We start from the raw sequence: 112849 nt of genomic DNA, 5'->3' as shown, positions 1-112849 counted from the left end.
GGGACCGGCTGCCCGCCCCGCCGCGTGAGCGCAAGCCGGCGCTCGCCGCCCTGGCCGCCCTGTTGGTGCTGGCCGGGGCGCTGGGCGCCACCATGCTGGTGATGCAGGCGGGGGACCGGATCGAGGCTGTCAGGATCACGGAGCGGGTGCCCATGGGCGGCACCATTCCGGAATCGGCGATGACCTCGGTTCTCGTGGCTGATGATTCATCGGTCAACTATGTGCGCTGGGAACAGCGCGGCCAGCTGAAAGAAGAACTCCGGGCGGCCACCGATCTGGTGGGCGGCACTATTCTGATCGGCGAAATGCTGACCGGGGAAGAGACCCTGCCCGAGGACGAAGTCATTGTCGGAGTTTCCCTCCAGCCGGGGCAGTTCCCGGCCGGACTGAAGGCGGGGGACACCGTCGCCGCCTACTGGGTCGGCCGCGAACGCAACAGCGGGGACGAGGAGAGCTCGACCCAGCAGACGGTCATCACCGAGGAGGCCCACGTGTCCGTCGTGCACGGCAGCGGGGACTCCATCGGCAACACCTCGCTGCCCGTGACCCTGCGGGTGGCCCGCGAGGACGCAGCGGCCCTGACCCGGGCGGCCTCCGCCGGTGAGGTCTCGCTCGTCATCATCGCCGCGAGCAACTGAGCCGAGCCCATGACGAGGAGAAACTGAGCAGATGGCGCTGATCGCACTGGCCGCGGACAAGGGGGCCCCCGGGGTCACCACCACGGCTGTCGCGCTGGCCGCGCTGTGGCCGCGCCGTGTGCTGCTCGCCGAGGCCGACCCGGCCGGCGGGGATCTCGTCTACCGGTCGGTCGGCGCCAACGGCCGCCCGCTCGATCCGGGCACCGGGATACTCTCGCTCGCCGCCACCGCGCGCCGCGGGATCGCCGCCGAGCAGCTGTGGGACCACTCGCAGCGGGTCGCGGGCGGCCTGGACGTCATCATCGGCCTGGCCTCCTCCGACCAGTCCGGCGGTCTCACCGGCCAATGGGGCGCGCTGGGACGGGCCTTCGCCGAGCTGGCGCAGTCCCCGCACCAGGAGGCCGCCGCCGACGTGCTGGCGGACCTGGGACGGCTCGACGCACACTCCCCGGCGCAGGCGCTGCTGCCGCACGCCGCCCTGCTGCTCCTGGTCACGCGCGGGCAGCCGGAGAACCTCGCCCATGTACGGGACCGGGCCGCCGCCCTGCACAACAAGCTGCACGGGCAGCAGCGCGGCACCTCTCACCTGGGCCAGCCCCGGATCGGGGTGCTGCTGGTCGCCGAACCGCAGCACGGCGCCAAGATCGCCGCACAGGTCAACGAGATGCTCATCGCCTCGCAGAGCGGTGCCCGGGTCGTCGGGCTCATCGCCGAGGACACCGCCGGGGCCGAGCAACTGGCCGGCCGCAGGCGCGGACGGCTCGACAAGTCGCTCCTCGTCCGCTCCGCCCGCAAGGTCGTCACCGACGTGCACCAGACCTACGGCGCGGACCTCAACCCCGTCCGCCCGCCCGTGCCGCAGCAGCCGGGCGCGCAGGCCGCCGCGTACGCGCCGCCGCCGTCCTACGGTCAGCCGGGGGCCGGCGCATGAGCGAGGTCAACCACCAGCTGGTGAAGCGGTTCCGGCAGGAGGCGGGCGACCGCCTCGCCGAGCAGCGGCGCATCGACCAGGCCAGCGGCGTACGGCCGATGACCGCCGAGGACGAACGGCACTACGCCCGCGCCGTCATCGCGCAGGTGCTGGAGGAGTACGCGCGGGCTGAGATCTCCGAGGGCCGGGCGCCGCTGGACGCCCAGTCCGAGGAGGACTACGCCTCCGCCGTGCACGCCGCGCTGTTCGGGGTGGGCCGGCTCCAGCCGCTGCTGGACGACGTCGACGTCGAGAACATCGACATCAACGGCTGCGACCAGGTCTTCATCGGCTACTCCGACGGTCGTGAGGTCCGCGGGGACCCGGTCGCCGAGAGCGACGAGGAACTCGTCGAACTCATCCAGATCCTGGGCGCCTACTCCGGTCTCAGCTCCCGGCCCTTCGACTCCGCCAACCCGCAGCTGGACCTGCGGCTGCCCGACGGGTCCCGGCTGTCCGCCGTCATGGACGTCACCCGGCGCCCCGCGCTGTCCATCCGGCGTGCCCGGCTCGGCAAGGTCTTCCTCGCCGACCTGGTCGGGAACGGCACCATCACCCCGGAGTTGGGCAGCTTCCTGTCCGCCGCCGTCCGGGCCCGCAAGAACATCATGATCGCCGGGTCCACCAACGCCGGGAAGACGACCCTGCTGCGGGCCCTGGCGAACGAGATCCCCGCCGAGGAACGCCTGATCACCGTCGAACGCGCCCTGGAGCTGGGGCTCGACCAGTTCCCCGAACTGCACCCCAACGTGGTGGCGTTCGAGGAACGACTGCCCAACTCCGAGGGCCAGGGCCTGATATCCATGGCCGAGCTGGTACGGCGGTCGCTGCGCATGAACCCCTCCCGGGTCATCGTCGGCGAGGTGCTCGGCGACGAGATCGTCACCATGCTCAACGCCATGTCCCAGGGCAACGACGGGTCGCTGTCGACCATCCACGCCAACTCCTCCGCCGAGGTGTTCAACCGCATCTCCACCTACGCGCTCCAGGCCAGTGAGCGGCTGCCCATCGAGGCCAGCCAGATGCTGATCGCCGGCGCCGTCAACTTCGTGGTGTTCATCGAACGCCGCAACACCTACGCCCAGGGCGGCAAACTCCACCGCATCGTCTCCTCCATCCGCGAGGTCAACGGCGTGGACGGCCGGGTGCTCTCCAGCGAGGTGTTCGCCGAGGGCCCGGACGGGGTGCCGCGCGCGCACGCCGCGCTCTCGTGCGGTGACGAACTGGCCCTGCACGGCTACCGAGGGGCCTGGGGGTGAGCGCACCATGACCGGATCCGGGCTGTTCTCGCTGACCGCGCTGTACGCGCTGGTCTGCGGCGTCGCGGTCGGCGGCGGCATCGCGCTGCTGGTGACGGCGATCCGCGGCGTGCCCCCGAAGACCTCGGAGGAACGCGCCCGCGCCGAGCGCCGCAGGACCGAACTCGCCCGCTTCGCCGGCCGCCGCGGCACCATCGCCGGAGCCGCCGCGCTCCTCGTCCTGCTGCTCACCCGCTGGCCGATCGCCGCCATCGGCACCGCCCTGCTGGTGTTCTCCTGGAGCAAGCTGTTCGGCGGCGCCGCCGAGGAGCGCGCCAACATGCGCCGCGTCGAGGCGCTGGCCGGCTGGACCGAGTCCCTGCGCGACACCATCGCCGGGGCCGTCGGCCTGGAACAGGCCATCCCCTCCTCGGCCCGCGCCGCCGCGCCCGCGCTGCGCGTACCGCTCAACAACCTGGTGGACCGGCTCCGTTCGCGGATGCCGCTGCCCGAGGCGCTCCAGGAGTTCGCGGAGGAACTGGACGACTCCTCCGCCGACATCATCATCGCCTCGCTCATCCTCAACGCCCGACTGCGCGGGCCCGGCCTGCGCGAGGTGCTGGGCGCGCTCGCCAAGTCGGCGCGCGAGGAAGTGGACATGCGCCAGCGCGTCATGGCCCAGCGCGCCTCGACCCGGCGCAGCGTGCAGATCGTCGTCGGGGTGTCCGTCGCGTTCCCGCTCGGGCTCGCCATCTTCAACCCGGGCTTCGTCGAGCCCTTCGGCGACACCCTGGGCCAGGCCGTACTGGCCATCGTCTGCGGCCTGTTCGGCCTCGGCTTCTGGTGGATGCGGCGGCTGGCCAGGATCGAGGTGCCCGAGCGGTTCATGGCCCGGGCCGACGAGAGCGAGCAGCTGCGCGAGCGGCAGCCGTCCGAACAAGGGGGAGTGCGGTCGTGAACTCCGACATCACCACGGCCGTTCTGGTCGGGGCGGTCTTCGGCCTCGGGGCGTACGCCCTGATCCGGGCCCTGATGCCCACCCGGCGCAGCTCGGTGGCCACCGTCGCCCGCATCGACGCGCTGCGCCAGCGCGGCGGGTTCGGGCACGTCCCGTACAGCGCCGTGCCGCACCAGGGCGGCGCGGACGCGGGCAAGAAGCCCAGCCGGTTCGACGAGGCGCAGGAGCGGATCGGGGAGCGGCTGGCCGAGCTGTACGTGCAGCGCGGCTGGGAACAGCGCTCGCTGCGGGCCGACCTCGCGCTGCTGGACCGCACCTGGGAGTCGTTCCTGGCGCAGAAGGTGGTACTGGCGGCGGCGGGGCTGTTCTTCGGGCCCTTCCTGTTCTCCATGGCCTGGCTGATCGGCTTCGGTGCCAGCCCCGTCATCCCGGTGTGGATGGCGCTGGTGTTCGCCGCCGTGTTCTTCTTCCTCCCCGACCTGGAGGTACGGCGGGACGCCAAGGCGCGGCGGCGTGACTTCCGCCGGGTGGTGGCGGCCTACCTGGACCTGGTGGCCATGAGCCTGGCCGGCGGGCGCGGCCTGCCGGAGGCGCTGAAGGCGGCGGCCGAGGTGAGCGACGGCTGGGCGCTGCGGCGCATCCAGTCGGCGCTGGCGGACGCCCGGATCACCGGATTGACGCAGTGGCAGGCACTGGGCAAGCTCGGTGACGAGGTGGGCGTCGACGAACTGAAGGATCTGTCCGCGTCCCTGGCGCTGGTCGCGGACGACGGCGCGAAGGTGCGGGCCTCGCTCTCCGCCCGTTCGGAGACGATGCGGCACCGCGAACTCGCCGAGATCGAGGGAAGCGCGGGGGAGAAATCGCAGTCGATGCTGATCGCGCAGCTGCTGCTGTGCTTGGGATTTCTGATCTTTCTGATCTATCCGGCCGGAATGCGGGTGTTCTCGGCATGACCAGCTTGAGAGGTAAGTGACATGAGCAAGTTCCGTTTCGCGGCGGCCGATTATCTGGTCGCCCTGGTGCGCTCCCGGACGGCGGGCGCCGACCGTGACCGCGGTGCCTCCGCCATCGAGTGGGTCATCATCGCGGCGGTGGTGGTCGGCATCGTCGCCGGGGTGGCGGCCGTGATCATGAACGCGATCGACGACCGGGCCGGCAACGTGAGCGAGTGCATCCAGGGCGCGGTGAACTACGCGGACTGCTGAGCGGGCGCCCGTACCGCGGGCCGGCGGGGACGCGGGGAGCACGGGAGTACGGGGAGCACCGGGACAACGGGGAACACGGGAAGTACGGGGAGTACACGGGGATGACCAAGCGAGCGGGCCGCTGGCTGCGCCGCCGGATCGGGGAAGGCTCCGACCGGGGCGGCGCCGTGCTGCGCCGCGGCGAGCGCGGTGACCGCGGCAGCTCGGCGATCGAATTCGTCTTCCTCACCCCGCTCATGTTCTTCCTGATCTTCGGGGCCGTGCAGTTCGCCATGTACTCCTTCGCCCAGGACGTCGCCAAGGCCGCCGCACAGGCCGGCGCCCGCACCGCCCGCGCGGAGGCGGACGCCGATCCGATGGGCTGGCAGTCCAAGGCCCGGGAGAAGTCGTACGACTACATCGACCAGCTGGGCCGGGGCATGTTCGACTCCCCGCCGTCGGTGTACACCACCTTGCCGGCGCCGGACACCGTACGGGTGGAGGTGCATGCCACCGTGCCGTCCATCGTGCCGGGCATGACCATGACCGTACGGGCCTCGTCCGAGGGGCCGGTCGAGCGTTTCGTGCCGGACGGGGGGTGAGTTCCGTGGCCGCCGCGCAGCGCGACGACCGGGGCCTGTCCTCCGTCGAGGTGGTGTTCCTCGCGCCGCTCATGATCGCCTTCATCCTGGTGCTGGTCGCGATGGGCCAGCAGGTCTCCGGGCGCGCCGCCGTCAGCGGCGCGGCCCGGGACGCGGCGCGGGCCGGCTCGCTGGAGCGGGACGGCGCCTCCGCCGCCTCCGCCGCCGCCCGTACCGCCGAGCGGGAACTGGGCGAGGTGTGCGTGGGCGGTACGGTCCGGGTCGAGGTGACCTCGGGCGGCGGGCACGAGGCGGGCTCGCTGTTCAGCGTGCGGGTCAGCTGCAAGGTGCGCGCGCTGGACATGCTCGGAGTGCCCGTCGCCTCCACCCTCAGCGGGGCGTCCAGTTCGCCGATCGACCCGTACCGGAGGTCGGGATGAACGGGGAGAAGGAGACGGCGGTGGACAGCGGGAGCGGGGCGGGCGCGATGCCCCGGTGGCGGCGGCTCACCGGCCCCGCCGACGGCTCCGACCGCGGCTCGGGCGCCGTCCTGGTCATCTTCTTCGCGATCGTCGTGCTGGCGCTGGCCGCGTTCGTGGTGGACGGCGGACTCGCCATCCACCAGCGGGAGCGGGCCGCCGACATCGCCGAACAGGCCGCCAGGTACGCCGCCCAGGACCTCGACGAGGAGGCGCTGCGCGAAGGTCTCGGCAACGCCCCCATCAACTTCGGGAACTGCGCCAACCGGGTCGCCGAGTACGCTGCTTCGGTGGACATGAACGCGGCGGACATCGCCGCGTCCGCCTGTTCGCAGGCGTCCGTGGACCGGGTCACGGTACAGATCCGGCTGACCTACCGCCCGGTGTTCACCGGGTTCTTCTTCGACCGTCCGCTCGAGGTCTGGGGCACGGCCACCGCCGAGGCCCAGATCAACTGATCGACCACTGATCCATCACCATCGGGGAGTTCACGTCATGGCGAACCGAACGCCGGTGCCCGTGAAGGCCGGGCGCAGCTTCAGCGACATCATGAAGGCGGCCCTCGCCTTCGTGGCGCTGGCCGCGCTCGTCGTCGGCGTGCCGTTCTCCCTGGCCACGCTGATCGGCTGGCCGCTGCCGCGCACCATGCCGGGTCTTGACACCCTCCAGGAGGAGATCAGCACCACCGCCTTCATGAAGGTGCTGGCGCTGCTGGTGTGGGTGGCCTGGGCGCAGTTCACCGCGTGTGTGCTGGTGGAGGTCAAGGCCGCGCTGTCCGGGGTGGGCATTCCGGCCCGGGTGCCGGGCGCCGGGCCCAGCCAGCTGCTGGCGCGGCAGCTGGTGGGGATGCTGCTGCTGGTCACCGCCTCCGCGGCGTCGTTCGTGCCGGGGCTGAGCGGCATCGGCGGGGCCTTCGACGGCGGCAACTCCTCGCAGGTGGTGGCGGAGGCCCAGCAGACCCCCGGAGGCGCCGGGCCCGAGTACGCCTATCTGCCGGGCGGCGGCGGTGGCGGCAACGACGTGGAGCCCGCCATGGCGCTGCCCAACGAGGCGGCGGGCGAGGAGGAGTCGGCGGAGGCGGCGACCAAGTACTACCGCATCCAGCCGCCGGAGGGCCGGCACCACGACACCCTGTGGGGCATCTCCGAGCGGCACCTGGACGACGGGCTGCGCTACAAGGAGATCTACCAGCTCAACAAGGACCGGGTGCAGCCGGACGGTTCGAAGCTGACCGAGGCGTCGCTGATCCGTCCCGGCTGGATTCTGGAGATGCCGGCCGACGCGCACGGCGGCGAGCTGGTCGAGATGCCGCATGAGGCCGAGGAGCTGTCGCAGGACGAGGTCGAGGAGTTCCGGGAGTACCAGCGCACCGGGGACACCGCGTGGCCCTCGGCCGAGCCGGGCGCGGGAGGGGGCGGCGGAACCGACGCCGGATCCGGCGGCGGCGCCGACACCGGGGCCGATCAGGCCGGCATCGGCGTTCCCGAGCTGGGCCTGGCACCCGAGGACGCCGGGAACGCCCCCTCGCTGCCCGCCTTCGACACCACGCCGTTCCAGCAACTTCCCGACCAGGCGCCGCAGGACGCTCCCGAGGCCGCCGCGACCGCCGAGGACGACGGCGGGTTCGGGCTGCCCGAGGCGCTGCTCGGCGCTCCGCTGCTCGCCGCCGGGCTGCTGATGGCGCTGGGCCGTACCCGCCGCAACGCGCTGTGGCAGTCGGCCGCCGGGACCCTCGCGGGCCGTGGCGTGGGCGACGACCTGGCGCCGGGCTCCACCGCCGCGCACAACGTCCGCGACGCGCTGCTGGTGGGCGCCGCCCCGGACGCGGTCGCCTTCCTCGACCACGCGCTGCGCCGGCTGTCCGCCGCGCTGGACTCCGAGGGCAAAGTGCTGCCCCCGGTGTACGCGGCCTGGCTGACCGACCACGAACTCCACCTCCAGCTGGCCGCCCCGGCCGGACGCCCGCCCGCCCCGTGGCGGCCGGGCCAGTCCGACACGTACTGGACGGTGCGCCGCGACGCGCTCCCCGCCGACGGCGGCGCGCCGGACGCGGAAGCCCCCTACCCCGGCCTGGTGTCCCTGGGCGTGCGCGACGACATGCGGCTGCTGCTCAACCTGGAGGCGGTGCCCGGCATCGTCTCGGTGACCGGCGCCCGCGCCGACCGCGAGGCGGTGCTGGCCTCCATCGCCGCCGAACTGGCCACCAGCGGCTGGGCGGACCGGATGACGGTCACCCTGGTCGGTTTCGGCGGCGAGCTGACGGCCCTGGCCCCCACCCGCGCGCGGTATCTCGACGATGTCGCCGGGCTGCTGGAGGTCATGGAGACCGAGACCAATCTGCGCCGCGGCGCGCTGCGGCACACCGGGCAGGAGTCGATCCTGACGGGCCGCACGGGGCCGGCCAGGCAGCAGCAGTGGGCGCCGCATCTGGTGCTGATCGGCGCGGTGCCGACGGCCGAGCAGGCGGACCGGCTGGCGGCGCTGGCCGCGGTCTCCGCGCAGCTGGGCATCGGCTATCTGGTGACCTCGGACCGTCCCGATCTGCCGGGCATCGCCTGGGAGTTCGAGATCTCGGGCGAAGGGGTGCTGACCGAGCCGGAGATGGGCCTGGAACTGACCGCCCAGCTGCTGCCCGCCGCCCAGCGCGCCGCGGTGGTGGAGCTGTTCGCCGAGCTGACCCGGGAGCCGGGCGGCGGCGCGGCGGGCGCCGCCGGGCCCGCGTTCGCCGTGGACCTGAGCCAGCGCGGCAAGCCCGACGTGTATGCCCAGGTGATGGGCGGGTACGAGATCACCGGGCTGTCCGTGCCCGATCCGGAGCGCGGTGAGCAACTGCGCGAGGCGCTGGCGCTGTTGCTGCTGCACCGCGAGGGCGTGCACCCCCGGGTGCTGGCGTCCGCGCTGTGGCCGCGCGGTGTGCCGGACGACGTACGGGAGGCCCTGATCGGCCGGCTGCGGGAGTGGCTCGGCACGGACGCGGCGGGCGCCCCCCGGCTGTTGACGGCCGAGGACGGCCGGCTGTCGCTGGCGCCGGGGATCGTCTCGGACTGGGATGTGCTGCGCACCCTGCACCACCAGGCGGTGTCGGTCGGCGGCGGTGTCGCGGCCGAGCGCAAGCGGCAGCTCACGGACGCGCTGAGCCTGGCGCGCGGACCGCTGCTCCAGGGGCAGCGGGAGGGCGGCCGGTTCGGCTGGCTGGAGCATGAGATCGTGGACGCGCAATACCCGTTGCTGGTCTCGGAGATCGCGCTGAAGCTGGCGGCCGAGCAGCTGGCGAGCGGCGGCAGTGAGCAGGCGTATGTGGCGATCAGGTCCGCGCTCGCCGCCTCGCCGACCGATGAGCGGCTGTGGAACGAGCTGCTGCGGTCGGCGAAGGCGACCGGCAAGGCGGACTGGCTGCGCGGGGCGGCCGACTGGCTGCTCGCGCACCACGCGCATCTGTACGGCCCGGCACAGGCGTTGCCGGCGCAGACGGAGGCGTTGCTGGACGAACTGCTGCCGGGGTGGCGGAGCACGGTGGCGGCGGCCGGCTGACGGTACGGCCCTCCCCAGGTTCCTCATCCGCGCTCAGGTGGCAAGATCATCTGATGACATGTCGAGAAGGGCACCGAGGAGGGCTGACACTTGGTCATGGCGCGCGACGATGACGCCGACCACTCGCTCAAGTGCTCGTTCTGCGGCAAGACCCAGGAGCAGGTCCGCCGGCTGATCGCCGGCCCCGCCGGGGTCTACATCTGCGTCGAGTGCGTCGGGGTGTGCAACGACCTGATCGAGGAGGAGCTGGGCAGGCCCGACGAGAGCCTGCCCACCGAACTGCCCAGGCCCCGCGAGATCCACCGCTATCTGGACCAGTACGTCATCGGCCAGGAGGACGCCAAGCGCGCCCTGGCGGTGGCCGTCTACAACCACTACAAGAGGGTGCGCGGCACCGCCGCCGCCGAGGAGAACGGCGAACGGCCCGTCGAGCTTGCCAAGTCCAACATCCTGCTGCTCGGCCCCACCGGCTGCGGCAAGACGTACCTGGCCCAGACGCTGGCCCGTTCCCTGAACGTGCCCTTCGCCATCGCCGACGCCACCGCCCTCACCGAGGCCGGCTACGTCGGCGAGGATGTCGAGAACATCCTGCTCAAGCTGCTCCAGGCCGCCGACTTCGATGTGGCGCGCGCCGAGACCGGCATCATCTACCTCGACGAGATCGACAAGATCTCCCGCAAGAGCGAGAACCCCTCCCTGACCCGCGACGTCTCGGGGGAGGGGGTGCAGCAGGCGCTGCTGAAGATCATGGAGGGCACGGTCGCCGCGATCCCGCCGCAGGGTGGGCGCAAGCACCCGCAGCAGGAGCTGATCGAACTCGACACCTCCCAGGTGCTGTTCATCGCCGCCGGGGCCTTCGCGGGCCTGGAGACCATCGTCGGCGACCGGCTCGGCGGACGCGGCATCGGCTTCGGCGGCGAACTGCGGGCGGCCACCGCGCCGCCGCCCGGCGACCCGTTCGCCGGGGTGCAGCCGGCCGACCTGGTGCGGTACGGGCTCATCCCGGAGTTCATCGGCCGCCTCCCGGTCATCACCCGGGTCACCGCCCTGGACCGGGCGGCCCTGCTGCGCACCCTGACCGAGCCCCGCAACGCGCTGGTCAAGCAGTACCAGCGGCTGTTCGAACTCGACGGCGTGCAGCTGGAGTTCGACCGCCCCGCGCTGGACGCGATCATCGAGCGGGCGATCAGCAGGGGCACCGGGGCGCGGGCGCTGCGCGGCGTCATGGAGCGCGTGCTGCAGCCCCTCATGTACGAGATCCCCGGCCGCTCCGACATCAGCCACGTGGTGGTCGACGAGCGCACCGTCATCGAGAACGCGGACCGGGCCCGCTTCCCGCACCAACGGCGCGGCCAGTGACCCGGGTCGGGGACGCGCTGTCGGCCGGGGTGCGGGCTGTCCGGGACCGTGGGCCCGGCACTCTCCCCACCCCCGGCGGGGCCGGCCGTGCGGCGCGGCCCCGCCAGGGGTGTCCCGGTGGTGGTCAGCCGTCCCAGCCGCCGGCGAACGGCGTGGTCCGCCACTGCTCGACGGCCGGCATGAGGTACTCCGTCAGCTGGGGAAGCCGCGGGATGAGCGTGAGGGTGGCGATCACCCGCAGCGTGCCCACGGCGTTGACGAAGCGCAGGACATCGCCGTCCAGCGGTCTCGTGCCGGTGTCCCGGGCGCCGCGGTCGTAGGCGGCTTCGAGTTCGGGCCCCAGTCCCGCCAGGTCCCACTCGACCGGCCCCAGCGTGATCATCTCGAAGTCGGCGTAGCGGTCCCCGTCCGCCCCGGAGAAGATGTTCGCGGGCGGGCAGTCGCCGTGGACGGGCTGGAGGTCGATGCCGGGGAACCGGGCCTCGAAGGCCGCGCGTGAGCGCACGAGGGGTTCCAGGACCCGCCATTCGCGGCGGGCGCGGTCCAGATCGCCGGCCCCGATGAGGTCGGGGTGCCGCTCCAGCCGGGCGAGTGCTTCGGTGACGAACCAGGGTTCGGCCGAGGACAGGAACTCCAGGCGGCCCGGGTAGGCGCGCAGCGCCGCGTGCAGGGCGGGGACGCTCTCGGCGTTCGCCGCGTAGTCGGGTTCCTTGTCCCGGGCCTCCTCGACGTAGGCCCAGAAGGTCATCGAGAATCCGCCGCGCCGGACGGGTTCGCGCGGCACGAGCGGGCTGGGGGCGAGGACGGGAACGCCCTGGTCGGCGAGCCACTGTGTCACGTCCAGCTCGTCCCGCTGGCGGCGCGCGAGGGCGTTCAGGTCGTCGGGGCGGGGCAGGACGGTGGGGATCCGGGCCACCACCGGTGAGGGCGCCAGGTGGACGACGACGGAGAAGACGTCGTGCAGCACGGTGGGTTCTGTGACGGTCAGGCCGAGCGCGCGCCCGGCGGCGACGGCCGCCTCGACGGCGGCGGTGGTCCGGTCGGCGAGCTGTCGCGCGGTGAGGTGGGTGGTCATGGGCGTCATGGGTCCTTCGTCTCAGCGGATGGCCGCGGGTGCGGCGGGCAGGTCGGGGCGGGGCCGGGCCGTGGGCCGCGCGAACGGCGGCGGCGGCCGGGGCCGGGCTCAGACGAAGAAGAGGTAAGCCATGACGCCACCCTAACAAGACGAACCGTCTCGCCTCAATATCTGCGGCAGGGGCTGCCCGTGATCCCCGGCACAGGCCACGTACCGGACGCGGTCTCGCACCGCCCGCTCCGGGCGGCGGGCCGGACGGAGCCGCGCGTGCTCATCCGTTGCTGATTCGCGGCCCCCAGGGTGGAGGCATCGGCCGGCGCCCGGAGCGCGAGGGCCGCGGAACGAAAGGCACAGTCCCATGACGCAGAGCATTCCCGGTTTCGCCTACCAGCGGGTGGCGGTGGCGGACGGTGTGGAGCTGAACGTGGCGGTGGGCGGCTCAGGATCGCCCGTCGTGCTGCTGCACGGCTTCCCGCAGACGCACCTGATGTGGCGGCACGTCGCGCGGAACCTGGCGGCCGACCACACCGTCATCTGTCCCGACCTGCGGGGCTACGGCGCCAGCGACAAGCCCGCCGAGGACGGTCCCGAGGTCTACTCCAAGCGGACCATGGCCGCCGACATCGTCGCGCTGGCCCGCGCCCTGGGCCATGAGCGGTTCGCGCTCGCCGGGCACGACCGCGGCGCCCTGGTCGCCTTCCGGGCCGGCCTGGACCACCCGGACGTCATCACCCACCTGGCCTGCCTGGACGTCCTGCCCACCGTGGACATGTGGGACGCCCTGCACGGGGTACGGGCGGCCGTCGGCTTCCACCTCTACCTGATGGCCCAGCCGCCCGGCCTGGCCGAGGAGATGATCCGGAACAGCTCGGACGCGTTCTTCTCGTACTTCCTGGACATCTGGGCGAACGACCCCGAGGCCGTGCCGCCGGCCGTGCGCCAGGTCTACCTCGACGCCTGCCGTGCGGCCGTCCCCTCCATCGTGGCGGACTACCGGGCCTCGGCCGGCATCGACATCGAGCACGACGAGGCCGACCGCGCGCAGGGGCGCAGGCTGGCCATGCCGGTCACCGTCCTCCAGCAGGACTGGGGCGCGCAGCTGGGCTACGAGGCCGCCGCCCTGTGGGGCGCCTGGGCCGGGGACCTCGACCACGGCACGGTCTCCTGCGGGCACTTCATGGCCGAGGAGGACCCCGACGCCATCACCCGGCGGCTGCGCGACCTCCTCGCGCGCTGACCTCCCCGAACGTCCCCGGGCTCAGCCGTTCCCTCCGGCGTTCAGCATGCGTGTCACGGCGGTGACGACGGCCTCCCGGTGTTCCGCGACGCGGGCGGGGTCCTCCGGGTCCCGCCCGTCGGACCGCAGCAGGCCCACCGGGCTCAGGTACCAGGCCTGGGCCACCGCGTAGATGAGGACCAGCAGGTCGACGGCGGTCAGCGGCGCGCTCTCGGCGGCCGACACCGCCGTGGTCTTGGCGAGGTAGCTGTCCATGGGCTCGGACGCGGACCGGGGGCGTTCGAGCTGGGCCCACATGGTGATCCGCAGCGTGGTGGGCTCACGCCGGTGGTAGTCGAAGAGGTCGCCCGCCCAGGCGGCGAGGTCATCGGGGCGCGGTGGCACCGCGGCGGCCATGGAGGTGATCGCCTTGGTGAGCGCGGCGTCGAAGAGCTGGTCCTTGCCGCCGTAGTAGGCGTAGATCATCCGGACGTTGGTCCCGGCCGCCTTGGCGATCCGTTCGATGCGTCCGCCGGCGTGCCCGTGTCCGGCGAACTCCGAGAGCGCCGCCCCCAGGATCCGGGCCTTCGTCGTCTCTGCGTCGCGTGGCGGCATGTGCTCTCCAGCCCGCGCGGGCGGGCGGTTGACAGTGATCAGGGCGCCTCCTAGGCTAGCAATAAATAAGCATTTACTTACTTAGCCTCCGCGGACAGCCGGGTCCGCGGGACGCGGAACCCCACAGGAGCCGACATGACCGAACCGAGAAATGCCCTGGTCACGGGCGGGAACCGGGGCCTGGGCCGGAGCACCGCCCGCGCCCTCGCCCACCGCGGCATCAAGGTCGCCCTCACCTACCGGAGCGGCGCGTCCGGAGCCGCGGAGACGGTACGGATGATCGAGGAGGAGGGAGGCGAGGCGTTCGCCCTGCGCCTGGACATCGGCGACGCCGGGAGCTTCCGGGGCTTCGCCGCTGAACTCACCGGCGAACTGCTCGACCGGTGGGGACACGACCGGCTCGACGTCCTCGTCAACAACGCCGGGACCGGCCTCTTCGACGCCCTGGAGGAGGTGACCCCCGAACGCTTCGACGAACAGGTCGGCGTCAACTTCCGGGGCACGTTCTTCCTCATCCAGGCCCTGGTGCCGCACCTCGCCGACGGCGGCCGGATCGTGAACGTGTCGACCTCCCTGACCCGGCACGTCAGTCCCGGCACATCCGTGTACGCGGCCTCGAAGGCCGCCGTCGAGGCCCTGACCCGCAGCCTGGCGGGCGAGTTGGGGCCGCGCGGCATCCGGGTCAACGCGGTGGCCCCCGGGCCGAGCGCCACCGACTTCAACGGCGGCGCGATGCGGGACGATCCGGAGCTGCGCGACTTCCTCGCGGCGCACACGGCGCTGGGCCGGGTGGGCAGCCCCGAGGAGATCGGCGACGCCATCGCCGCGCTGGTCTCGCCCGGGATGCGCTGGGTCACCGCCCAGCGCCTGGAGGTCTCCGGCGGCGCGCTGCTGTGAACGGCCGGGGGCGGGGCCCGCGGCGCCGGCCCCCGGCGCGTTTCAGCCGCGCAGGGCCCGCAGGGCGTCCCGGGTTTGGGTGAGCGCCTCGATCCGGGACTCGATGCGGTGCAGGTGGCCCGCGATCACCCGGGCCGTGTCCGGGGGCGGCGGACGGTCGGTGTCCGAGAGCAGCAGCAGCTCACCGATCTCGGCGAGGGAGAGACCGGCGGACTGGGCGGTCCTGATGAACACCAGCCGGTCGGCGCTCTCCGGCGGATAGTCCCGGTAGCCGGAAGGGGTGCGCGGGGGTTCGGGCAGCAGCCCGGCCTGTTCGTAGAACCGCACCGTCTTGGTGGTCACCCCCGCCGCGTGTGCGAGCGTCCCAATGCGCATGTCCCGTAGCTTAGGTGAGCGTTGCCTGACCACGTCCGTTCTTCATGATGTCGTGGCCAGAAACTGAGTGGCCGCCAGTTCCGCGTACAGCGGGTTGTCCGCGACGAGTTCGGCATGCGTGCCGACCGCCTGGACCCGGCCCGCCTCCATCACCACGATGCGGTCGGCGGAGGTCACGGTGGACAGGCGGTGGGCCACCACCAACACCGTGGTCTCGCGCGCCGCCTCCGCCACCGTGTCGCGCAGCGCCGCCTCGTTGACGGCGTCCAGCTGCGAGGTGGCCTCGTCCAGCAGCAGCAGCCGGGGGCGGCGCAGCAGCGCGCGGGCGATCGCGATCCGCTGCCGTTCGCCGCCGGACAGCTTGGTGCCCCGGTGCCCCACCAGGGTCTCCAGGCCCTGCGGCAGCCGCTCCACCAGGCCCTCCAGGCGGGTGGTGCGCAGCACCTCGGCCACCGCCGCCTCGTCCGCCTCGGGCGCGCCCAGCAGCAGGTTGTCGCGCAGCGAGCCGGACAGCACGGGCGCGTCCTGCTCGACGTAGCCGATGGTGGCGCGCAGTTCGGCCAGGTCCCAGTCCTCCAGCTTCCGGCCGTCCAGCGTGATGTGGCCCTCGGTGGGGTCGTAGAACCGCTCCACGAGGGAGAACACCGTGGTCTTGCCCGCGCCGGAGGGGCCGACGAAGGCGGTCATGCCGCGCGGCGGCACCTCGAAGCTCACCCCGTGGTGGACTTCCGGCAGTTCGTCGGTGTAACGGAAGCGGACCTCGTGGAAGGCGACGGCGGCCGGGGCGGCGCGCGGTGCGGCCGGCCGGGGCGGCGCGGTGGTGGCCGGGGGCTCCGAGGGCAGGTCGCGCACCTCCTGGATCCGGGTGATGGCGGCGGCCCCGACCTGGTAGCCGGTGATGGCGCCCACCACCTCACTGATCGGGGACATCAGGTAGAAGACGTACAGCAGGAACGCGACCAGCGCGCCGACCTCGATCGACCCGGTGGCCACCCGGGCGCCGCCCACGCCCAGCACGGTGATGAAGGCCGCCTGGAGCGCCACGCCGGACAGATTCCCGGCGATCGCCTGCCACTTGGCGGCCCGGATGCTCTGCCGCCACGCGTCCTGCGCGGCCTCGTGGACCACCGTCTCCTCGCGGGTCTCGGCGCCCGACGCCTTGACGGTGCGCAGCGAGCCCAGGACGCGCTCGACGGCCGTGCCCATGGCGCCGACCGCCTCCTGGGCCCGCTTGCTGGCCCGGTTGATGCGCGGCGCGATGATGCCGATCACCACGGCCATCACCCCGATGACGGCGACCGTGACCCCGAGCAGCACCAGGTCGACGATGGCCATCATCACCAGCGTGCCGATCAGGGTGAGCCCACCGGTGGCCAGCCCGATCAGCGAGTTGGTGGTCATGCCGCGCAGCAGCGTGGTGTCGGAGGTGACCCGGGACAGCAGATCGCCCGGCTCCGAGCGGTCCACGGCGGTGATCCGCAGCCGCAGCAGATAGGAGGTGAGCGCGCGGCGGGCGGTGAGCACGACGGACTCGGCGGTGCGGTGCAGCACGTACGCGCCGAACCCGCCCAGGACGGCGTTGGCGAGCATCAGCACGGTCATCACGGCGAGCGCCCCGCCCACCGGGCGGTCGGCCGACAGGTTCTCGATCAGCCGCTGAGCGAGCAGCGGCAGGGCGAGGCCCGTGGCGCCGGTGGCCAGCGCCAGCAACGCACCGCCGGCCAGCGCCCAGCGGTGCGGCCGTACATAGCTCAGCAGGACACGCCAGGCGGGGGGAGCCCCGGGGGATTCGACAGTGGTCACACTCACCAGGACGCGCGTGGGGCGCCCGGGGTTGATCAGCGGGTCAGGAAAGATCCGCCAGCGCCGTCTCCACCGCGCGGTGGAACGTGGGATAGGAGTAGATCATCTGGCGCAGCCGGTCCAGCGGGACCTCGCCCTGGATGGCGACGGCCAGCCCGTACAGCACCTCGCCGCCGGCCGGGCCCGCGGAGGTGGCGCCCACCAGCACCTGGCGCCTGGCGTCGGCGACGAGCTTGATGAAGCCCTCGTTGCCCGCCTGGTGAATCCAGCCGCGGGTGCTGGAGGTCAGGTCGGCCATGCCGGTGCGGACGTCGATGCCCGCCTCGCGGGCCGCCGCCTCGGTCAGGCCCACCGAGCCGATCTCCGGGTCGGTGAAGGTGACATGGGGCAGCGCCCGGTAGTCGGCCGGCGGCGCCTGCTCGCCGAGGATAGTGCGGGTGGCCAACTGCGCCTGGTACATGGAGACATGGGTGAACTGGCCGACGCCGGTCACATCGCCGATCGCCCACAGCGCGGGCGCCGCCAGCAGCTTCTCGTCGACGGGCAGCGCGCGGGCCTTCGGCTCCAGCTCGATACCGGCGTGCTCCAGGCCCAGGGAGGCCAGGTCGGGGGCGCGCCCGGTGGCCACCAGCAGGCGTTCGGCGGTCAGTTCCTCGCCGTCGTCCAGGCTCAGGGTGAAGCCGGTGGTGTCGTCGTAGCGCACGGCCGTGGCGTGCGAGCTGACGTGCACGACCAGGCCCTCGCGGGTGAGGACATCGGTGATCAGCCGCGAGGACTCGGGCTCCTCCCGGGACAACAGCCGTTCGCCGCCCTCGACCACGGTCACGGTGGTGCCGAAGCGGGAGTACACCTGGGCGAGTTCGAGCCCGACGGGACCGCCGCCGAGCACCAGCAGGGAGCGCGGCGGGGCCTCGGCCGAGATCGCCTCCCGGTTGGTCCAGTACGGCGACCCGGCCAGCCCCGGCAGCGGCGGGACGACGGGGCGGCTGCCGGTGGCGATGACGATGCCGACCCGCGCCCCGTACTCGGTCTCCGGCCCGTCGTCGGAGGGCTTGACGGCCACCCGGCCGGGCCCGGACAGCCGCCCCCGGCCGCGCACCAGGCGCCCGCCGGCGTCGGTGAAGCGGTCGGCGGCGACGGTGTCGTCCCAGTTGTCGGTGGCCTCGGACCTGATGCGGTGCGCGACGGTGCCGAAGTCGGGTGTGACCTCGCTGGTGCCCGCGATGCCGGGCACCCGGCGGGTCTCGGCGATCAGGTCGGCGGCGCGCACCATCATCTTGCTGGGTACGCAGGCCCAGTACGGGCACTCGCCGCCGACCAGTTCGGCCTCCACACCCACCACGTCGAGCCCCGCGGCGGCGAGCTTCCCGGCGACGTACTCGCCGCCGGGACCCATGCCCAGCACAATCACATCTGTCTCTTCGGCCACGTCGTCAGGCTAGGGCAATCGCGCGGGCTCCGCCCGCCGTGCGCCGCCCGCCGCGTCCTCGTGCGGGTCCGCGTCGTGCAGCCCGAACCGGTCGTGGACGCGGCGCAGCGGCGCGGGCAGCCACCAGATGGCGCGGCCGCCCAGGCGCATGGCGGCCGGCAGCAGCGCGCCCCGGATGAGGGTGGCGTCCATCAGCACGGCCAGCGGCAGCCCGATGCCCATGGCCTTCATGAAGCTGATGTCGGAGACGAGGAACGCCAGGAACACGACCGACAGGGCGGTGGCGGCGGCGGTGACGATGCGTCCGATGCGTTCCAGGCCCAGCGCCACGGCGGCGGTGGGGTCACCGCTGCGTTCGTACTCCTCGCGGATGCGGGAGAGCAGGAACACCTGGTAGTCCATGCCCAGGCCGAAGGCGACGGCGAACAGCAGCACCGGCACGGTGCCGTTGATGGCGCCGGTGGCGGTGAAGCCGAGCAGCCCGGCCAGATGGCCGTCCTGGAAGCCCCACACCAGGGCGCCGAAGGTGGCGGTCAGGCCCAGGGCGCTGAGCAGCATGGCGACGAACGGCAGCAGCACGGAGCCGGTGAGCAGGAACAGCAGCACCACCATGGCGGCGCCCAGGGTGAGCGCGGCGACCGGCAGCCGGTCGGTGATGGCGGAGATGCCGTCCAGGGCGACGGCGGCCGGGCCACCGACCAGGATGGGCGAGGGCGGTTCGGCCGCCGCGCCGGAGCGGATGTCGCGCACCAGTTGCTCGGCGCGGCCCTGGTCACCGGGGGCGGGCACCACGGTGAGGGTGGCGGCGTCCGATCCTTCCCCGGCGGTGAGCGCGGCGTGCTGCGGGCCGGGCTGGGCCACCTGGGTGCCCCGGGCGTACGAGCCGGTGGCGGCGTCCACCCGGGCGGCGTCGGGGTGGGCGGACAGCCCGGTGGCGTACGCGGCGAGCTCCTGCTGGGAGGCGCCCTCGGGCAGCACCACCCGTACGGCCATGCTCTCGCCGCTGTCGAACTCGGCGCGCATCACCTCGGCGACCTGCCGGCCGGCGGAGGAGGTGGGCAGGGCCCGCTCGTCGAGGGAGCCCATGTTCAGGGACAGGAAGGGCAGCCCGAGGAGGAGCAGGAAGAGGGTGCCCAGGGTGGCGAAGGGGATGGGGCGGCGCATCACCAGGGAGGCGAGCCGGTGCCAGAAGCCGTTCTCGGCGGCGCCGTCCTCCTGGGCGGCGGAGCGGCGGCGGCGCAGCACCCGGCCGGCCTCGAAGCGCGGGCCGAGCACGGCGAGCAGCGCGGGCAGCACGGTGAGGGTGGTGAGCGCGGTCAGGACGGCGATGGCTATGCCCGAGTACGCGATGGAGCGCAGGGCCAGCAGCGGGAACCAGGCGAGCCCGGCGAGGGTGACGGCGACGGTGATCGCGGAGAACAGCACGGTCCGCCCGGCCGAGCCCATCATCACCCGGATGGCGGTGGCGCTGTCCCGGCCCGCCCGCAGCTCCTCGCGGTACCGGTTGACCATCAGCAGGCTGTAGTCGACGGCGAGGCCGAGCCCCAGCAGCGTCACCACGTTGACGGCCAGGACGGAGACGTCGGTGAGCTGGGCCATCGCCCACAGCAGGCCCATCGAGACGAGGATCGTGATCAGTCCGGTGGCCAGCGGCAGGGAGGCGGCGACGAGGCTGCCGAAGACCAGCACCAGGACGACGAGCATGATCGGGAAGGCGATGGCCTCGCCCTTGATCACATCGCGTTCGCTGAGTTCGCTCACCTCGTTGTTGATCATGGCGGGGCCGCCGACGGCGACGTCCACGCCGTCCCGCTCGCCCTCGTAGCCGGGACGCAGCGCGGTGAGCCGGTGCCCGGCCTCGGTCTCGTCGCCGGCCACGGTGGCCAGCACCAGGGCGCGCTCGCCGTCGGCCGAGCGCAACTGGTCGGCGCCGCCCGCGGTCCAGTACGAGATGACGCCGCTGACGCCGTCCTCGTCCGCCAGCCGTTCGGCCAGCGCGGTGCCTGCCGCCTGCGCCGCGGGGTCGTCCACCCCGCCCGGCGCGTGCACCAGCAGGACCAGGTTGGGGTCCGACTGCCCGAAGTGTTCGGCGAGCGCGTCGGCGGCCTGCCCGGACTCCGCGCCGGGATTGGTGAAGCCACCTCCCTTCACGTCGTCGAACAGGGTCGCGCTGCCGGCCCCGCCGATCAGCGCCAGCAGCACGGCCACCCACAGCACTGCGCGGCGGTGCCCGAGCACCAGCGCGGAAAGCCTCGCGAACATGGTTCCTGTCCCCTCTTCCGGGAGCCCTGGAGTCCCGCGCACCGGCGGTGCCGGCGGCGGGTACTCGTGTGTTGCCAGGGGAGAGGGGCGGGGCGGCCCGAATGTGACATGGCCGACGCGGCGTCCGGCGAGACGTGGGTCACACCGGGTGGGAAACTGGTGCGGTGATCCGGGTGATCCGCGGGGTCAGGGGCACCGGCCGGGAGGCACGCGCTGAGTACGTTGGTGGCCGAGACGCTCTCGGTGGTGTTGCTGCTGGGTGTGCTGGTGTTCGCGGTGTGGCGCCCGCGCGGGCTGCCGGAGGCGGTCGCGGCGGTGCCCGCGGCCGGGGTGGCGCTGGCGTTCGGCCTGGTGACGGCCGACGGCGCATGGCATCAGATCCGCGAACTGCTCCCGGTGACGGGCTTCTTGGCGGCGGTGCTGGTGCTGGCCAGGCTGTGCGACGACGAGGGCCTGTTCACGGCGGCCGGGCGGGTGGTGGCGCGCTGGTGCGGCGGCCGGCCGCGGCGGCTGCTGGCCGGGGTGTTCGCGCTGGCGGCGGCGGTGACGGCGGTGCTGAGCCTGGACGCCACGGTGGTGCTGCTGACCCCGGTCGTCTTCGCGACGGCGGCACGGGTGGGGGCGGCGGCCCGTCCGCACGTGTACGCCTGCACCCATCTGGCGAACTCGGCCTCGCTGCTGCTGCCGGTCTCCAATCTGACGAATCTGCTGGCGTTCGCGGCCAGCGGGCTGACGTTCACCCGGTTCGCGGCGCTGATGCTGCTGCCGTGGCTGGCGGCGATCGCGGTGGAGTACGTGGTCTTCCGCCGCTGGTTCGCGGGCGACCTGGCGGGGCGGGGCGTGCCCGTTCCGGAGCCGGAGCCGTCGGCGCCGACCGAGCCGTCGGCGCCGACCGACCGGCGGGAGCCGGCCCCGCGCCCGGTGTTCGCGCTGACCGTCCTGGCGCTGACCCTGGCCGGGTTCGCGCTGACCTCACTGGCCGGCGCGGACCCGGCCTGGGCGGCGCTGGCCGGTGCGCTGGTGCTGGCGGTCCGGGGCCTGGCGGCCCGCCGTACGACGGTGCCGGTGCTGGTACGGGCGGCGAACGTACCGTTCCTGCTGTTCGTCCTGGCGCTGGGCGTGGTGGTGAAGGCCGTGGTGGACCACGGCCTGGGGGACGCGGTGGACCGGCTGCTGCCGCAGGGCTCCTCGTTCGCCGGGCTGCTGGTGATCGCGGCGCTGGCCGCCGTGCTCGCCAACCTCATCAACAATCTGCCGGCCATCCTGGTCGTCCTTCCCGCGCTGGCGGCGCAGGGTGGGGCGGGCCCGGTGCTGGCCGCCCTCATCGGGGTGAACCTGGGGCCCAACCTCACGTACGTCGGCTCGCTGGCCACCTTGCTGTGGCGGCGGGTGCTGCACGCCCACGACACCGATCCGGGCCTGGGCCACTTCACCCGGCTCGGTCTGGTGACGGTGCCCGCCTCCCTGGTGGCGGCGGTGGTGGCGCTGTGGGCCGGACTGCTGCTGATCGGAGGCTGAGGACCGTATGACCGTCATCATCTGGATCGCCGAACCCACCTGGGCCTCGTGCGTGGACGCGGCCCGCGCGCGGTGCGCCCCGCAAGAGCCGGTCACGCTTTTGGGGGTGACGGACGAGGGGGTCGCCGCGGCGGCGCACGGCGCGTTCAGCGGGCTGCTGGGGCGCGGCCACGGCCCCGGCCAGGACCCGGGCCGCCGCCTGGAGGAGGAGGCGGCGGCGGCCGCCGCCGGACTGCTGGAGCGGGCCGCCGCCCGCCTGGGCCGCCCCGCGCGGCGGGTGGCGCGTACCGGCCGGGTGGAGGACGAGGTGATGGCGGAGCTCGCCGGGCGGGGCGCGGAGGACCTGCTGATCTGCGCCCGGGACGGCGACCGCTCCCGGCCCGGCCCGCACACCCTGGCGCCGCCCACCCGGTTTGTGGTGGACCACGCCCCGTGCCCGGTGCTGCTGGTGTGGTGAGGGGTGCCGATGTCATCCGTGTGACGGCACGGTGACAGCCGTACGAAAATCCTTGCGAACGAAATGAACGTAAGCGAGACCTCGGTCACAGCCTGGTGGATATTGCGTCAAGTGCAATCCGGCCCCCAGCCGAATGACTCCACAAGGACGAGGAGACCACCGTGGCCGCAACCAGCCCGCCCGAGGCGCCCGGCGCCCCGCGCAAAAGGCGTGACCGTACGCACTGGCTTTACATCGCCGTCATCATCGCGGTCGCCGCGGGTATCACGATCGGTCTGCTCGCCCCGGGCGTGGGGGTGGAGCTGAAGCCGCTGGGCCAGGGGTTCATCGCCCTGATCAAGATGATGATCTCGCCGATCATCTTCTGCACCATCGTGCTCGGCATCGGCTCGGTCCGTAAGGCCGCCAAGGTCGGCGCGGTGGGCGGGCTCGCCCTCGGGTACTTCATGGTGATGTCGACCTTCGCACTCGGCATCGGCCTGCTGGTGGGCAACTTCCTGGAGCCGGGCCACGGCCTGAACCTCTCCGAGGTCGACACCAACGCCGGCGCCGAGGCCGCCGAGAAGGCCGGCGAGTCCACCGTCGACTTCCTGCTGGGCATGATCCCGGACACCATGGTCTCCGCCTTCACGGCGGGCGAGGTCCTGCAGACCCTGCTGGTCGCGCTGCTGGTCGGCTTCGCGCTCCAGGCGATGGGCAAGACCGGCGAGCCGGTGCTGCGCGGCATCGGCAGCATCCAGAAGGTCGTCTTCCGGGTGCTGGGCATGGTCATGTGGACCGCCCCGATCGGCGCGTTCGGCGCGATCGCCGGCGTCGTCGGCGAGACGGGCGTGGACGCGCTCAAGTCGCTGGCCGTCATCATGATCGGCTTCTACGTCACCTGTGTGCTGTTCATCGTCGTCGTGCTCGGCCTGCTGCTGAAGCTGACCACCGGCGTCAACATCTTCTCGCTGCTGAAGTACCTGGGCCGCGAGTTCCTGCTGATCGTCTCCACCTCCTCCTCCGAGACCGCGCTGCCGCGCCTGATCGCCAAGATGGAGCACGCGGGCGTCAGCAAGCCGGTCGTCGGCATCACGGTGCCCACCGGCTACTCCTTCAACCTGGACGGCACCGCCATCTACCTCACGATGGCCTCGCTGTTCATCGCCGAGGCGATGGGCACTCCGCTGGCCCTGGGCGAGCAGCTCTCCCTGCTGCTCTTCATGATCATCGCCTCCAAGGGCGCCGCCGGTGTCTCCGGCTCCGGCATCGCGATCCTGGCCTCCGGGCTCTCCTCGCACCGCCCCGAACTCCTGGACGGCGTCGGCCTGATCATCGGCATCGACCGCTTCATGAGCGAGGCCCGCGCCCTGACCAACTTCGCGGGCAACGCGATCGCCACGGTCATCATCGGCACCTGGACGAAGGAGGTCGACAAGGACCGGATGCGGGAAGTCCTCGCCGGCAAGCACCCGTTCGACGAGGCCACCCTGGTCGACGACAGCCACGGCACCCCGCCCTCCCCGCCGGAACCGGACACCCCGACCCTGGGCAAGACCCCCGCCAAGGTCTGACCGGCTGGGAGCCCTCCGCCGCACGTACCACTGCCCTGCCCCCACACCCACGGCCGCGCCCCTCCCTCAAAGGCGCGGCCGTGGCGTGTCCGGGGACCGGGGCGACCCCTGCGTCCTCCAGCCACCCGCTCTTGTGCGCGTGACGGGAGTACGCCACCCTCTGCATCCGACCGCGCCACCCCGACGCCCGGAGGAAGCAGTCCCATGGCCCACCGCCAGCCGACCATCACCGCGTACGCCGTACACCCCGTCGCCGGCCGGGACTCCATGGCGCTCAACCTCTCCGGCGCCCACGGCCCGTTCTTCACCCGCAACGTCGTCGTCCTGGAGGACTCCGAGGGCCGCACCGGCGTCGGTGAGGTCCCCGGCGGGGAGCGCATCACCGCGACCCTGCGGGAGGCCGAACCCCTGGTGATCGGCGCCCGGGTGGGCGACTACCAGCGGGTGCTGGCGGAGATCGGCGCCCGGTTCGCCGGGCGCGACGCGGGCGGACGCGGCGCCCAGACCTTCGACCAGCGCACCACCGTGCACGCGGTGACCGCCGTGGAGTCCGCCCTGCTCGACCTGCTCGGCCAGCACCTGGAGGTCCCGGTCGCGGCGCTGCTGGGCGAGGGCCAACAGCGGGACTCCGTACGGGTGCTGGGCTATCTCTTCTACGTCGGCGACCCGGACTCCACCGGCCTGCCCTACACCCGCGAACCCGGCGCGGCGGACGAGTGGCACCGCCTGCGGCACGAGGAGGCACTGACACCGGCGGCGATCGTCCGGCAGGCCGAGGCCGCCCACGAGCGGTACGGCTTCCGTGACTTCAAGCTCAAGGGCGGGGTGCTGCCCGGCGACGAGGAGGTGGCCGCCGTCCGCGAGCTGAAGCACCGCTTCCCCGCGGCCCGTATCACCGTGGACCCCAACGGCGCCTGGCCGCTGCGCGAGGCGGTCGAGCTGTGCGGGCCGCTGCTGGACACCCTCGCGTACGCCGAGGACCCGTGCGGCGCGGAGGACGGCTACTCGGGCCGCGAGATCCTCGCCGAGTTCCGCCGGGCCACCGGCCTGCCCACCGCCACCAACATGATCGCCACCGACTGGCGGCAGCTCACCCACGCCCTCGCGCTGCAGTCGGTGTCCATCCCGCTGGCCGATCCGCACTTCTGGACGATGCGCGGCTCGGTGCGGGTGGCGCAGCTGTGCAACGCGCTGGGTCTGACCTGGGGTTGCCACTCCAACAACCACTTCGACATCTCGCTGGCGATGATGACGCACTGCGGGGCGGCGGCCCCGGGCGCGTACAACGCCCTGGACACGCACTGGATCTGGCAGGAGGGCCTGGAGCGGCTGACCGTCTCCCCGCCGCGGATCGTGAACGGCGAGGTCGCCGTCCCGTACGACGCCCCGGGCCTGGGCATCACCGTGGACCGCGATCGGCTGGCGGCCGCCGCCGAGCTGTACCGCGAGCAGGCGGTGGGCGCCCGCGACGACGCGGCGGCGATGCGGCACCTCATCCCCGGCTGGACCTTCGACCCGAAGCGGCCGGCCCTGGTGCGGTGACGGACGCTCGCCGCCGGGAGACCCGGGCGGGCGGGGTGCGGCCCGCCGCCGGGATCGGGTGCCCCTCCCCGCGGGTCAGGGCAGTTCGACCACCGTGGCCGCGTAGGACAGGCCCGCGCCGAAGCCCAGCAGCAGGGCCAGGTCGCCGGAGCCGACATCCTCGGTGGACATGACCGCCTCCATCGCCAGCGGGATGGAGGCGCCGGAGGTGTTGCCGGTGGTGACGATGTCGCGGGCGATCACCGTGGAGTCGGGCAGCTCCAGGCGTTTGGCCATGCCGTCGATGATGCGCACGTTGGCCTGGTGCGGGATGAACGCGTCCAGGTCCCCCGGGGTCAGCCCGGCCGCCGCCACCGCCTCCCGGCCGGCCTTGGACACCTCGTAGACCGCCCAGCGGAAGACCTGCTGGCCCTTCTGGGTCAGCGCGGGCCAGCGCATCCCCGGGTCGGCGCGCACCGCGTCCCACGGCGCGGTCTGGGTGACCGCGTCCCACTGGCCGCCGTCCGCGCCCCACACCACCGGGCCGATGCCCTGGGTGGTGGACGGGCTGACCACCACGGCGCCCGCCCCGTCGCCGAAGATCATGGCGGTGGAACGGTCCTCCACGTCCAGCAGGTCGGTCATCCGCTCCGCCCCGATGACCAGCACGTGCCCGCCCCGGGCCCGCACCGTGTCGGCCGCCAGCGACAGCGCGTGGACGAAGCCCGCGCAGCCCGCCGACAGGTCGAACGCCGCCGCGTGCCGCGCGCCCAGCCGGTGGGCGATCGCGGTGGCGGCGGCCGGGGTCTGCCACAGGTGGGTGAAGGTGGCCACGATGACGCAGTCCAGCGCGTCCGCCGTGATGCCCGCGGCCGCCAGGGCCTTGCCCGCGGCGGCGGTGCCCATCTCGGTGAGCGTCTCGTGCGGGCCCGCCCAGCGCCGGGTGACGATCCCGGTGCGTTCGCGGATCCACGCGTCGGAGGAGTCGATGCGTTCGCACACTTCCGCGTTGTCGACCACCCGGTGCGGCCGGTAGCCGCCCACTCCGGAGATCCTGGCGTGCGGTGAGCCACCGGTGGCGTGGCGCCCGGCGGGGGTGATCCGAGGCTTCATGGTGCTGGCCTTTCTCATCCTCAGTCGGCGAATGTTACCCGGGCGAGGGGGTCGAACCGCCCTCCGGCGAGCAACGTCCGGCAGCGGAATCGCTGGATCTTTCCGCTGGGGGTCCTGGGCAGCGTGCCACGTGGCAGAAACAGACACTCGGCCAGGGCCACCCCCGACTTCTCCCGTGCCACCGTCGCCGCGTGATCGGCGATCGGCGCGAAGTCGCGGGGCCGGCCCTGGGGTTCGAGCAGCAGGACGAGATGGGGCAGTCCCGAGACGCCGGCGTCGACCACCGCGACACAGCCCTTGCGGACCTGCGCGTGGCCCTCGATCGCCGATTCGATCTCGGCGGCGTAGACGTTCCGGCCGCCCACCGACAGCATGTCGTCCTCGCGGCCCACCACGTACAGCTCGCCCTCGTGGTGGAAGCCGATGTCACCGGTGCGCAGCCGGCCGCCGGGGAAGCGGGCGGCGGTACGGTCCGGGTCGGCGTGGTAGCCGCTGGCCAGGGCGGGGGAGCCGACGGTGATCTCGCCGAGCCGGCCGGGCTCCCCGGCCGCGAGGGTCACCCCGGGCAGGGCCTGGCCGTTGGAGACCAGCCGGGTGGCGCGCGGATGGTCCTCGCCGACCTCGCGCACCGTGCCCGCGCCGAGGGCGGCGCCGTCGAACAGCCGCGAGGTGGGTTCCTGCCGCCAGGGCTTGCCGGCCACCGCCAGGGTGGCCTCGGCCATCCCGTACGCGGGCTGGAAGGCGGTCGGCGACAGCCCGTACGGGCCGAACCGCTCCTGGGCGGCCAACAGATTGCCCCAGTCGACGCGTTCGGCACCGATCACCGCCGTGCGCAGCCCCGCCAGGTCGCCGCGCAGGGTGCCGCGGCCCTGGGCGCGGGCCGCCAGATGCACGGCGGTGCTGGTGCCCGCGGTCAGGGTGGCCCCGTACTCGGTGAGATCCCGGAACCAGCTGCGCGGCGCCATCCCGAACCGTTCGGGGGTGGAGAGCACGAAGTCGAAGTCGTGGGCCCAGCAGTAGAGCAGGCAGCCGAACATGCCCATGTCGTGGGAGAGCGGCAGCCAGGAGACGCCGGTGTCGTGGCCCGGCCGGCCCCCGGTCAGGTGGAGCAGCAGATCCAGTTGCGCCTCGACGGCCCGGGTGGTCAGGGCCGAGCCCTTGGGGGTGGAGGTGGAGCCCGAGGAGTACTGGATGAAGGCGAGATCGTCGGGGCCCGGCGGGCTGGGGTCCACCCGGCGCCCGGTGTCGGGCAGTTCCCAGGTGCTGGTGGGCAGCGCCCGGGTGAGGTGGGGCGGGATGAGGGAGAGGATCCACGCGTCGGCCAGGAACAGCACCGGGTCCAGACGTTCGGTCAGCGCGGTGAGCAACTGGCCGTACTCCTGCGGGCTCTGGCCCCGGGTGGGCAGCGGCAGCGAGGCGGGGGTGCCGCCGGCCAGCCAGATGGCGAGCAGACCGCGCACGGTGGCTGGGCCGTTGGTGGCGATGGTGGCGACCCGGGTGCCGGGGCGGACGCCCGCCGCGCGCAGGGTGGCCGCCAGGGAGTGGGCGCGCGCGGAGACCTCGCGCCAGGTGGTGTGCTCGAAGTCCTCGCCGGCCCAGGCGTGCAGGGTGCCGCGCGCCGAGCCATGGGTGAGCGCCTTCCACAACCGCATCGAAATGTCCCCCTTGCTTCTTTCTGATCGGACCGAGCCGGCCATTGGTGCGGGATTGTCGCGGCGCCCGGCAATGCTTCCGGGAATGCCGCCTTGGCCGTTATGGGATTCCGGCGCGAGCGGTTGGCGTCCGGGGCCGACCGTACCGCCGGAGCAACGCCCGGGGAAGTCCCGCAGGGGCATTGCGTGGAGAGGGAGTCAATGTGTCGAAAGCACTGGCGAACCGGGCACTTGTGGGGCAGTATGAGTCTGCTGGGCCCCAGGTGAGCGGCTGTTGCACGAGGGGCGCGACCGGGGCTTCCGCAGGTCCGGCAAGTTTATTGGTCAACCGGTTTGGTTCTGCCGAAATCCAAGACCCGGGTACGGCGGGATGAAATCGAAAGTGCATCACGGGGAAATATGTGCGCAGAAACGCTGGTGAACGGGGGCGAGCCGTATGTTCATTCGCTATGAAGTGAGTCAGACGGGCCGCAATCGCCGCGAACATACCGCCGCCGATACTGAGGAGGCCCGAAGTACGGAACCCGATCCGGCGCCCGTATGGGCGATACCCGCACCACCGCTCATCGGCCGCGAAGACGAACTCCGCTGTGTCACCGAACTGCTCGCCGCGCCGGGGCTGCGGCTGCTGACCCTCTGCGGCCCGGCCGGCATCGGCAAGAGCGCGCTGGCCCACGCCGCGCTCGCCGCCACGGCCGCTGGGGGCCGGAGCGCCGTGGTGGCGCTCGACCTCGCCGAGGTGCGCGAGCCCGCCATGGTCGACAGCACCCTGCGCGCCCTCACCGCCGAGGGCCCGCGCCGCCCCGAAAGCGGTCGGCAACTCGTCTTCCTCGACAACTGCGACCCGGTCATCGACGCCGTCGCCGAAGGGGTGCTCCGGCTGCTGGCCGTCGCCCCCTGGACGGTGGTGGTGTGCGCCAGCCGCACCCCGCTCGATGTCTACGCCGAACGCATCCTGCCGGTGGGCCCGTTGCGGCTCGGCCCGGAGGGTGACGCGGTACGGCTGTTCACCGACCGGGTGAGCCCGTACTACCGGCACGGCATCACCGGCGCGCCCGAACGCGCCGCCGTCGCCCGAATCTGCGAGGTCCTGGACGGTGTCCCGCTGGCCATCGAGATCGCCGCCGAGGCGGTCGGCCCGCTCAGCCCCGCCGAGCTGGAGGGCCGGCTGCGGCGCGGCGAGTACCCCGCCCGGGGCCGGCTGCGCGACCTCGCCGAACGCCACCGCTCGGTCGGTCACGCGCTCAGCTGGGGCGAGAGCGCCCAGCGCGAGGAGGACATCGCCCTGCTCAAACGGCTGTCGGTGTGCGAATCGCACATCGACCTCGACACGGCGGGGCAGTTGAGCGGCATCGGCCGCGAGGAGATCGCCGGCGGACTGCGCCGGCTCGTCCACCAGGGGCTGCTCACCAGCGTCGACAACGGGCTCGGCGGCTACTCCTTCGCCATGACCCACATGGCGCGCAGCCACTACCGGCAGGAACTGGAACGCGACCCCGCCGCCCTGGCCATGGCCCGCGCCCGGCACGCCGGGGTGTGCCTGGCCTTCGCCGAACGCGTCGGACGCACGGGCACCGGAGCCGGATTCGGCGGCGACCCGAACGCGGGGGCCGAGGACGGCCGCGACGCCCGCCGGGCCGCCGCCATCGCCCGCCGCCTCCCCGATCTGCGCGCCGCCGTACGGCACTTGCGCCAAGCCGGGCGGTACGCCGACGTCCTGCGGCTGCTGCTCGTCATGGCCGGTCCCGACGGGCCGGGCGGCGTCGAGTACACCGCCCAGCTGGAGGAGAGCGCCGAACGGGCCGTCGAGGACGGCGGCGCGGAGGGCCGGGGCCCGGCCGCCGCCGCCCTGCTCACCCTCGCCCACCTGGCGGCCCGCACCGGCGACCCGCAGCGGGCCGGCGCCGCGCTGCGCCGTGCCATCGCCCTGAGCGGGCACGGCGAGCGCACCATCCCGCACGGCGCCCGGGAGTTGCTGGCCGCGCTCGGGGACGGCGCCCGGCCGGCCCCCGTACCCCCGCCCGAGCCCCCGGCGCGGGCCACCGAGACCGTGACCGCGACGACCACGGCCACAGCGCCGCCGCACGACGCCGGGCTCACGCCACGGCAGCACGAGGTGGCGCAGCTCGTCGCCGAGGGCCTCACCAACCGCCAGATCAGCCGGGAGCTGGAGATCTCCGAATGGACCGTCGTCAATCATCTGCGCGAGGTGATGCGCAAGCTCGGCTGCCCGTCCCGCGTTCATGTGGCCCGCATCCTGGGGCAGCGCGCCGGCTGACGGTGCCCGGCGGGCGCTGCGCGGTGTGGCTGGGCCACGCCCCCGCGGCGCCCCGCCCGGCGGCGGACGGCGCCCTGCTGGACGGCGCGGAGCGGGAGCGGGCCGGCCGCATGACGGACCCAGTCGCCCGCGCCCACTACATCGCCGCCAGGGCCGGCATCCGCCGGACGCTCGGGGCGGTCCTGGGCACACCCGCGGCGCAGGTGTCCTTCGGCCGGGCCCCGTGCCCCGGCTGCGGCAGCGCGCGGCACGGCCCGCCCGTGCTGCTGGGCCAAGGCCCCCAGTCGGAGCGGGAGATGTGGCTGAGCGTCTCGCGCGCCGGGCCGTGGTGGCTGCTGGCGCTGTCGTACGCGGGGCCGGTCGGTGTTGATCTGGAGGTGGACCGTACGGATGTCGGTCCGGCCGTGCTGCGCCGCTGCTTCAGCGACGCGGAGCGGGCGCGGATCGCCGCCCTGCCGGCCGCGTGGCGGCAGCGCGAGGCGCTGCGCGGCTGGGTGCGCAAGGAGGCCGTCACCAAGGGCTGGGGCACCGGGACGGGGACCGCGGCCGGGCTCGGCTCGGTCGAGGTGCTGGCCGGTGCCTGGCCCGCCGGGCACCGGGCGGCGGTGGTCCGCCGGGCCGGCTGGCCCGACTGGCCGGTGGCCGAACTCCCGCTGGGGCGCCGCCTGGTGGGCGCCCTGGCCGGCCCGGTCGGCCGGCCGGGCGACCCCGGCTAGCGCGCGGCGGGCGCGGCGAGGGCGGGACGGGGACCGGCACGGGCGTACCCGCACCGGTCCCCGTCCCGCCGTCCCGCCGGACCTCACGCGCCGGCCCGCCACCGTACGGCCGCCGCCCCGGCGAAGTCCCCGGCGTGCGCGAACCCGGCCAGCATCAGCAGCGAGCCGTCCGCGATCCGGCCCTCCCGCACCCCGTGGTCGAGAGTGACGGGCACCGCGGCGCCGAACAGGTTCCCGAACCGGTCGTAGGTGTCCAGGTGCCGCTCCGGCTTGATGTCCAGCCGCTCCTGCCACTTCCGCAGGAACACCCGGTTCGGCTGGTTGGTGATCAGGGTGTCGAGATCGGACGGTTCGATGTCGAGCCGGTCGCACACCGCGCGGACCGCCTCCGGCACCAGCCGGTTGCCGCGCTCGACGATGTCGGCCACCTTGCCCGGTGTGAAGCCGACATGGACCTGGGACTCGCCCGCCTCCCAGTACTTGCGGCCGTCGCTGAGCGTCACGCCGCAGTCCTTGGCGTACTCGCCGAGGTTGCGGGTCTCGATCGCCAGCACCGGCGACTCCTCGGACGCCGCCACATACGCGACGCCGCAGCCGTCGCCCGGCACCACGGCCTCCGGCAGCTTGCGCACCTCCGACTGCGTCATGACGTTCCCGGCGCAGTTCTGCACGTTGCACAGCAGTGCCGAGCGGGCCTGCCCGGTGCCGATCAGCGCGCGGGCCAGCTTCAGCATGTGGATGAACGAGGCGCAGCCGCCGTTGTGCGCGTCGAGCACCCAGCTGGGGCGCAACCCCAGCCGGTGGGTGATCTCGGCCCCCGATCCGGTGATCGGCAGGTCGGGCAGCAGCACATTGGTGATGACCAGGTCGATCTGCGAGGCCTCGCGCGGGCCGATGCGGTCCAGCAGCACCCGCCCCGCCTTCTCGATCATGTCGGCGGCGCTCTCGTCGCGGCTGACGTGGTGCCGGAAGGCGGGGGCGCCGAACATGGTGCTGTCGGCCATCGGGCTGTCCGGGTCCCGGTGATCGAGGAAGTACTGGGTGGGTACCTTCTCGGGCGGCAGGTACGAGGCGACCTCCAGCAGGCTGACGGTCCTCACGCGGCGCCGCCGTTGCCGTGCCGGTGCTCCAGGATCTTCTTCAGGTTCTGGAGTTCGAGGGCGTGGGCGGCGGCGAAGATGTCCCAGAAGTCGCCGACCCAGGGCCGCTCGGGGGTGGGGGCCAGCTCGGGGAACGGGTTCTTGTCGTAGTACGGGTGCCGGCTGTTGGTCCACAGCACGACGGAGCCCGGCCGGCCCAGGACGGTCTGCGCGTCGACGATCCGGTGCAGGTACACCATCCACAGCTCCTCGCCCTGGTCCCAGGCGCAGTGCATGTCGACGGTGAGCGCGGCGGGGTCGGACGTGACGCGCATGAAGATCTTGGTGTCCGGGTGTGCCAGCGGGTCGCGGCCCTCGTACAGGCCCGGCTTGCCCTCGACCGGCTGGAAGGCCCGGGTGCTGTAGGTGAACTCGTCCAGGTTGCGGATGTCGCTGAGGTAGGCGTGGACGGCCTGCGGCGGGGCGTCGATGTACTCCTCGACGGTCACGAAGGGGGAGGGGCCGGGGGTGTAGGAGGCGGCGAGGCCGATGGCCTGCTCCTGCGGGGTGTTCTCGATCCGGATCAGGCCGGGGATGTCGTCGATGCTGCTGGACATGGGGGTCCTAACGGTTGGTGTGGAACGGGCGGAACGGCGGTACCTGGTGCGGGTCGACGTCGATGGAGATCAGGACGGGGCGGCCGTCGTGCGGCGCGGCCAGCGCCCGGTCCAGCTCGGCGGTGTCCGTGGCGTGGTGGGCGCGGACCCCGGGGAACAGGGCGGCGACGCCGGCCCCGATGTGGGCGGGGCGGAAGAGGTTGAAGGTGTAGTCGCCCGTGAAGAAGACCTGTTCGCGGGTGTGGCACATGGCGTGCGCGTTGTTGTTGACGATGAGGAAGGTGACGGGCAGGGCGAGTTCGGCGGCGGTGTGGATCTCCATGCCGTGCATGTAGAAGGCGCCGTCACCGGCGACGACATAGGTGGGGGCGCCGGTGGCGAGCGCGGCGCCGATCCCGGCCCCGAAGCTGTGCCCCATGCCGCCCATGCCGAGCGCGGTGATGAACCGGCCCCGGCGGGGCGCGGGGACCCGGTGCACGGTGGTGGCCCCGGTGTTCCCGGCGTCGACGACGAGGTTGGCGTCCTCGGGCAGCCGCCGGGCGAGGATGTCGAGGGCGGTGGGCAGATCGAGCGCGCCGGTCCGCTGACCGGCCGAGGCAACGGGGGCCTGCCGCTGGGCAGGCACGTACGGACGCCTGCCTGCCCCGGCGGTGGTGTCGGCGGCCACGGGCGGCCGGCCGGGCACAGCTCCGGACGGTTCCCGCCGCCGCGCGGGCGGCTCCAGCGCCCGTGCCAGTGCGTCCAGTTCCGCCGCGATCGGTCCGGTCAGCCGGATCAGGGCCGGGTGGCCGGCGGGCAGCAGCGGCGGGTCGCCGCCGTCCACGCTGATGACCGGTACGCTCCCCAGCTGTTCGCGCAGGGAACCGCCGGCCATCTGCGGCAGCCGGTGGCCGGCCACGACGACGGCGGACGCCTGCGCGACACGGCGGTCCGTCTCCGGGGTCCCGGACGGGCCCAGCACACCCAGGCAGCGGGGGTGGGTGTTGTCGAAGACGTCCTTGGCGTCCGGCGCCACGGCGACGTCCGCGTTCAACGCCTGGCACAGTGCGGCCAGTTCCGCGCGGGCGTCCGCCCGGATGACCCCGGGCCCGGCCAGGACGACCACCCCGCCGGCCGCGTGCCCGGCGCCGTCGCCGGTGTTCTTCCACGCGTCGGTCGCCGCGTCGGGCCCACCGTTGCGCCGCTCGTCGCCCGGCTCGCCCGCGACCGGACCCCCGGCCGCCCGCGCGGCAGTCAGGACGGTGACCGCTTCCGCCCGCAGCGGCTCGGCCGACAGCGGCCGCAGCGGCGCGCCGACGCGCGCGATCCGCTCCGGCCACGCGCCGAGCACCGACTGCTGGACGTCCTTGGGCAGCAGCAGGACCGCCGGGCCCGGGGCGGCCAGCGCCGCCTCCAGCGCGCGGGGCAGCACCTCCACGATCCGGTCCGGCTCCGTCACCCGCGCGCAGAACACCCCGATCTCGGCGAACAGCCGCTCCGCGTCCATCGTGCCGGCCAGGCCCGAGGTCTCCTGGAAGGTGCCGGTGCCGTCAAGTGCCGCAGGTGGCTGGCCGATCAGGGCCAGGGCCGGGACCTGGGAGGCGCGCAGTTCTGCGAGCCCGGGCACCAGGTTCATCGCCCCGGCCCCCGAGGTGGCCGCGACCACCGCCGGGCGGCCGGCCGCGCGGTGGTAGCCGTCCGCCATCGTCGCCGCCGAGAACTCGTGCTTGGCCACCAGAGCCCGCAGCGGCGCACCGGCCAGTGCGACGGCGTCGTAGAGATCCTCGATATTCGCTCCGTCCACTCCGAAGACGTCGTGCAGTCCCTGCTCCTGCAGAAAGCCGACGACGTAATCAACCGTGCGCGATGAGTGACCCATGGTGGTGGCCCGTTCCCGAGAGGTCATGGTGCGGGGGTCAGGACTTTCTATGCCGTCCGCCAATCGCCCGCCACCCGCAGCAACTTGTCATTCCACCTGCCACACCCCTGCTGGCAGATTGCTGCTAGCCGCTTGTCATCCCGCCGGCCGGTGCCACCGACCTAGGGTGTGATCCCTCACCCACCGGAAAGGCAGGGCATTCCCCGATGGTCACTGTTTCCATGGTCTGCGAACTGATGGCGAAGAAGCTCGGCGGCAAGGCGGATCAGCACACGCTCAACGCCGATACCGAATTCGAGACCGTCGGTCTTTCCAGCCTGCAGATCGCCGACATCGTCTATGCCATCGAGGACGAGGTCGGCATCGAATTCGACCCCGGCCAGGCGGCCAATGTGAAGACCGTCGGCGACCTGGTCGAGCTGGCCCGCGCCACCAAGCTCGGCAGCGTCGAGGCATGAGCACCGCCACCACCGCACACCCCGCCCCCCGGCCCGCCCCCGGCCCCGCAGCCGTGGCCAACCAGGGCGCCACCGCCGAGGCGATCCAGCACCACTACGACGTCTCGGACGACTTCTACGCCCTGTGGCTGGACTCCTCCCTCACCTACACCTGCGCCCTCTACCAGGACCTCGCCGACCCGGACGAGACCCTGGAGCAGGCCCAGCGCCGCAAACTGCACCACCTCATCGAGGAGTCCCGCGCCGACAGCGCCCGCCGGGTGCTGGACATCGGCTGCGGCTGGGGAAGCCTGCTGCGCCGGCTGGCCGAGGTGCACGAGGTGCCGCGGGCGGTCGGGCTCACGCTCAGCGCCACCCAGGCCGCCCTGGTGCGCGAGCAGGCCCCGCCCGGCGTCGAGGTGCGGCTCGAACCCTGGCAGGAGCACCGGCCCGAGGACGGGGGCTACGACGCGATCATCTCCATCGGCGCGTTCGAGCACTTCGCCGCGCCCGGCCTGTCCCGCACCGAACGGGTCGCCGCCTACCGGGAGTTCTTCGAACGCTGCGCGGGCTGGCTGCCGCGCGGCGGGCGGCTCGCACTCCAGACCAATGTCAAGGGCAACAATGTCGTCATGGACCGGACCGCGGTCCGCGACCAGTTGTTCATCATGGAGATGATTTTCCCGGAATCCGAGATCCCGGCGCTCTCCGAGGTCATCCACGGCTCGGAGCGGCAATTCGACGTGGTATCGCTCCGCAACGACGCCCCGCACTACAGCCGCACCCTGCGCGAATGGCACCGCCGGCTGGTAACCCGCCGCACCGAGGCCGTCGCCCTCGTCGGCGAGGAGACCACCGCGCATTACGAGCGCTATCTCAGCTCCGCCGCCGACCATTTCGACCGGCGCCATCTCGGCCTGGCCCGTATCACCTTCGAAAAGGTCAGGTGAAGCGTATGCGACCGCTCGACGACCTGAAAAAGGTGGTGTACTGGCACGAGACCGAACAGGCCGAGCCGGGACCGCCGCTGCGCGAGAGCGTCGACTGCGATGTCGTCATCGTCGGCGGCGGCTACGCCGGGCTGTGGACCGCGCACTTCCTCAAGCAGGCCGAACCCGCCCTCGACATCCACGTCGTGGAGGCCGAGCACTCCGGCTACGGTGCCTCGGGACGCGCCGACGGCTTCGTCACCCCCACCATCGGCAAGGACATCCAGGCCCTGGTGGAGCAGTTCGGCGAGCGCCGCACCGCCGAGGCGTCCGCGGCCGTCGGCCGCTCCATCCTGGAGATCGGCCGCTTCCTGCGCCGCAACAAGATCGACGCCGACTGGGAGGCCAACGACTACCTGCTGGCCGCCACCAGCCCCGCCCAGCTGGCCCGCCTGGCTGAGGACCGCGCCCTGGCCGCCCGCCTTTCCGGCGGCGCCGCGCCCGAACTGCTCGGCGCCCGCGCCGCCCAGGAGATCATCGGCTCCCCGGCGATCACCGGCGCGCTGCGCACCGGCGGCGCGCTGATCAACCCCTACAAGCTCGCCCGCGGCCTGGCCCGGGTGGTGCGCGGGCAGGGCGTGGTCATCCACGACCGCACCCCGGCACTGCGTATCGACCCCGGCGTGCGGCCCACCGTGCACACCCCGGGCGGCCGGATCACCGCCGACAAGGTGGTGCTGACCGCCAACGCCCACCAGTTCACCTTCCCCGGCTTCCGCAACAAGGTGCTGCCGGTGTGGAGTTACGCCCTGGTGAGCGATCCGCTCACCGACGCGCAGCTGGGCCGCATCGCCTGGGCCGGACGCGAGGGCCTGGTGGAGGCCAAGACGTTCCTCACCTGCGCCCGCTTCACCGCCGACAACCGGGTGCTGTGGGCCGGCGGACCGGTGCTGTACTTCACCGGCCGCGACCTGCGCCGCCGCCGCATGAACGAACCGCGCGCCTACCGCGAACTGCTGACGGACTTCCGCCGCTTCTTCCCGATGTGGGACGACGTCCGGTTCCGGTACGCGTACGGCGGCACCATCGACATCACCCGCGACTTCGCCCCGCACTTCGGCTCACTGCCGGGCAACGTGCTGTACGGGTACGGGTTCTGCGGCAACGGCATCTCCGCCACCCACACCGGCGGCAAGGTGCTGCGCGACCTCATCCTGGGCAAGGACTCCGACTTCACCCGGCTGCTGTACGTCGACCGCCTGGGCCGCAAGCAGCCCTCCTTCCCGCCCGAGCCGCTGCTGTCGGCCGGGGTGCGGGGCATGACCCGGCTGCTGGAGTGGCGGGAGGGCCGGGCATGAGCGCCGCCGCCCGCCCCACCGTGCTGCTGACCGGCGCCGGCGGCGTCGTCGGCCAGTCCCTGCTGCGCGAGCCCTCGACCGTACGGCTGATCGCCGCCGCCCGTGGCCCGCTGGACGCGGGCCGCGCCGAGCGGGTGGTGCACTGCGACCTCGGCCAGGACCGGTTCGGCCTGGACGCCGACGCCTACCGGGCGCTGGCCGCCGAGGTCGACGTCGTCATCCACTCCGCCGGGCTCACCGAATGGGGCCTGCCCGCCGAACGGTACGAGCCGGTCAACATCGAAGGCACCCGCCGCGTCGCCGAGTTCGCCGAGACGGCCGGGGCACCCGTGCACTTCATGTCCACCGCGTTCGTCGCCGCGCTGCTGCCCTGCGCCGCCGCGCCGCTGTCCGACACCAACATCACCAAGCCGTACGTCCGTTCCAAGCTCACCGCCGAGCAACTGCTGGCCAAGAGCGGCGTACCGCACACCGTCTTCCGCCCCACCAACCTCATCGGCGACTCCGTCACCGGCTGGACCTCACGCCCGCAGGTCGTCCAGCTGCTCTCCGACTGGATGTGCCGGGGCCGCGCCCCGTTCGTCCTCGCCCACCCCGGCAACCGCACCGACATCGTGCCCCAGGACCTGCTGTCCAAGGCCGTCCTGCGCGCCATCGAACAGGGGGTGGACGAGGGCGAGTTCTGGGTCACCTACGGCGCCGAGGCGATGGACATGGAGACCACCCTCGCGCTGTGCGCCGAGCACGCCGCCTCCCTGGGCCGCACCCTGCCGGAGGTTCCCGTGCTCCACCCCGACAGCGAGCGCGGCCGGGACCTGTCGGACCTGGCGCCGATGACCCGCTCGTACCTGTCCGTCCTGCGCGACGTCAGCGAGGTCACCATGGCCTCCGGCGGCGTCCTGCCCACCTCCATGCCCGAACTGCGCGAACGCTTCGCGCTGCCCGTCGTGCGCGACACCGACGCCTATCTGCGCACCCTGCGCCACGCGTCGGCGCCGCCTGCGGAGAGGAGCTGACCCCCATGTCAGAGACCGCGCCCGAGACCGCAGCCCACAGCACGGCAGCCCAGAGTGCGGCAGGCCCCGAAGGCTGGCAGCCGCCCCGGCTGGCGGACACCGTGGCCGTGGTGACCGGCGCCAGCCGTGGCGTGGGACGCGGCATCGCGCTCGCGCTCGGCGCGGCCGGCGCCACCGTCTACGTCACCGGCCGCAGTTCGCGCACCGGCGACCGCACCGAGGGCCTGCCCGGCACCGTCGAGGACGTCGCCGAGGAGATCACCGCGCGCGGCGGCACCGGCGTCGCGGTGCGCTGCGACCACACCTCCGGCGCCGACAACCAGGCGCTCGCCGACCGGGTGCGCGAGGGCCACGGCCGCCTGGACCTGCTCGTCAACAACGCCTGGGCCGGGTACGAACGCTCCGCCGAGGTACGGTTCGACGCCCCGTTCTGGCAGCAGCCCATGTGGCGCTACGACCTGTGCGCCGCCTCCCTGCGCGCCCAGTACGACGTCACCCGCCTGCTCGTCCCGCTCATGCTGCCCGCCGACCGGGGCCTGGTCATCGGCATCGGCTTCACGGACGGCGACACCTACCTGGGCCAGGCCGCCTACGACGTCTTCAAGCACGGCTCCGACCGGCTCAACCGCGCCTTCGCCGCCGATCTGCGCAAGCACGGCGTCACCGCCCTCGCCCTGCACCCCGGGTTCGTGCGCACCGAACGCGTCGAGGCCGCCTGGGAGGCGCTCAGCAGCGGTCCGGCCGCCGTCCTGCACTCGGTGGAGTACGTGGGCCGCGCGGTCGCCGAACTCGCCGCCGACCCACGCGTGTCCGAGCGCGCCGGGACCGTCCTCACCACCGGCGACCTGGCCGCCGAGTACGGCTTCGACGACATCGACGGCCGCCGCCCGCCCGCCTTCCGCCTGGAGGGCCGGATGACCCTGGCCACCCGCATGGACCGGCTCAACCGGGTGGTGGCGGCGGCGAACGCCACCGGCGCCACCGCCGGGAAGAACACCTGACCGCTCCCGACCCGACCGACCGGAAAGGCACCTGCCCATGGACGGCAAGGAACACCGCTGGTTCATCCTGGCGGCGTCCATCATCCCCGTGATCGGGGTCATCGCCGCGATGATCCTGCTGTGGAACCGCATCTTCGGCTGGAGCGACCTCGCCGCCCTCGTGATCATGTACGTGATCTGCGGGTTCGGCGTCTCCACCGGCTACCACCGGATGCTCACCCACCGCTCTTTCGAGACGTACAAGCCGATCCGCTACACCCTGGCCACCTGGGGCGCCATGGCCGGGCAGGGCCCGCCGATCATCTGGGCCGCCCACCACCGCCGCCACCACCGCGTGGCCGACAAGGAAGGCGACCCGCACAGCCCTCACCTGGGCTTCGAACCCGGCGTCAAGGGCACCCTGGCCGGCGTCTGGCACGCCCACCTGGGCTGGCTGTTCGACACCGGGCTCACCTCCGACCCGCTGCGCTACTGCCCCGACCTCACCCGTGAGAAGCCGCTGCGCTGGATCAGCGAGAACTTCGTCCTCGTCGTCCTGGCCGGCATCGCCCTCCCCGGCCTGCTGGGCTTCGCCTTCACCGGCGGCACCCTGTCCGGGTTCCTCACCGGCATGCTGTGGGGCGGCCTGGTGCGGCTGTTCCTCGTCAACCACCTCACCTACGCGGTGAACTCCATCGGCCACGTCTTCGGCCGCCGCCGCTTCACCACCACCGACGAGTCCCGCAACGTCGCCTGGCTGGCCATCCCCTCCTTCGGCGAGGCATGGCACAACAACCACCACGCGTTCCCGCGCTCCGCCCGGCACGGCATGCGCTGGTACGAGGTCGACATCAGCGCCGTCTTCATCTGGTCGCTGGAGAAGACCCGGCTCGCCTGGAAGGTCGTGCGCATCGACACCGAACGGCTCACGATGCGCGAGGCCGGCATCTCCCGGGTGAGCGCGGCCGGCGCCGACCGGCAGCAACTGCTGGACTCCCAGCAGCAGATCGCCCCGCTCGCGGAGCGCTCGGCCGACGCCAAGCCCTCCCTGGTGGACGTCGAGTAGCCACCCGCCCCCCGCTGCCGTCCGGCCGCGCCGGTGCCACCGACCCGGGCGGCCGGACGGTACATCCGCACACCCCGAGGAGCACAGCACGATGAGCGAGAACGCCTCCTTCTTCCGCTCCGACGACGAGGGGCCCGGCCGGCTGCGGCTGCACCTGAACGAGACCCCGTACGGCCCGCCGCCCGGCGCCGTGGAGGCGGTACGGGAGGAGGCCGGCGGCCACCTGGCGCACTACCCGGACCCCTCCGCCCGTACCCTGCGCGCCGCACTGGCCTGGCACTTCGCCGTGGCCCCGGAGATGCTCACGGTCGGCAACGGCGTGGACGAGCTGATCCTGCTGACCGCGCTCACCTTCGCCGCCGGGCCGGACGCCGACGTCACCTGCACCGCGGGGACGTTCCCCGGCTACGGCGAGGCGGCGCGCGCGGTGGGCGCGAGCGTACGGGCCCTGCCGCTCACCGAACGGCACGCCGTTCCCGGCGCGGCGATGGCAGCGGCCCTGGCCGACGGCACCGACCTGGCGTTCGTCTGCAACCCGCTGAACCCCACCGGCTCGGTCCTGGACGCCACGGAGGTCGCACACCTGCTGGCCGCCGCCCAGGACGCGCCGGGCCGGCTGCTCTTCGACGAGGCGTACCTGGACTTCGCAGGACCCGACCACGACCACGCGCTGGAAGAGGTCAGGAACGGCGCCCCCGCGCTGGTCACCCGCACCTTCTCCAAGGCGTGGGGCCTGGCCTCGATCCGCCTCGGCGTGCTCATCGGACCGCCCGCGGACATCGCCCGCGTCGAACGCACCGCCCGCGCCCTGCCGTTCCGGGTCAGCCGCCCCGCACAGCGCGCCGTACTCGCCGCCCTCAGCCAACCCGCCCACCTGGAGCGGGTGCGCACCGAGACCGCCCGCGCCCGCGAGCACCTGATCAAGTCCCTGGACACGATCGGGGTCACCGCCCTCCCCTCCGCCGCCAACTTCGTCATGGCCGAGCTGCCGGACGGCGCCGACAGCAGCCGCGTCACCGCCCGCCTCGCCGCCGAACACCGCGTTCTCGTCCGCGATCTGACCCTGCTCGGCCTCCCCGGCCGGCTGCGGATCACCGTGGGCACCGTTCCCCAGGTCGAGCAGGCCGTCAGCGCGCTCGCCGCCGTTCTGCACACCATGGAGCCCTCGTCATGAGCCACTACCGCCCGCACGTCCGCGACATCGAGTTCACCCTCTTCGAGGTACTGGGCCGGGGCGAGGTCTACGGGCAGGGGGCGTTCGCCGACGCGGACGAGGCCACCGCGCGCACGATGCTCGCCGAAGTGGCCCGCCTGGCCACCGACGAACTCGCCGACGCCACCGTGGCCGCCGACCGCACCCCGCCCGAGTACCGTCCGCTGGACCACACCGTCACCCTGCCCGACGCCTTCACCAAGGCGTACCGCGTGTGGATGGAGAGCGGCTGGCACCGGCTGTGGCTGCCGCCCGAACTGGGCGGCTCGCGGATCGCGCCGTCCCTCCAGTGGGCCGCCACCGAACTCGTCATGGGCGCCAACCCGGCGCTGCACATGTACCAGTCCTTCGGCGGCTTCGCGTCCGTGCTGCACACCCTGGGCACCGAGGAACAGCGCCTCCTGGCCCGCACCATGGTCGAACGCGAGTGGGGCGGCACCATGGTGCTGACCGAGGCCGACGCGGGCAGCGACGTCGGATCGCTGCGCACCCGCGCCGTGCCACAGCCCGACGGCAGCTGGCACATCGAGGGCGTCAAGCGCTTCATCACCTCGGGCGAGCACGATCTGTCCGACAACATCGTGCACTTCGTCCTCGCCCGCCCCGAGGGCCACGGTCCGGGCACCAAGGGACTGTCGATGTTCGTGGTGCCCAAGTACCGCGTGACGGACTGGGCCACCGGTGAACTCGGCGCGCGCAACGGCGTCCGCGCCACCGCGCTGGAGGAGAAAATGGGCCTCAAAGCCTCCAGCACCGTCGAACTGACCTTCGGTGCCGAGGGCGAGGCGGCCATCGGCCACCTGGTGGGCGAACGCCACGACGGCATCCGGCAGATGTTCACCATCCTCGAACACGCCCGGATGATGGTCGGCACCAAGGCCATCGCCACCCTCTCCAGCGGCCACCGCAACGCCGTCGCGTACGCGCGCGAACGCCTCCAGGGCGCCGACCTCACCCGCGCCACAGACAAGAGCGCCCCGCGCGTCCCGATCATCCGCCACCCCGAGGTGCGCCGCTCCCTGCTGACCCAGAAGGCGTACGCCGAGGGCCTGCGCGCCCTCGTCCTCTACACGGCGAGCGCCCAGGACGACGGGAACCGCGCGCTGAGCGATCTGCTGCTGCCACTGGTCAAGGGGTACGGCGCCGAACGCTCCTGGGAGCAGCTCAGCGCCGCCCTCCAGATCTTCGGCGGCGCCGGCTACCTTGCCGACCACCCGCTGGAGCAGTACCTGCGCGACGCCCGGATCGACAGCCTCTACGAGGGCACCACCGCGATCCAGGGCATGGACCTGTTCTTCCGCAAGATCGCCCGCGACCAGGGCGCGGCGCTGACCGCACTGCTCACGGAGATCAAGGAGTTCGCGTCCTCGCGGGCGGGCGGCGACCAGCTGCGCCCGGAGTGCGAGCAACTGGGCTCGGCGGCGGCCGCGTTGCAGAAGATCGCGGAGACCCTGGGCGGCCACCTCCTGACGAGCTTCGCCGAACCCACCGCCCTGTACGAGGTCGGCCGCAACACCACCCGCCTGCTGATGGCGGCCGGTGACGTGGTCATCGGCTGGCTGCTGCTGCGGGGCGCGGCGGTGGCGGCGGAGCGGCTGACGCGGGAGGTGCGCAGCGCGGACCGGGCCTTCTACGAGGGCAAGATCGCCGCCGCCTCGGTCTTCGCCCACGACGTGCTGCCGCTGGTGGCGGCCCAACTGCACACCGTCACCCGCGCGGACGAGCGGCTGATGGCCCTCCCCGAGGAGGCGTTCTGAGATGCTGCTGCCGCTGAGCCCCGAACAGGAGGCGGTGCTGTCCGGCTGGCTCACCGGCTACGTCACCGCCCCGCATCCCGAACTGGGCCGCGAGGGGCCGGTCTGCCCGTTCGTGGCGCCGTCGATCCGCTCCGGGGTGCTGCACAGCGCGCGCTTCCCGTGGCGGCCGGGCGACGGACTGCCCGCGATGTCCCGCCTCATCCACGCCGCCATGGACGCCTTCGAACGCCGCTTCGCCGCCGAACCCACCTCCCTGGACAGCCTGATCGTCGTCTTCGACGGCCTGGAACGGCGCCAGTGGCACCTGATCGACGACGTCTACGAGGAGGTGAAGGACGAGGCGGTGGGCCGGGGCCTGATGCTCGGCCAGATGCACCCCGACTGCGACGCCCGCGCCGCCCGCAACCCGCTCTTCCCCGCCAACCGCTCCCCGCTGCCGCAGATGGTGGTGCGCCGGATGGCCTTCCACGACATCCTGTTCCTCCACCACCGGCCGGACTGGTTCACCAAGTACCAGGAGCACTACGGCCACTTGTACCGCTCACCGGACCGGGTGGACCCGCACTACGTCCGCCTCTTCGACGCCGGCGCGCTGGCCGCGGCCGGCGGCAGCCTGGTCTGACACCCGACGAAAGGCAACCGCATGCTGACCATGGTCCTCGCCCACCGCGCGATGTTGCGCGACCTGGACCGGATCGCCCGCACCGCCACCGCGCTGGCCAAGACCCCGGACCCGGACCGCACCCGGGCCCTGGTGGCGTACGCCCGGCGGCTGACCGAGCTGATCCACCACCATCACGAGGGCGAGGACGAGGTGCTGTGGCCGGTGCTGCGCGAGCGCGGCGCCGATGAGGAGGCGCTGTCCCTCCTTCAGGAGGAACACGCCGCCCTGGAAGGGAAACTGGCCGCCTTCGGCGAGGCTATCGAGGCCCTGTCCCCGGACGGCACCGGCGCCGAGGCTCTCGCGGACGCGGCCACCGCCGTACGCGAGCTGCTGGCCGTCCACACGGCGGACGAGGAACGCGAACTGGCGGGCCGGCTGGCCCCGGCCCTGAACGCGAAGGTGTGGGCCCGGTTCGAGAAGTCGATGGTGACGTCGGCGGCCCGCTGGACCCTGACCTTCATGCCCCCCTGGCTCGCCTCGGTCGCCGAACCCTCCGAACGCGCCGGCATCCCCGCCCGGCCGGTCGCCGCCCTGATGCGCGGCAGCCTGGAACGCCGCCAGCGGTCGGCCTTCGGCGACCAGTACTGAGCGCACGGGGGTATCAGGGGGGACATCAGGGGGACGGCGTTGCCGAGGGCCGTACCCCGAGCCACTGTGCGGCGCCGTACGCCTCGAAGCGCTCCACCTCGTGAAATCCCAGCCTGGTCGCGAGGCGCAGCGCGCGGGTGTTGGCGATCTGGGTGCACAGCGCGACGGGTTCGCCGGGGTGGGTGGCGGCGTACCAGTCGAGTACGGCCGCGCACGCTTCGGCGGCGTACCCGTGGCCCCAGGCGTGGGGCAGGAACAGGTAGCCCAGCTCGACCTGTCCGATATCCGGACGTGCGGGCCCGGGGCGTTCCGCGTCCCGCTGGTCCAGCGACACCATGCCGATCATGGCGCCGTCCCGTTCCGCCACGAAGAGGCGTGGACGGCGCCCGGGTATCTCCGCCACCGTGCGTTCGAGATCGGCACGCGGCTGAGGGCCGCCGGTGTAGGCGGTCACCTCCGGCGACGCGAACAACTCGATGAAAGCGTCCCGGTCGCGGGCCTCGGAGGTGCGCAGCACGAGCCGCTCGGTCCTGATACGGGGCGTGGGAGCGGGTCCGGTCATGACGGGAACCTACCGAGCCCTCAGCGGGCGGTCCACCAGGCGCTCGCCACGCTGGCGACGAGCGAGGTCACCCCCAGTGCGGTGATCGTGGCGAACGCCCGGTCGGTGGCGCTGCGGAGGGCGCGGGGACGCACGGGAGATGCGGGAGGCGCGGTGGGCCGGAGGGCTCCGGTCCCGCGCCGGGTGGGTGCCTGGGGGCTGTCCGCCTCGTCCTGGACGAACTCGCGCAGTGTCCTCAGACAGGAACCACAGGCCCACACGCCCCGGGCACGGCCGTGGGCGATCACCGAACCGGCCCAGATGACCGGTACGTTCTCGGTCCTGCACATCGAGCAACTGGCGTGCTGCGCCCAGTCGGCGAACCCGTCGGCGTGCAGCCAGGTGAGCGGGGTGGGGGCGGTCATGCGGGGCCGCTTTCGTGGGTGGTGGCTTCGGGGTGCTCGGCGTGTTCGGCGGCAAGGACGGTGCGGGTGATGGTGAGAACCCGGCCGGTACTGAGCGTCAGCCGGCCGCCGCGCAGGAAGTGGAGGCGCCGCCCGTTGTGCAGGGCGGTCACCGATTCGACCTTCTCGGTCCGTCCGCCGATGTCGATCCGGTCCCAGTCCCTGACCTGCTCCACCGGCAGGTCGAGCGTCACCGTCATCCGTGTCCGGCCGTGGCCGCCCGCCGCTGTCATCGCGGGTCTCCGTGCAGGTCGCAGCTGAACCAGACGATCTTCCCGTCGCAGTGGAAGGTGTGTTCGCAGCCGAACCGGGTGGCCATCTCCCGCAGCATCCACAGCCCTCTCCCGGACTCCGCGTCCCAGTCCGGGGCCTCCCCGATGACCGGGAGCTGCCGTGAACGGTCGAAGACCTGCACCGTCACCTCACCACCGATCCGCACGATCCGCAGATAGCAACGCCGCTCCGCCACATGCCGGATCACATTCGACAGCAGTTCACTCACCCCCAGCCGTACCACCTCCACCGCCGAAGCCGACGCCCCCCATCTCCCCACCACATCGGCCGCCTCCCGCCGCCACCACTCGATGTGCTGGCTCTCGGCGATTAACGACTGCCCGTACACGTTCTGGTTGTTCGTGATTCGTACGGAACTCGCCATGACACCTCCAGCGCTTCGCATCACACGGGGAAGTGGCGCGGTCGGCCGCCAGGTACCGGGCCATCCCGCGCTGTTGCGCGCTCAGGATGCCGGAGAAATGGACAAGGTGGCAAGCATGGCACCTGCGTGAACAAATGACCGACCCTTTTAGCTATCGACTTGCGCACCGGAGGCCGGGCAGACTGCACCGCACACTTCGCTCATGCACCTTGGAGGTGTCGGACAGCACCATGCCGAACCAGCGCGCAGTACCCACCCTTCGTCGGCGTCGCCTCGGCGAAGCCCTCCGCAAGTACCGGAACACCGCCGGGATGAGTCTTGGCGCCGCCGCGACGGCGCTGGGCTGGGACGAGAGCAAGATGTCCCGGATCGAAACCGCGAAGGCCAGGCTGTCCCCCGCGTCGGTCGCGCCCTTGCTGGCGCTGTACGGGGTGACGGATAGCAGCGTCGTTGAGCCTTTGGAAGCACTGGCTCGCGATGCCGGCAAACAAGGCTGGTGGCAGGGATACGGAGATGTCGTCTCCTCCGGATACAGGGACCACCTGACGCTGGAATCGGACGCTGAGAGCACCCGCATTTACTCCCCGGACCTGGTCCCGGGTCTGCTACAGACCACGGGCTACGCCCGTGAAATCATCGCGGCAACCGCCATCACTCGGCCGCCTCAGGAGGTCGCCGCACTTGCCGAAGTCCGTAAGGCTCGCCAGGCCATTCTGACGGCCCGACCGGGCGGAAGCCCACTCACGTTCTGGGCCGTGATTCATGAGGCGGTCCTGCATCAGCGCTTCGTTGGACAGCCCAACGTCATGCGCGAACAGCTCAGGAATCTGCTGGACATGGGCGAGCTGCCCAACATCACCATCCAGATCATGCCACTGACGGCCACCCCACATCCCGGCCTGATGGGGCTCTTCGAGATTGTGCGGTTCCCGAAGCCTTGGCCGACCGTCGTCAGTCTCGAAAACATCCGAGGCGGTTACTTTGTGGAGGGGACCGACGATGTGGCGGTGTTCGAAACTGCCTTTGACCGCGTTGTCGCGACCGCTCTGTCCGTGGACGATTCACGGGAGCTCATCGAAACCACCATGAAGGACAGGACATGAACATAGGCGATCTGTATGCCTTCGACCTCAGCGACGCCGCTTGGTACACGTCGTCGTTCAGCAACGGCGGGGAGCACTGCGTCGAGGTCGCCGGTCTGCCGGGCGGCATAGCTGTCCGGGACTCGAAGGACCCGGCCAAAGGAACCCTGCGCTGCCCCGTCGGCCAGTGGGGTGCCTTCTGCCAGGCTGTGAACGACGGGGCGCTCTAGCTTCGGGCCCCGACGCAGGAACACGCCCTCCCCACACGCTGTGGGGAGGGCCTTCGCGCTGAGTACCTGGCTTGGGGCCCGGGGTTGATGAGGAGGAGCCTGTGAGTGGTGGCGGTTGGGTGCATACGTCCACGCCGTACGTAGCGGCGTCGGGGCGGGGTGACGTATGGGCCGAGGAGGCGGCTGCCCAAGGGCGTCGGGGAACCCAGCGCATCGTTCGGGCCGGGGAGGCCACCGCGTCCACCGAGGTGGCCGGCCTGCTGGGGATCCCGGAGGGCAGCGCCGTGGTCGAGCGGCGGCGACTGATCCATCTCGACGGGCGCACGGTCGAGTCGACGCGGACGTACTGGCCCGTCGCTATCGCCGGCGGGACCGCGCTGACGCAGGCGCGCAAAATCAAGGGCGGTGCGGTCGCACTGCTCGCCGAACTCGGTCACGCCGCCCATGTGGTGCGGGAAGAAGTCCGGGCCCGGATGCCGGACGACGACGAACGGGCCGTTCTCGGCCTGGGGCCGAGCGACCCGGTGCTGCAACTGGTGCGGCAGACGCTGGATGGCGAGGGCGCGCCCTTCCAGGTGGATGTGTCTGTCTTCGCCGCCCCCACGCAGCGACTGCGTTACGAGATGAGAGTCGGCCAGGACGCCCCCGACGGTCGGTGAACGCCAGGGCACCGGCCCTCCGCCCGGAGGGGTGCCGGTGCCCCTGACCGCCGGCGATCAGGGCGCGACGGCGCGATACCCGTTCCGGGGTATCCGGAGGGTCAGTACTGCCGACGGACGGATGCCTTCGGGCCGGTGACCAGGGTGGCGGGGGGTACGTCGTCGGCGACGACCGCGCCTGCGGCTATGACCGCGTCGCGGCCGATGGTGACGCCCGGCAGGATGGTGGCGCCCGCGCCGATCCATACGTTCTCCGCCACGTCGATGGGCGCGCCGGTGAGGTACAGCTGCCGCTCCGCCGGGTCCACCGGGTGGCCGCCGGTGATGAAGGTGGCCTTCGGGCCGATCCATACGCCCTCGGCCAGCCGGATGCCCGCGTAGTCGAGGAACGTGCAGTTCTGGTTGATGAACACCCGCTCGGCCAGGTCGAGGTGGAGACCGTGGTCCGTGTAGAACGGCGGGTAGATCGTCGTTCCGGTCGGCAACGGCTTGCCGAGGATCTGTTCGAACAGGTTGGCCTTGCCGGCCTCGTCGCCGAAGGGCAGCACGTTGAGGCGGGAGGTGAGGTCCGTGACCCGCTGAACCCGCTCAATATGGGCCCGGAACTCGGGACTGTGGACGAGCATGAGCCGGTCGCTGGACATGGGGCGGGCCTTTCCGGTGGGGAGCGTGTCAGGTGGTGGGGTCGTTGTCGCCGTCGTGCGGCCGGGTCGCCCAGGACGGGACCCAGGTCCCCTCGGGCAGCCTCGGCAGCCCGGCGAAGTGGGCGAGGACTCCGCGCAGTCCGGGGTGCGGGTTGGCGCGGGGCAGGATGAGCGAGAGCGGGTATCCGATCGTCGGCGACACGAGGGGGATGCGGCGCAGGTCGTGGTGCGCCGGCCACTGGTAGCGGTCGCGGGCGCCGACGAGGGTGGCCACGTCACCGGACTCCGCCAGGACGTCCAGCAGCACCTCGTCCCCGAAGTGCGGACCGGCGGCGTCGATGCGCAGATCGAACTCGGTGACCAGCTCGTCGTAGAACTCCGCCCATTCGCTGCCGGGCGCGATGCCGGGTACCCAGATGCGGTGCTTGCGCAGTTGGTACGGGGTCAGTTCCGCCGCCTTGGCCAGCGGATGTTTCGGGCCGACGAGCAGTTCCACCGGGGAGTCGAAGGCGTGCCGCATCCGGACGCCGGGTGGCAGCGCGGAGGGATCGGTGACCGAGCGGAACGTCGCGTCGACCTCGCCGGCCGCGACGGCGGCGACCGCCTCCCACGGGTCGGTGACCTTGAGGGTGACCACGTCGATCTTGGTACCGGGGCGCGACCGCCAGTACGCGTGCAGCAGGACGGCCTGTGCGGTGCGCAGTCCGAGTACGTCGATGCGCAGGGTGCGGGCGCCCGGCCGGACGGCGGTCAGGGCGCGTTCGACGCTCGCGACGACGTCCCGGGCGTGGGGGAGGAACGTGCGGCCGTCCCGGGTGAGCTCCACACCCCGCGCCGTGCGGGTGAACAGCCGGACCTCCAGCTCGCGTTCCAGACAGGCGATCCGTTTGGAGATCGCCTGCTGGGTCACGCCCAGTTCGTCGGCCGCGTGCCGGAACTGCCCGAGCTCGGCGGCCCGGACGAACGATCGCAGTGCTTCGGTGTCCACGACCTCATGCTAGGAACGCACAACCAGCGGTTGTGGCTCTCCCGGAGCCGGTTGTGCGGCCCCCGGGGCCGCACAACCCGGGGCGTGGATCAGGCGGCGGCGACAGGTGCCGGCGGAGGGGTCTCCCCGTCCGGCGCGCGACGCCGCATCGCGCCCGGCAGGCGGGTCCAGACGGGCTGGAGGCGGAAGGCGCTGGCGACGACGGTGCCCGAGGGGCGGTCCGCCAGGGAGCGGCGGGTACCGGCCAGGGCGAGCAGGGAGTGGAGGAGGAACACGGCCACCGCGAGGATCCAGCACAGCACCGACAGGCCGATGGCGCCGCCCACCAGCAGGCAGCAGGCGAGCGCGTACCAGCCCACGTCGACCAGGGTGCCGGCCGCCGCCCGGCCGGCCGCTGCGGAGCGGGCGGGGCGCTGCCCGTCGCGGCGGTTCAGCACCCGCAGGCCCAGCAGCGCCTGGCCGGGTGTACGGCCCATCAGGGCCAGGGACGCGAAGCGGTAGGCGAAGGCGAACAGCACCAGCCCCGCGAAGCCCTGCCACACGGCACGCACCGAGGAGCGCCACAGCGAGGTGCCCACGCCCTGGCCCGCGCCCAACAGGTCACCACCGGAAGTGGCGAGCTGCCAGGCGGAGATGCCCACCAGTCCCGGTACGCCGGTCAGTTTGGCGCTGATCCGGTTGAAGGTGAGCCAGCCGAGAAGCGCGGCCACGGCGAGGATCACCGTGAAGTCCAGCAGCCAGCCGAGCAGGCGGCGGGTGCGTGGAGCGCGGTCGGCGGGCGGTACCGGTGCCGTTGCCTGAACGGGTGCCGCGACCGGAAGTGGATCCGTGACCGGCTGACTCATCGTTCCCCCGAAGATGTGGTGTTGTGATGATCAACTCCACATCCTAGGGGCCGAGTTCGGGGGTCGCCGCCGCCCGCCGCCAGGCGGACTCGCGCAGCAGCCGCAGGCCGTTGAGGCCGACCAGCACCGTGGAGCCCTCGTGGCCCGCCACGCCCAGCGGGAGCGGCAGATGGCCGACCAGGTCCCAGGTGACCAGGACGGCGATGAACGTTCCGGCGATCACCAGGTTCTGGATCACCAGCCGCCGCGCCCGGCGGGACAGGTCCAGGACGGCGGGGATGGTGGCGAGTTCGTCGCGGACCACGACCGCGTCGGCGGTCTCCAGGGCGAGGTCGGAGCCGGCCCGGCCCATCGCCACCCCGGTGTGGGCGGCGGCCAGTGCCGGGGCGTCGTTCACGCCGTCGCCGACCAGCAGCACTTTGCGTCCGGCCTGCTCCCACTCCCGTACGGCGGCGGCCTTGTCCTGCGGCAGCAGCCCGGCGCGTACCTCGGTGATGCCGACCTCGGCGGCCAGTCGCCGGGCCGCCGCCTCGTTGTCGCCGGTGAGCAGGACGGGGGAGCGGCCGGTGTACGCGGTGAGCGCGGCGACGGTGGCGGCGGCGCCGGGGCGGGGGCGGTCGGCCAGACCGATGAGCCCGACCGGGGCGCCGTCCCGCAGGACGGCCACGGCGGTACGTCCCGACGCCTCCAGGTCGGTGGCACCGCCGGGGAAGAGCCGGGCCGGGGCGCCGACGCGGATCTCGCGGCCCTTGACGGTGGCGGTGACCCCGGTGCCGGGTGCGGAGGCGAAGTCGGTGGCCTCGGCGAGCACCAGGCCGCGCTCGCGGGCGGTGCCGGTGATGGCGCGGGCGAGGGGGTGTTCGCTGGGGTGTTCCGCCGACGCGGCCAGCGCCAGCAGGGCGTCCTCGTCGAGTCCGGAGCCCGGCAGCGGCCGGAGGTCGGTGACGCGCGGGGTGCCCTCGGTGAGGGTGCCGGTCTTGTCGAGGGCGACGGCGTCGATCTGGGCGAGGCGTTCCATCACGACGGCCGACTTGGCGAGCACGCCGTGCCGCCCGGCGTTGGCGATGGCGGACAGCAGCGGCGGCATGGTGGCCAGCACGACGGCGCACGGCGAGGCCACGATCATGAAGGTCATGGCGCGCAGCAGGGTGTCGTCGAGGGTGGCGCCCAGGGAGAGCGGGATGAGGAAGAGCGCCAGGGTGGCGGTCACCATCGCCCAGGAGTAGCGCTGTTCGATCTTCTCGATGAACAGCTGGGTGGGGGCCTTGGTCCCGGACGCCTCCTCCACCAGGGTGACGATCCGGGCGATGACGGAGTCGGCGGGGTCGCGGGTGACCCGCACCCGCAGCGCGCCGGTGCCGTTGACCGTCCCGGCGAACACCTCCTCGCCCGGCCGCTTGGCGACGGGCAGCGGCTCGCCGGTGATGGTGGCCTGGTCGATCTCGCTCTCGCCCTCGGTCACCACGCCGTCGGCGCCGACGCGTTCGCCGGGGCGGACCAGGACGGTGTCGCCGATGGCGAGGGTGTCGGCGGGCACGGTCTCCTCGCCCGCGCCGCCGGGCAGCAGCCGGGTGGCGGTGGCCGGGGCGAGGTCCAGCAGGCTGCGGACGGACTCGGCGGTGCGGTGGGTGGCGATGGCCTCCAGGGCGCCGGAGGTGGCGAAGATGACGATGAGCAGCGCGCCGTCCAGGACCTGCCCGATGGCGGCGGCGCCGAGCGCGGCCACGACCATCAGCAGGTCCACGTCGAGGGTCTTCTCGCGCAGCGCCTTGAGCCCTTCCCAGCCGGGCTCCCAGCCGCCGCAGATGTAGGTGGCGGCGTACAGCGGGGCCCAGGTCCAGGCGGGGGCGCCGAGGAGGTGCAGGGGCAGCGCGAGCAGGAAGAGGGCCAGGGCGGCGAGCGCCCAGCGCGCCTCCGGCAGCCGTACATACGTAGACGTGAACACCTATTCATGTATAGCAGAGAAGCCGGCGCGGTCGCGGTGTGAAGATTCACCCTGGCCGGGTGCGGCGGGCCGTGGCGCGTGACGCTCGCGGGGAACCGGCCTGCGAAGGGGTACGGTGCTCACCCGGCGGCGGCCTGCCCCGTTCACGGCGGACGGCGGGTCGCCCTCCCCGGGTCGCCCGCCGTCGATGTGCGCGCGCCCCCGGCAGGACTCGAACCTGCGGCCAAGTGCTTAGAAGGCACCTGCTCTATCCACTGAGCTACGGGGGCATGAGCTCCATCACGGCCCGGGACGGATGCCCTCGCTGACCTCGACGCACAGGATAGAGCGTCGCGAGGTTCGCCCCGGATGCTTCACGGCGACGCCGTCGTGTGGAGATCCAGTGAAGCAGCCCCGATAATCGCAGGCGAGTGCGATGCGCGCAGCGATTTCGCGGGCTCGCGCGAGGGGTGTTGCGCACTCGTTATGCCACAGCGCCGGGTTTGCCGCCCGGAATCGGGCGCGTTCGGGCGAATATGCTTTGGAAACCGCGTGAAATTGGGCATTCTTCGCATGTGGCGATCTTGGACGCACGGCCCGAACTGCTCGAAGCGCTGACCGTACTGCGGGAGCGCCTCGCTGCCGCGTGCTTCCCGCTGGAGCTGCCCGGCGCACCCCGGGCGCGGCGCTCGCGGGCGGAACTGCTGGCCCAGCTCGACGGATACCTGCTGCCCAGGCTGCGCCGCCCCGACGCCCCGCTGCTGGCCGTCATCGGCGGGTCCACCGGGGCCGGCAAATCCACCCTGGTCAACTCCCTCATCGGCCGCCCGGTCACCGAGGCAGGCGTGCTGCGCCCCACCACCCGCACCCCCGTCCTGGTCTGCCACCCCGATGACCGGCACTGGTTCGCCGGCGACCGCGTGCTGCCCCAGCTGGACCGCGCCCGCGGCGAACTCGCCATGGAGACCACCCGCACCCTGCCCCCCGGCATCGCCCTGCTGGACGCCCCCGACATCGACTCCCTCGTCGAGGGGCAGCGCGACCTCGCCGCCGACCTGCTGTGCGCCGCCGACATCTGGATCCTGGTCACCACCGCCTCCCGCTACGCCGACGCCCTGCCCTGGCACCTGCTGCGCAGCGCCCAGGAGTACGACGTCACGCTGGCCACCGTCCTGGACCGGGTGCCGCACCAGATCGCCGCCGAGGTCTCCCGCCACTACGCCGCCCTGCTCGAACACGCCGGACTCGACGACATCCCCCGCTTCACCGTCCCCGAACTGCCCGAATCCGCCGGCGGCGGCAACGGACTGTTGCCCCGCACCGCCGTCGCCGCGCTGCGTGAATGGCTCGCCCACCAGGCCCAGAGCCCCTCCGCCCGCTCCCACGCCGCCGCCCGCACCGCCACCGGCGCACTCGCCGCGCTCAAGGGCTCCGTCGCCGCCCTCGCCTCCGCCGCGGCGGCCCAGTACGCCACCGCCGTACGGCTGGACCAGCAGCTCCAGAACGCCTACCGGGAGTCGGTCAAGCGCGTACGCCAGTGCCTGACCACCGGCGGTGTCCTCACCGGCGCCGCCCGCGCCCACTGGGCCGCCTTCCCCGAGGACACCAGCAGCTCCGAACTCCTGGACGCCCTCACCGACGCGCTCACCGCCCTGCTCACCGAGGCCGTCGCCGCCGCCGACGAACACACCACCGCCGCCTGGCGCCGCGAGGCCGGCGCCCCGCCCGGCGGCTGCGACACCCCCGAAGAGGTCCGCGAACGGGTCGGCATCCGGGTCCGGCGGCTGCGCCGCTGCCTGGAGGAACTGGCCGACGAGGCACGCGCCGCCTCCGGCGGGCACAACGGCCCCGTCATCGGCGAACGCGGCGGCCCCGCCCGGGTCAAGACCGGCGACGACGGCGAACTCGCCGCCCTGCTCGCCGCCGGACTGCTCGGCGGCAAGGAGGCCCAGATCGCCCAGCACACCCTCGCCGGCGTCCTGGGCACCCTCGCCGCCAACCGGATGCGCGACAACGGCCGCCGCATGCTCAACGACTGCGTCGACCAGGTCCTCGGCGAGGAGCGCGACCGGCGCGGCGACCCCCTGCACCACCTCGGCATCAGCGCGGACCACCAGGTCGAGCTGATCGCCGCCCTGTCCACCCTCCAGGCGGAACGGCTGCGCACCGCGGCCTGACCGCCGCCCGCCCCCATCCCATCCACGACAAGGAGACCGCCGGTGCCGCAGAGGACCATGACGGCGGAACACCAGGGCAACGGCTGGGACGACGGCCTCATCGCCCGCCGCGCGCTCATCGACGACGTACCCACGGGGCGCGCCACCGAACTCGCCACCGCCGTGCCCGCCCCCGCGCACGGCGCCGAGGCCCCCGAGGACCGCGCCCTGCAGATCCGGCTGGGCGCCCTGCGCGAGCTGATCGGCCTCTCCCGCGCCCGCTTGGACGCCGGCGCGCTCACCGACGCCGGCAAGGTGATCGACGAGGCGGCGGCCCGCCACCGGCTGCCCAGGACGTACACCACCGTCGCCATCGCGGGCGCCACCGGCAGCGGCAAGTCCACCCTCTTCAACGCCATGGCCGGCGCCAACCTCTCCGAGACCGGGGTGCGCCGCCCCACCACCGCCAACGCCGTCGCGTGCAGCTGGCCCGCCGGCAAGGGACGCGGCGGCGACGGGCTGCTGGAACGTCTGGCCATCCCCGTCCGCGCCCGGCGCCGCGCCCACGTGCCCGACCCGGCGCTGCGCGGCCTGATCCTGCTCGACCTGCCCGACCACGACTCCATCGCCCCCGACCACCGCGAACAGGTGGACCGGCTGCTGGGCCTGGTCGACGCCGTGATCTGGGTGGTGGACCCCGAGAAGTACGCCGACGCCCTTTTCCACGAGCGCTACCTGCGGGCCTTCGCCGGACACGCCGAGGTCAGCATCGTCGTCCTCAACCAGGCCGACCGGCTGCCCGGCGAGGCGGTGGATGCCGTGCTGGACGACCTGCGCCGGCTGCTGGACGAGAGCGGCGTCGCGCTCGGGGAACACGGCGAACCGGGCGCCGCGGTGCTGGCCGTCTCCGCCCTCACCGGGCAGGGCGTGCCCGAACTGCGGCAGCTCGTCGGCGAACTGGTCGGCGGCCGGTCGGCCGCCGCCAAGCGGCTCACGGCGGACGTCGACGGGGTCACCAGGCGGCTGCGCCCGCTGTACGTGGGGGAGGAGGCCGAGAGCCCGGCCGGGCTGACCCAGCGCACCCGGGAGGACTTCGAGGAGCGGCTCGCGCAGGCGGTCGGCGCCCAGGCCGCCGGGCAGGCCGCCGAACGCGGCTGGCTGCGGCGCGCCGACCGGGCGTGCGGCACGCCGTGGGCGCAGCTGGCGCGCCGGATGGCGTTCCGGCAGGCGCAGCGGCGCGGTGAGCCGCCGGCGCTGCTGGCCCGCCGGCTGGCCGGTGACCCGGCCCCCGCCGTCTCCCGCCCTGGCCTTGAGCAGGCGGTACGGGAGCTGGCCGAGGACGCCTCGCGCGGGCTGCCACTGCCGTGGTCCACCGCCGTGCACGACGCGGCGTGGCGCGGCGCGCAGGGCCTGCCGCGCGCCCTGGAGTCCTCGCTGGCCCGCCCGCCGGAGCAGGCCGACAGCGACAAGTCGACACGGCGGCAGAAGCAGGAGAAAGAAGAGGGGAAAGAAAAAACGGGGAAGAGCGGCAAGCCGGACCGCCCCAGGCGCTGGTTCGCCCGCCACCGGCAGCCCGAACTGACCGTGCTCAAGCCGCCGCCCGGCACCCTACCGGCCGCCCCCCTGCCGACCGGACCGGCGAACCCGGCCCTGCAACTGCCGCGCCCCGGCTGGTGGTCGGTGGCCGCCTTCGGGCAGGCGCTGCTGCTCGCCGCACAACTGCTCGGCGTCAGCTGGCTGCTGGCCGCCCTCGTCGGCCTCCCGGTGGCCGGCCGCTGGCTGCCGCTGGTGCTGCTGCTCGGCGGCTCGGTCGGAGGCCCGCTGCTGGCCTGGATCTGCCGCTTCGCCGCCCGGGGCCCGGCGCACAGCTGGGGCCGCAAGGAGGAGTGGCGGCTGCGCAGGCTCGCCGCCGACGCCGGCCAGAGTCACGTCCTGGAACCGGTGGCGGCGGAACTCATGCGCTACCGGGAGGTCCGCGAGCAGTACGCCATCGCCGCCTCGCCGACCGGCTCCGCCGAGGACCCGATCCCCCCGGCCGTGCTGTCCGAGGGCTGATGCGGAGCGGGCCGGTCCCGGCGCCCGCCGGGGCGCGCCAACGCCCGGCCTCGGCCGCCGCCGCCCGCGCCCACCGTCACGCACGCGGTCAGGCGGTGCCGCCGCGTCCGCGGGGCAGCCGCTCGCCCGCCTCGACAGCCGGCGCCAGCCGGTTCTCGCGGGGCGGCAGCGGGCAGGTCGCCAGATCGGTGTACGCGCAGGGCAGGTTGACCGCCCGGTTGAAGTCCACGGTCACCCGGCCCCCGGCGTCCGGCGGCGCGATCGACAGGGAACGGTTCGCCGCGTACGTGGTCACCCCCGAGGTGGCGTCGGTGAACAGCACGAACAGCGCGCCGGGCCGGCCCCCGTTGAACGCGGTCAGCCGGTGGGTGACGCCGTCGATCGCGAACTCGATCTCGCCCGGTGCGGTCAGGACGTGCTCCAGCCCCTCCACGACCGCGCCGACCGTCACCGGCCGGGGCGCGTCGAAGGGCAGGAAGCGACCGGGGCGCGCCCAGCGCGGGTCGGGTGCGTAGGCGGGGGTGCCGGTGAAGCCGGTGCGCAGCGGGTTGGCCGGGTTCCGGGGGCGCAGCACGGGCCGCCCGCCGCGCCGGGCCACCTCGACCACCAGATCGCCGGAGCCGGCCGACACGCTGCCGCCGTCCGGCAGCCCGGTGAACCGGTGCCGCCGGGGGAGGGGTTCGCCGTCCACGGTGAGCGTCTCGCCGTCGGACAGTTCGACCAGGACCGTCCCGTCCTCGTCGGTGGACCAGGTGCCGGGCGCGTCCTCGAACCGGGTGGGCTCCGGGGTCAGCCAGCGCATGCTGGTGATCGCCAGGAAGCCGTGCGGGGCGGCCAGGGAGCGGTCACGTTCGTCGTGCCAGGCCCGCCAGTCGCGGGCGAACGAGGCGGGGGCGGGGTCGGTGGGGTGTGCGGCGGACACGGTCGTCACAGGGGTCTCCGGTCGCGGGAGCGGGCGTACGGGGGCGGGGGAGGGCGCCGGTGTTCCGGCGTCAGGCCGTACAGGAGGCCGTGGTGACCCGCCCCGGATCGATGTACCGACGGGACGTCAGGGCAGCCGCTCGCATGGGGACGAGAATGCGCGGGATCGCCCCGGTACGTCAATGAGGTGGGGCACACCGGCACCCTCAGGCGCTCCGGAAGGGGTCTCCGACCGGCCGGTCGGGCGGGTGCCGTGAATGTTCCCATTCCGAGCGATTCTGAGGTAACGATTCCACGTCGGAAGGCTTAAGACTGTCTACGGGCGGGGACACACAGCAACTCCCTCTCTACGATCCGGCAGTACGCACGGGGAAGTTGATGAGCGTGCCGCCTCAAGTGCGGCTGCGCGCCCCCGTGATCGCCGTGGAGGGGACTTACATGATGTTTGCACGCAAGCGGGTCGCCGCCCGCCTTGCGGCTACCGCCGTCGCCACCGGGCTTGCCGCCGCCGGCGTGCTGGCCACCGCCGGCCCGGCCCTCGCCGACCAGACCCCGGGCAACGGCGGTGCGACCGCCACCCTGGACGGGCTCCGCGTCAGCGACAAGATCGACGTGACGCGTGATGGACGGACCAGCACCTACAGCGGTGGTCTGTTCTACCTCAGCGCCGACGACGGCGGCACCCTGAAGACGTACTGCATCGACTTCGGCACGCCCACCTCGCCGAACGCCAAGTACAAGGAGACCGACTGGAACTCCTCGCGTCTGCACGACCTCCAGGAGGAGGCCGCCAAGATCCACTGGATCCTGCAGAACTCCTACCCGGTCGTCGATGACCTCAACTCCCTGGCCGAGGCCGCCGGTGCCAACGGGCTGACCGCCGAGCAGGCCGCCGCCGGTACCCAGGCCGCCATCTGGGAGCTGTCGGACGGCGTCGAGGCCACCCCGAAGAACGAGAACGCCGCGAAGCTCGCGGACTGGCTCGGCGACAACGCCGAGGCCATCGAGGAGCCGCGCGCCTCCCTGGGGCTCTCCCCGCAGGAGGTCACCGGCAAGCCCGGTGAGCTGGCCGGCCCCGTCACCGTGCACACCAGCGCCGACGCCGTCGTGGTCTCCACCGACCCCGCCGCTGCCGCCGCCGGTGTCACCGTCGTGGACGCCAACGGCGAGACCATCACCGAGTCCACCCCGGTGACCGACGGTACCGAGCTGTTCTTCTCGGTGCCCGAGGGCGCCGAGGACGGTTCCGCCTCCCTGAGCGCCACCGCCACCTCCCCGGTGCCGGTCGGCCGCGTCTTCACCGGCGTCGACGTCCGCACCCAGACCATGATCCTGGCCGGCTCCTCCGAGTCGTCCGTGACCGCGGGCGCCAGCGTCAACTGGGCCAGCGAGGGTCCGAACCCGGCCATCACCGCCGAAGAGGTCTGCGTCGACGGCGGCGTGCAGCTGACCGTCACCAACGACGGCGACCAGCCGTTCACCTTCGAGCTGGAGGGCGAGTCCTACGAGATCGCCCCGGGCGTCGAGGAGAAGGTCCTGGTCCCGGTCGAGAACGGCCAGGCCTACGAGATCACGGTCGAGAACCTGGAGGGCAAGGAGCCCTGGGTCTTCTCCGGTGTCCTGAACTGCGACACCGCCGGTGAGGAGCCGATCGCCGAGCCCGAGCCCGAGACCCCCGCCGAGAACGAGCCCGCCCCGGCCACCACCGGCGGCAGCGGCCCGGACCTGGCCGAGACCGGCTCCAGCTCCAACCTCGGCATGATGGCCGGCATCGCCGTGGGCCTGCTGGCCGTCGGTGGCGGCGCGGTGTTCTTCCTCCGCAAGCGGGCCGCCGGCTCCGCCGCCGAGTAAGCACCAGCACCACTCAGCACTGCCCGTACCGGCGGTGAGCGGCCGTTTCGCACGGTGATCGCCGCCCGTACCCGAAGGGGCGGGTCCCACCCGGGACCCGCCCCTTTCGCGTCCCCTCGGCCTCTAGCACACCCCCGGCCGGTTTCCGCCCGGGGCATGCCATGCGGCAGGATGGACGCATCCACTCTTCCGCCCCTTCACTGATTAGCCGGACGGTTTCTGTTGGCTGAGTACATCTACACCATGCGCAAGGCGCGCAAGGCACACGGCGACAAGGTGATCCTTGACGACGTGACCCAGAGCTTTCTGCCCGGGGCCAAGATCGGTGTCGTGGGCCCCAACGGCGCGGGTAAGTCCACCGTGCTGAAGATCATGGCCGGTCTGGAGCAGCCCTCCAACGGTGATGCCTTCCTCACTCCGGGTTACAGCGTCGGCATCCTGCTCCAGGAGCCGCCGCTGGACGAGACCAAGACCGTGCTGGAGAACGTCCAGGACGGCGTGGCCGAGGTCAAGGGCCAGCTCGACCGGTTCAACGAGATCGCCGAACTGATGGCGACCGACTACTCCGACGCGCTCATGGAAGAGATGGGCGCGCTCCAGGAGAAGCTGGACCACGCCAACGCCTGGGACCTGGACGCCCAGCTGGAGCAGGCCATGGACGCCCTGGGCTGCCCGCCCGGCGACTGGGAGGTCACCAAGCTCTCCGGTGGCGAGAAGCGCCGCGTGGCGCTGTGCAAGCTGCTGCTGGAGCAGCCCGACCTGCTGCTGCTGGACGAGCCCACCAACCACCTGGACGCCGAGTCGGTGAACTGGCTGGAGCAGCACCTGGCGAAGTACCCGGGCACCGTGGTGGCCATCACCCACGACCGGTACTTCCTCGACAACGTCGCCCAGTGGATCTGTGAGGTCGACCGCGGCCGGCTGCACGGCTACGAGGGCAACTACTCCAAGTACCTGGAGACCAAGCAGGCGCGCCTGAAGGTCGAGGGCCAGAAGGACGCCAAGCGCGCCAAGCGGCTCAAGGACGAACTGGAGTGGGTCCGCTCCAACGCCAAGGGCCGGCAGGCCAAGTCCCGCGCCCGTCTCGCCCGTTACGAGGAGATGGCGGCGGAGGCCGAGAAGACCCGCAAGCTGGACTTCGAGGAGATCCAGATCCCGCCGGGCCCGCGCCTGGGCAGCGTGGTCGTCGAGGTCGACCACCTGACCAAGGGGTTCGGCGACAAGGTGCTCATCGACGACCTGTCGTTCACCCTGCCGCGCAACGGCATCGTCGGGGTGATCGGCCCCAACGGCGCCGGCAAGACCACCCTGTTCAAGATGATCATGGATCTTGAGAAGCCGGACTCCGGGAGCATCAAGACCGGCGAGACGGTCAAGGTCTCCTACGTCGACCAGTCCCGCGCCAACATCGACCCCAAGAAGACGCTGTGGGCCGTCGTCTCCGACGAGCTGGACTACATCAACGTCGGCCAGGTCGAGATGCCCTCGCGGGCGTACGTCTCCGCGTTCGGCTTCAAGGGCCCGGACCAGCAGAAGCCGGCCGGGGTCCTGTCCGGCGGTGAGCGCAACCGCCTGAACCTGGCGCTCACCCTCAAGCAGGGCGGCAACCTGCTGCTCCTCGACGAGCCGACGAACGACCTGGACGTGGAGACGCTCTCCTCCCTGGAGAACGCCCTGCTGGACTTCCCCGGCTGCGCCGTGGTCGTCTCCCACGACCGGTGGTTCCTGGACCGGATCGCCACCCACATCCTCGCCTACGAGGGCGACTCCAAGTGGTTCTGGTTCGAGGGCAACTTCGAGGCCTACGAGAAGAACAAGGCCGAGCGCCTGGGCCCGGAGGCCAGTCGCCCGCACCGGGCGACGTACAAGAAGCTCACCCGGGGCTGAGGGGCGGAGGAAGAGCCGTGCGGCATGTGTACGAGTGCCCCTTGCGCTGGTCGGACATGGATTCCTTCGGGCATGTCAACAACGTGATCTTCCTGCGGTATCTGGAAGAGGCCCGGATCGACTTCATGTTCCGGCTGGCGCGGCAGGCCGACTCCGGTGCGTTCACCGGCGGTTCGGTCGTCGCACGGCATGAGATCGACTATCTGCGCCCGCTGGTGCACCGGCACACGCCGGTCACCGTCGAGCTGTGGGTGGCGAAGGTGGGCGGCGCCTCGGTGACCGTGGCCTACGAGGTCAAGGACCCCGAGCAGGTGTACGTGCGGGCCGCCACCGTGGTGGTGCCCTACGACCTCCAGGCGGGCCGGCCGCGCCGGATCACCGAGGAGGAGCGCCGCTTCCTCGCGCACTACCAGGACGACACGGCCGGGAGCGGTACCGCGTGAGCCTGTCGTTCGCCGAGCGGGGGGAGGCCGCCGAGCTGGCGGCCCTCCTCGCCCGGCTGCTCCGCTGGGAGAAGGCGGCGGCCGCCCGGCTCCAGGCGGACGGGCAGGTGCTCGGCGTGTTCGCCAAGCCGGCCCGCTTCGACGTGCTGGCGATCCGCCCGCTGCGGCTCGCCGAGCCCGCCCGCCTCGACATCACCGTCTCGGCGGGCGAGCTGCTGGAAGGCATCGACGAGGCCGCCGGCACGGCGCGCGTCCCGGCGGCGGTGACCGGCCCGTCCTGGGCGGGCGTGCTGCCGCCGCGCGGCGGCTGGGAGCCGGTGGCCGAGCTGGAGCACGCCGGGGTACGGGGCGCGGCCGAGGCCGTGATCGCGGAGTTCCGGGAGCGTACGGAGGCGCTGGCCGCCACCGAGCGCACCAGGGACGCGCTGGACGCCCTGGCCGAGGAGATCTGGAGCCGGACGCTGTCCGGCACCCCGCTGCCGCTGCGTGCCGTGCACGCGGCCCGCTCGCTGGGTTTCCTGCGGGCCGCGGCGCCGGTGGCGGTGCTGGCCCGGGGCGTGTGGCTGCGGCTGCGCACCCCGCTGGGATCGATCGCGGTGCGCCGGCCCGGCACCACCACCCCGGGTCTGACGGTGACCCCGCGCTGACACGTTCGGGTGGCCGATCACCGCGGGGTTGACATCGGTCCCGGCGGGCGGTGCGCCACGGGCGGGGTGCGTGCCCCGTCCGGATCACATCTCGCGGGCGATGAACTGGATCAGCTGCCGCGACTCGCCCTCGTCGAGAGCGATCTTCTCGGAAACTTCCAGCAGTCTGCGGTACTTCTCCAACTCGTCCGCCCCATGCAGGAAATCACCGCCGAAAGGCGTGTCCACCTCGACCGTGTCCAGTTGCCGCACCGGCCCGTACGCATACAGAAATGACTGACCGTGCCCGGGAATGTCCTCCTGGGAAAACGGAATCACCCGCAGCTCGACCGAGGGCCACTCGGTCACCTTCAGCAGCCACTCCAACTGCCCGCGCGCCGTCGCACGGCCCCCGTACCGCATCCGCAGCGCGCCCTCGTGGATGATCGCCTGGCACCTGGGCGGGTTCTCCCCCCGCAGCAACTCCCCGCGCCGCAGCCGCACCGCCACCCGCGCCGTCAGCAACTCCTCGTCCGGCGGCGGCACCGAGCCCGCCATCACCGCGCGCGCGTACTCCGGCGTCTGGAACACCCCGGGCACCAGCAGCAGATGCACCATCCGCAACGCCGTGCTGTGGTGCTCCAGCTCCGCCATGTCCACATTCCCCTGCGGCACCTTCCCGCGGAACGCGTCCCACCAGTTGCCGCCCCGGTGCTCCCTGGCCATCGCGCACAATTCGCCGACCAGCCGCTGATCCCGGCACCCGTAGAACTCGGTCAGCCGCCGGATCCGTGTCTCACTGATTCCGCGCCGCCCGGATTCGATATTCGACATCTTCGCGCGATCCGTACCGATCCACGCCGCCGCCTCGTGCGCGGCTTTACCGGCCTGTTCCCGCAACTTCCGCAATTCGGCCCCGAGCCGCGCCTCGCGCGCGCTCGGAAGATCCCTCGGCGGCATCCTCGCCCTCCTCATCCACGACCGCATCAGTCTGCCGCGCCCTGTCGCCCCCGGTCTACTCTCCGTGAGTTCCCCGCGGTGAGCGCTCCCCGCACGCATTCCGGAGGCAGGAACGGGTCTGCGACCATGGAGGGGTGACTGAGATCCGACGCGGCACCCTGCACACCGAGACCTTCTACGAGCGGGTCGGTGGCGAGCCCACCTTCCGCAAGCTCGTGAAGCGCTTCTACCAGGGCGTGGCCGACGACCCGCTGCTGCGGCCCATGTACCCCGAGGAGGACCTGGGCCCGGCCGAGGAGCGCTTCACGCTCTTCCTCATGCAGTACTGGGGCGGCCCGCGCACCTACAGCGACAACCGGGGCCACCCCCGGCTGCGGATGCGGCACGCCCCCTTCACCGTCGACCGCGCGGCGCACGATGCCTGGCTGCGGCACATGCGGGACGCCATCGACACGCTCGGCCTCGCCCAGGAGGACGAGGCCGAGCTGTGGCGCTACATGCAGTACGCGGCCGGTTCGATGATCAACACCCCCGGCTGACCGGCGGCCGGACACCGCCGGGCCGCCGGTCGGCCGCAGACGCTCAGGTGTCCCAGCGGAACAGCTTCGCCGCGATCGCGGTGAGCACCGCGGTGAACAGCAGCAGCCCGCCGATCACCGGAAGCGCCGTCTCCCAGCCGCCACCGCGGCTCAGGACATCCGACAGCGCGTCGTTGAGATGGCGCAGCGGCAGCAGCTGGGCGATCCCGCTCAGCCAGCCGGGCATGACATCGGTGGGGAAGAAGGACCCGGCCAGGAACGCCATCGGCATGATCACCACCTGGAGAATGCCATTGGCCGCCTCCTCGGTCTTGGCCACCGCCCCGATCACCAGGCCGATCGACATGAACGCCAGCGAGCCGCTCAGCACCAGCGGGATCGACAGCCACCAGCTCCCGCTCAATTGCAGCCCGTAGAACGGGATGCAGGCGATGCCCAGGAACAGTGCCGTCTGCACCAGCGCCAGCGCCAGCGTCACCCCGACCCGGGCGCCGATGATCGTCGCCGGGTGGATGGGTGCCAGCCACAGTCGCCGCAGCAGCCGGGACTTGCGCCACCCCACCAGGGTGAGGGCCGACAGGAAGGCACCGCCCATCGCGATGGCCCAGCCCAGCAGGCCGGGTGCCAGGTACTGGATGGGCTTGACCGAGTCGTCCTCGACGGTGTCGGTGGCGAGCCGGTAGGCCGGCGGCTGGCCCGTCGCGGCCTGGTTCGCGGCCTCCACCAGCGACTGGAGCACGCTGCGGACGGTGCCGGCCCGGACGCCGTCGGCCTCCGAGTAGCGCAGCTCGACGGTGTCGCCCGACTGCCAGATGGCGCCGGCCACCTCGCCCGTGCGCACGTCCTCCAGCGCGCTGTCGAGATCGGCGGCGCGCCGGAACTCCACCACCTTGTCCAGCTCGGCGCGGGCGTCCTCGGGCAGCCCGTCCAGCACTTCGACCTCGCCGACCTGCGCGATCGGCGAGCGCGAGATGCTGTTGTCCTGGAAGAGCGCGCCGAACAGCACCAGGAACATCAGCGGGAAGATCATCATGAAGAACACGGCGGTGCGGTCGCGCAGCAGACCCAGCGCCATGTTCTTGGACAGCGGCAGCAGGCCGGAGGAGCGGCTCATTCGCGGAACTCCCGTCCGGTCAGCTGGAGGAAGACATCCTCCAGGGTGTCGACGCCCAGCTCACTGATCAGCTCGGCGGGCGGCCCGGTGCGCAGGATGCGGCCCGCGTCCATGATCGAGACCCGGTCGCACAGCACCTCCGCCTCGTCCAGATAGTGCGTGGTGAGGACGACGGTGCGGCCCTCGGAGTTGATCTGCCGCAGCAGGTCCCAAAGATTGCGGCGGGCCTGCGGGTCCAGGCCGGTGGTGGGCTCGTCCAGGAACACCAGTTCCGGATCGTGCACCAGCGCGCAGGCGATCGACAGCCGCTGCGCCTGTCCGCCGGACAGCTCGCTGTCGCGGACATCGGCCTTCTCGGCCAGGCCCACCGACTCCAGCATGGCGTCGGCGCGGTCGGTGGACACCCCGTACAGCGCGGCGAAACTGTGGATCTGCTCGCGTGCCGAAAGCTTCTCGAAGAACGCGGACGCCTGGAGCTGCACACCGATGCGGCGCAACAGGCCCCGGTTGCGCGGCCAGGACGGGGTGCCGAGCAGTTCGGCGGTCCCCTCGTCGGGGCGGCGCAGCCCCTCGATCATTTCCAGCGTGGTGGTCTTGCCGGCGCCGTTCGGCCCGAGGATTCCGTAGAACTCCCCCCGCGGAACCTCAAAGGTGACGCCGTCGACGGCCTGTGTGTCCCCGTATTTCTTGCGCAGACCCGCCACGGATATGGCGGGTCCGCCCCCCTGGTCCATGCTCACGACGTGCTGGGCCCCTATCCCCGGTAGAGAGTGATGGTCGTCCACGCCCCGACATGCACCCGGTCGCCCTCACGCAGCGGTACCGGGACGAAGGGCTGGACCGGGTCTTCCGAACCGTTGACGGTCGTGCCGTTGGTGGAGTCCTGATCCACCACGGCCCAACTGCCGTCCGGCTGCTGGACGAGGACGGCGTGCTGATGCGAGACGCCGGGGTCCTCGGAAGGCTGTGACAGGTCGATGTCCGGGCTCTCCCCGGTGGACTGGCGGCGGCGGCCGATGGTCACCTGCGGGCCGTTCAGCGGCACCTGCCGGGGCGGGGCGTACGGGGGGAGGCTCAGCTGGGCGGCCTCGGGGCCCGAACGGCGCATCATCGCCTGGAAGTAGTCGGGGTCGGGGCCCACCGTCACCATCCAGGAGGCGGCGGTGTTCGGATAGCCGTAACCGCCTTGCCCCTGCCCCTGCTGCTGGTGCGGCATCGGCGGCGGGAGCACCCAGTCACCGGTCTGGCCCGGGGCTCCGCCGCCCGGCATCGGGGCCGGCGGGGCGGGGGGCGGCGGCTGGTGACCGTACGGCTGCTGGTGGGGCGGCGCCCCGGGTATCGGCGGGCCGTCCGCGCGCGCCGGAGGTATGTAGGTGGTGGGAGAGTTGGTCAGGAAGTTGTACCGGCAGCCCTCGCAGAACGGCGCCTGCGCCTCGCGGGGCGTACGGCACTGCGGGCACACCTCGGGCGGCCGGCCGGGGTGGTGCTGCATCGGCGGGCCGGCCGGGTAACCGGGCGGGCCGGGAGGAACGGGGGGACCCGGCGGAGCCGGGTGCTGACCGAAGGCGCCGGGGGGCGGGGGCATCGCGGCGGCGGGCGCCAGCATGCGGTAGCCGCACACCTCGCACCAGTCCTCGGCCGACGACTGGTGACCGTTCGGGCAAGTCGGCACGTTACGCCCTCCCCCTGCTTCCGCTGATTCGTCTCATGTCGACTACTTCTTTACCCGGACCGTCTTCGTCGACCTCGTCTCCAGGGTCATCTCGTCGGCCTCGGCGACTTTCGCCTTCAGTCGAACAGTACCTCTCGCCGCATCCTCCACGTCCACCACCTTTGCCAGCAGTTGTGAGGTCTGTTCATTCCCCGAGCTGTGCGCCAACTGGACGGCGCGGCCCAGTTTGGCCGTCGCGCCGCGCGCGTCACCGCGCTTGCGCAGGTCAATGCCCTGCTGGATGACCGAGGCCAACTCCTCCTGCCCGGTGTAGTGGGCGACCTGCGGATTGAGGGCGGTGGCGGCCGCCATGTCGGAAGTCCACACCGCGCGGATCAGCCCCGGCCGGGCCGCGACGGGCTCGCCACCGGCCCGCACCAGCGACACCCGGGCCGCCAGCATCTCCTGCCCCACGTCGCACGGCGGGACATGGAGAGCGAGGTGATAGTCGCGGGACTCCGCGCCCCACGCACCGGTCGGGTAGTCGCCGGCGCGCGGCGGCGCCTCCGTACGGCGGCCGGTGAGATCGGCGACGGCCGGCGCCACCTGCTTCACGAAGCGGACGCCCGCCCCCAGCGGCGTCCACAGCCGCAGGCTGACATCGCCGATCTCCTTGCCCATGACGGACTCCATCATCGCGGTGAAGTCGGCCGTCAGACCGGTCGGTTCGGCGACGATGTCGGCGGAGCCCAGCAGCGCCCCGGCGATCTGGGTGACCTCCTTGACCTCCCAGTCCGTCCCCACACCACGGGCGTCACAGGTGAAGTGGCCCGCGCACCGGGCGAGGGCCTCGCGCAGCCGCTCCGGCTCCTCGTGCTCGTTGCGCCCGTCGGTCAGCAGCAGGCCGTGCCGGATCGGGGCGGTGGAGGTGGCCAGCAGGCGTTCGGCGAGCAGCAGCCACGTACTGATGGCGGTGCCGCCGGTGGCGGTCAAACCCCCCAGGGACGCCTTGGCCGCGCGGCGGGTGGCGGCGTCCGCCACGGCCAGCCGGCCCGTGCCCGGGAAGACCTCCCGGGCCCGGTGGGTGCCGGCGACGACGGCGAAGGCCGTGCCGTCGCGCAGCGTGTCGATGGCCGCCTCGGTGGCCCGGCGGGCGCCGTCCATCTTGGACGGCGGGTAGTTCATCGAGCCGGAACAGTCCACCATGATGACGACCGCGGCCTCGCCCGCCCGGTCGCCGCCGGTGGCGGAGACCGTGACGATGGCGTGCACCTCGTCGGCGCCCTGGTGCAGGAACTCGTTCTGGTAGACGTCGACGCCGAAGACCGGCTCTGTACTCATCCGGCCGCTTCCGCCACCGGGAAGGGGATGACCGCGACCGTGACATTGTCGTGGCCGCCCGACTCCAGGGCGTGCCGCACCAGGTGCTGCGCGGTCGGCAGCGGTGTCTCGCGGGCCGTGGCGGGCACCAGGTGCGCGAGCCGCTCGGCGGACTCGGCGTAGTTCCACAGGCCGTCCGTGCACACGATCACCACGCCGGGACGGTCCGGCTTGAACGACGCGGTGTGCGGCTCGACCTCGACGGCGTCGGCGCCCAGCCAGGCGGTGATGGCGTGCGCGCGGTGATCCGCCATCGCCTCGGCCTCGCTGAGCAGGCCGGCCGCGACCATCTGCGCCGCCCACGAGTCGTCCTCGGTGAGCCGGGCGGGAGCGGCGCCGGGCTCGGCCGGAATCCAGTAGGCGCGGCTGTCGCCGACCCACCCCACGGTGAGGATGCCGCCGGCGGTGACGGCGCCCACCAGGGTGCAGGCCGGGGCGTTCTGACCCGGCTCGGCGGCGGGGTCGGCGAGATCGGCGACGGCGCGGGCGGCGGACAGGACGGCGTCGTGCATGGCCTGCTGGCCCGAGACGCCGCGCGGGAGCGAGGCGAGCAGCGACTCCGCCGCCGCCTCGGAGGCGGCGGCGGACGCCTCGTGGGGGCGGGAAGAGGAGGACACGCCGTCGCAGACGATGGCGATGACGGCGGGCGAACCGTCGGCGAGGGCGGTCGCCGAGACGGTGAACGAGTCCTCGTTGCGGTGGTGCCGCAGCCCTAGGTCACTGACGGCCGCGACGCCACCGAGCGCGCGCTCGACATGATCGCGCTGCCCGGGCTGCGCGCGGCCGCAGTCGGCGCAGTAGCCGTCGCCGTCGACGCGGCCGGTGCCGCAGACGGCGCACAGGACGGGGTTCGTCTCGCGGGTGGGCGGCCGGGAGTCGCGCGTGCGCGGGTCCGCGGCGGCGCGCGGGTCGGCGGGTGCGGGCGCAGGGGTTTGGGCCGGCGGGGGCGTGGCGGCGGCCGCGGTGGCCCGGGGGTCGAGCGAGGGAATGCGAGGCCCGCCGGACGCGGGCTGCGGCGGCGGCAGGGTGAAGTCGGGCTCGGTGGGCGTATACCCGTCGGCCGCACCGGCCGGCTGGCCCGCCGGCCGTCCGGAACCCGTGTCCTGCGGCGCGGGGGCGGCGGGCGCGTGGGGCTGCTGCGGTGCGGCGGCGGGTACGGCCGGCGCGGAGGCCGGTTTGGCGGCCGACGACGGGGAGTTGGCCGGGGCGGAGCCCTTGGCCTGCGCTGCGGGGGCCGGGGCCGGGGCCGGGGCCTGGGCCGGGCTGGCGGCAGCGGGCCGGGACGGGTTGGGCGCGGCAGGATTCGCGCCCTGCGGTGCCGGTGCCGGTGCCGGGGTCGCGGCTGTTGTGCCCTGCGATGCCCGGGTGCCGGGTTGCCGCGCTGCCGGAGCCGGAGGCGCGGTGGGTGTGCCGGGGTGAGGGCCGGTGGCGCCCGGCTGCTGCCCGGCGGCCGAGGTGGCGCTGCCGGTGCCCGCGCCGAGTGCGTTCGGGCCCGGCTGGGCCGCGCCGTGTGCCGCCGGTGCGCCGGGCCCGCTGCCGGTAGCGGCAGGTTGGCCGGGCGCGGCCGGGCCGGTGCGGGGTGCGGCCGTTCCCTGCTGCGCCGGTGCGGGGCGCCCGGTGTGGGGGGTGCCCGTCGTGGCGGGGCGTGGGTCCGCCGGGGCGCCGGGCGCGGATCCGGGGGGAGTCGCGGGGCCTGCCTGGGGTGCGGTGCCTGCCGGTGCGGGCGGTGTCCCGCCCGGTGCCGTGGGGGACGCGGGGCGCCGCGCGGTCATGGGCGGGGGCGGGGGAGCGGGGGCCGCCGGGCCCTTCGCGCCCGTCGGGGCCGTGGTGCGCAGGTGTTTGCCGCAGCTGCCGCAGAACTCGTCGTCGGCTTCCAGCGGCTCCCCGCAGCCGGGGCAGGCGGAGAGTTGGTCGAGCTGCGGCATCGTCACACCCATGTCCTAGGGCGGAAGCGGTTGGCCGCCTCCACCAGTTCAATCCGTTCACTACTGTCCGGCGCCCACTGCGCGAGCCGCCGGTAGGAGCGTTCCAGACCCAGTCTGATGCCCGTCTCCTCCAGCGGCGCACCCAGGAGCCGCCCATTCTGTCCGGAATGGCCGGATAGCAGCCAGTCCAGCGCAGACCCCAGCACCTCACAGGACAGTTGTTCGCCCAGTGCTGGTTCCAGTCCCCCTGCGAGCAGCGTCTCGACCTGCCGGCCCGCCGCCAGCAGGTCCGGCAGCAGCGGCTCGGCCGGTGAGCGGTGCCGCAGCCTCGCGCGGACCGCCGCCACCCGGGCCGCGATGTGGTGGGCGGAGGTGTCCGGCACCGACTCCAGCGCGGCCACCGCCCCCTCCCGGTCGCCGGTGGCCAGCCGTACCCGGGCCAGACCGAAACTGGCGCTCACATGGCTGGGATCGGTCCGCCACACCAGTTCGTAGTAGTCGGCCGCGTTGTCCTGCTGGCCCAGCGCCTCCGCGCAGACCGCGAGCGCCAGCTTCGGGGCCACCTCGCCCGGGAACGCGTCGTACACCGCGTCGAAGGACAGCGCCGCCGTGCCCAGGTCGCCGGTCGCCAGGGCGGCCACGCCCTGGTACCACACCACCCGCCAGTCGTCGCCGCACTCGTCCTCCAGCGCGGACAGCAGCCAGCGCGCGCTCTCCCGCCCCCGCCCGTCCGGCAGTTCCAGCAGGGCCCGCAGTTCGCGCAGCCGCCGTTCGACCGAGTCCACCGGGGCGGCGCTCAGCGCGGTCAGCAGGTCGGCGGGCGCGCCGGCCATCAGCCCGGACAGAAAGCCCGCGTTGGGGTCCTCCGGGTCCACCTTGGGAACGGGCAGCGCCAGGGCCGCCGCCTCGATGTCCACCGGCGTGGTCAACGGGCCGGCGGCCGGCGGGAGCGCCGACGCCGCCGCGGTCCGCGCCGCCCGGCCGCGTACCCGCCGCCGCGCGCCCAGCGCCGACACGTCACGGCCGAGGCCCGGCAGCAGCTCGGTGTCCGGCACCCGCAGTTCGGGGCCGAACAGCTGCGACAGCGCGGGCTGCGGCTGCCCCGACTGGAGCGCCACCACCTCCCGCAGCACCCCCGTCAGCTGCTCGGACATCTGCTGCGCGGACGCGAACCGCCGCTCCGGGTCCGGGTCGGTGGCCCGTACCAGCAGCCGGTAGAACGACTCGTACCGCCGGAAGACCTCCACATGCTCCGGCTCCGGCAGGCTGTCCGCGAAGATCGTGGTGTAGCCCTGGAAGTCGAAGGTCAGCACGGCCAGCGTGCGCGCCACCGTGTACAGGTCGGAGGCCACGGACGGGCCCACCTCAGCGACTTCGGGCGCCTGGTAGCCGACGGTGCCGTAGATCGCGCTCTCGTGGTCGTCCATCCGCCGCACCGCGCCCATGTCGATCAGCTTCAGCTGGTCGTTCTGCTGGATCGCGTTGTCGACCTTGAAGTCGCAGTACAGCAGTTGGCGGCTGTGCAGATGCCCCAGCGCGTCGAGCGCCTCGATGCCGTACGCGCACGCCTGCTCCACCGGCAGCGGATCGCGCCGCCCGTCCGCGCTGCGCCTGGTGTTGGCGATCTCCTTCAGCGACCGGCCGCCCACGTACTCCATGACGATGTAGCCGTCGAGGCTGCCGGTGCGGCGGTCCAGATGCTCGACGAAGTTGTAGATCCGCACGATCGTGGAGTGCTCGATCTCGGCGAGGAAGCGCCGTTCGGAGATCGCCACCTCCATGGCGTCCTCGTCGCCGGTGTCCAGCAGGCCCTTGAGGACCACCCAGCGGTGGCTGACGCGGGTGTCCTTGGCCAGATAGATCCAGCCGAGCCCGCCGTGCGCCAGGCAGCCGGCGATCTCGTACTGGTCGTGCACCAGGTCGCCGGGGCGCAGCTTGGGCACGAAGGAGTACGGGTGGCCGCAGCGGGTGCAGTACCCCTCGCTGCGCCCGGCGCGCTCGCCGCGGGTACGGCCCACCCGCTCGCCGCAGTCGCTGTTGCCGCAGAACCGTTTTCGCTCGGGCACCTCGGGGTCCGCCAGCACCTGGTCCAGCGGTTCGGGGCGGGGCACGGCGGGGATGGTCACCAGGCCGGCGCCCAGCCGGGAGCGGTGGCGGGAGGCGCTGGCGCGGGAACTGCGCACGGAGACCGGGCGCTCCGACATCGGCCCCGACAGGGAGCGGGAGAGCGCGCCGGAGACCGAGCGGTGCGACAGCCGCGAGCTGGGCAGCGACCGTTCGGAGGCGGCCGATGGCACCGAGGCGGGCGCCGAGCGCTGGGAGGGTACCTCGCCGCGCCGCGGCGCGTGGGTCAGGCCGGTGCCCACGCCGCCGATGTCGCCGCGCGCCGAGACGACGGGGGCGAGCCCGCACAGGTCGCAGTAGAGCTGTCCGTCGCCGACGTCCTCGTAGTGGCCGGCGCAGCCGGGCCGCTGGCACGGTACGGACAGGGGTCCGCTCTCGCTCATGGCTCGCTCCGCCCTGTCAGCACTTCGGCCGCCGCGTCCTGGTAGCGCTGCACCGCGCTCTCGGCGGCGCGCAGATCGCACGGCGCGGTCCACAGCAGGCGGCGGGCGGCGTCGTAGCGTTCGGACAGCAGGGGGTCGTCGTTCTTGCCGAGCCGGACGGCCTTGGCGCGGTAGGCGTCGAGACGGCCGCGCAGTTCGGCGCGTATCGCGAGCGGGGCGGTGACGGCCGACAGGGAGGAACGGGCGCGTTCCAGCTCCTCCTCGGCGCGTACCTCCAGCGCGTCCAGCAGCGGGGAGAGCCGGTGCCACTGGGCGCGGCGCCGGTACTCCCCGGCGGTGGCCAGCTGTTGCTGGAGGACGACGGGCGGCCCGCTGACGGCGGGGACCTCACTGGCGGCGATCTTGGACAGCACCTCGACGCGGGCGGCGCGGGCCTCGGCCAGGGTGCGGTCGGCGCGCGAGAGCACGTCGCGCAGCCCCACCAGCCGGGCCTCGGCGTCCTTGCGCACGCCGAAGACGGCGTCGACCTCGCGGCGGATGTCGTCCAGGGTGCGGGCGGCCCTGTCGTAGCGGGTGGTGTCGGGGCGTCCGCCCGCGACCGCGCCGGAGCCGCCCTCGGGCAGCCAGAAGGCGAGCGGGTCGGTGATGACCTCGGCGCGCAGCGCGGTCAGTTCGGCGGTGACCCGCTCCAGGTCGTCGCCGGAGGGGTGGGTGCCGGGGCGTACGCCGGCGGAGTGGGCCAGTTCGCTGACCCGGCGCAGTTCGGCGGAGAGCAGGTCTATCCGGGCCGGCAGCGCGGACCACACGGCGTCGGCGGCGGCGACCACGCCCAGTACCTCGCCGTAGCCGCGGTTCATCCGGGTCACCAGCTGCTGCCAGCTGGTGTGTTCGGCCAGCAGCTCGCCGCCGGTGATCACCAGGTTGCGGCCCTCCAGCAGGTGGCTGAGGCGGGTGAGTTCCTCGCGGCCGGGGAAGCGGCGGCGGCCCCGCAGTTCGCGGGCCCGCGCGAGGGTCTCGGTGCAGGTCTCGAACCAGGACCACAGGTCGGAGACGATGGCCTCGGCGTGCCGCCAGCGTTCCAGGGTGAGCCCGGTGAGCTGGGCGCCTTCGAGCAGCCGGCGCCCGGCGTGGTCCTGGAGGGACAGCAGGGACGTCTCGATCGCCTCGTGCTCGGCGGCGAGCCGCGTCAGGGCGCGGTCCACCTCCTCCCGGCTCAGCACCCGTTGACCGGAATCCGGGGCCATCGCTCTCCCCTCTGGCTGTGACTGTGGCTCTGGTACTGGTACTGGCTGTGACGTCGCCGCATGTGCGCGCTCGTTGATCCTTCCCCCGTCCGCGTACGGTTCACCGGTCAGTCCCGGTATCGCGGCGCGGCCGGCTCCGGGGACTGGTCCGGTGGGAAGTAGTCGGCGAGCCAGGCCCGGTAGGAGACGCGCCAGTCGCTGCCGTCGCCGCCGGCCCGGTAGTCCTCCAGTATGGCGTTGACCCGGCGCACGAGGTCCTCGTCGCCGGGATTCATCGCGATGCCGTAGGACTCCTCCTTGATGGGCTCGCCGATCAGCCGCATGGTGGGGTCCTGCGCGGCGTGGGCGGCGGCCAGCGCGCCGTCCGTCATCAGGGCGTCGGCCTCGCCCAGCTGGATCCGTACCAGGCAGTCCAGATGACCGCCGGCCTCCACCAGCGCGGCGCCGTGCGGCTCGCTCTCCAGCAGGACCCGGGCGGTGGTGTCGTCGCCGCTGCACACCCGCATCCCGGCCAGCGAGGAGTCGAAGCCGGTGATGGTGGACCAGCGGGGCGCCAGCAGCTGCTGGCCGGTGTCGAAGTAGGGGGCGGAGAACGCCACGGACTCCCAGCGGGTGCACGTGATGGACATGCTGCGGATCACCATGTCCACCTCCCTGTTCTCCAGGAGCGGGATGCGCTGGTCGGTGGGGATGGGGCGCAGGGTGACCAGTTCGGGGTCGCCCAGCAGGTCGGCGGCGACCGCGCGGGCCAGGTCGATGTCGAAGCCGATGACGGTCTGCGGATCGTCGGGGGCCCGGTAGCCCCACAGATAGCTGTTCTGGTCGACGCCGACGATCAGCCGGCCGCGCTCGGTGATCCGGCGCACGGCGGCGCCCTCCTCGCGGGAGGGGGACCAGCTGTTGCCGGCCGGGTCGATCCCGTTGTCGCAGGTCTCGCGGGCGGCCAGCGAGCCGATGCCGTCGCCGTCCGGGGCGCTCCCGCCGCCGTCGCCGTCGTCCACCTGGATCAGGTGTCCGCCGGTCACCGGGTCCTTCGCGTCCTGGCGCCCGCCGTCGCCGGGGGCGGGCAGCGAGCCGGCCAGCATCCAGCCGGCCAGCGCCATGCCGCCCACCACCATCGGCAGCGAGCGACCGCCCGGCCGCCTCAGCGCTCCCATCGCCGCACCTCCGCCCTCACCCCGGATCACCCGTACTCCGCCAGCCTGCGGTTGATGCCGAGCACGGTGCCCGTGGCGGCCAGCGCCGCCAGCGCCAGCGACCCGACCAGCAGTCCGGTCTGCGCTGCGGCGGCCCGTTCGGCGGCCCGGGTGAACTGGCCCTGCTCGTGGGCGACGGCCCGCTCCAGTGCCTCGTGGACCCGGTCGAAGGAACTGCCCGTCGATTCCTCGCCGATGACGAGTTCCACCGCCTCCTGGTACTCCCCGGCGTTCTCCCGCTGCCGGGCCTCTTCGTGCAGGGCCCGCCACTCGCCGACCGCCGCGTGGGCCGCCCCGATCGGGTCCCGCCCGTCCTCGTCGTCGGCGAGCCGCCAGGCCGCACCCAGCCGCCCGCGCGGCGCGCCGTCCTGCGCGTCGTCGGCCTGCGGCCCGGCCAGTTCGGCCATGCGCTCCTGGTAGCTCTCCTCGAAGCCGGTGCCCGAACCCCGTGCCACCAGCGTCATGCTCTCGGCGCCCCGGGCCTGGAGGGCCGCGATCCAGGCGTCGTTGAGCGCGCTGAGCGACTGCGCCCCGCCGCGATCCGCCTCGTCCAGCGCCGCCCTCGCGAAGGTGTGCGCGCCCACCAGCCACAGCAGCAGCACCAGCGCCGCCCCGGTGGCGGCCAGCAGGCCCTGGTTGAACACCCGGTGGGTGCGCAGCCAGTGCCGCCGCTGGGCCCAGGCCAGCACGCCGAGCGCGAGCGCGGCGGCGGCCAGGGAGAACCAGGGCCAGGCGCCCGCCCGCCGGGCGTCGTCCTGGAAACGGCCGGTCTCCAGCGCGTACAGCGACTCGGCGGCCGGCAGCAGGACTTCCTGCATCCGGCTGTCGGCGTACCGCAGATAGGCACCGCCCAGCGGCAGCCCCTGCCGGTCGTTGGCACGAGCCGTCTCCACCAGCCCGGTGTACACCGGGAGTTCGGCGTTGAGCAGGGCGATCAGCTGCTGGGCCTGCTCGGAGTTGCCGGTGTGCGCGGCGGCGCGGGTGAGCAGGGCGGCGGCGGTGGCGACGCGCTCCTCGTAGCGCTCGCGCACCTGGGGTTCGGAGCCGCTGCCGGTCAGGAAGGCCACGGCCGCCGTGGTGTTGGCGTCGGCCAGCGAGCGGTAGATGTCGGCGGCCTCCGCGCTGAGCGGCTGGCTGCTGTTGATGAGGGTGTCGGCGGCGTCCGAGCGGTCGCCGATCTGCCAGGCGGTGGCCGCGCCGAACAGCAGCAGCGCGGCGGCGACGGCGGCCCCGATGATCCGCAGCCGGCCCGGCTCGGTACGGGCCGAAGTGCGCAGCGAGCGTGCCCCCTTCGCCCAGTCCGAGAGCCGGGGCCGGCCCGGCTCGGTACGGGCCGAAGTGCGCAGCGAGCGTGCCCCCTTCGCCCAGTCCGAGAGCCGGGGCCGGCCCGGCGGCCGGGGCGGGGCGGGCGGTACGGGCGGCGGTGCGGCCGGTACGTCCGGCGCCACGGGCAGTGGCGGCGGGGTGTCCGGGGGCAGGCCGGGCGGCGCCGGAGTGTGCGGTGGCTGCCTCACGTCGGGCCCTCCCCCCTGGTGTGTGGCCACGGCCAGAAGTATGGCCGGTGTGCCGTGATCCAGACAGTCTTTACCGGGATCTTGTCGCGATCGCGATGTTGCGCCCCGCGCCGGGCGCCGTGAAGGTGCCCCGGGTGCGCCGGAGTCGGCTCTTAAGCCTCCTTAAGGCTGTCTTCACCGTCCCCCAACTGACACGCATTGACCACCCGTCAGGTTGCACTTACGTTCACATCGGTCTCGATCCCTCCCCCACGGCAGACGAGAGGTCCCATGAGCCACACCCCCACCACCGACAGCGGCGCTCCCGCCGCACACCGGCGCCGGAAGCGGCCCGGAACCCGCGCCCTCGCCTCGCTGGCCGCGCTGCTCACCGCGACCGGCGCCGCCGCGGCGCTGTGGCTGGGCGGCGGCACCGCCACCGCCACGGCCTCCGGCGGCGACACCCCCGACGAGCCGCGGCGCGCCGAGGCCGTCACCCCGTACCAGCAGCACGGCGCCCTGGAGATCTGCGGCCTGAGGCTGTGCGGCGAGGACGGCAGTCCCGTCCAGCTGCGCGGCATGAGCAGCCACGGCACCCAGTGGTTCGAGCACTGCCTGACCGAGGGCTCGCTGGACGCCCTCGCCTACGACTGGGGCGCGTCGCTGCTGAGGGTGTCCACCTATGTGCAGGAGGGCGGATACGCGACCGACCCGCAGCGCTTCACCGACATCGTCAGCCGGGTCATCGACCAGGCCACCGCGCGCGGGCTGTACGTGATCGTCGACTGGCACCAGCTGAGCCCCGGCGACCCGAACGCCAACACCGCCCTCGCGAAGCGGTTCTTCACCGACATCACCGCCCGCCACGGCCACCAGGACAACCTGCTCTACGAGATCGCCAACGAGCCCAACGGCGTCAGCTGGCAGTCCATCAAGAGCTACGCCGAGGAGGTCATCCCGGTGGTCAGGGCCGGGGCGCCCGACGCCGTCGTCCTGGTCGGCACCCGTGGCTGGTCCTCGCTCGGCGTCTCCGACGGGGCCGACGAGAACGAGATCGTCGCCAACCCGGTCAACGCCGACAACATCGCGTACACCTTCCACTTCTACGCGGCCTCGCACCGCGACCACTACCTCTCCGTCCTGGACCGGGCCTCGGACCGGCTGCCGATCTTCGTCACCGAATGGGGCACCCAGGACTACGCGGGAGAAGGCGCCAACGACTTCGCCATGTCGCAGCGCTACCTGGATCTGATGGCCGCCAAGGGCATCAGCTGGGCCAACTGGAACTTCTCCGACGACTGGCGCTCGGGCGCCGTCTTCCGCGAGGGCTCCTGCGCCGCCGGTCAGTTCTCCGGCACCGCGCCGCTCAAGGAAGCGGGCGTGTGGGTCCGCGACCGGGTGGGCTGACACACGCCACGCCGTGGCGGCCGGCCGGGGCCCGGGCACACGTACGGGGTGTGAGACGCCGCGTACGTCCGTACCCGCCCGGTCGGCCGCCACGCCGGCTTCCGTGATGTGAACGACCACTTCCAAGATCGATGATCACCGGGCAAGATCACCAGCATGACCGGCGAGGAACCCGTATACGTGCTGCCCCTGGCCCCGCTGCGGCTGACGGGCCACGGCGTGCAGCTGCGCGAGTGGACGGCGGCCGACCGGGCCGCCATGGTGGCGCTGTTCGACGACCCGGAGATCGCCCGGTGGACCCCGCTGCGTTCACCGTTCGACGAGGCCGCCGCCGATGACTACCTGGCGAAGGCCCGCGACTCCCGGCCCGCCGGCCGCCGCGTTCAGCTGGCCATCACCGTGGACGGGACCACCCCGCTGGGCGAGGCCGTGCTGTTCCCCAACGCGGACGCCGAACGCGAGGCCGAACTGGGCTACACCGTGGGCCCCGCCCACCGCGGCCGGGGACTGGCCGCCCGCGCGGTGCGGCTGCTGGCCGAGTACGCCCTGACCGAGCTGCCCGTCCCGCGGGTGATCCTGCGGATCGAGCCGGAGAACGCGGCCTCCAACGCCGTCGCCCGCGCCGCCGGGTTCACCCTGGCGCCGGACGAGCCGCTGCACCGGGAGATCCGGGGCCGCGCGGTCACCCTGCTCACCTGGGCCCGGCACCCCTGAGCGGCCGGACGGCCGCCTTGGGACGCCGCACCGCCGGCCGTCCTACAGCCGCAGGCCCAGATACAGCACCTGGGCCTCCTCGGTCGGCTCGCGGAGGGTGACGAAGCCCAGCCGGGTGTAGAAGGCGTGCGCGGCGGTGTTCGCCGGGTTCATGCCCAGATGGACGCCGGGGACGCCGCGTTCGCGCAGCGCGTCGAGGTACGCCGTCATCAGCCGGGTGCCCAGACCACGCCGCTGCCCCCGCGGCAGCAGGTCGATGTGCAGATGGGCGGGGTGCTCTCGCACCACCTCGGCGTCGATCATCCGCTCCGGCGCGTGCAGCAGGCCGCGCAGTTCGCCGTCCATGTCCGTCGCCCCGGCCAGCTCCGGGAAGCGGTCCCGCACCCGGGGCAGCCACGTGGCGCGGAACGCGCGGTAGAACGCCCGGGTGTCGGCCGCGCCCACGATGTAGCCGATCGGCCCGTCCCCCTCGTCCGCCACGAACACCAGCTCCGGGGCGAGTTCGGCGTACGGGGTGGCGAACAGCGCCGGCAGCACCCCCGGATCGCGGTAATGGCCCCGGGCGTCCCCGCCGTTGTACCCGGTGCGGACGCAGATCCGCCGCAGGGCCGCGGCGTCGGCGGCATCGCCCGGACGGTAGCGGCGGATCTCGACCTCGGCCTCGACATCGGAATGCGTCATGCGCGCCATTGTGTGGCCCGGGATCTCCGGCCGCCAGACTCGGGCCTCCTCAGGTCACGACACGGCCCCGGCAAGCGCATGGCGCTTCTTTCCAGGTCTCTTCCTCGCGCGGCGGAGGACGCAGCTCCGTCTCTGCCCGTGGCTCAGTAAGCGCCTTGCCCGTTCACGGCTCCAGGTCCACGGCGCAGGGCGGCCACGGACTCGGTCAGTCCGGACCTCTCCAACTGGCCCAGCACATCGTCGAACGTCTGCGGCGGGCGCCGGTGGGAAGTGGCGATCTCTTGCACACAGGCGTACACGACGCGATCGTCCAGGCCCATGAGATCCAACATGAAATCGTCCGCGGACCTGCGTTCAATGTCCCACTTGGCGAGGTAGTCGCACGGGAAGTCTTTGCGATTGTCCGTAACGATCACTTGGGCGCTCGCCCGGATGGCCGCGGCCAGCACATGCCTGTCGTCCTTGTCGGGCAACTCGAGCCCTTCGACGAGTGGCTCGAAGCCCGTGACCAGACAATCGCGTACCGCCTGGTTCATGAGCGATCTGCGGCGTGCCAAGTTCTCAGGAGCGATGTCGTAGTTCAAGGCGATATTCCGGTCCACCTCGTCCAGGATCGCCTCGGTCCATCTCGCGCGGACGAAGCCTCTCTGGCTGACGCGGATCAGCAGATCCCGCAGTGTGTTCGGATATAAGGCGCATGCGTCGTAGATCACGACAAACGCCATGTCAGAGCAGCCCCAGATCTTGATCCAGTTCCATCAGTTCGTCGGCTGTCTCCTTGCGCCTCGCGTCGTCCTCACGCAGGTACTGATGTAGATCAGCAAAGCGGATACGGCGGTGGCGGCCCACAAGTCTGAAGCGGATCTCCCCGGATTCAAGGAGCCCGATCAGGTACGGGCGGGACACATTGAGCATGTCGGCAGCCTGCTGGGTCGTCAGCTCGGCGTCGACCGGCATGATCTGGATGCCTTGGCCATTGGCCAGGGCTGCCAGCATCGAGGCGAACATCTCCGCCACGGGACGCGGCAGGACAAGCGCCTCGTCGCCGGCTCCGGTCTCCAGGTGCACCTGGACGTCTTCGTCGCTCCGGGAAGTCCGTGAGAGGTAATCGTTGATTCGCCGCAGCGCTCGCTGTGCGTCGGCCGCGTCGACTACGCCTGGTTCGAGCTTCTTGCCCGCTGCAGTCCCCATGGCGTCCTCCATCCTCGTATTCGAATTATCCGCAACAGGCGAAGCAAACGCAACCGTGCTGCCGGTAACGACCCCCGAACGGATGATGGGTCTGTGCCGGTGGACGGGTCAGCACAGCCGGCAGAGCCGGCTCGGGCGGATCCGTCGGCATGCCGTGTCTCGCGATCCGGGAACAGGACCACAGGGTCATCGATGGACGCGTGAGTGCCGCCAAGAGGGCGTCCGGGCCAGGAGTCACACCCAGCCGACGCCCTCCGCCTGAGCCGCGGCCAAAACACACATCGGACTCACTCGTCTAGACGGTGAGCACGATCTTTCCGCGCACGTGGCCGCCCTCGCTGCGCTCGTGCGCCTTCGCGCCCGCGTCCAGCGGATACTCCGAGTCGATCGCCACCGTGAACCGCCCCTCCCGGGCCAGATCGGCGGCCTGCGGCAGCGCGTCGTACGCCGGCTCGTCCGACATCGCCGAGGTGACCCGCGCCCCGTGCTGCGGCGCGGAGAAGTCCGCGATGCTCACCACCCGGCCCGGATCGCCCGCGATCTCGATCAGCTCGGGCAGCGACCCCGAACCCGCCGTGTCGAACACCGCGTCCACCCCCTGCGGCGCCAGCTGTGCCACCCGTTCCCGCAGGCCCGCCCCGTACGTCGTCGGCAGCACCCCCAGCGAGCGCAGGTAGTCCTGGTTGCGGTCGCTCGCCGTGCCGATCACGGTGATGCCGTTGGCCACCGCGAACTGCGCCGCCGCGCTGCCCACTCCGCCGGCCGCGCCCTCGATCAGCAGCGTCTGCCCCGTCGTCACCCCCAGCAGGCGCAGCGCGCGCATCGCGGTCTCCGAGGTCACCGGCAGCCCGGACGCCTGCTCCCAGGTGAGCTCCGCCGGCTTGACCGTGTAGTGGTCGAGCACCGCGTACTGCGCGGACGCGCTCTGTCCGGAGCCGAAGACCTCGTCACCGACCGACACCCCGGCCACTCCGGAGCCGACCTCGTCGACGACACCGGCCGCGTCCGTGCCCGGGATGGCGGGGAAGGCGAGCGGCGAGGTCTCGTCGAAGAGGCCGCGCCTGATCTTCCAGTCGATGGGGTTCACCGCCGCCGCGCGCACCGCGATCCGGACTTGGCCGGGCCCCGCGTGCGGCTCCGGTTGCTCGGTCACCCGCAGCACCGAAGGGTCGCCGTAATCCGTGTAGGTCAGTGCGCGCATAGTGAGATCGCCTCCCAGGTCGCTTCGCTCCTCACCCCTCAGTGTTACGGAGCGTCGCGCCCGGCGCAGCTCGAAGCTTCTCCAGCGTCACGCCGGCCGCGTCCACCTGCGCGATTCCGGCCTCGTCCAGCGTCTGCTTGACGCGGCGCCGCAGTTCCCGTTCCACGGTCACGGCCTTGCCGGGCATGGTGCGGGCCCGCACCTTCACCACCATGGAGTCCAGCGTCACCGACTCAAGGCCCAGGACCTCCAGGGGTTCCCACACCAGTTCGTCCCAGGGGCTGCCGGCCGTCCGCAGTTCCTCGCCCGCGCCGGTGATCAGCTTGCGCACCTGCTCGTAGTCGGCGTCCGCGCGGACCTCGATGTCGAGCTGGGCGGTGGCCCAGCCCTGGCTGAGGTTGGCGACGCGCTTGATCTCGCCGTTGCGCACGTACCACAGCTCGCCGTTCTCGCCGCGCAGGGTGGTGACCCGCAGCCCTATCTCCACCACGGTCCCGGTCGCCTCGCCCGCGTCGATCCGGTCCCCGACCCCGTACTGGTCCTCCAGCAGCATGAACATTCCGCTCAGCACGTCGGTGACCAGGTTGCGCGCGCCGAAGCCGATCGCCACGCCGAGGAAGCCGGCGCTGGCGATCAGCGGGCCCAGTTCGATCTCCAGCTGGGACAGGACCATCAGCGCGGCGGTGCCCAGGACCATGACCGAGGCGGCGCTGCGCAGCACGGAGCCGATGGCGGCGGCGCGCTGGATCCGCCGTTCGGGGCTGGCCAGCAGCGAGCCGCCGCTCCGGCCGCCGGTGCGGCGCTTGTCGTCGCGGTGCATGCGCTTGATGAGCCGGCTGATGGACCGGCGCACAACGGCGCGCAGCACGAAGGCGATCACCACGATCAGCGCGACGCGCAGGCCCGTGCCCAGCCAGGCTTCCCAGTTCTCCCTGCTCACCCGTCCACCGTAATCGGGGAAGGGGCCCCCACCGGTCCGGTTCCGGCCCGGGGCAGGGAGAAGTATGAGCAATACGGGGCAGGTGTGGCGAATGACACCATCGGTGCATTCCCTGTTCGTGGTGGCGCTTTCCCCCGCGGCCGGGACACACTGTGGGAGATCGTCCCGGCGCGAGCCACGCGCCGCCGACGGAACTGGAGGGCATCCGTGCCGCAGGTCCTGGTTCTCAATGCCTCGTACGAGCCGCTCGGCGTCGTCCCCATCCGCCGCGCGCTCATTCTGCTGCTGAACGACAAGGCGGTGAGTCTGGAGGACTCGGACGTCCTGATGCGCAGCGCCACCCATGCCATACCGGCACCCAGCGTGGTACGGCTCAAACGCTTCGTCCGGGTTCCCTACCGGGGCTCCGTGCCGCTCACCCGGCGGGCGCTGTTCGCCCGCGACGGCGGCCGGTGCGCGTACTGCGGGGCCGTGGCCACCAGCGTCGACCATGTGATCCCGCGCAGCCGGGGCGGCGCGCACGCCTGGGAGAACGTCGTCGCCGCCTGCCGCAGCTGCAACCACATCAAGGCCGACCGGCAGGTCGCCGAGCTGGGCTGGCGGCTGCGGCACAAGCCGGGGCCGCCCTCCGGGCTCGCCTGGCGCATCATCGGCACCGGCCACCGCGATCCGCGGTGGCTGCCGTACCTCCAGCCGTACGGCGCGGACGACGCGCTGGCCAGAATCGAGGGACGGACCTCCGCCTGAGGGGAGCGGCGCCGCAAATCTTTTCGCCAACCGTGGGTGATATCGATCGCTTTCCCGTAATTGCGGTCGCGAGGACGGATGGGGTGGCGTTGACTGGGTAGGGCAACGAGGGCACCGAAGTCCGCGTTACCGCCCGTGAACGGAGTGAGGCCCGTGGCCGCACCCAGTAAACCCGCCGTCGCCCCCCATCCGCCCGCCCTCATCGGCGAGCCCACAGTGCCGTACGACGAGCTGCCGGCCATGCCCTGGGACGAGACCGGCGAACTCGACCTGTCGGAGCTCACCGACCCCGACGCGGCGGCCCGTGCCCTGGACCCGCCGCTCACCAGCGAGCCGGCCCCCTGGGACATCGCGCCCCTCACCTCGGAGCAGCCGCTGGCCGCCGCCGAGCTGCCGCTGACCTCCGAGCCGACCGGGGCCACCCCGCACTGATCCGTACGAAACGGCGGGGGCGTGGGAAAGGCCGCGGAAGGGGTTCGTTACTGTGGGGGGCGTGGTCAACGCGAACAAGAACGCCCGTGGGCAGAAGCGACTGAGCCAGCGCGGCCTGCGCGCAGGAGCCCTCACGGCCGGCACGCTGCTGATGCTGCTCATGACGTCCCCGGCCGCCCAGGCCCTGACGCGCGAGGACGGCGACGACCCGGGCTCCGGCCTGAGCGTCATCGAGACCCTCGGCCTGTTCGTGGCGGCCCCGATCGCCCTGTTCGTGGTGATCGCCGGGCTGGTCGTGCTGGGCGAGAAGAAGAAGCCGGCCAAGCAGCAGAGCTGATCGCCGCCGCCCGGCTGAGCGCCCCGGAACGGGGCGCGAGCGGGGCATGAGGCGAACGGCGCCGCGGCACCGCGAGGACCGGCCCGGTCGCGGCCGGGCCACCGCGATCCGTCGTGTTGTTCCGCGGGCCCCGCACCCGGGGCCCGCGTTTTCGCATGCCCGGACCCGGCGCCGATCGAACCGGGCGAGCGGGCGGCCCGCCCGGTGCGACTCCCGCGCGGTAGCGGGCCCGTACGGCGAACCCGCACCCCGCTCCCACGGACGGGGGCGCCGGACCGAGCGGTCCGGCGCCCCTGCGCCGTGGCCCCGTTCCCCTACCGTCCGTTACGCCTGCGCCTCGGCCGCCGCCTTGTCGGCGAGCTGGGCGTTCAGGGCGCGCTCCACACCCGCCCGGGACTCCGTGACCAGACGCCGCAGCGCCGGCGACGGCTTCGCCGCCTCCAGCCACGCGTCCGTCTCCGTCAGCGTCGCCCCGCTCACCTGGATTCCCGGGTACAGACCGACCGCGATCTGCTGCGCCATCTCATGGCTGCGGGAGTCCCACACGCTCTTGAGCACCGCGAAGTACTCCGGCGTGTACGAGGCCAGCAGCTCGCGCTGGTCCGCCTGGACGAAGCCGCCGATGACGGCCTCCTGCATGGCGTTGGGCAGCTTGTCGCTCTCCACCACCAGCGCCCACGCCTCGGCCTTCGCCTCCCGCGTCGGCCGGGCCGCCCGCGCGTACGCCGCGTGCCGCTCGCCCGCCGAGGTGCGGTCCCGCTCCAGCTCGGCCGCGATCTCCTTCTCGTCCGCGCGCCCGGTGGCCGCCAGCCGCTGGAGCAGCGACCAGCGCAGCTCCGTGTCCACGGCGAGCCCCTCCACGCTCCGCGAGCCGTCCAGCAGTCCGGCGATCAGGGCCAGTTGCCCGTCCGTGCGGGCCACCGAGGTCAGCGCCCGCGCCCACGCCAGCTGGTGGTCGCTGCCGGGCGCCGCCTCCGCCAGGTGCCGCTCGGCGGCCTCGCTCCAGCGCAGCAGCCCGCTCTCGCGCCACTGCGGGTCGGCGTAGAAGTCGAGCGCCATGGACACCTGGCGGTGCAGGGACTGCACCACGCCGATGTCCGTCTCCTTGCCGATGCCCGAGAGCACCAGCGCCAGGTAGTCGCGGGTGGCCAGTTCGCCGTCGCGGGTCATGTCCCACGCCGAGGCCCAGCTCAGCGCGCGCGGCAGCGACTCGGTGAAGTCGCCCAGGTGCCGCTGCACCACGGCCAGCGACTCCGGGTCAAGGCGCACCTTGGCGTACGACAGGTCGTCGTCGTTGAGCAGCACGACCGCCGGGCGCATCTGCCCCACCAGCTGCGGGACGTCCGTCAGTTCGCCGTCGACGTCCAGCTCGATCCGGTCGCGCCGCACCAGCGCGCCGTCGGTCAGCTCGTACAGGCCGATGGCGATCCGGTGCGGGCGCAGCGTCGGCTCGCCGGTGGCGCCGGGCGGCAGCGCCGGGGCCTCCTGCCGTACCGCGAACGAGGTGATCGCGCCGTCCCCGTCCACCGTGAACTCCGGGCGCAGCACGTTGATGCCGGCCGTCTGGAGCCAGGCCTTGGACCAGGCGCCCAGGTCCCGGCCGCTGGTCTCCTCCAGCGCGCTGAGCAGGTCGGTGAGGCGGGTGTTGCCCCACGCGTGGCGCTTGAAGTACGCCTGCACGCCCGCGAAGAACGCGTCCATGCCGACGTACGCCACCAGCTGCTTGAGGACGGAGGCGCCCTTGGCGTAGGTGATGCCGTCGAAGTTGACCAGGACATCGTCCAGGTCACGGATCTCGGCCATGATCGGGTGGGTGGAGGGCAGCTGGTCCTGCCGGTACGCCCAGGTCTTCATGGAGTTCGCGAAGCTGGTCCAGGCGTGCGGCCAGCGGCTGCCCGGCGCGTGTGCCTGGCAGGCGATCGAGGTGTAGGTGGCGAACGACTCGTTCAGCCACAGGTCGTTCCACCACTCCATGGTCACGAGGTCGCCGAACCACATGTGGGCCAGCTCGTGCAGGATGGTCTCGGCCCGCATCTCGTAGGCCGCGTCGGTCACCTTGGAGCGGAAGACGTACTGGTCGCGGATGGTGACCGCGCCCGCGTTCTCCATGGCGCCGGCGTTGAACTCCGGCACGAACAGCTGGTCGTACTTGGCGAACGGGTACGGGTGGTCGAACTTCTCCTCGAACCAGTCGAAGCCCTGCCGGGTCACGGCGAAGATCGCCTCGGCGTCGAGGTGTTCGGCCAGCGAGGGCCGGCAGTACAGGCCCAGCGGCACCGAACGCCCCCCGGGCCCGTCCCAGCTGCTGTGCACCGAGTGGTACGGGCCCACGATCAGCGCGGTGATGTAGCTGGAGATGCGCGGGGTCGGCTCGAACCGCCACACGTTGTCGGCGGGCTGCGGGGTGGGCGAGTTGGAGATGACCGTCCAGCCCTCGGGCGCCCGCACGGTGAACTGGAAGGACGCCTTCAGGTCGGGCTGCTCGAAGCAGGCGAACACCCGCCGCGCGTCCGGCACCTCGAACTGCGTGTACAGGTACGCCTGCTCGTCCACCGGGTCCACGAACCGGTGCAGGCCCTCGCCCGAGTTGGTGTACGCGCAGTCGGCGACCACCACCAGCTCGTTGTGGCCCTCCGCCACGTGCGGCAGCACGATCCGGGAGTCGGCGAAGACGTCCGAGGCCGGCAGCACCTCCCCGTTGAGCGCCACATGGCGGACCGAGGGGGCCACCAGATCGATGAAGCTCGCCCCGGCCTCGCGCGCCGTGAAGTGCACGGTCGTCTCGGAGCGGAAGGTGCCGCCCTCCTGGGCACCGGAGAGATCGAGCGTGATGGTGTAGCTCTCCACGCTCAGCAGCCGGGCCCGCTCCTGGGCCTCTTCGCGGGTCAGATTCGTGCCAGGCACCAGTTCTCCTTCACGTACACGTGTGTACTCCTGTACTCCGTCCGGTCATCCTTCCACGGGCCACGCACACCGGGGCGGTGCGCGACCTGCGCCGCGCCCGCCCCGGTGCCGTTCACCGTCCCCGCGTGGGGGTCAGGGTGAGGTCAGGAGCCGCTCACCTTCTCGATGATGATCCCGCCGCTGCCCGTCACCGTTCCGGCGGCGTTCAGCAGCTTCACCTCGCCGAAGAACTCGCGTCCGGCGGAGGCGTCACCGGCGGCCGAGATGACGGTCACCTCGGCGTCGATCTCCGCGCTCGCGCCGCTGGCCAGCGAGATGACCTGCTCCTCGTCCACGGCCACCGTGCCCAGCTCGGGGGAGAGGTAGGCGTCGCGGTAGTCGTAGGCGGTGGACCCGGACGGGATGGCGTACGCGTGCACCTCGACGGTGTACGTGCCGGCCGCCGGGTTGGTCAGGACCACGCTCTCCTCGGAGCCGCCGGAGGCCGACTGGCCGACCAGCGTGCCGTCCCGGTACACGTACAGGTCCAGGTCGGCGGCCGGGTCCGAGGTGCCGCCGATGACGGCCTCGAAGCGGGTGACGCCGGCGGCCAGTTCGACCGTGCTGGTCTGGTACGCGCCGGTCTCGATGGTGGGCCGGTCGGTGGCCACCGAGCCCAGGTCACCGGCGGACAGGGTGCCCTCGATCGGCGCCAGCGTGTTGCTGACCTCCCAGCTCACGGGGAGCGGGGTGCCGACGGTGGCCTCCTCGACGGTGACCGTGCCGGGCTCGAAGACGGTGCCCAGGGCGGTCGCGGTCATCGTGTACGGGTTGTCGAGGTGCGGCGAGGTGCGCCGGGCCTCGACCTCGATCTCCCACACGCCCGGGGTCGGGTTCTCGTACGACCGCAGGTCGGGGCGGCAGGTGTTCGAGGGGTTGGTGTAGTTGGGGTAGCAGTTGACGGTGGAGGAGTTGTCCGCCAGCGTGCCCCACGGGGTGATGGCGATCCACCGGGTCTGGCTGCCCTCGGTCAGACCGTCCAGCTTGACCTCAAGGCTCTTGGTGCCCTCGGGGACCTTGATGAAGTACGAGGTGCTGGCGTTGCGCTGCACCGTCGAGGTCTTGGTCACCGCGTAGGAGGGTCCGGCGAGCTGCTCGGTCACCAGGATGGTGCTCAGGACCTGGAGGTCCACGCCCTTGGTGGAGCGGTCGTCCACACCCAGCAGCACGCTGTGCGCCCCGGCCGAGCGCGGCTTGGCCTGCACCTTGACGGTGACCGGCTTGTTGAGCGGCAGCGAGACGGAGCTGCTGCCGACCAGCGAGAAGGTCTTGTCGTGGTTGTTGTCCAGGGTCAGCTTGTGCTGGACGTTGCGGTTGGGGCCGCTGGTACGGGTGAGGGTGATGTCGTACGTCTTGCGCTCACCTACCTTGGGGGCGCTCTCACGGTCGTACACGCCGGTGCCGAAGCCCGGGGTGGCCAGGAACTCGGCCAGATCGCTGCTCACCGGCGCCTTGACGGTGTACTCGTGCGCGGTGGCGCCCTTGGTGATGAGCTTCCACGCGGCGACGGTGTCCATCAGGCCCGCGCCCTGCTCGTGCGCCTGCACCCCGGAGATGGGGTCGGCCGAGGAGGTCAGCGCGGTGCGCAGGTCGGCGGCCGACAGCTCGATGCCGCGCTGCTTGGCACCGGACAGCAGCAGCGCCGCCGCGCCCGCCACCTGCGGCGAGGACATCGAGGTGCCCTGGAGCATCCCGTAGCCGGGCGGCAGCGCGTAGCCCGCCTCGGCGACCGGCGCGCCGGGCTGCCAGGTCGGGATGGTGTTGATGGAGGCGCCGGGCCCGGTGATGGTGGGCTTGAAGCCGCCGTCGGCGCGCGGTCCCGCCGAGGAGAACGGCAGCATGGCGTACTTCTTGGTCACGCCGGAGCCGTAGTTGGCGGCCCAGGTCTCCTTGGAGATGGCGGCGCCGACGCTGACGACCTTCTCGGCGACCGAGGGGTCGGAGACGGTGTTGACACCCGGGCCGTCGTTGCCGGCCGAGATGAACAGCTGGACGTCGTAGGTGTCGATCAGCTCGCTGTACACCCGGGCGCGGGCGTTGTTGCCGTCGTTGAGCGCGGGCAGGCCGCCGATGGAGACATTGACGAGGTCCACGTCGCGGTTGACGACGAGGTCGATCATGCCCTCGAACATGGCGGTGGCGGTGCAGCCGCCGTTGAAGCGGCAGGCGCGCGAGGAGACGATCTGCGCGCCGGGGGCGGCGCCGTTCATCTGGCCGCCGAACAGGCTGTTGGCGGCGGTGATGCCGGCGACGTGGGTGCCGTGCCGCCCGGAGACGATGCCGATGTTGACGAAGTCGCGGGTCTGCCCGATCCAGTCACCGCCGTAGGGGTCCATGGGGACGTCCTCGCGGATCTCCACCACGAACGGGACGGACTCGGCGATCTCGGTGTCCGGGTTGTCGGTGCCGAAGTAGCCGATGTCGTGGTTCTCGCGGTACGGCTTCATGACGGCTTCGTCGGTGAAGTCGCCGTCGTCGTTGAGGTCCACCCGCACGGTGCCGGCCGCCGGGTCGTACAGCACGGCCCAGGCGCCGTCGGTGCGGCCGTCGCGGTTGACGTCGCCGCCCAGCTCACCGGCGGCGATGTTCTCCCGGAAGATCGAGACGTAGTAGTCGCCCGCCGGGGCCTTGTAGTCGCGGCCGTTGTAGCTGAAGGTCTCGCCGGAGACCGCGGTGGTCATCGGGCGCCAGGAGCCGTCGCTGTCGATGATCGGGTCGGTGGCGGTGACCCAGTCGGTGACCTTGCGCTCGCCGGTGGTGGTCTCCTGGAGGGAGGGGTGGGCGAGGTCGACACCGGTGTCCAGGACGCCGATGGTGATGCCGCGGCCGTCGTACTTCTTGTTCTGCTTGACGAAGTCGACGGCGCCCGTCTCGTGCGAGGGCTGGTACGGGTTGGCGGCCTTGGTGGTGGCGTCGGGCGCCTGGTAGGACGTTCCGTTGCCGCCGCCGGAGCCGTGGCCGCGGCCGAGCTCGGTGTCGGGCAGCGGGTCCGGTACCTGGATCTCCTCGTTGAGGTCGATCGCGTACACGGAGGACAGCGCCCGCGCCTCGTCGATGGCCTCGTCGGCGGCGCCGGTGCGCACGGTGGCGCGGACGTAGCCGATCTCGTCGAGGGTGTAGCCGACGGAGGCACCCCGGATGGCATCCAGCGCGTCGCTGACCTCGTCGGTCTGGCCGGGCTCGGTGGCGATCATCAGGGTGACGTGCGGCTCGCCTGCGGCCTTGGCCTCGGCGAGCAGCGTGGCGTCATGGGTGCCGAACTTGTCGTCGATCGGCTTGTCAGCGGCCGAACGGGTGAGCGCGTCGCTCTCGGCGGCGAAGGCGGGCAGCGCACCCGTGACGGCCAGCGCGCTCACCAGCCCGGCGGCGAGCGCCACCCGGGCGGCCCGTGCCGAGCGTCTCCTGCCGGTGGCAGGGGGGAACAGGGGAGAAGTATGAGACATGGGCATCCTTGTTCGGATTCCGGAACCGGATGACCGGTCATCATACGTAAATGATCACTTGATGTAATGGCTTTACAAGATAGTTGTCGCATTCCTGTCATGGACGATTGAAGAAATCGTGCCCGGGGTATCTACGCGCGAGGATCACCGCAAAAGGGTCGTAAAACCCCTAAAAAATGGGAACGCCCGCCCCGGCTCAGGCCGTTGCGGGCGTCCATCCGCCAGCGGAGCGCCGATTACGCTCCGTGCGCCTCCCGGGATTCCTGCGCCTCCTGCGCCCGCAGCGCCCGGTGCAGATCGTCCCGCTGCTCCAGCACCAGCCGGCGCAGCGCCGGGGCCGCCTCCTGATGGGCACTCAGCCACGCGTCGGTGGCCTCCAGCGTCGCCCGGTCCTGCTGCGCGCCCGGGAACAGACCGCGCACCACCGACATGGCGATCTCGATCGACCGCTGCTCCCACACCCGCTCGATCACCTCGAAGTAGCGGGCGGTGAACGGCGCCAGCAGCTCCCGGTGACCCGGCCGCGCGAAGCCGTCGATGGTGGCCTCCACCAGCGCGTTGGACAGCGCGTCGGATTCCACCACCGCCGCCCAGGCGGCCTCCTTCACCTCGGCCGAGGGCCGCGCGGCCAGGCAGCGCACCTGGTGGCGGCGGCCCGAGGCGGTGTCGTCACGCGTCAGCTCCCGCGCCAGCTCCGCCTCGCCGATCCGCCCGTGCGCGGCCAGCGGCAGCAGCATCGTCCAGCGCAGCTCCTGATCGACGACCAGGCCCTCGATCCGCTCCTTGCCGGACAGCAGCCCCTCCAGCAGCGCGAAGTCCGCGTCGGAGTCCGCCCGGCCGGCGAAGAACCGTGCCCAGGCCAGCTGGTGGTCGCCGCCCGGCTCGGAACGCCGCAGCTCCTCCCCGGCCGCCCGCGCCAGCTCGGCCGCCGCCTGCGCGCGCCGCGCCCGCGGCAGGTACCACTCCAGCGCCGAGTCGGCCCAGCTGAGCACCATCTGGAGCACGCCGATCTGCGTCTCGGCGCCGCCGAACCGGCGCACCAGCGTCAGGAAGTCGGCGGCCGGCAGCAGCCCGTCGCGGGTCAGGTTCCACAGCGCCGACCAGCACAGCGCGCGGGCCAGCGGGTCCTCGATGTCGCCCAGGTGCTCGCGCAGGGTCTCCAGCGAGGCCGGGTCGAAGCGGGTTTTGCAGTACGTCAGGTCCTCGTCGTTGACCAGCACCAGATCGGGCCGCTCCGCGCCCACCAGCGCGTCCACCACCGTCAGCGCGTCGGCCACATCGACGCCGGCCGCCGCGTACCGTACGAGCCGCCCGCCCTCCGCCAGCCGGTAGAGCCCGACCTGCACCCGGTGCGGGCGCAGCGTGGGGTGGTCCTGCGGCGCGTCCTGCTCGATGGCCAGCTCGGCGATCCGGCCGTCCGCGTCGTGCCGCAGGCGCGGGGTGAGGGAGTTGAGCCCGGCGGTCTGCAGCCAGGCCCGCGCCCACTCGGCCATGTCCCGGCCGGAGGTCTCGGTGAGCACCGACAGCAGGTCCGACAGCCGGGTGTTGCCGTAGGCGTGCCGCTTGAAGTAGCGCCGCGCGCCCTCCAGGAACGCGTCCTCGCCGGCGTAGGCCACCAGCTGCTTGAGGACGGAGGCGCCCTTGGCGTAGGTGATGCCGTCGAAGTTGAGCTTGGCGTCCTGCAGGTCGCGGATGTCCGCGGTGATCGGGTGCGTGGAGGGCAGCTGGTCGGCGCGGTACGCCCAGGCCTTGCGGCGGTTGGCGAAGGTGATCCACGCCTCGTCGAAGCGGGTGGCTCCGTGCGAGGCGTAGGCGCCCATGAAGTCGGCGAAGGACTCCTTGAGCCACAGGTCGTCCCACCACTCCATGGTGACGAGATCGCCGAACCACATGTGGGCCATCTCGTGCAGCAGGGTGTTGGCGCGGGCCTGGTAGGCGGCGCGGGTGGTGCGGCCGCGGAAGACGTACTCCTCGCGGAAGGTCACCAGGCCCGGGTTCTCCATGGCGCCGAGGTTGTACTCGGGCACGAACGCCTGGTCGTACTTCCCGAAGGGGTACGGGAAGTCGAAGTGGTCGTGGAAGAAGTCCAGACCGGCCTTCGTGGTCGCGAAGATCTCGTCCGGGTCGAAGTGCTTGGCGAGCCCCTTGCGGCACAGCGCGCCGAGCGGGATCTCCAGCGTGGTGCCGTCGGCGAGGGTGCGGGAGTAGTGGTCGCGCACCTGGTGGTACGGGCCGGCCAGCACGGCGGTGATGTAGGTGGAGATGGGCTTGGTGGTCGCGAACGTGTGCCGCGTGCCGCCGCCCTCCGGGGGCACCGACTCGCCGGTGGCGGCGCCGTTGCTGAGCACCACCCACTCCCGCGGGGCGAGCACCGTGAAGGCGTAGGGCGCCTTGAGGTCCGGCTGCTCGAAGTTGACGAACACCCGGCGGGCGTCGGCCGGCTCGTACTGGGTGTAGAGGTAGGTCTCGCCGTCCTCGGGGTCGGTGAAGTGGTGCAGGCCCTCACCGGTGCGGCTGTAGGCGCAGCGGGCGTCGACGATCAGCTCGTTCTCCGCGCGCAGACCGTCCAGCCGCACGCGGGTGCCGTCGAAGACGCGGTCGACGTTGAGCGACTCCCCGTTCAGCGTCACCGAGTGGACGTGCGGGGCGATGAGATCGGCGAAGGTGTCCGCACCCTCCTCGGCGCAGGAGAAGCGGATGGTGGTGGTGGAGCGGAACGTACGGGGCCCGGAGGCGGGTGCCGGCCCGGCCGCGTCGCGCACGTCCAGGACCACCTCGTACCCGTGCACGGTCAGCAGCCGGGACCGTACGCCCGCCTCGTTGCGGGTCAGGTTCTCTCCGGGCACGACGTTTCTCCTCATGTCTGGCATACGGAAGGGGCCCGGCCAGCATGTCATGGGGCCGTGCGATCACCGGCGGGTACCGGGAATGCGTCCGGGGATGGTGAGGTTGTAGCTGCGACAACCGTCACTTGTGGAGGAGCCGAGGCCATGTCGGAGAAGACCCCCGCCGATTTCTGGTTCGACCCGATGTGTCCGTGGGCGTGGCTGACGTCGCGCTGGATGCTGGAGGTGGAGAAGGTACGGCCGGTGGAGGTGCGCTGGCACGTGATGAGCCTGGCGGTGCTGAACGAGCCCCGCAAGGACGAACTCCCCGAGCGGTACGCGAAGGCGATGGAGACCGCCTGGGCCCCGGTGCGGGTGCTGATCGCGGCCGAGGAGCGCTTCGGCAGCGAGGTGCTCGGCCCGCTGTACACGGCGCTCGGTACCCGCTTCCACCTTCAGGAGAAGCCGCGTACCAAGGAGACGATCGTCGAGGCCCTGGAGGAGGCCGGCCTGCCGGTGGAGCTGGCGGACGCGGGGGACACCGACGCGTACGACACGGCGCTGCGCGCCTCGCACAAGGCCGGCATCGACCTGGTGGGCCAGGACGTGGGCACCCCGGTGATCGCGGTGCCGGGCGCGGACGGCGAGCAGATCGCCTTCTTCGGCCCCGTGGTGACCCCGGCCCCCAAGGGCGAGGCGGCGGCGCGGCTGTGGGACGGCACGCTGCTGGTGGCGAGCACCCCGGGCTTCTACGAGATCAAGCGCACCCGGGACGCGAGTCCGCAGTTCGACTGAGGCCCCCGCCCGAGAAGCTGAACGGCCCCCGCGTATGTGGCACGCGGGGGCCGCTCTTTTTTCACCTGCCCGGTGAAACGGTGAGAAGACGATCACGCGAGCAGGAGCTTGCCGCCGCCGGCCTTGGCGGCGGTGTACCGGGCGGCGACGTCCTGCCAGTTGACGACGCGCCACATGGCCTCGACGAAGTCGACCTTCTGGTTGCGGTACTGGAGGTAGAAGGCGTGCTCCCAGGCGTCGAAGACGAGGATCGGGACGGACCCCTGGCCGATGTTCCCCTGGTGGTCGTAGACCTGCTCGACGACCAGCCGGCCGCTGAGCGGCTCGTAGGCCAGCACGCCCCAGCCCGAGCCCTGTGTGGTGGCGGAGGCCTTGGACAGCTGCGCCTTGAAGCGCGTGAAGGACCCGAACGACTCGGCGATGGCGTCGGCCAGCTCCCCGGTCCCGTCCTTCTCCAGCGGCTCCCCGCCGCCGTCACCGGTCATGTTGCGCCAGTAGATGGAGTGCAGGATGTGGCCGGACAGGTGGAACGCGAGGTTCTTCTCCAGCCCGGTGACGTTCCCCCACTGATCCTTCTCCCGCGCCTCGGCGAGCTGGTCGAGGGTGTCGTTGGCGCCTTTGACGTAGGCGGCGTGGTGCTTGTCGTGGTGCAGCTCGATGATCTCCCCGCTGATGACCGGCTCCAGGGAGGAGTAGTCGTACGGCAGCTCAGGAAGCGTGTAGGTGGCCATGCCGGTGCCTTGCCCGTCTCGCTCGAGTAATTGCATAAGACTTGCAACAACAAGCTAGCAGCATTTATCCCCTCAGCGGGTGCCGATGACACTCGCCAGGGTGGCGAGCACGCTGAGCGTCACCAGGCCGGCCGCCGCGCAGACCCCACCCCTTGGACGGGATCCGGACCGCCGCAGCCGGGCGAAGCCCGCTCCGTAACGGGTCGGCCCGCACGGCGAGGCGGCCTCGTCGTGCACGAATCGGATCAGCGTCGTCATGCACGGGACGCAAGCGTGCACCGCTCGGGACCGCCCGAACCCGGCCACCGACCCGGCCCAGACCGTCGGAACGTCCCTGGCCCGGCACATGGAACACGCCCCGTTCCGCGCCCAGCCGGCGAACAGGCCGGTACGCAGCCACACCTGCGCGGGAGACGGCGTACGCGACGTCACCGGCGCCCACCCCGGCTCCGGGCGTTCGCCTCACGCACCGGCTGCGACAACCCCTCCGACAGCGCCACCGCCTCCAGATCCCCCGGCAGCGCGAACCACTCCACGCCGCCACCCTGCGGCCGCAGCGCGACCCGCCCACCGACCCGGTCCATGACGACCCCGATCCGTCCGTTCCACGTGTCACGCACCAGCGACCCGACATCGGGCAGCGGTGGCGGGCCGTCGTGCTGATCTGTCGTCACTGAAGCCCGCTCCCACCGATCGTCCGCCGCATGGTGGCCGCCCGCTCGTCCGGGTACGGGGACAACAGATGGACCGCACGTTCCCGATGCTCCTGGGCTTCCTCGCCTGGGGTGGCATCGGCCAGGCAGATCAGAGCGAGGGCCTCGTGCCAGGGGTCGTCCAGTCCCCGGTGGACGGACGCGGCGCGCCCGGCCAAGTCGGCAGCCTCGGAGCGCCTTCCCCCGTCGAGCAGAACCTGTGCGACCGCTTGCCACGCCATGGCCTCCCGGGAGCGGTTGCCACTGCGGGCGTGCAGGTCGGCCGCACGGTGGAAGGAAGCCAGGGCCTCCTCGACCCGGCCCGCCGCCCGTTGTGCCTTCCCGAGGGCGAGCAGCCAATATCCCTCCAGCGTCTCGGATCGCAGGTCCACGGCCAGAGCGACCGCCTCCTCGGCGCAGGCCAGGGCGGCTTCGGTTTCCCCTCGCTCACGGTGGATCACGCTGAGCTGTCGCAGGGCGTTACCCACGCTGCGCCGGGCACCGAGCGCGCGGTGGATCTCCAGAGCGCGCCGCGCGTCCGCTTCGGCTTCGTCCACCCGGCCCGCCGCGCAGCGGGTACTCGACAGATTGGCCAGGGTCATCGCTGCCCGATGCCGCTCGCCGAACTCCTCGAAGAGGGCGAGGGCGCGCGTGAAGTGCTCCTCGGCCGCGCTCAACTCCCGACGGTGAAGATGGACGATCCCCAGCAGATTCGTCGACGACGCCTCGCCCCGCCGGTCACCCAGTTGGCTGCGGATCTCCAGCGCCTGCTGATGACAGCGCAGGCTCTCCGTCAACCGGTTGACCCGGGCGTGACCCATGCCGACGCATTCCAGCAGCCGCGCTTCACCGGCCCCGTCACCGAGCCGGCGGACGGCCCGCAGGCCCCGGTCCGCGATGACCGACCAGTCCTCCACGGACAGGGAAGGCAGCTTGGCGTCCCAGAGCAGGACGGCCAGCAGCCAGGCGAACCGGTCGGGACCATCCGCCTCGGCGGCCTGGATGACGGGGACGAAGTGTTCCTGCTCCCACACGGCCCAGTCCACGGGGGAGTGCGGGGAAACGTCGTCCCCTGAAGTCGGCGGGGTGGCCTGCTCGTTCATCATCGAACGTCCTTCGGTTGTGCGGTGAACACCTTCACTTGCCAGAGGTAACCGTCCGATTGCGGAGAGCGGTACCGTTGGCAGCGCGTGAGCGTTTAAGAGCTTTCAGTGCATGAGGGGTTGTGGATCATGCCGATTCCCGCACCGAACCACTCACTCGACCGCTTGTACCGGGAAACTGGCTGGACCCTCCGCCAGTTCGCACAGGCGGTCAACCGTCTCGGCACGGAGCGCGGAACGCCGCTGAGGTACCGGGAGTCGTCGGTGCACCAGTGGCTCAACGGTGCTCTGCCGATGCCCCAGGTGCGTCCGCTGATCCTCGAAGCGCTCGCCCGAAGGCTGGGCCGCCCGGTGACGGGAGGCGAAGTGGGTTTTCCCGTCCGAGCCGATCGATCCGAGGTTCAACCACCTACCGTGGAAGGTCTGATCGACCTCGGGAGGCTGGATATGGACCCCTCACGTCGCGGTGTACTCGGCGCCGGGCTGTTCTCCGTCGCCGTGACGATCCCGGACTGGCCTGACGTTGTCGGGCGGATGCAATCGGTCCATGCGGGCAACGTTCAGCGGATAGGAATGCCGGAAGTTGACACGGTCGTTGCCATGACCGAACGCATCTCGGAACTTGATGACCAGTTCGGCGGGAGGCACGCCCGTCCCATGGCGGCGGCTTTTCTGGTGAACACGGTTGCCCCGTATTTGAGATCGGATGCATCGGAATCGGTGCGCAAAGCCATGCTGTCGGCCGCCTCGGACCTCTGTTACCTCACGGGCTACATGGCCGTGGATGAAGGGCTGCACGGGCTCGCGCAAGGCTACTACCTCAAGGCGCTCGAACTGGCGGGTTCGGCCGATGACCACCTCACGTACTGCACGACGCTCCGGGGGATGAGCGTGCAGGCGGTGGATTTGGGTCACGGGGCGCAGGCCATGAGGCTGGCGAACGCCGCAGCAGCGGCCTCCCCTCAGGCAGGCCCGAGGATGCGGGCGTTTCTCGCGGGTCAGCAGGCGCACGCGAGTGCCCAGACCGGAGATCGCCAGGGTGCGCTTCGGTATATTCGCGAAGCAGAAGTAGCAATGGAAAAGGCTGAATCGCGGTCAAAGCCGTTCGGTTCGTATGACCCGTCATCGCTGCACTACCACATCAGCCAAGTGCGCTATGAACTCGGTGATGTCCCCGGAGCTATCTCGGCATTCGTTCAGTCGGATCAGCTGCGCTACGACATTTTCCGCCGGGGACGTGTTCGGCACCGGGCCATGCTCGCGGAACGCCAACACGAAGTCGGTCACCTTGAAGCAGCTTGCGCCACCTGGAACCTCGCCCTCGATGACTACCCTTTGGTTCAGTCGGGCAGGGCCGATGCTCGTGTCCGAGAGATGTTCCGCCTGATCCGGCCCCACCTCAAGAACGCCACCGCCCGCACCCTGGACGAACGCGCCCGCGCCGTCACTCCGGCCGCGCTCCACACATAGGCGCGGTCACGCCTCCGGGATGTCCGGCTTCGCCGCGCTGAGCATGTTGCCCGGGATGATCACCAGGCGTTCACCGGGGCCGAGCTTCACCCCCGGCGGCAGCCGGGAGTCATAGGCGGCCGTCAGGTCGCGGCCGATGACCGCCACGTCTCCGTTGTCCAGCTGCCAGATGTCCGGGCACAACTCCTCGTCCTCCGAGTTGCCCAGTTCCTGAGCCGTCCTGCCCAGGCGTCGCGCGAACGTCGCGGACGGGTCCGCCTCCCACGGGGGAGCCATGGTGCCTCCGATCGGAGCGTGGCCGTTGCCGGATTCTCACTCACCGTATCGGGGCGGGCCATCCGCGAACAGGGGGCGCCTCCACGTGCGAGGTGTTCGGTGCGTGTTGTGGGGTGTGGATAAGAGGGGAGGGGTTCGGGCAGTGGATTGGGCTCTTGTTCCGGGTGGGTGGGGTGGGGTCGGATAGGGGGTGGGGGAATTCGTTCTTTGGAGGATGTATATGAGCACCGCTGTACTCGCGGATCTGCTGCCCGCCCCGACCCTCTCCCGGGCCCGGGCGCAGGATGTGGCACTGGTCGTGGGTGGCGCCGTGTTGACCGGGGTCGCCGCGCAGATAGCGCTGCCCGTTCCGGGGTCGCCCGTGCCGGTGACCGGCCAGACGTTCGCCGCCCTGCTCGTCGGCGTCTCGCTCGGCCCCGCCCGCGCCCTGCTGTCGATGCTGCTGTACGCGCTGGCCGGCATGGCCGGTATGCCGTGGTTCGCGGAGGCGTCCTCCGGGTTCGGGATGCCGTCCTTCGGCTACATCATCGGGATGACCGTCGCCGCCGCCGTCGTCGGTGAGCTGGCGCGGCGCGGCGGGGACCGTACGGTGCTGCGGACCGCCGGGACGATGGTGGCGGGCATGGCCGTCACGTACGCGATCGGCGTGCCCTACCTGGCGCTGGCCACCGGCATGTCGGCGGGCGAGGCCATGGCCGCCGGGCTGGTGCCGTTCCTCATCGGTGACGCCCTCAAGGCGGCCCTCGCGATGGGCGCGCTGCCCGCCGCCTGGCGCATCGCCGGTCGCCGGGGGCGCGCGTAACCGGGCCACCGCGCGCATGTCAGACTCATCCCCATGCGCGTCTATCTCGGCTCCGACCACGCCGGCTATGAACTGAAGAACCACCTCGTCGACTGGCTCACGGCGCACGGCCATGAGCCGGTCGACTGCGGTCCGCACGCGTACGACGCGCAGGACGACTACCCGCCGTTCTGCCTGCGTACCGCCGAGGCGGTCGCCGCCGACCCCGACGCGCTCGGCGTCGTCATCGGCGGCAGCGGCAACGGAGAGGCGATCGCCGCCAACAAGGTCGCGGGCGTCCGCTGCGCCCTCGCCTGGAGCGTGGAGACCGCGAAGCTGGGGCGGCAGCACAACAACGCCAATGTGGTGGGCATCGGCGCCCGCATGCACACCACCGACGAGGCCACCACCTTCGTCGAGGTCTTCCTCGCCACCCCGTACTCCGGCGAGGACCGGCACACCCGCCGCATCGACATGCTCAGCGCCTACGAGACGGACGGCACGCTGCCGCCGCTGCCCGCCGGCGCCTGATGCCTGAGGGCCACACCATTCACCGGCTGGCCGCCGACTACCGCGAGCGGTTCGGCGGCCGGGCGGTGCGGGTGGACTCCCCGCAGGGGAAGTTCGCCGGCGGCGCCGCGCTGATCGACGGTGAGGTGCTGCGCGAGACCGAGGCCCACGGAAAGAACCTCTTCCTGGGCCTGGGCTGGCGCAAGTGGGTGCACATCCATCTGGGGCTGTACGGCAAGGTCGCCTTCGGCGACGGCCCGCCCCCGCCGCCCACCGGGCAGATCCGGCTGCGGCTGGCCACCGCCGAGGCGTACGCGGACCTGCGCGGCCCCACCACGTGCGCGCTGCTCAGCCAGGACGAGAAGGGGGCCGTGCAACGGCGTCTGGGCGCCGACCCGCTGCGTGCGGACGCCCAGCCCGACCTCGCCTGGCGGCGGATCTCCGCCAGCCGCACGACGATCGCCGAACTGCTGATGGACCAGCGGATCATCGCCGGTGTCGGCAACGTCTACCGGGCCGAGATCCTCTTCCGGCACGGGATCGACCCCTATCTGCCGGGCCTGGCGCTGGAGCGCGCGGAGTGGGACGCGATGTGGCAGGACCTCATCCCGCTCATGCGCGAGGGGGTGCGCAACAACCGCATCGACACGGTGCGGCCGGAGCACACCCCCCGGGCCATGGGCCGGGCGCCGCGCGTGGACGGCCACGGGGGAGAGGTGTACGTCTACCGCCGCGCGACCCTGCCCTGCCTGGTGTGCGGGACCCCGGTCCGGCGTGCCGAGATCGCGGCCCGCAACCTGTTCTGGTGCCCGGTGTGCCAGCCGGCCCGGGCCGCCGGGCGCGGTCAGCGCGCCGCCACCGGCTGACCCTCGGCGACCAGTTCGCGCACCGCGCGCACCACGCGCTCCACGTGTTCGGCGGGGGTGCCCACTCCGAAGCTGACCCGGATGGCCTTCAGCGGCCCGTCGCAGCCGGCCGCCCGGCCGCCGTCGCCCTCCGGGCCCAGCAGCGTACGGACCAGCGGGTGCGCGCAGAACAGCCCGTCGCGTACGCCGATCCCATAGCGCTCGGAGAGCGCCTTGGCGAACTCCTCGCTGGACCAGCCGTCCACGACGAAGGACAGCACGGCCACCCGGGGCGCGTCCGGGCCGAACAGCGCCAGCTGCCGCACCCCGGGAACGGTGGCCAGTCCGGAGCGCAGCACGGCCAGCAACTCCTCCTCGCGCGCCACCAGTTGCTCGAACCCGGCGTCGGTCAGCGCCCGGCAGGCCGCCGCGATGGCGAACGCGCCGATCACATTGGGCGAACCGGCCTCGTGCCGGGAGATGTTGTCGTTCCACACGACGCCGACCGCGCCGTCCTGCGCGGTGACGGTATTGCTGGCGCCGCCGCCGGCGAGGTACGGGGCGGCGTTGCTCAGCCAGTCGGCGCGTCCGGCCAGGACGCCGGAGCCGAACGGCGCGTACAGCTTGTGCCCGGAGAAGGCGACCCAGTCGACGCCGAGCGCGGTGATGTCGACGGGGCGGTGCGGGGCGAGCTGGGCGGCGTCCAGGACGGTGCGGGCGCCGGAGCGGCGGGCGACGGTGGCGAGTTCGGCGATGGGCCACAGTTCGCCGGTGACGTTGGAGGCGCCGGTGACGCACAGCAGCTTGGGCCCGGGGGCGGCGTCGGCGAGCGCGTTGACCAGGGTGGCGACGGCCTGCCCCGGGGTGCGCGGCGCCGGGAGGTACGTCACGGGGTGGCCGTGGTGCGCCCAGGGCAGCAGTGCTGCGTGGTGTTCGGTCTCGAAGACGAACACCTGGGTGCCGGTGGGCAGGGCACCGGCCAGCAGGTTCAGGGAGTCGGTGGTGGAGCGGGTGAAGATCAGCTGGTCGTCGGGGCGGCAGCCGAGGAACGCGGCCACCGTCGCCCGGCTCTCCTCGTACAGGTCGGTCGACAGCTGGGAGAGGTAGCCGGCGCCGCGGTGGACGCTGCCGTAGTACGGGGCGTACGCGGCGACCTCGTCCCACACCGCGCGCAGGGCGGGGGCGCTGGCGGCGTAGTCGAGTGCGGCGTAGCCGATCTCCCCGCCGTCCGCGATCGGGGCGCGGACCTCGTCGCCGAGGACGGGGAGGGGGCGCGGGAGGGAACAGCCGGCGGTGTTCGGGGCAGGGGCGATCGGCGCAGTGGGCATGACAAAGCTCCGGGAAAGGCTGAAGGCAGACAGAGGCAGGCTGGGTCGGGGGCGTGCGCCCTAACGCATTCGCGTGCTCATGGAAGAACTCCCTCAAGAACCGTGCTTGCCACAGACCTCGCTGCCTGCGGCCCGGTCATCACCCGGGGCACCCCGCCGACGGTTGGAGGGTTGCCGGACAGCGGGCCGGGGCCTTGATCGCTGTCACTCGTGACCTGATCGCAGACTATGTCATGGCGATCGGTGATGAACACCTTGTGTCCATATCGCGAGACCGACGGCACATGGCCGCCGCCTTGACAGCTCACTGAGGGTTGGCTGATATTTACCGCATGCCAGCCCTGCCGCTTTTGACATCGCGCCGACACGTGGACCTGCTCCGCGTCACGTCGGCGTCCTGTGCGGGCTGCTGATTCCCCCCACCGCGCGGCGGTGAGCGCCGGCCTTTGGCCGCGCCCGTAACCGCCCCTCGCGCGCCGGGACTTCCTCGCGGGATGTGCACCGCGTCGCCGTGCCCTGCCCCGCCCTCCGCCCTGTCGTGCCGTGCGGCACCGCTCGTCGCCCACGGCCCGTTCCATCTCACCTTCCTGACGTTCCTCACCTTCCTCACCCCGGTCCGTCCTGCCGCGCGCCTTCGCGCGCCGCCGGCCGGGTGATTCGTCCTGAAAGGACCCTCCGCCGTGGCCACCTCGCCCACGCCCAGACGGCTCAGCCGCCGCATGTCCCGCCCCGCCCACGCCACCGCGCTGATCGCCGCGATCGCCGTCGCCCTCACCGCCTGCGGCACCGACGGCACCACCAACGGCGGTGGCTCGGGCGACGATTCGGGCAGCGCCGGCGCCTCCGGCGAACCCGTGGCCGGCGGCACCCTGAAGTACGCCTTCGCCAACCCCATCGACTGCGTCGACCCGCGCCAGCGCCCACAGCTCACCTCCCGCAACGTCGGCCGCCAGCTCGGCGACCAGCTCACCGAACAGGACCCGCAGACCAAGGAGATCAAGCCCTGGCTCGCCACCTCCTGGGAGATCAGCGATGACGTGAGCGCCTTCACCTTCCACCTGCGCGAGGACGTCACCTTCTCCGACGGCGAGCCCTTCGACGCCGAGGCCGTCAAGGCCAACTTCGACGCCGTCGTCGACCTCGGCGCCCGCGCCCCCCAGGGCAGCAGCTTCATCGCCGGCTACCAGGGTTCGACCGTCCTCGACGAGTACACCGTGCGCGTCGACTTCGACGGCCCCAACGCCCAGTTCCTCCAGGCCACCGCCACCGCATCGTTCGTCCAGCTCTCCCCGGCCTCCCTCGGCAACGACCCCGCCGACCTGTGCCTGGGCGACTTCGCCGCCTCCGGGCCGTTCACTCTCGGCTCCTTCACCCCGGAGAAGTCCGTCGAGCTGCTCAAGCGCGAGGACTACGCCTGGGCCTCCCCGATCGCCGCCAACCAGGGCGCCGCCTACGTCGACAAGATCGTCCTGGAGGTGGTCCCCGAGGGCGGCGTCCGCTACGGCTCCCTCACCAGCGACCAGATCGACCTCGCCGACGGCATCCCCTCCACCAACCAGGCCGAACTGACCAACCTCCCCGGCTACGGCCTGGTCACCGGCGCCTCCCCGGGCATCGCCATCCCCTACATCCCGCTCGCGTCCAGCCCCAAGCTCCAGGACCCGGACGTGCGGCGCGCCCTGAGCCTGGCCATCGACCGCCAGGCCATCGTCGACGCCATCTTCCAGGGCACCCAGCAGCCGGCCTCCGGCGTCGTCACCGCCGCCACCCCCGGCTACACCGACCAGTCCGGGGACATCCGGCACGACCCCGAGGCCGCCATCGCCCTGCTGGAGGGCGCCGGTTACGACACCGTCGGCGACGACGGCATCCGCCGCGACACCGACGGCGACCAGCTCTCCCTCACCATCACCTACCAGGCCGGCTCCCCCGACGCCGAGGCACAGCACCAGCTCGTGCAGCAGGAGTGGAAGGAGATCGGCGTCGAACTCGTCCTCGACCCGGTCGCCACCCTCCCCGACGTGCCCATCGACGAGTTCCCCGGCGACCTCACCACCTGGAGCCAGGGCCGCGCCGACATCGACGTCATCCGCCTCGTCTACGGCTCGTCCCACCCCGAGATGAGCATGCTCTACAACCACCCGGACGAGGAACTGGACACCCTCCTCGACTCCCTCCAGTCCACCGTCGATCCCGCCGAGCGCCAGGCCATCGGTGAACAGGCCCAGCAGCGCATCGTCGAGCAGGGCTACACCATCCCCGTCTACGACCGCTACTGGTCCTACGGCTTCGGCCCCAAGGTCGGCGGCTTCGCGGCCGACATCGAGGGCAAGCCGCTGCTGAACGAGGTGTGGATCGCCCAGTGAGCCGCTACGTCCTGGTCCGGCTCGCCAACGGACTCATCGTCCTGTGGGCGGCGCTGAGCCTCTCCTTCCTGGTGCTGCATCTCGTCCCGGGCGACCCGGTGTCGATCATGCTGCGCTCCGGTGGCGGCGGCGACCCGGTCGGCGTCGACGCCGCACAGGCCGCCGCGCTCCGCACCGAGCTGGGCCTGGACCGGCCGCTGTACGAGCAGTACACGGACTTCGTGGTCCGCGCGCTGTCCCTGGACTTCGGCACCTCCTTCGGGACCGGGGACGAGGTCAGCGCCATGCTGGCACGCGCCCTGCCCTCCACGCTGGAACTGGCCACCGCGTCCCTGCTGCTCACCGCCGTGCTCGGGGTGGCCGCCGCGCTGGCGGCCACCCTGGCGCCCTGGGCGCCGCTGCGCAACGCCGTGCTGTCCACCACCGTCGCCGGGATCTCGCTGCCCAGCTTCTGGACCGCGATCCTGCTGATCCAGGTGTTCTCCTTCGGGCTCGGCTGGTTCCCGGCGTACGGCGACAGCGACGCCGCACGGCTGGTGCTGCCCGCCATCGCCCTGGCGCTGCCCAGCGCCGGGGTGCTGGCCCAACTGCTGGCCAAGGGCCTGCGTACGGCGCTGGCCGAACCGTACGTGCGCACCGCCCGCGCCAAGGGGGCTGGGCGGCTGCGCACCGCCTGGCACCACGCCTTCCGCAACGCGTCGATCCCGGCGCTGACCATGCTGGGCATGATGATCGGCAACATCTTGGCCGGGGCCATCATCACCGAGACCGTCTTCGCCCGCGCGGGCATCGGCCGGCTGACCGCCGACGCCATCGCGGACCAGGACTTCCCGGTGATCCGCGCGATCATCTTCCTCGCCGGCGCCCTGTACGTGCTGGTCAATCTCGCCGTCGACCTCATCTACCCCAAGGTCGATCCCCGGATCGTCCTCCAGGCCGGAGCGACCTCATGACGACCACCGGGGCCACGACCACCGGCACGCCCACGATCCCCGCCGCCGACCCGGCTGCCGACCCCGCTCCCGGCACCGAACAGAGCCACGACCAGGAGCAGGAACAGGAGCAGGAACAGGCACACGGCCGGGCCGCCCGGCTCCGCTCCGCGCTCGGCTCCCTGGCCGCCCGTCCCGGGCTGCTGCTGGCCGTCCTCTACCTGGCGCTGATCCTCGCCTGGACGCTGCTGCCCTCGCTGTTCGCCGGCGAGGACCCGCTGCGCACCAACCCGGCCGCCTCGCTCACCCCACCCGGCGCCGAGCACTGGTTCGGCACCGACAACCTGGGCCGCGACCTGTTCACCCGCGTCGTGCACGGCACCCGCACCTCCATCACCGCCGCTCTCATCGCCGTCTCGCTGTCGCTGGTGGCCGGCACCGTGCTGGGCGTGCTCTCCGGCTACCTCGGCGGCTGGGTCGACCAGACCCTGATGCGTTTCGTCGAGGTGCTGATCGTCATCCCCGGGCTGCTGCTGTCCCTGGCCGTGGTCTCCATCCTCGGCTTCGGCGTCACCAACGTCGCCATCGCGGTGGGCATCTCGGGCATCCCCGGCTTCGCCCGCGTCATCCGCGCCGAAGTGCTGCGCATCAAGTCCAGCGTGTACTTCCAGGCCGCCGTCACCAGTGGCACCCGCACCCCGGTCATCCTCGCGCGGCACGTGCTGCCCAACGCCTCTCAGCCCGTCCTCGTCCTCGCCGCCCTGGAGATCGGCGGCGCGGTGCTGTCCGTGTCCGCGCTCAGCTTCCTGGGGTACGGGGCCGCCCCGCCCGCGCCCGAACTGGGCGCCATGGTCGCCCAGGGCCGCGACTACATCTCCACCGCCTGGTGGCTGACCACCTTCCCCGGCCTGGCCATCGCCCTGATCGTGCTCTCCGCCAACCGCGTCGGACGCGCCCTCGAACGAACCGGAGCACAGTGATGAGCTCGCCAGAACCCCTGCTCACCATCCGGGACCTGACGGTGGCCTTCCACTCCCGCCGCTCCACCGTGCGGGCGGTGCGCGGCCTCGACCTCGACCTCGCGCCCGGCAGCACCCTGGCACTGGTCGGGGAATCGGGATCGGGCAAGTCCACCACCGGCCTCGCTGTCCTGGGACTGCTGCCCACCGGCGCCACGGTGCTGGGCGGCCGGGTCACCCTGGCCGGCCGCGAACTGACCGGCCTGCGCGAACGGGAGTGGCGCACCGTACGGGGCCGGGAGATCGGCTTCGTACCCCAGGACCCCATGGTCTCCCTCAACCCCGTGCAGCGGGTCGGCGACCAGGTCGCCGAAGTCCTGCGCATCCACGGCCTGGCGGAGAACGCCAAGGCCGCCCGGGAACGGGCCGTCGACCTGCTCGCCGACGCCGGCCTGCCCCACCCCGCGCGCGTCGCCCGCCAGTTGCCGCACGAGCTGTCCGGCGGGATGTGCCAGCGGGCGCTCATCGCCATCGCGCTCGCCGGCGAACCCAGGCTGCTCATCGCCGACGAGCCCACCAGCGCCCTCGACGTCACCGTGCAGCGTCGCATCCTGGACCACCTGGAGACCGTCACCGAACGCCTGGGCACCTCGCTGCTGCTGATCACCCACGACCTGGCGGTGGCCGCCGACCGCGCGGACGAGATCGCCGTCATGTCCCGGGGCCGGATCGTCGAACGCGGCCCGGGACGCCGCGTCCTCACCGAACCGTCCCACCCCTACACCCGCGAACTGGTCGCCGCCGTACCGGACATGACCGCAGACCCGGCGCGCCCGACACCCCAGGAGGACCGGCCGCCGCTCCTCGACGTGCGCGGCCTGCGCCGCACCTTCGACGGCGGCCGCACCGTCGCCGTCGACGACGTGAGCTTCACCCTCCCGGCCGGCGGCTCGCTCGGCATCGTCGGCGAGTCGGGATCCGGCAAATCCACCACCGCCAAACTGGTGCTGCGCCTGGACCGCCCGGACGCGGGCACCATCACCCTCGACGGCCAGGACCTGTCCACCCTGGCCCCGGCCGCGCTGCGCCGGCTGCGCCGCGACATCCAGCCGGTCTTCCAGGACCCGTACGGCTCGCTCGACCCGCACTTCACCGTCGCCCAGTCCATCGCCGAGCCGCTGCGCGCCTTTCGGGTCACCGGCCGCCGCGGCCGGCGTGAGCGGGTCGCCGAACTCCTTGACCTGGTACGCCTGCCCGCCTCCGCCGCCCACCGCCGCCCCGGCGAACTCTCCGGCGGCCAGCGCCAGCGCGTGTCCATCGCCCGCGCCCTGGCGCTCACCCCCAAGCTGCTGGTCCTGGACGAACCGGTCTCGGCCCTCGACGTCTCCGTCCAGGCCAGCGTGCTGGAGCTGCTGACGGACCTGCGCGCCGAGTTCGGGCTGAGCTACCTGTTCATCTCCCACGACCTGGCGGTGGTCCGCCAGATCTGCGACCGCGTCGCGGTGATGCGAGAGGGCGGAATCGTGGAATCCGGCCTGGTCACCCAGGTCTTCGACCACCCCGAGCACCCGTACACCCAGGACCTCCTCTCCGCCATCCCGGGCCGCCGCGTCCGCGAACAGCTCACGGGGTGAAGCCTGAGCCTTTTAGAACCTCACGTTGAGGGTGCGAGATGAAGAAGACCGCGGTGCCTACTCGCACATGGTTGCCGGCCTGCGTCGTGACGTCGGCGCGGTACCGGTGATCAGCTGGGGACTTCGGCGCTGGTGGTGGTTGCTCGGAACAGCTCGCGTGCCCGCTCGCAGAACTGCCCGACCTCCGTGATGTCCGGCTCGGCACCGCTCGCCAGCATCCGGGCCTGGAGCTGCTCGGAGCGCAGCCCGCCGTAGCGGGCTCGCACCTCAGCGGTCACCGGCTGGACCGCGATGTGCAGGTGCTTGCGTGCGTCACGGCCGTGCGACCACATGCAGACATAGGTCTGCTCCGGCCGGCACAGAGTCTCCACGACACGAGCGGTATCGCGCAGCAAGGGGCCGAGCACCGCCGCCGCGGTGTCGTCGAGGTCCGCGATGGCCACGACATGATCCCGCGGGCTGACGATCAAGGTTCCGAGATTCATCGGACCGACGACGTGGTTCACGACCCAAGCAGCTGTCTCGTGCAGGACTCCCCCGGGCAACTCCCGGCGCCCGGCCAGAAGGTCACACCCAAGACACCCCGTGACATCCACGCGCGGTAGTTTACGCAGAATCCGCAGCGATGACGCCGACAGCCACCATGACACCTGACAGCATTCCTCCGGTCCTGCCGGCCCGGCGACCATCGGTGAACCCCCGTCAGAAGTTGTGCGGCAGCCACGGCGCCGCCGGTGAGGTGAAGGCCGTGGACGCCGCCGTCAGGGCGTTCGGGCGCAGTTCCCGGACCCGGCCCGCGCCCGCGAGTGCGGTCAGGGAGATGCCGCCCAGGTAGGCCGAACCCAACTCGTTGGCCGACAGCGCCAGATCGGGGGCGTCGGCCGTCCGCGCGCACACCGCGCCGTCCGGGCCGCCCGACAGCCGCCAGCGGCCCTCGTTCCACGGGCAGAAGGAGTCCGTGATCTCCAGCACCACGTCCACTTCTGTCGCGTACCGGCGCGCGGCGAGCGCCGCGCCCGCCTCCACCGGCCGCAGATGCATCCCGTCCCGCGTCCGCAGCGCGCACCGCCGTACGTCCGACAGCAGGTGCAGCAGCGGGTCGTCCACCGGCCGGTTCGCCAGGCGTACCGACGACATCAGGTCGATCTCCATCAGGTAGCGCAGCAGCGCCGCGTACCCCGCCGGGTCCACCGCCTCCAGGTCCTGGACGATGACCGTGCCGTCGGGGCCGCTCTCCGTCCACGCCGGTGCGGTGACATAGCGGGCGTAGCCCAGCAGTTCACCGGCGCGCTCCGCCAGCACGCACAACTGCGGCGAGGCCCCGGCCCTGAGGTGGGCGGGTACGTGCAGCGGGAACCGTTCCCACCGGGGCAGGCGGGCCGGTCGTCCCGGCCGCAGCGGCAGTTGACGCGCGTACAGCGCCTCGCACTCCGCGAGCACATCCGCCGGTTCCGCCACCCGGATCTCCACATCATCGATGCCGGGCGGCGGCGAAAGCCGCACATCACGCGTCTCGATCTCGGCCGAGAGCTGCCAGGTCGCGGTACCGTAACCGAAGCGGCCGTAGATTGAGGGTTCCGAGGCCGTCAATACCGCCAGGGGCTCCCCGGCGGCCCGCACATCGTCCAGTTGCTGCCGCATCATCCGCCGCAGAATCCCGCGCCGCCGATAGGTCGGTGCCACTCCCACCATCGTCAGCCCACCGGCCGGCACCACATCGCCGCCCGGTACCGAAAGGCCAAACGAGAAGGTGCTCGCCGTTGCCACGACACGGTCGCCGTCCCATGCCGCGATCGACCGTTCCACCTCGGTCAGTGACCGCCACAGCTCCACTTCTTCGGCGGAGCCGATCGCCCCGCCGAACGCCCAGTTCAGGGTGCGATACCAGACGTCCCACTCATCCTCGGCCAGAACGCGCAGCTCAATTGTCATACCTCCATCCCTATCAGCCCCCTTCCGTACGGGGCGACGGTATTTCCGCCGCTCCGGCGTCCCGCACGCAGGTACGGGAGCGTGGGAGGTTCGACGCACCCCGAATGGGTGGATAAGGTCCTAGGACATGGCACGCGGTAGCGACACTCCACCCCCGACGACCTGGAAACACCGGGTCCACAAGGCGTATCACCGCCTGCGCACCACCCTCCGCCGCGCCGCCGTCGACTCCTTCCGGGGCGGCGGTTCGGACTCCGGGGCGCTCGCCGTGCTGCTGTGCTCGGTGCCGCTGCTGGCCGCCGGGACGCTCATCAGCTCCGAGTGGTGCCCGCCCGAGGCGCTCGCCCTCCCGCTGGTCGCCGGCGGTCTGCTGCTGCGCCCCGCCAGCCTGCTCGGCCTGTACGGAGTGGCCGCCACCGCGCTGGTCGCGGAGACCGCCCTCATAGACAACAGCCGCGCCAACATCGACCCGGTCACGCCCGGCACCATCCTGGTGGTCGCCGCCGTGGCCCTGGCCGGCCTGCTCATCGCGCAGTTCCGCAGCCGCGTCGGCGTGCCCTGGCGGCGCGGCGGCACCATGCTCTTCGACCTGCGCGAACGCATCAAGACCCAGAGCACGCTGCCCAAGCTGCCGCCCGGCTGGTACGCGAACATGTCGCTGCGCCCGGCAGGCGGCCAGTCCTTCTCCGGCGATTTCGTGGTCGCCGCCCGCACCGGGCCCACCGGGCGCACCCTGGAGGTGGTCCTCACGGACGTCTCCGGCAAGGGCATGGACGCGGCCTCCCGCTCCCTGCTGCTGTCCGGCGCGTTCGGCGGGCTGCTGGGCTCGCTCCCGCCGCACTCCTTCCTGCCCGCCGCCAACGGCTATCTGCTGCGGCAGGACTGGGACGAGGGCTTCGCCACCTCCATCCATCTCGTGCTCGACCTGGACACCGGCGACTACGAACTGCTCTCCGCGGGCCATGTCCCGGGCCTGCAACTGAACGCGGGCACGGGCCGCTGGTCGGAGGTCGCCGCGGAGGGGCCGCTGCTCGGGGTGTACGACGGCGCCGAGTTCCACCCGGCCAAGGGCACCCTGCGCCGCGGCGACGTCCTCATGCTGTTCACCGACGGCCTCGTGGAGCGTCCGGCCCGGGATCTGTCCGAGGGCGTCGACCGGCTCACCGGCGAGGCCGACCGTTACGTGCCGATGGGCTTCCGCGGCGCGGCGTGGCATCTGATCGAAGCGGTCGCCAAGGACGTCAACGACGACCGGGCCCTGCTGCTCATCACCAGAGAGTAATCGCACGATCACTCGCACAGGTGATCATGGCGGCCTGGGGTACGACGGGCGACAGGCCGCCCCCACCAGCGCGACGCGGGTCACGGCACCCCGTCCGGCGTGCGCCGAACGGCGGTGCGCCGGGGGCGCCGGGCGGATGCGGAGCGCCGGACGCTGATCTTGGCTCGATGTCATGAGCACCGAACGACCCATGTCCGCGGGGCCCGCCGCGCCCGCCGTCCTCGCCACGCTCACCGGTCCCCGTACGCTGCGCCGCGCTCTGGCCGGCAGCCTGCTGGGCGCGCTGGTGATAGCGGGACCGTGGTCCGTCCCGGCGGCGGCCACCGGCGCGGCACCGGCCCCGGCACCGGAACAGGCCGTCGTACAGGCCGGGGCATACGGTCCGGCGGCCTTCGGCACGGCGTCCGGGCCGCCCTCCCGGGCCACCCAGCGTGCCGCCGCGCTCCCCGCGCCGCCCCAGGACCAGCCGCCGGTACTCGCGGACCTCGCCGTCCTGGGCGAGAGCTGGCTGACCGCCGTCTCCGCCTCACTGGCGGGGGCCGTGAACACGGAGCTGTGGACCATGCCGGTCACCGGCTTCCCGATCAGCGCCGGCTACGGCATCCCCGGCGGCTGGGCGGCCGGCCGCCACACGGGCACCGACTTCGCCGTCCCGACCGGCACCCCGGTGAACGCGGTGGGCCCCGGCACCGTCGTCTTCGCCGGTGACTGGGGCGACTACGGCAAGGCCGTGCTGATCGAGATGGCCGACCAGCACTACACCCTGTACGCGCATCTGTCGGAGATCCACGTCCAGGAGGGGCAGCGGGTCAACGGCGGGGTACGCGCCGGGCTGTCCGGCAACACCGGCCGGAGCACCGGTCCGCACCTGCACTTCGAGGTGCGCACCAGCCGCGCGTACGGCAGCGACGTGGATCCGCTCGCCTATCTCGCCGGGCACGGCGTGGCCACGGGCTGACCGCTCGAAACTCACTTCTTCCCCACGCAACCGGAACGTACGCTCGAACGTCGTACCGAGCGTCGTTCCGGTTGCGCCCGTGTCGCAAGAGGCGTTCGGGGCAACGGGGTTACGAAGGAGAGTCTCGGAATGAAGTTCGACATGGGGGCCGACACACTCACCACCCTCGGGGGGCAGACGATCACCAGCGGGGACGACCTCTCCGGTCTCGTCACCCGGCTGGTGGACTCGATCCAGCCCCTGGAGGGCAAGTTCAACGGACGCGGCCGCGAGGCGTTCCAGTACTTCAAGGAGCACGCCGACGAGATCGCCGTCGCGCTGCGCATCTCACTGGGCCAGATCCAGGAGGGGCAGTCCGGCATGGAGACCGCCTTCGCCTCCGGGGATCAGGAGCAGGAGGACAACGCGCGCCAGTCGCAGAGCGCCATGAA

At 72.4% G+C, this 112849-nt stretch carries 103 protein-coding genes, 1 tRNA gene and 1 riboswitch (2 of these 105 running past the window's edge); of the genes, 57 read left to right on the top strand and 47 right to left on the bottom strand.

The features are described 5' to 3' along the window. The 11 genes from SXIM_RS08270 to clpX all read left to right on the top strand — a co-directional run. Positions 1 to 638 carry the 3' portion of a hypothetical protein gene (locus SXIM_RS08270; RefSeq protein ID WP_030725289.1) on the top strand. 64 nt of this gene lie to the left of the window's left edge, so the window shows 638 of its 702 coding nt (coding positions 65-702); its start codon lies off the left edge, out of view; it ends in the stop codon at positions 636 to 638. A gap of 31 nt (positions 639 to 669) precedes the next feature. Continuing rightward, positions 670 to 1569 carry a hypothetical protein gene (locus SXIM_RS08265; RefSeq protein WP_030725290.1) on the top strand — a complete coding sequence of 300 codons (900 nt, stop codon included), beginning with the start codon at positions 670 to 672 and terminating at the stop codon, positions 1567 to 1569. Beyond that, a complete protein-coding gene (locus SXIM_RS08260) occupies positions 1566 to 2867 on the top strand; it encodes a TadA family conjugal transfer-associated ATPase (protein WP_030725291.1) in 1302 nt (433 codons plus the stop codon). Before SXIM_RS08265 ends, SXIM_RS08260 begins: the two co-directional genes overlap by 4 nt. A gap of 7 nt (positions 2868 to 2874) precedes the next feature. Then, entirely contained in the window at positions 2875 to 3804 is a 930-nt protein-coding gene (locus tag SXIM_RS08255) for a type II secretion system F family protein (protein WP_030725293.1), read from the top strand. Further along, positions 3801 to 4757 (top strand): type II secretion system F family protein, encoded by a 957-nt coding sequence (locus SXIM_RS08250; protein ID WP_030725296.1) that lies wholly within the window; start codon positions 3801 to 3803, stop codon positions 4755 to 4757. Before SXIM_RS08255 ends, SXIM_RS08250 begins: the two co-directional genes overlap by 4 nt. 21 nt (positions 4758 to 4778) lie before the next feature. Then, positions 4779 to 5009: a hypothetical protein gene (locus SXIM_RS08245; protein WP_030725299.1), complete on the top strand. Its 231-nt coding sequence runs from the start codon at positions 4779 to 4781 to the stop codon at positions 5007 to 5009. A 101-nt stretch (positions 5010 to 5110) separates the two neighbouring features. Then, positions 5111 to 5590, top strand: coding sequence for a TadE family protein (locus tag SXIM_RS08240; RefSeq protein ID WP_078635030.1), 480 nt, complete (start codon positions 5111 to 5113; stop codon positions 5588 to 5590). A gap of 5 nt (positions 5591 to 5595) precedes the next feature. Then, positions 5596 to 6009, top strand: a complete 414-nt coding sequence (locus tag SXIM_RS08235) for a TadE/TadG family type IV pilus assembly protein (protein ID WP_376049951.1) — start codon at positions 5596 to 5598, stop codon at positions 6007 to 6009. Between the two features lie 47 nt (positions 6010 to 6056). Beyond that, positions 6057 to 6506, top strand: coding sequence for a TadE/TadG family type IV pilus assembly protein (locus tag SXIM_RS08230; protein WP_030725307.1), 450 nt, complete (start codon positions 6057 to 6059; stop codon positions 6504 to 6506). 37 nt (positions 6507 to 6543) lie between these two features. Then, positions 6544 to 9579 carry a BTAD domain-containing putative transcriptional regulator gene (locus tag SXIM_RS08225; protein WP_046723470.1) on the top strand — a complete coding sequence of 1012 codons (3036 nt, stop codon included), beginning with the start codon at positions 6544 to 6546 and terminating at the stop codon, positions 9577 to 9579. Positions 9580 to 9675: 96 nt separating this feature from the next. Then, positions 9676 to 10938, top strand: a complete 1263-nt coding sequence (gene clpX / locus SXIM_RS08220; protein ID WP_046723468.1) for an ATP-dependent Clp protease ATP-binding subunit ClpX — start codon at positions 9676 to 9678, stop codon at positions 10936 to 10938. 124 nt (positions 10939 to 11062) lie between these two features. Here the strand turns inward: clpX and SXIM_RS08215 are convergent, their stop codons facing one another. Next, complete coding sequence (locus SXIM_RS08215; RefSeq protein ID WP_030725316.1) at positions 11063 to 12013, bottom strand: aminoglycoside phosphotransferase family protein; 951 nt, start codon at positions 12011 to 12013, stop codon at positions 11063 to 11065. Positions 12014 to 12371: 358 nt separating this feature from the next. On the opposite strand from SXIM_RS08215, the gene SXIM_RS08210 reads away from it, so the two are divergent. Continuing rightward, positions 12372 to 13250 carry an alpha/beta fold hydrolase gene (locus SXIM_RS08210; protein WP_046723463.1) on the top strand — a complete coding sequence of 293 codons (879 nt, stop codon included), beginning with the start codon at positions 12372 to 12374 and terminating at the stop codon, positions 13248 to 13250. 21 nt (positions 13251 to 13271) lie between these two features. On the opposite strand, the gene SXIM_RS08205 is transcribed toward SXIM_RS08210, so the two are convergent. Continuing rightward, the gene (locus tag SXIM_RS08205; RefSeq protein WP_046723462.1) at positions 13272 to 13844 is read right to left on the bottom strand and encodes a TetR/AcrR family transcriptional regulator; all 573 of its coding nucleotides are present in this window, start codon (positions 13842 to 13844) and stop codon (positions 13272 to 13274) included. 135 nt (positions 13845 to 13979) lie between these two features. On the opposite strand from SXIM_RS08205, the gene SXIM_RS08200 reads away from it, so the two are divergent. Continuing rightward, positions 13980 to 14741: an SDR family NAD(P)-dependent oxidoreductase gene (locus SXIM_RS08200; protein ID WP_030725324.1), complete on the top strand. Its 762-nt coding sequence runs from the start codon at positions 13980 to 13982 to the stop codon at positions 14739 to 14741. A 42-nt stretch (positions 14742 to 14783) separates the two neighbouring features. Here the strand turns inward: SXIM_RS08200 and SXIM_RS08195 are convergent, their stop codons facing one another. Genes SXIM_RS08195 through SXIM_RS08180 form a run of 4 tightly spaced genes read right to left on the bottom strand, consistent with a single transcriptional unit; the run spans position 14784 to position 20610 of the window. Next, entirely contained in the window at positions 14784 to 15116 is a 333-nt protein-coding gene (locus tag SXIM_RS08195) for a heavy metal-responsive transcriptional regulator (RefSeq protein ID WP_046723461.1), read from the bottom strand. Positions 15117 to 15158: 42 nt separating this feature from the next. Further along, complete coding sequence (locus SXIM_RS08190; RefSeq protein WP_046723460.1) at positions 15159 to 16925, bottom strand: ABC transporter ATP-binding protein; 1767 nt, start codon at positions 16923 to 16925, stop codon at positions 15159 to 15161. A 37-nt stretch (positions 16926 to 16962) separates the two neighbouring features. Further along, complete coding sequence (locus tag SXIM_RS08185) at positions 16963 to 18348, bottom strand: dihydrolipoyl dehydrogenase family protein (RefSeq protein ID WP_046723459.1); 1386 nt, start codon at positions 18346 to 18348, stop codon at positions 16963 to 16965. Positions 18349 to 18357: 9 nt separating this feature from the next. Beyond that, a complete protein-coding gene (locus tag SXIM_RS08180; RefSeq protein WP_078635033.1) occupies positions 18358 to 20610 on the bottom strand; it encodes an MMPL family transporter in 2253 nt (750 codons plus the stop codon). 213 nt (positions 20611 to 20823) lie between these two features. On the opposite strand from SXIM_RS08180, the gene SXIM_RS08175 reads away from it, so the two are divergent. From SXIM_RS08175 to SXIM_RS08160, 4 genes are all read left to right on the top strand, one after another. Continuing rightward, positions 20824 to 22128, top strand: a complete 1305-nt coding sequence (locus tag SXIM_RS08175; protein ID WP_030725339.1) for an SLC13 family permease — start codon at positions 20824 to 20826, stop codon at positions 22126 to 22128. 7 nt (positions 22129 to 22135) lie between these two features. Then, the gene (locus SXIM_RS08170) at positions 22136 to 22585 is read left to right on the top strand and encodes a universal stress protein (RefSeq protein WP_030725342.1); all 450 of its coding nucleotides are present in this window, start codon (positions 22136 to 22138) and stop codon (positions 22583 to 22585) included. A 161-nt stretch (positions 22586 to 22746) separates the two neighbouring features. Then, positions 22747 to 24138 (top strand): cation:dicarboxylate symporter family transporter, encoded by a 1392-nt coding sequence (locus SXIM_RS08165; protein WP_046723458.1) that lies wholly within the window; start codon positions 22747 to 22749, stop codon positions 24136 to 24138. A 204-nt stretch (positions 24139 to 24342) separates the two neighbouring features. Further along, positions 24343 to 25680, top strand: a complete 1338-nt coding sequence (locus SXIM_RS08160; protein ID WP_046723457.1) for an enolase C-terminal domain-like protein — start codon at positions 24343 to 24345, stop codon at positions 25678 to 25680. 75 nt (positions 25681 to 25755) lie between these two features. Here the strand turns inward: SXIM_RS08160 and SXIM_RS08155 are convergent, their stop codons facing one another. Together SXIM_RS08155 and SXIM_RS08150 are read right to left on the bottom strand one after the other, a co-directional pair. Beyond that, positions 25756 to 26772: a beta-ketoacyl-ACP synthase III gene (locus tag SXIM_RS08155; protein WP_030725361.1), complete on the bottom strand. Its 1017-nt coding sequence runs from the start codon at positions 26770 to 26772 to the stop codon at positions 25756 to 25758. 20 nt (positions 26773 to 26792) lie between these two features. Then, positions 26793 to 28424 (bottom strand): AMP-binding protein, encoded by a 1632-nt coding sequence (locus SXIM_RS08150; protein WP_046723455.1) that lies wholly within the window; start codon positions 28422 to 28424, stop codon positions 26793 to 26795. Between the two features lie 454 nt (positions 28425 to 28878). On the opposite strand from SXIM_RS08150, the gene SXIM_RS27700 reads away from it, so the two are divergent. Both SXIM_RS27700 and SXIM_RS08140 read left to right on the top strand, forming a co-directional pair. Continuing rightward, positions 28879 to 30702, top strand: coding sequence for a LuxR C-terminal-related transcriptional regulator (locus SXIM_RS27700; RefSeq protein WP_046723453.1), 1824 nt, complete (start codon positions 28879 to 28881; stop codon positions 30700 to 30702). Positions 30703 to 30704: 2 nt separating this feature from the next. Next, on the top strand, positions 30705 to 31418 hold the full coding sequence (locus SXIM_RS08140; protein ID WP_053116134.1) for a 4'-phosphopantetheinyl transferase family protein: 714 nt from the start codon (positions 30705 to 30707) through the stop codon (positions 31416 to 31418). Positions 31419 to 31501: 83 nt separating this feature from the next. Here the strand turns inward: SXIM_RS08140 and SXIM_RS08135 are convergent, their stop codons facing one another. Genes SXIM_RS08135 through SXIM_RS08125 form a run of 3 tightly spaced genes read right to left on the bottom strand, consistent with a single transcriptional unit; the run spans position 31502 to position 34999 of the window. Continuing rightward, on the bottom strand, positions 31502 to 32518 hold the full coding sequence (locus SXIM_RS08135) for a 3-oxoacyl-ACP synthase III family protein (protein WP_046723451.1): 1017 nt from the start codon (positions 32516 to 32518) through the stop codon (positions 31502 to 31504). Next, complete coding sequence (locus SXIM_RS08130; RefSeq protein ID WP_030725375.1) at positions 32515 to 33114, bottom strand: SRPBCC family protein; 600 nt, start codon at positions 33112 to 33114, stop codon at positions 32515 to 32517. Before SXIM_RS08130 ends, SXIM_RS08135 begins: the two co-directional genes overlap by 4 nt. Before the next feature lie 7 nt (positions 33115 to 33121). Then, on the bottom strand, positions 33122 to 34999 hold the full coding sequence (locus SXIM_RS08125) for a thiamine pyrophosphate-binding protein (protein WP_046723449.1): 1878 nt from the start codon (positions 34997 to 34999) through the stop codon (positions 33122 to 33124). A gap of 194 nt (positions 35000 to 35193) precedes the next feature. Here SXIM_RS08125 and SXIM_RS08120 point away from each other — a divergent pair, with 194 nt between their 5' ends. From SXIM_RS08120 to SXIM_RS08075, 10 genes are all read left to right on the top strand, one after another. Next, the gene (locus SXIM_RS08120; protein WP_234306709.1) at positions 35194 to 35430 is read left to right on the top strand and encodes an acyl carrier protein; all 237 of its coding nucleotides are present in this window, start codon (positions 35194 to 35196) and stop codon (positions 35428 to 35430) included. After that, on the top strand, positions 35427 to 36359 hold the full coding sequence (locus SXIM_RS08115; protein WP_078846870.1) for an SAM-dependent methyltransferase: 933 nt from the start codon (positions 35427 to 35429) through the stop codon (positions 36357 to 36359). Before SXIM_RS08120 ends, SXIM_RS08115 begins: the two co-directional genes overlap by 4 nt. Before the next feature lie 5 nt (positions 36360 to 36364). Next, positions 36365 to 37696, top strand: a complete 1332-nt coding sequence (locus SXIM_RS08110) for an FAD-dependent oxidoreductase (protein ID WP_046723447.1) — start codon at positions 36365 to 36367, stop codon at positions 37694 to 37696. Further along, a complete protein-coding gene (locus tag SXIM_RS08105; protein ID WP_046725522.1) occupies positions 37693 to 38712 on the top strand; it encodes an SDR family oxidoreductase in 1020 nt (339 codons plus the stop codon). Before SXIM_RS08110 ends, SXIM_RS08105 begins: the two co-directional genes overlap by 4 nt. Positions 38713 to 38717: 5 nt before the next feature. After that, the gene (locus SXIM_RS08100) at positions 38718 to 39713 is read left to right on the top strand and encodes an SDR family NAD(P)-dependent oxidoreductase (RefSeq protein ID WP_234306710.1); all 996 of its coding nucleotides are present in this window, start codon (positions 38718 to 38720) and stop codon (positions 39711 to 39713) included. Between the two features lie 37 nt (positions 39714 to 39750). Beyond that, entirely contained in the window at positions 39751 to 40758 is a 1008-nt protein-coding gene (locus SXIM_RS08095; protein ID WP_030725395.1) for an acyl-CoA desaturase, read from the top strand. A 91-nt stretch (positions 40759 to 40849) separates the two neighbouring features. After that, a complete protein-coding gene (locus SXIM_RS08090; protein WP_046723445.1) occupies positions 40850 to 41932 on the top strand; it encodes a pyridoxal phosphate-dependent aminotransferase in 1083 nt (360 codons plus the stop codon). Beyond that, a complete protein-coding gene (locus SXIM_RS08085; protein WP_030725401.1) occupies positions 41929 to 43728 on the top strand; it encodes an acyl-CoA dehydrogenase in 1800 nt (599 codons plus the stop codon). The genes SXIM_RS08090 and SXIM_RS08085 overlap by 4 nt, the downstream gene beginning before the upstream one ends. 1 nt (position 43729) lies before the next feature. Next, positions 43730 to 44350, top strand: coding sequence for a DUF6875 domain-containing protein (locus SXIM_RS08080; RefSeq protein WP_030725404.1), 621 nt, complete (start codon positions 43730 to 43732; stop codon positions 44348 to 44350). 21 nt (positions 44351 to 44371) lie between these two features. Then, the gene (locus SXIM_RS08075; RefSeq protein ID WP_199811747.1) at positions 44372 to 44980 is read left to right on the top strand and encodes a hemerythrin domain-containing protein; all 609 of its coding nucleotides are present in this window, start codon (positions 44372 to 44374) and stop codon (positions 44978 to 44980) included. A gap of 25 nt (positions 44981 to 45005) precedes the next feature. On the opposite strand, the gene SXIM_RS08070 is transcribed toward SXIM_RS08075, so the two are convergent. The 4 genes from SXIM_RS08070 to SXIM_RS08055 are packed head-to-tail and all read right to left on the bottom strand — an operon-like array spanning position 45006 to position 46643. Next, the gene (locus SXIM_RS08070; protein ID WP_030725416.1) at positions 45006 to 45542 is read right to left on the bottom strand and encodes a GNAT family N-acetyltransferase; all 537 of its coding nucleotides are present in this window, start codon (positions 45540 to 45542) and stop codon (positions 45006 to 45008) included. 20 nt (positions 45543 to 45562) lie between these two features. Next, positions 45563 to 45946 carry a hypothetical protein gene (locus SXIM_RS08065; RefSeq protein ID WP_046723443.1) on the bottom strand — a complete coding sequence of 128 codons (384 nt, stop codon included), beginning with the start codon at positions 45944 to 45946 and terminating at the stop codon, positions 45563 to 45565. Further along, the gene (locus SXIM_RS08060; protein WP_078846869.1) at positions 45943 to 46218 is read right to left on the bottom strand and encodes a hypothetical protein; all 276 of its coding nucleotides are present in this window, start codon (positions 46216 to 46218) and stop codon (positions 45943 to 45945) included. Before SXIM_RS08060 ends, SXIM_RS08065 begins: the two co-directional genes overlap by 4 nt. Continuing rightward, positions 46215 to 46643, bottom strand: coding sequence for an ATP-binding protein (locus SXIM_RS08055; RefSeq protein ID WP_046723440.1), 429 nt, complete (start codon positions 46641 to 46643; stop codon positions 46215 to 46217). The genes SXIM_RS08060 and SXIM_RS08055 overlap by 4 nt, the downstream gene beginning before the upstream one ends. 230 nt (positions 46644 to 46873) lie before the next feature. Between SXIM_RS08055 and SXIM_RS08050 the strand changes: the two genes are divergently transcribed. The 3 genes from SXIM_RS08050 (at position 46874) to SXIM_RS08040 (ending at position 48614) form a co-directional block, all read left to right on the top strand. After that, positions 46874 to 47746: a helix-turn-helix domain-containing protein gene (locus SXIM_RS08050; RefSeq protein ID WP_046723438.1), complete on the top strand. Its 873-nt coding sequence runs from the start codon at positions 46874 to 46876 to the stop codon at positions 47744 to 47746. After that, entirely contained in the window at positions 47743 to 47955 is a 213-nt protein-coding gene (locus tag SXIM_RS08045; protein WP_046723437.1) for a DUF397 domain-containing protein, read from the top strand. The genes SXIM_RS08050 and SXIM_RS08045 overlap by 4 nt, the downstream gene beginning before the upstream one ends. A gap of 119 nt (positions 47956 to 48074) precedes the next feature. Further along, complete coding sequence (locus tag SXIM_RS08040) at positions 48075 to 48614, top strand: GntR family transcriptional regulator (RefSeq protein ID WP_246156855.1); 540 nt, start codon at positions 48075 to 48077, stop codon at positions 48612 to 48614. A 101-nt stretch (positions 48615 to 48715) separates the two neighbouring features. Here the strand turns inward: SXIM_RS08040 and SXIM_RS08035 are convergent, their stop codons facing one another. The 5 genes from SXIM_RS08035 to SXIM_RS08015 all read right to left on the bottom strand — a co-directional run bounded on the left by SXIM_RS08035 (position 48716) and on the right by SXIM_RS08015 (position 53305). Continuing rightward, on the bottom strand, positions 48716 to 49258 hold the full coding sequence (locus SXIM_RS08035) for a DapH/DapD/GlmU-related protein (RefSeq protein WP_046723435.1): 543 nt from the start codon (positions 49256 to 49258) through the stop codon (positions 48716 to 48718). A 28-nt stretch (positions 49259 to 49286) separates the two neighbouring features. Beyond that, on the bottom strand, positions 49287 to 50246 hold the full coding sequence (locus tag SXIM_RS08030) for a LysR family transcriptional regulator (protein WP_046723433.1): 960 nt from the start codon (positions 50244 to 50246) through the stop codon (positions 49287 to 49289). Positions 50247 to 50335: 89 nt separating this feature from the next. Next, positions 50336 to 51091, bottom strand: coding sequence for an RDD family protein (locus SXIM_RS08025; protein WP_078846868.1), 756 nt, complete (start codon positions 51089 to 51091; stop codon positions 50336 to 50338). Between the two features lie 43 nt (positions 51092 to 51134). Continuing rightward, positions 51135 to 53036, bottom strand: coding sequence for a heavy metal translocating P-type ATPase (locus SXIM_RS08020; protein ID WP_046723431.1), 1902 nt, complete (start codon positions 53034 to 53036; stop codon positions 51135 to 51137). 196 nt (positions 53037 to 53232) lie between these two features. Further along, positions 53233 to 53305: transfer RNA gene (locus SXIM_RS08015), tRNA-Arg, on the bottom strand. Between the two features lie 246 nt (positions 53306 to 53551). On the opposite strand from SXIM_RS08015, the gene SXIM_RS08010 reads away from it, so the two are divergent. Further along, the gene (locus SXIM_RS08010) at positions 53552 to 55192 is read left to right on the top strand and encodes a P-loop NTPase family protein (RefSeq protein WP_078635039.1); all 1641 of its coding nucleotides are present in this window, start codon (positions 53552 to 53554) and stop codon (positions 55190 to 55192) included. Positions 55193 to 55234: 42 nt separating this feature from the next. Continuing rightward, positions 55235 to 57226, top strand: a complete 1992-nt coding sequence (locus tag SXIM_RS08005) for a GTPase (protein WP_342783583.1) — start codon at positions 55235 to 55237, stop codon at positions 57224 to 57226. Positions 57227 to 57314: 88 nt separating this feature from the next. Here the strand turns inward: SXIM_RS08005 and SXIM_RS08000 are convergent, their stop codons facing one another. Beyond that, positions 57315 to 58157, bottom strand: a complete 843-nt coding sequence (locus tag SXIM_RS08000; RefSeq protein WP_425473457.1) for a DUF1684 domain-containing protein — start codon at positions 58155 to 58157, stop codon at positions 57315 to 57317. Positions 58158 to 58585: 428 nt separating this feature from the next. Between SXIM_RS08000 and SXIM_RS07995 the strand changes: the two genes are divergently transcribed. The 4 genes from SXIM_RS07995 (at position 58586) to SXIM_RS07980 (ending at position 62975) form a co-directional block, all read left to right on the top strand. Next, the gene (locus SXIM_RS07995; RefSeq protein WP_030725455.1) at positions 58586 to 59998 is read left to right on the top strand and encodes a Cys-Gln thioester bond-forming surface protein; all 1413 of its coding nucleotides are present in this window, start codon (positions 58586 to 58588) and stop codon (positions 59996 to 59998) included. A 222-nt stretch (positions 59999 to 60220) separates the two neighbouring features. Next, the gene (gene ettA / locus SXIM_RS07990; protein WP_030725458.1) at positions 60221 to 61885 is read left to right on the top strand and encodes an energy-dependent translational throttle protein EttA; all 1665 of its coding nucleotides are present in this window, start codon (positions 60221 to 60223) and stop codon (positions 61883 to 61885) included. A gap of 17 nt (positions 61886 to 61902) precedes the next feature. Next, positions 61903 to 62328, top strand: a complete 426-nt coding sequence (locus SXIM_RS07985; RefSeq protein WP_030725460.1) for an acyl-CoA thioesterase — start codon at positions 61903 to 61905, stop codon at positions 62326 to 62328. Then, complete coding sequence (locus SXIM_RS07980; protein ID WP_030725462.1) at positions 62325 to 62975, top strand: DUF8185 domain-containing protein; 651 nt, start codon at positions 62325 to 62327, stop codon at positions 62973 to 62975. Before SXIM_RS07985 ends, SXIM_RS07980 begins: the two co-directional genes overlap by 4 nt. An 84-nt stretch (positions 62976 to 63059) precedes the next feature. Here the strand turns inward: SXIM_RS07980 and SXIM_RS07975 are convergent, their stop codons facing one another. Beyond that, complete coding sequence (locus SXIM_RS07975) at positions 63060 to 63914, bottom strand: Scr1 family TA system antitoxin-like transcriptional regulator (RefSeq protein WP_030725465.1); 855 nt, start codon at positions 63912 to 63914, stop codon at positions 63060 to 63062. Positions 63915 to 64048: 134 nt separating this feature from the next. On the opposite strand from SXIM_RS07975, the gene SXIM_RS07970 reads away from it, so the two are divergent. Beyond that, entirely contained in the window at positions 64049 to 64453 is a 405-nt protein-coding gene (locus SXIM_RS07970) for a globin (protein ID WP_030725468.1), read from the top strand. Positions 64454 to 64496: 43 nt separating this feature from the next. Here SXIM_RS07970 and SXIM_RS07965 read toward each other — a convergent pair whose 3' ends face one another. From SXIM_RS07965 to SXIM_RS07925, 9 genes are all read right to left on the bottom strand, one after another. After that, positions 64497 to 65567: an ABC transporter permease gene (locus SXIM_RS07965; RefSeq protein WP_043176729.1), complete on the bottom strand. Its 1071-nt coding sequence runs from the start codon at positions 65565 to 65567 to the stop codon at positions 64497 to 64499. Beyond that, complete coding sequence (locus SXIM_RS07960) at positions 65564 to 66301, bottom strand: ABC transporter ATP-binding protein (protein WP_030725472.1); 738 nt, start codon at positions 66299 to 66301, stop codon at positions 65564 to 65566. The genes SXIM_RS07965 and SXIM_RS07960 overlap by 4 nt, the downstream gene beginning before the upstream one ends. A gap of 20 nt (positions 66302 to 66321) precedes the next feature. Next, the gene (locus SXIM_RS07955; RefSeq protein WP_030725473.1) at positions 66322 to 67239 is read right to left on the bottom strand and encodes an FHA domain-containing protein; all 918 of its coding nucleotides are present in this window, start codon (positions 67237 to 67239) and stop codon (positions 66322 to 66324) included. Positions 67240 to 67281: 42 nt separating this feature from the next. Then, positions 67282 to 68559: a vWA domain-containing protein gene (locus SXIM_RS07950; RefSeq protein WP_046723426.1), complete on the bottom strand. Its 1278-nt coding sequence runs from the start codon at positions 68557 to 68559 to the stop codon at positions 67282 to 67284. After that, a complete protein-coding gene (locus tag SXIM_RS27970) occupies positions 68556 to 70535 on the bottom strand; it encodes a PP2C family protein-serine/threonine phosphatase (RefSeq protein ID WP_425473456.1) in 1980 nt (659 codons plus the stop codon). The genes SXIM_RS07950 and SXIM_RS27970 overlap by 4 nt, the downstream gene beginning before the upstream one ends. Beyond that, complete coding sequence (locus SXIM_RS07940) at positions 70526 to 73030, bottom strand: serine/threonine-protein kinase (protein WP_046723424.1); 2505 nt, start codon at positions 73028 to 73030, stop codon at positions 70526 to 70528. Before SXIM_RS07940 ends, SXIM_RS27970 begins: the two co-directional genes overlap by 10 nt. Beyond that, positions 73027 to 74274 carry a hypothetical protein gene (locus SXIM_RS07935; protein ID WP_046723422.1) on the bottom strand — a complete coding sequence of 416 codons (1248 nt, stop codon included), beginning with the start codon at positions 74272 to 74274 and terminating at the stop codon, positions 73027 to 73029. Before SXIM_RS07935 ends, SXIM_RS07940 begins: the two co-directional genes overlap by 4 nt. Positions 74275 to 74381: 107 nt before the next feature. Further along, entirely contained in the window at positions 74382 to 75431 is a 1050-nt protein-coding gene (locus tag SXIM_RS07930) for a glutamate ABC transporter substrate-binding protein (RefSeq protein WP_078846867.1), read from the bottom strand. A 26-nt stretch (positions 75432 to 75457) separates the two neighbouring features. Further along, on the bottom strand, positions 75458 to 76984 hold the full coding sequence (locus SXIM_RS07925; RefSeq protein ID WP_246156854.1) for a hypothetical protein: 1527 nt from the start codon (positions 76982 to 76984) through the stop codon (positions 75458 to 75460). A 270-nt stretch (positions 76985 to 77254) separates the two neighbouring features. Here SXIM_RS07925 and SXIM_RS07920 point away from each other — a divergent pair, with 270 nt between their 5' ends. Together SXIM_RS07920 and SXIM_RS07915 are read left to right on the top strand one after the other, a co-directional pair. Beyond that, entirely contained in the window at positions 77255 to 78370 is a 1116-nt protein-coding gene (locus tag SXIM_RS07920; RefSeq protein ID WP_046723421.1) for a glycoside hydrolase family 5 protein, read from the top strand. Between the two features lie 156 nt (positions 78371 to 78526). Beyond that, complete coding sequence (locus SXIM_RS07915; RefSeq protein ID WP_046723420.1) at positions 78527 to 79084, top strand: GNAT family N-acetyltransferase; 558 nt, start codon at positions 78527 to 78529, stop codon at positions 79082 to 79084. A gap of 42 nt (positions 79085 to 79126) precedes the next feature. Here the strand turns inward: SXIM_RS07915 and SXIM_RS07910 are convergent, their stop codons facing one another. The 5 genes from SXIM_RS07910 to SXIM_RS07890 form a co-directional block, all read right to left on the bottom strand. Further along, complete coding sequence (locus tag SXIM_RS07910) at positions 79127 to 79765, bottom strand: GNAT family N-acetyltransferase (RefSeq protein WP_030725496.1); 639 nt, start codon at positions 79763 to 79765, stop codon at positions 79127 to 79129. Positions 79766 to 79908: 143 nt separating this feature from the next. Further along, on the bottom strand, positions 79909 to 80478 hold the full coding sequence (locus SXIM_RS07905; RefSeq protein ID WP_246156853.1) for a PIN domain-containing protein: 570 nt from the start codon (positions 80476 to 80478) through the stop codon (positions 79909 to 79911). 13 nt (positions 80479 to 80491) lie between these two features. Further along, positions 80492 to 80956 carry a helix-turn-helix domain-containing protein gene (locus SXIM_RS07900; protein ID WP_046725516.1) on the bottom strand — a complete coding sequence of 155 codons (465 nt, stop codon included), beginning with the start codon at positions 80954 to 80956 and terminating at the stop codon, positions 80492 to 80494. Between the two features lie 295 nt (positions 80957 to 81251). Next, positions 81252 to 82157 carry an NADP-dependent oxidoreductase gene (locus SXIM_RS07895; RefSeq protein ID WP_030725502.1) on the bottom strand — a complete coding sequence of 302 codons (906 nt, stop codon included), beginning with the start codon at positions 82155 to 82157 and terminating at the stop codon, positions 81252 to 81254. 31 nt (positions 82158 to 82188) lie between these two features. Next, positions 82189 to 83097, bottom strand: coding sequence for a mechanosensitive ion channel family protein (locus tag SXIM_RS07890; protein ID WP_052384965.1), 909 nt, complete (start codon positions 83095 to 83097; stop codon positions 82189 to 82191). 207 nt (positions 83098 to 83304) lie between these two features. Here SXIM_RS07890 and SXIM_RS07885 point away from each other — a divergent pair, with 207 nt between their 5' ends. The 3 genes from SXIM_RS07885 (at position 83305) to SXIM_RS07875 (ending at position 84613) form a co-directional block, all read left to right on the top strand. Beyond that, positions 83305 to 83844, top strand: coding sequence for an HNH endonuclease (locus SXIM_RS07885; protein ID WP_030725505.1), 540 nt, complete (start codon positions 83305 to 83307; stop codon positions 83842 to 83844). Between the two features lie 153 nt (positions 83845 to 83997). After that, positions 83998 to 84276, top strand: coding sequence for a hypothetical protein (locus SXIM_RS07880; protein WP_234306716.1), 279 nt, complete (start codon positions 83998 to 84000; stop codon positions 84274 to 84276). Positions 84277 to 84427: 151 nt separating this feature from the next. Next, entirely contained in the window at positions 84428 to 84613 is a 186-nt protein-coding gene (locus tag SXIM_RS07875) for a hypothetical protein (protein WP_046725514.1), read from the top strand. Between the two features lie 324 nt (positions 84614 to 84937). Here the strand turns inward: SXIM_RS07875 and pepN (SXIM_RS07870) are convergent, their stop codons facing one another. The 3 genes from pepN (SXIM_RS07870) to pepN (SXIM_RS07860) all read right to left on the bottom strand — a co-directional run bounded on the left by pepN (SXIM_RS07870) (position 84938) and on the right by pepN (SXIM_RS07860) (position 93845). Then, positions 84938 to 87517 (bottom strand): aminopeptidase N, encoded by a 2580-nt coding sequence (gene pepN / locus SXIM_RS07870; protein WP_046723416.1) that lies wholly within the window; start codon positions 87515 to 87517, stop codon positions 84938 to 84940. A 143-nt stretch (positions 87518 to 87660) separates the two neighbouring features. After that, on the bottom strand, positions 87661 to 90999 hold the full coding sequence (locus SXIM_RS07865; protein WP_030725508.1) for a S8 family serine peptidase: 3339 nt from the start codon (positions 90997 to 90999) through the stop codon (positions 87661 to 87663). Between the two features lie 236 nt (positions 91000 to 91235). After that, the gene (gene pepN, locus SXIM_RS07860) at positions 91236 to 93845 is read right to left on the bottom strand and encodes an aminopeptidase N (RefSeq protein ID WP_046723415.1); all 2610 of its coding nucleotides are present in this window, start codon (positions 93843 to 93845) and stop codon (positions 91236 to 91238) included. Between the two features lie 144 nt (positions 93846 to 93989). Between pepN (SXIM_RS07860) and SXIM_RS07855 the strand changes: the two genes are divergently transcribed. Continuing rightward, on the top strand, positions 93990 to 94619 hold the full coding sequence (locus tag SXIM_RS07855) for a mycothiol-dependent nitroreductase Rv2466c family protein (RefSeq protein WP_030725513.1): 630 nt from the start codon (positions 93990 to 93992) through the stop codon (positions 94617 to 94619). 92 nt (positions 94620 to 94711) lie between these two features. Here SXIM_RS07855 and SXIM_RS07850 read toward each other — a convergent pair whose 3' ends face one another. From SXIM_RS07850 to SXIM_RS07835, 4 genes are all read right to left on the bottom strand, one after another. Beyond that, entirely contained in the window at positions 94712 to 95350 is a 639-nt protein-coding gene (locus SXIM_RS07850; protein ID WP_046723413.1) for a superoxide dismutase, read from the bottom strand. Between the two features lie 72 nt (positions 95351 to 95422). Next, complete coding sequence (locus tag SXIM_RS07845) at positions 95423 to 95608, bottom strand: hypothetical protein (protein ID WP_148236080.1); 186 nt, start codon at positions 95606 to 95608, stop codon at positions 95423 to 95425. Positions 95609 to 95778: 170 nt separating this feature from the next. Further along, the gene (locus tag SXIM_RS07840; protein WP_046723410.1) at positions 95779 to 96024 is read right to left on the bottom strand and encodes a hypothetical protein; all 246 of its coding nucleotides are present in this window, start codon (positions 96022 to 96024) and stop codon (positions 95779 to 95781) included. Next, entirely contained in the window at positions 96021 to 97148 is a 1128-nt protein-coding gene (locus tag SXIM_RS07835; protein ID WP_053116130.1) for a tetratricopeptide repeat protein, read from the bottom strand. Before SXIM_RS07835 ends, SXIM_RS07840 begins: the two co-directional genes overlap by 4 nt. A gap of 126 nt (positions 97149 to 97274) precedes the next feature. Between SXIM_RS07835 and SXIM_RS07830 the strand changes: the two genes are divergently transcribed. Further along, entirely contained in the window at positions 97275 to 98615 is a 1341-nt protein-coding gene (locus SXIM_RS07830) for an NsdA family TPR-like regulatory protein (RefSeq protein WP_030725523.1), read from the top strand. Positions 98616 to 98621: 6 nt separating this feature from the next. Here the strand turns inward: SXIM_RS07830 and SXIM_RS07825 are convergent, their stop codons facing one another. After that, positions 98622 to 98891 carry a hypothetical protein gene (locus tag SXIM_RS07825; RefSeq protein WP_030725525.1) on the bottom strand — a complete coding sequence of 90 codons (270 nt, stop codon included), beginning with the start codon at positions 98889 to 98891 and terminating at the stop codon, positions 98622 to 98624. 220 nt (positions 98892 to 99111) lie between these two features. Between SXIM_RS07825 and SXIM_RS07820 the strand changes: the two genes are divergently transcribed. From SXIM_RS07820 to SXIM_RS07810, 3 genes are read left to right on the top strand one after another with little or no spacing between them, the layout of a single operon-like run. Beyond that, positions 99112 to 99693 (top strand): biotin transporter BioY, encoded by a 582-nt coding sequence (locus SXIM_RS07820; protein ID WP_030725527.1) that lies wholly within the window; start codon positions 99112 to 99114, stop codon positions 99691 to 99693. A 33-nt stretch (positions 99694 to 99726) separates the two neighbouring features. Next, positions 99727 to 100203: a ribose-5-phosphate isomerase gene (locus SXIM_RS07815; protein ID WP_030725529.1), complete on the top strand. Its 477-nt coding sequence runs from the start codon at positions 99727 to 99729 to the stop codon at positions 100201 to 100203. Continuing rightward, a complete protein-coding gene (locus tag SXIM_RS07810; protein WP_046723407.1) occupies positions 100203 to 101048 on the top strand; it encodes an Fpg/Nei family DNA glycosylase in 846 nt (281 codons plus the stop codon). The genes SXIM_RS07815 and SXIM_RS07810 overlap by 1 nt, the downstream gene beginning before the upstream one ends. Here the strand turns inward: SXIM_RS07810 and SXIM_RS07805 are convergent. Next, a complete protein-coding gene (locus SXIM_RS07805) occupies positions 101027 to 102355 on the bottom strand; it encodes an aminotransferase class V-fold PLP-dependent enzyme (RefSeq protein WP_030725532.1) in 1329 nt (442 codons plus the stop codon). The two genes, SXIM_RS07810 and SXIM_RS07805, sit on opposite strands and share 22 nt — an antisense overlap. 97 nt (positions 102356 to 102452) lie before the next feature. After that, positions 102453 to 102571: riboswitch (SAM riboswitch) on the bottom strand. Positions 102572 to 102687: 116 nt separating this feature from the next. Here SXIM_RS07805 and SXIM_RS28790 point away from each other — a divergent pair. From SXIM_RS28790 to SXIM_RS07785, 5 genes are all read left to right on the top strand, one after another. Beyond that, entirely contained in the window at positions 102688 to 102768 is an 81-nt protein-coding gene (locus SXIM_RS28790) for a putative leader peptide (RefSeq protein WP_324604801.1), read from the top strand. Between the two features lie 267 nt (positions 102769 to 103035). Beyond that, positions 103036 to 104721, top strand: a complete 1686-nt coding sequence (locus tag SXIM_RS07800) for an ABC transporter substrate-binding protein (RefSeq protein ID WP_046723405.1) — start codon at positions 103036 to 103038, stop codon at positions 104719 to 104721. Continuing rightward, the gene (locus SXIM_RS07795) at positions 104718 to 105674 is read left to right on the top strand and encodes an ABC transporter permease (protein WP_046723403.1); all 957 of its coding nucleotides are present in this window, start codon (positions 104718 to 104720) and stop codon (positions 105672 to 105674) included. Before SXIM_RS07800 ends, SXIM_RS07795 begins: the two co-directional genes overlap by 4 nt. Then, the gene (locus SXIM_RS07790; RefSeq protein ID WP_078846866.1) at positions 105671 to 106633 is read left to right on the top strand and encodes an ABC transporter permease; all 963 of its coding nucleotides are present in this window, start codon (positions 105671 to 105673) and stop codon (positions 106631 to 106633) included. The genes SXIM_RS07795 and SXIM_RS07790 overlap by 4 nt, the downstream gene beginning before the upstream one ends. After that, positions 106633 to 108246, top strand: coding sequence for a dipeptide ABC transporter ATP-binding protein (locus SXIM_RS07785; RefSeq protein ID WP_046723401.1), 1614 nt, complete (start codon positions 106633 to 106635; stop codon positions 108244 to 108246). The genes SXIM_RS07790 and SXIM_RS07785 overlap by 1 nt, the downstream gene beginning before the upstream one ends. 110 nt (positions 108247 to 108356) lie before the next feature. Here the strand turns inward: SXIM_RS07785 and SXIM_RS07780 are convergent, their stop codons facing one another. Then, on the bottom strand, positions 108357 to 108689 hold the full coding sequence (locus SXIM_RS07780; protein ID WP_246156852.1) for a hypothetical protein: 333 nt from the start codon (positions 108687 to 108689) through the stop codon (positions 108357 to 108359). A 259-nt stretch (positions 108690 to 108948) separates the two neighbouring features. Beyond that, the gene (locus tag SXIM_RS07775) at positions 108949 to 110178 is read right to left on the bottom strand and encodes a GNAT family N-acetyltransferase (RefSeq protein ID WP_030725542.1); all 1230 of its coding nucleotides are present in this window, start codon (positions 110176 to 110178) and stop codon (positions 108949 to 108951) included. A 127-nt stretch (positions 110179 to 110305) separates the two neighbouring features. On the opposite strand from SXIM_RS07775, the gene SXIM_RS07770 reads away from it, so the two are divergent. The 3 genes from SXIM_RS07770 to SXIM_RS07760 form a co-directional block, all read left to right on the top strand. Then, positions 110306 to 111460, top strand: a complete 1155-nt coding sequence (locus tag SXIM_RS07770) for a PP2C family protein-serine/threonine phosphatase (RefSeq protein ID WP_046723399.1) — start codon at positions 110306 to 110308, stop codon at positions 111458 to 111460. A gap of 172 nt (positions 111461 to 111632) precedes the next feature. Next, the gene (locus tag SXIM_RS28500) at positions 111633 to 112418 is read left to right on the top strand and encodes a M23 family metallopeptidase (RefSeq protein WP_218941157.1); all 786 of its coding nucleotides are present in this window, start codon (positions 111633 to 111635) and stop codon (positions 112416 to 112418) included. A gap of 129 nt (positions 112419 to 112547) precedes the next feature. Beyond that, positions 112548 to 112849 carry the 5' portion of a hypothetical protein gene (locus SXIM_RS07760; protein ID WP_030725551.1) on the top strand. Its footprint extends 22 nt past the window's final position, so the window shows 302 of its 324 coding nt (coding positions 1-302); its start codon is at positions 112548 to 112550; the stop codon falls past the right edge of the window.

This window comes from Streptomyces xiamenensis, assembly GCF_000993785.3.
In the GTDB taxonomy this organism is placed as follows: Bacteria; Actinomycetota; Actinomycetes; order Streptomycetales; family Streptomycetaceae; genus Streptomyces; species Streptomyces xiamenensis.
This window is presented reverse-complemented; position numbering and strand designations above follow the sequence as displayed.

What these genes read in the sequence shown, in the direction of transcription:
- SXIM_RS08265 (WP_030725290.1), top strand. Translation starts at nt 670, where the DNA reads ATGGCGCTGATCGCACTGGCCGCGGACAAGGGGGCCCCCGGGGTCACC.
- SXIM_RS08260 (WP_030725291.1), top strand. Translation starts at nt 1,566, where the DNA reads ATGAGCGAGGTCAACCACCAGCTGGTGAAGCGGTTCCGGCAGGAGGCG.
- SXIM_RS08255 (WP_030725293.1), top strand. Translation starts at nt 2,875, where the DNA reads ATGACCGGATCCGGGCTGTTCTCGCTGACCGCGCTGTACGCGCTGGTC.
- SXIM_RS08245 (WP_030725299.1), top strand. Translation starts at nt 4,779, where the DNA reads ATGAGCAAGTTCCGTTTCGCGGCGGCCGATTATCTGGTCGCCCTGGTG.
- SXIM_RS08240 (WP_078635030.1), top strand. Translation starts at nt 5,111, where the DNA reads ATGACCAAGCGAGCGGGCCGCTGGCTGCGCCGCCGGATCGGGGAAGGC.
- SXIM_RS08230 (WP_030725307.1), top strand. Translation starts at nt 6,057, where the DNA reads ATGCCCCGGTGGCGGCGGCTCACCGGCCCCGCCGACGGCTCCGACCGC.
- SXIM_RS08225 (WP_046723470.1), top strand. Translation starts at nt 6,544, where the DNA reads ATGGCGAACCGAACGCCGGTGCCCGTGAAGGCCGGGCGCAGCTTCAGC.
- clpX (WP_046723468.1), top strand. Translation starts at nt 9,676, where the DNA reads ATGGCGCGCGACGATGACGCCGACCACTCGCTCAAGTGCTCGTTCTGC.
- SXIM_RS08215 (WP_030725316.1), bottom strand. Translation starts at nt 12,013, where the DNA reads ATGACCACCCACCTCACCGCGCGACAGCTCGCCGACCGGACCACCGCC.
- SXIM_RS08210 (WP_046723463.1), top strand. Translation starts at nt 12,372, where the DNA reads ATGACGCAGAGCATTCCCGGTTTCGCCTACCAGCGGGTGGCGGTGGCG.
- SXIM_RS08205 (WP_046723462.1), bottom strand. Translation starts at nt 13,844, where the DNA reads ATGCCGCCACGCGACGCAGAGACGACGAAGGCCCGGATCCTGGGGGCG.
- SXIM_RS08200 (WP_030725324.1), top strand. Translation starts at nt 13,980, where the DNA reads ATGACCGAACCGAGAAATGCCCTGGTCACGGGCGGGAACCGGGGCCTG.
- SXIM_RS08195 (WP_046723461.1), bottom strand. Translation starts at nt 15,116, where the DNA reads ATGCGCATTGGGACGCTCGCACACGCGGCGGGGGTGACCACCAAGACG.
- SXIM_RS08180 (WP_078635033.1), bottom strand. Translation starts at nt 20,610, where the DNA reads ATGTTCGCGAGGCTTTCCGCGCTGGTGCTCGGGCACCGCCGCGCAGTG.
- SXIM_RS08170 (WP_030725342.1), top strand. Translation starts at nt 22,136, where the DNA reads ATGACCGTCATCATCTGGATCGCCGAACCCACCTGGGCCTCGTGCGTG.
- SXIM_RS08160 (WP_046723457.1), top strand. Translation starts at nt 24,343, where the DNA reads ATGGCCCACCGCCAGCCGACCATCACCGCGTACGCCGTACACCCCGTC.
- SXIM_RS08155 (WP_030725361.1), bottom strand. Translation starts at nt 26,772, where the DNA reads ATGAAGCCTCGGATCACCCCCGCCGGGCGCCACGCCACCGGTGGCTCA.
- SXIM_RS08150 (WP_046723455.1), bottom strand. Translation starts at nt 28,424, where the DNA reads ATGCGGTTGTGGAAGGCGCTCACCCATGGCTCGGCGCGCGGCACCCTG.
- SXIM_RS08130 (WP_030725375.1), bottom strand. Translation starts at nt 33,114, where the DNA reads ATGTCCAGCAGCATCGACGACATCCCCGGCCTGATCCGGATCGAGAAC.
- SXIM_RS08125 (WP_046723449.1), bottom strand. Translation starts at nt 34,999, where the DNA reads ATGACCTCTCGGGAACGGGCCACCACCATGGGTCACTCATCGCGCACG.
- SXIM_RS08120 (WP_234306709.1), top strand. Translation starts at nt 35,194, where the DNA reads ATGGTCTGCGAACTGATGGCGAAGAAGCTCGGCGGCAAGGCGGATCAG.
- SXIM_RS08115 (WP_078846870.1), top strand. Translation starts at nt 35,427, where the DNA reads ATGAGCACCGCCACCACCGCACACCCCGCCCCCCGGCCCGCCCCCGGC.
- SXIM_RS08110 (WP_046723447.1), top strand. Translation starts at nt 36,365, where the DNA reads ATGCGACCGCTCGACGACCTGAAAAAGGTGGTGTACTGGCACGAGACC.
- SXIM_RS08105 (WP_046725522.1), top strand. Translation starts at nt 37,693, where the DNA reads ATGAGCGCCGCCGCCCGCCCCACCGTGCTGCTGACCGGCGCCGGCGGC.
- SXIM_RS08100 (WP_234306710.1), top strand. Translation starts at nt 38,718, where the DNA reads ATGTCAGAGACCGCGCCCGAGACCGCAGCCCACAGCACGGCAGCCCAG.
- SXIM_RS08095 (WP_030725395.1), top strand. Translation starts at nt 39,751, where the DNA reads ATGGACGGCAAGGAACACCGCTGGTTCATCCTGGCGGCGTCCATCATC.
- SXIM_RS08090 (WP_046723445.1), top strand. Translation starts at nt 40,850, where the DNA reads ATGAGCGAGAACGCCTCCTTCTTCCGCTCCGACGACGAGGGGCCCGGC.
- SXIM_RS08085 (WP_030725401.1), top strand. Translation starts at nt 41,929, where the DNA reads ATGAGCCACTACCGCCCGCACGTCCGCGACATCGAGTTCACCCTCTTC.
- SXIM_RS08080 (WP_030725404.1), top strand. Translation starts at nt 43,730, where the DNA reads ATGCTGCTGCCGCTGAGCCCCGAACAGGAGGCGGTGCTGTCCGGCTGG.
- SXIM_RS08075 (WP_199811747.1), top strand. Translation starts at nt 44,372, where the DNA reads ATGCTGACCATGGTCCTCGCCCACCGCGCGATGTTGCGCGACCTGGAC.
- SXIM_RS08070 (WP_030725416.1), bottom strand. Translation starts at nt 45,542, where the DNA reads ATGACCGGACCCGCTCCCACGCCCCGTATCAGGACCGAGCGGCTCGTG.
- SXIM_RS08065 (WP_046723443.1), bottom strand. Translation starts at nt 45,946, where the DNA reads ATGACCGCCCCCACCCCGCTCACCTGGCTGCACGCCGACGGGTTCGCC.
- SXIM_RS08060 (WP_078846869.1), bottom strand. Translation starts at nt 46,218, where the DNA reads ATGACAGCGGCGGGCGGCCACGGCCGGACACGGATGACGGTGACGCTC.
- SXIM_RS08055 (WP_046723440.1), bottom strand. Translation starts at nt 46,643, where the DNA reads ATGGCGAGTTCCGTACGAATCACGAACAACCAGAACGTGTACGGGCAG.
- SXIM_RS08050 (WP_046723438.1), top strand. Translation starts at nt 46,874, where the DNA reads ATGCCGAACCAGCGCGCAGTACCCACCCTTCGTCGGCGTCGCCTCGGC.
- SXIM_RS08045 (WP_046723437.1), top strand. Translation starts at nt 47,743, where the DNA reads ATGAACATAGGCGATCTGTATGCCTTCGACCTCAGCGACGCCGCTTGG.
- SXIM_RS08035 (WP_046723435.1), bottom strand. Translation starts at nt 49,258, where the DNA reads ATGTCCAGCGACCGGCTCATGCTCGTCCACAGTCCCGAGTTCCGGGCC.
- SXIM_RS08025 (WP_078846868.1), bottom strand. Translation starts at nt 51,091, where the DNA reads ATGAGTCAGCCGGTCACGGATCCACTTCCGGTCGCGGCACCCGTTCAG.
- SXIM_RS08010 (WP_078635039.1), top strand. Translation starts at nt 53,552, where the DNA reads ATGCTTTGGAAACCGCGTGAAATTGGGCATTCTTCGCATGTGGCGATC.
- SXIM_RS07995 (WP_030725455.1), top strand. Translation starts at nt 58,586, where the DNA reads ATGATGTTTGCACGCAAGCGGGTCGCCGCCCGCCTTGCGGCTACCGCC.
- SXIM_RS07975 (WP_030725465.1), bottom strand. Translation starts at nt 63,914, where the DNA reads ATGCCGCCGAGGGATCTTCCGAGCGCGCGCGAGGCGCGGCTCGGGGCC.
- SXIM_RS07965 (WP_043176729.1), bottom strand. Translation starts at nt 65,567, where the DNA reads ATGAGCCGCTCCTCCGGCCTGCTGCCGCTGTCCAAGAACATGGCGCTG.
- SXIM_RS07960 (WP_030725472.1), bottom strand. Translation starts at nt 66,301, where the DNA reads ATGGACCAGGGGGGCGGACCCGCCATATCCGTGGCGGGTCTGCGCAAG.
- SXIM_RS07950 (WP_046723426.1), bottom strand. Translation starts at nt 68,559, where the DNA reads ATGAGTACAGAGCCGGTCTTCGGCGTCGACGTCTACCAGAACGAGTTC.
- SXIM_RS27970 (WP_425473456.1), bottom strand. Translation starts at nt 70,535, where the DNA reads ATGGGTGTGACGATGCCGCAGCTCGACCAACTCTCCGCCTGCCCCGGC.
- SXIM_RS07940 (WP_046723424.1), bottom strand. Translation starts at nt 73,030, where the DNA reads ATGAGCGAGAGCGGACCCCTGTCCGTACCGTGCCAGCGGCCCGGCTGC.
- SXIM_RS07935 (WP_046723422.1), bottom strand. Translation starts at nt 74,274, where the DNA reads ATGGCCCCGGATTCCGGTCAACGGGTGCTGAGCCGGGAGGAGGTGGAC.
- SXIM_RS07930 (WP_078846867.1), bottom strand. Translation starts at nt 75,431, where the DNA reads ATGGGAGCGCTGAGGCGGCCGGGCGGTCGCTCGCTGCCGATGGTGGTG.
- SXIM_RS07920 (WP_046723421.1), top strand. Translation starts at nt 77,255, where the DNA reads ATGAGCCACACCCCCACCACCGACAGCGGCGCTCCCGCCGCACACCGG.
- SXIM_RS07915 (WP_046723420.1), top strand. Translation starts at nt 78,527, where the DNA reads ATGACCGGCGAGGAACCCGTATACGTGCTGCCCCTGGCCCCGCTGCGG.
- SXIM_RS07910 (WP_030725496.1), bottom strand. Translation starts at nt 79,765, where the DNA reads ATGACGCATTCCGATGTCGAGGCCGAGGTCGAGATCCGCCGCTACCGT.
- SXIM_RS07900 (WP_046725516.1), bottom strand. Translation starts at nt 80,956, where the DNA reads ATGGGGACTGCAGCGGGCAAGAAGCTCGAACCAGGCGTAGTCGACGCG.
- SXIM_RS07895 (WP_030725502.1), bottom strand. Translation starts at nt 82,157, where the DNA reads ATGCGCGCACTGACCTACACGGATTACGGCGACCCTTCGGTGCTGCGG.
- SXIM_RS07875 (WP_046725514.1), top strand. Translation starts at nt 84,428, where the DNA reads ATGCTGCTCATGACGTCCCCGGCCGCCCAGGCCCTGACGCGCGAGGAC.
- SXIM_RS07865 (WP_030725508.1), bottom strand. Translation starts at nt 90,999, where the DNA reads ATGTCTCATACTTCTCCCCTGTTCCCCCCTGCCACCGGCAGGAGACGC.
- SXIM_RS07855 (WP_030725513.1), top strand. Translation starts at nt 93,990, where the DNA reads ATGTCGGAGAAGACCCCCGCCGATTTCTGGTTCGACCCGATGTGTCCG.
- SXIM_RS07850 (WP_046723413.1), bottom strand. Translation starts at nt 95,350, where the DNA reads ATGGCCACCTACACGCTTCCTGAGCTGCCGTACGACTACTCCTCCCTG.
- SXIM_RS07845 (WP_148236080.1), bottom strand. Translation starts at nt 95,608, where the DNA reads ATGACGACGCTGATCCGATTCGTGCACGACGAGGCCGCCTCGCCGTGC.
- SXIM_RS07835 (WP_053116130.1), bottom strand. Translation starts at nt 97,148, where the DNA reads ATGATGAACGAGCAGGCCACCCCGCCGACTTCAGGGGACGACGTTTCC.
- SXIM_RS07830 (WP_030725523.1), top strand. Translation starts at nt 97,275, where the DNA reads ATGCCGATTCCCGCACCGAACCACTCACTCGACCGCTTGTACCGGGAA.
- SXIM_RS07825 (WP_030725525.1), bottom strand. Translation starts at nt 98,891, where the DNA reads ATGGCTCCCCCGTGGGAGGCGGACCCGTCCGCGACGTTCGCGCGACGC.
- SXIM_RS07820 (WP_030725527.1), top strand. Translation starts at nt 99,112, where the DNA reads ATGAGCACCGCTGTACTCGCGGATCTGCTGCCCGCCCCGACCCTCTCC.
- SXIM_RS07815 (WP_030725529.1), top strand. Translation starts at nt 99,727, where the DNA reads ATGCGCGTCTATCTCGGCTCCGACCACGCCGGCTATGAACTGAAGAAC.
- SXIM_RS07810 (WP_046723407.1), top strand. Translation starts at nt 100,203, where the DNA reads ATGCCTGAGGGCCACACCATTCACCGGCTGGCCGCCGACTACCGCGAG.
- SXIM_RS07805 (WP_030725532.1), bottom strand. Translation starts at nt 102,355, where the DNA reads ATGCCCACTGCGCCGATCGCCCCTGCCCCGAACACCGCCGGCTGTTCC.
- SXIM_RS28790 (WP_324604801.1), top strand. Translation starts at nt 102,688, where the DNA reads ATGCCAGCCCTGCCGCTTTTGACATCGCGCCGACACGTGGACCTGCTC.
- SXIM_RS07790 (WP_078846866.1), top strand. Translation starts at nt 105,671, where the DNA reads ATGACGACCACCGGGGCCACGACCACCGGCACGCCCACGATCCCCGCC.
- SXIM_RS07785 (WP_046723401.1), top strand. Translation starts at nt 106,633, where the DNA reads ATGAGCTCGCCAGAACCCCTGCTCACCATCCGGGACCTGACGGTGGCC.
- SXIM_RS07775 (WP_030725542.1), bottom strand. Translation starts at nt 110,178, where the DNA reads ATGACAATTGAGCTGCGCGTTCTGGCCGAGGATGAGTGGGACGTCTGG.
- SXIM_RS07770 (WP_046723399.1), top strand. Translation starts at nt 110,306, where the DNA reads ATGGCACGCGGTAGCGACACTCCACCCCCGACGACCTGGAAACACCGG.
- SXIM_RS28500 (WP_218941157.1), top strand. Translation starts at nt 111,633, where the DNA reads ATGAGCACCGAACGACCCATGTCCGCGGGGCCCGCCGCGCCCGCCGTC.